We start from the raw sequence: 110,490 nt of genomic DNA, 5'->3' as shown, positions 1-110,490 counted from the left end.
TTCGGCCTTCCGGCGGTGTCGACTCTATCAGATCCTTTCGGGCCTGATTCCCAGTCAACTTGGGCTGTCTTCGCGGCTGTTGGGCCGTTCCGACGAGTGAGACTTTAGCGGAATCTCGGCTCCCGACCTAATCGGGGGCGTTCCTTCGAACGCCGATTCCTCATTTCGCAAGAACACATGAGAACGAGCCGACGCCGGACGCTTCGCGAACACGAAGAGACTGCGTGTCGATCATTTGATGGTTCTTGCGGAATGGCTGCCCGGGGACCGACCGGAAGTCGGCGCTCACGTCGGGCAACTCGGAGAACACTACGTTCCGGCTCTGGGGGTGTCAACTCCGGGCCCCGGGGCGCTACGGTGGAGACGTGACTACGCACGCGTGCACCCAACTGTGGTGGGCCGCCTGACGGCGGCCGTACTCACGCGTGTACTCAACGGCCGCCGCCTCGGCGGCCGTTCGCGTATCTCCCTCCGGAGGACCTGAGCCCGGCCGTCAGGGCGACGGCCCCGTTCTGGAGGTGGAGAGCAGTCATGACGCGGATCTTCAGTGGGATCAAGCCGACCGGGCATCTGACGCTGGGGAACTACCTGGGAGCCGTCCGGCGCTGGGCTGACGTGGATCAGCACCGGGCGGAGGCGTTGTTCTGCGTGGTCGACCTGCACGCGCTGACCGTGGAGCACGATCCCGGCCGGGTGCGCAGGCTCAGCAGGCAGGCGGCCACGCTGCTGCTCGCCTCGGGGATCGACCCGGAGCGGTGCACCGTCTTCGTACAGAGTCACGTGGACGAGCACGCGCGGCTCTCGTATCTGCTCGAGTGCGTCGCGGCGGACGGCGAGATGCGCCGGATGATCCAGTACAAGGAGAAGTCGGCGGCCGAGCGGGCCCGGGGCGGGAGCGTGCGGCTCTCGTTGCTGACGTATCCCGTGCTGATGGCAGCGGACATCCTGGCGTACGGGGCCCATGAGGTGCCGGTCGGGGACGACCAGACGCAGCACGTCGAGCTGACGCGGGACCTCGCGGTGCGGTTCAACCAGCGGTACGGGCACACGTTCGTGGTGCCGCGGGCGACGGCGCCGCAGGTGGCGGCGCGGGTCATGGACCTCCAGGACCCGACGTCGAAGATGGGCAAGTCCCACGAGTCCGGGGCAGGCATCGTCTATCTGCTGGACGAGCCGGACGTGGTGCGCAAGAAGGTCATGCGGGCCGTCACGGACAGCGGCAGTCAGGTCGTGTACGACCGCGAGAGCCGGCCGGGGGTCGCGAATCTGCTGGAGATCCTGGCCGCCTGCACGGGTGGGAACCCGGAAGAGCTGAGCGGTGTATATGAGTCGTACGGGGCGTTGAAGAAGGACACCGCGGACGCCGTGGTGGAGCTGCTGCGACCCGTGCGGAAGCGGCACAAGGAACTGGTCGCGGACACGGCATATGTAGAGGAGGTGTTGCGGGCCGGGGCCCAGCGGGCCAGGGGGATGGCGAAACCGACGGTCGATGCCGCCTATCGAGCGATCGGGCTGCTGCCCCCTGCGGCCGAGGTGCCCGCGGCGGTGCCGGTGAACGAGGCGCGGTAGGCGCGTGGGCTGGTGGCGAGGCGCGAGGCGAAGTGCTGCCGCATGGTGATCTCGCTGCCGAAGCCCGCGCGGCGGGCGACTTCGGGCATGGGCAGGTCGGTGCGTTCCAGGAGCTTCTGTGCGGCGGCCACGCGTTGGTCCAGGAGCCAGCGCAGGGGGGTGGTTCCTGTCGCCGCGGCGAAGTGGCGGGCGAAGGAGCGCGCCGACATGCCCGCCCGGGCGGCCAGGTCGGCGATGGTGAGCGGCTCGTGGAGGTGACGGAGGGCGTATTCGCGGACGGCGGCCAGGGTGTCGGCGTCACGGTCGGCGCGCGGTGTGGGGTGCTCGATGAACTGCGCCTGGCCGCCGGTGCGGAAGGGAGCGGTGACCATCGAGCGGGCGATCGTCGCAGCGGTCTCGGAGCCGTGTGTTCTGCGGACCAGGTGCAGGCACAGGTCGATGCCGGCGGCGGTGCCCGCGGCGGTCCAGATGTTGTCGTCCTCGATGAACAGGGCGTCGGGCACGACATCGACAAGGGGGTGATGAGCGCGCAGCAGATCGACGAGGTGCCAGTGGGTGATGGCCCGGCGGCCGTCGAGCAGGCCCGCCTGGGCGAGCGTGAAGGCGCCGCCGCAGAGGGCGGCGACAGGGATGCCGTGGGCGTGGGCGCGGCGTAGGGCTTCGAGGATCGGAGGTGGTGCGGGGGTCAGGTGTTCGTCGAGGCCAGGGACGACGATCAGGTCGCCGTCGGTCAGGCGGTCCAGCCAGGCCAGGGTGCGGTCGGGGGTGAGGCTGAGGCCGCCGCGCAGGGGGACGGGCGCGGGTTCGGCGGCGATGCGGCGGAGGTCGAAGGGGGGTACGCCGCGGTCGGTGCGGTCGGCGCCCCAGACCTCGGTGATCACGGAGACGTCGAAGGCGCGGATGCCGGGAAAGGCGAGCAGGGCGACGCGCTGCGGGGCGGAGGGCGGCGGCTCGGCGACGGTGGACACGCTGGCAGTAAACCATCGATCGGTGGCTTCTGTACCTCTGGGGCGGAGGGTCCAGGGGCGGCAGCATCGAGGGCATGGAGATCGCAGAGAACGCAGCGCTGGTCGTGGTGGACGTACAGAAGGGCTTCGAGGAGGTCGAGTACTGGGGAGAGCGGAACAACCCGGGGGCGGATGACAACATCGCCGCGCTGATCGGGGCATGGCAGGACTCGGGGCGGCCGGTCGTGTTCGTACGGCACGACTCGGTGAAGCCGGACTCGCCGCTGCGGTCGGGGTACGTGGGCAACGAGTTCAAGGAGTACGTGGAGGAGCGGCGTGGGAAGGGGGCCGGTGGTGAGCTTCTGGTGACGAAGAGCGTGAACTCGGCCTTCTACGGGACGCCGGATCTGGACGCCTGGCTCAAGGAGGCGGGGATCTCGCAGCTCGTGGTGACGGGGATCCAGACCAACATGTGCGCGGAGACGACGGCGCGGATGGGCGGGAATCTCGGGTACGACGTGCTGTTCGCGTTGGACGCGACCTACACCTTCGACCTGGAAGGGCCCTTCGGCTGGCGGCTCGGGGCGGAGGAGATCGCGCGGGCGACGGCGGTGTCGCTGCACGGGGGCGGGTTCGCGGAAGTGGTGACGACGGAGGACCTGATCGCCGGAGTGTCCGGCCCGGCTGGGATCTCCAGCCCGTCCGGCGTTTGAGGACGAGGCCTGAGGCCGATGGCGGGGTCCGGGCTGCCGCCATCGGCCTCCGGGCCGGGCGCCCCGGCGAGAGAGGGCCCGACTGTCAGCCGCTGCCGCAGGCAAGCTCGCGGCTGCGGTCGCGGGCGGCCTCCAGGGCGGCGATGAGCGCGGCGCGCACGCCGTGGTTCTCGAGTTCGCGGATGGCGTTGATCGTGGTGCCCGCGGGTGAGGTCACGGCCTCGCGGAGCTTCACGGGGTGCTCGCCGCTGTCGCGGAGCATCACGGCGGCGCCGATCGCTGCCTGGACGATCAGGTCGTGGGCCTTGTCGCGGGGCAGGCCGAGGAGGATGCCCGCGTCGGTCATGGCCTCGACCAGGAAGTAGAAGTACGCGGGTCCTGAGCCGGACAGGGCCGTGCAGGCGTCCTGCTGGGTCTCGGGGACGCGGAGGGTCTTGCCGACGGCGCCGAAGACATCCTCGGCGTGGGCGAGGTGGGCGGCGGTGGCGTGGCCGCCGCCCGAGATGACGGACATGCCCTCGTCGACGAGGACGGGGGTGTTGGGCATGACGCGGATGACGGGGGTGCCGGCGGCCAGGCGCTCCTCGATGAAGGAGGTGGTGATGCCGGCGGCGGCGCTGATGACGAGGCGGTCGGTGGTGACGTGCGGGGCGAGTTCGTCGAGCAGCCTGGCCATGTCCTGCGGCTTGCAGGCGAGGATCAGGGTGTCGGCGCGCTTGGCGGCCTCGGCGTTGGTGAGGGGCTCGACGCCGTAGCGGGTGCGGAGCTCTTCGGCGCGTTCCTGGCGGCGGGTGGTGACCAGGAGGTCTCCGGGCGCCCAGCCGCTGCGGATCATGCCGCTGAGCAGGGCTTCGCCGATCTTTCCGGTGCCGAGGACCGCGACGGTCTGGCTCGGCTTGCGCGTCTGGCTCATGTGCGAGGGCCTCTCCCGGGGTGCGTCGTTCGGGCCATCCTCGCATCGGGCGGGGTGGGCCGTGGCGGGGCGTCCGGTGGGCGGACGGTCGCGGTCCGGGGTCAGGCCGTGCGGCGGCGCAGGGTGGCGGCGCCCAGGGCGAGGACGAGGACGGCGCAGGCGGCGACGATGACGGTGTCGCGGATGAAGTCGCCGGTGACGGCGGAGTGGCGCAGGACCTCGTTCATGCCGTCGACGGCGTACGACATGGGGAGGACGTCGGAGAGGGCTTCGAGGACGGGTTGCATCTTGTCGCGGGGGGTGAAGAGGCCGCAGAGGAGGAGTTGGGGGAAGATCACCGCCGGCATGAACTGGACGGCCTGGAACTCGGAGGCGGCGAAGGCCGAGACGAACAGGCCGAGCGCGGTGCCGAGCAGGGCGTCCAGGAGGGCGACCAGGAGCAGCAGCCAGGCCGAGCCGGTGACGTCGAGGCCGAGGCCCCACAGGGCGAGGCCGGTGGCGAGGGCGGACTGGAGGATCGCCAGGGCGCCGAAGGCGAGGGCGTAGCCCGCGATGAGGTCGGCCTTGCCCAGGGGCATGGCGAGGAGGCGTTCCAGGGTGCCGGAGGTGCGTTCGCGCAGGGTGGCGATGGAGGTCACCAGGAACATCGTGATCAGCGGGAAGATCCCGAGCAGGGAGGCGCCGATGGAGTCGAAGGTGCGGGGGCTGCCGTCGAAGACGTAGCGCAGGAGCAGCAGCATCACGCAGGGGACGAGGATCAGCAGGGCGATGGAGCGGGGGTCGTGGCGGAGCTGGCGCAGGACGCGGGCGGCGGTGGCGAGGGTGCGGTGGATGTTCATCGTGGGCTCCGGTGGTGCCTGGGTCGGTGACGTCCGGGGTGGGTGGGGCGGGGCTCCTGGGGCGGGTGGGGTCAGGGGTGCTGCGGTTCCCGGTCGTGGGGGGCCTGGGCGGCGTTCGCCTCGTCGACGAGGTGGAGGAAGGCCTCTTCGACGGTGGCGGAGCCGGTGCGGTCGCGCAGGGCGCCGGGGGTGTCGTCGGCGAGGATCTCGCCCTCGCGCATGAGGAGCAGCCGGTGGCAGCGCTCCGCCTCGTCCATGACGTGGGAGGAGACGAGGATCGTGGTGCCGCGTTCGGCGGAGAGGGTGTGGAAGAGGTTCCACAGGTCGCGGCGGAGTACGGGGTCGAGACCGACGGTGGGCTCGTCGAGGACGAGGAGTTCGGGGGCGCCGAGGAGGGCGACGGCGAGGGAGACGCGGTTGCGCTGCCCGCCGGAGAGGTTGCCGGCCAGGGCGTCGGCGTGGCTGGTGAGGTCCACGTCGGCGATGGCGCGGGTGACGTCCTGGCGGCGGCGCTCGGCGGCGGGGCCGCGGCCGGGGGTGAGGACGGCGGCGAAGTAGTCCAGGTTCTGGCGGACGGTGAGGTCCTCGTAGACGGAGGGGTCCTGGGTGACGTAGCCGATGCGGGAGCGCAGGGCGGGGGTGCCCGCGGGGTGGTCGAGGACGTCCAGGGTGCCGGTGACCGCGGCCTGGGTGCCGACGACGGCGCGCATCAGCGTGGACTTGCCGCAGCCGGAGGGCCCGAGCAGGCCGGTGATCTGGCCGCGCGGGACGGTGAAGGTCAGCTCGCGCAGGACGGTGCGGCGGCCGCGGATGACCTTGAGGCCGTGGGCGCGGACGGCGGCCGGGGCGGTGGCCGGGGCTCGGGGTGAGGTCGGACTCGCGATATTCATCATGTGATGATTATTGCGCCTGGAGGGCGTGCCTCGTCAAGGTGTCGGCGGACGGCCGGGTCATGAGCTGGGGGTGCGGGGTGCTCGCGGCGGCGGGTCAGCGGGGGCTGCGGACGACCGTGAGGTCCAGGGCGTAGGCCTCTTCCACCGTGCCGTCGGGGAAGTGTCCGAGGAGGTGGGCGCGCTCGGCGGCGAGGACGGGGGCGGACCGTTCGGGGCCGAGCGAGGCGAAGTAGGAGCGGCTGCCGAGGTGGGCGAGGTGGACGTCGAGCGGGACCCGGCGCGTCCAGCGCAGTCGGCGGTGGGCCGGGGCGAGGCCCGGGGCCACGCGGTCGACGGCGCGGGCGGCGCCGCCGGTGACGCCGTGGGCGTGGTAGCCGGGCAGGCGGGACTTCAGGCGAGCCTCCTGGGCGGCGACCCAGGCGGCGTCCGGGTCGGGCACGTTCCACCACAGGGCGAGGGCGCCGCCGGGGCGCAGGACGCGCAGGGCCTCCGGGACGGAGCGTTCCGGGTCGGTCCAGTGGAAGGCCTGGGCGTAGGTGACGAGGTCGGCGGAGGCGGCGGCCAGGGGCAGGGCGTTGCCCGAGCCGCGCAGCAGGGGGGTGCCGGGCAGGGCGGCGCGCAGCTGTGCGCCCATCGCGGGGCCGGGCTCGACGGCGATGACGTGGGCGCCCCTCTCGTGGAGGAGCCGGGTGGCGATGCCGGTGCCCGCGCCCACGTCGACCACGGTCGCGCCCGCGAGGGGGGTGCCCGCGAGTTCCTGGACGGCGGTGAACAGGTCGGGCGGGTAGTCGGGGCGGGCGGCGGCGTACTGGGCCGCGACGGATTCGAAGGAGAGGGCGAACTCGGCCGCTGGGGCGGGGTATTGGTCTGCCATGGAGGCATCCTCACACCGCGGCGGCGGGCGGGCGGCGCCGGAAGCGGGGCCTACTTCTGGGGGCGCTTGCGCTTGGACGGGTTGCCCGCGCGGCGCTTCGTGCGGCGCTCGTACTGCTCGCGCGCCGCCTCGTACTCCTCGCGGTGCAGGCCCTCGCCCGGTGCCTCCTTCAGGGAGCGGAAGAAGTAGGCGAGGAGGGAGCCGATGAAGCCGATGGTCATCAGGCTGCGCATGGACGCCACCGACTGCGGGTCGTGGCGCTTGGAGAACCCCTCCCACGTGCGGCGGAACGCGATCGCGCTACAGATGGCGAACATGATCACGACCAGCAGGTTCACAAAGGCGCCCACGTCCGCGATCTCCAGGCCCTGGTACGCGAAGCGCAGCACCAGGCAGCCCGCGGCCGCCGCCACCAGCGAGCCGGCCGCGACGCCCGCGCGGCGCGCGGCGTAGCCGTCGGTGTGCTCCAGCCACGTCGTACCGAAGAAGCGGATGGGCTCGGGGCGGGGGCCCACCGGAGTGCCCGCGGGCTTTTCGGTACGTCTCTCGTCGCTCACGTCCTCGATTATCGCCCGTGCCGCCGACGCCCGTGCGCGGCGGCGCGAGCGGCCGGGAGCGAGCCGAAGGGCGGGCCGCCTTGCTCCCCCGCCGGGACCGGCCGCTAATTTGTGCGGGCAGGCAGTTTTACGGGGGACGACCGGTACCGGGAGGTCGAAAGAGGTGTCGCTCCGCTCAGGGGACCCTGAGGAGATCGGTGGCTATCCACTGGAGTCGCGGCTGGGCTCCGGCGGCATGGGCACGGTCTTCCTCGCGCGTACGGCGTCGGGGCGGCCGGTCGCGATCAAGCTGATCCACCAGCAGTTCGCGGGGGACGACGAGTTCCGCATCCGGTTCCGGCAGGAGGTCGCCGCGGCCCGCCGGGTCAGCGGCGCGTTCACCGCCGCCGTGGTCGACGCCGACCCCGAGGCGGAGCAGCCGTGGATGGCCACCGCGTACATAGAAGGGCCCACGCTCGCGCAGCGCATCGCGCGGCGCGGGCCCATCGGCGGCATGGAGCTGCGGACGCTCGCGATCGGGCTCGCGGAGGCGCTGCGGGACATCCACCGCGCGGACGTCGTGCACCGCGACCTGAAGCCGTCGAACGTCGTGCTGTCGCCCGAGGGGCCGCGCGTCATCGACTTCGGCATCTCGCGCGCCGCCGACCAGCAGACGCTGACGATGACGGGGCGGGTCATCGGCACGCCGCCGTTCATGTCGCCGGAGCAGCTCCAGACGCCGCGCGGTGTCGGCCCTTCGTCGGACGTGTTCTCGCTGGGCACGCTCCTCGTGTACGCGGCGACGGGACAGGGGCCCTTCGACGCGGACAGCCCGTACATGACCGCGTACCAAGTCGTGCACGAGGCTCCGGCGCTCGATCAGGTCCCGGGCGCCCTGCGCACGGCCGTCGAGCCCTGCCTGGCCAAGGACCCCACCGTCCGCCCCACCATCGACGAACTCCTCGTGCGGCTGCGGGACCTGCCGGTGGACCTCGGCGTGGCGGCCGGGGACGCCGGAAACCGCACGCGGGACACGGACACGCAGCACCACCTGTCCACCGCGTCCGAGAGGACCGGCGCGAGCGGCGGGGCCGACGCCTCCCCGGGCGCCGGGCCCGCCGAGGCCGTCCCGGCGCCCCGCGGCCTCGGTGGCCGGCTGCGCCGCCGCTGGCGGCCCGTGCTCGCCGCCGTCCTGGGCATCGCCGTGATCGCCGGTGGTGCCGCGCTGCTCAAGGCGGACGCGGACGGCCCCCGGCGCGGCGGGCCCGACGACAACGGCCGCAACCTGGCGGTGGTCGGCTCGCCGCTCCCCCACGGCTTCAAGACCTGGCGGCAGAACGTGCCGCCGGGCAAGGCGAAGCTCACCGACGAGCTGCGCTGTGTACCGCGCGGCGACTCGGCGTACTGCGGGGGCGGTGGTGTCATCGCCACCCGGATCCGCGTCGCCGACGGCCATCGGATGTGGACGGCGCACCACCCGGGCATCCCCACGCAGAACACCTACATGGTCGGCGTGTCCGGGAACACCGTCCTCGGCTACCGGCTGCCCAGCGACAACTCGGGCCCGGGCGAGGTCGTGGCCCTGGACGCGGCCCGGGGCAAGGAGCTGTGGTCGGCGCGGTACGGCAGCCAGTCGATGGCCGTCACGGGCCGCTCCGCCGACGCCGAGGTGATCGGCTCCACCGTCGTCTCCCTCGACGCGGCCCGCACGCACGTCGAGGGCCGCGCGGTCCGCTCCGGCAAGGTGCTGTGGCGGACCCCGACCCCCGCGGGCGACGACTGCGCGCCGCTCGGCGCCGGTGGCGAGGCGTATGTGATGTGCGGTCCCGCCGACGAGGTGTCGACCACCGAGGTGCGGCACGCCACGGTGCGCGGCATCGACCTCGGGTCCGGGCGCTTCGGCAGGCCCGTCGCCCTCGACGGCCCGCTCCAGGTCCTCGGCGCGCACGCCGGGCGCCTGGTCCTGGCCAAGGAGCGCATCGGCGAGGTCGGCATCATCGAGTACGAGGCGGTCGTACGCGTGGACACGGCGCGGGGCAGGGTCACGACGGCCCGGCTTCCGAAGCGCTACGGCGGCTCCCCCAGCCTGACCGCCGGGACGGTGTACTTCACCGAGCAGAACGGCGAGGTCAGCGCGGTGAACCCGACGACAGGCAAGCTCAGGTGGGCACGCCAGGCAGGTGTGGAGGGGGCGTCGGGTCCGGTCGCCGGGCACGGGGCGCTGTACTTCAGCTCGGCCAGCGGCCGCGTCGCCGCGCTCGCGCCGCGCGACGGTGAGCGGCTCTGGACGACGGACCCCGAGGCCAACGGCTCGGCGGACGTGGGCACGAGCCCGCGGATCGCCCTCGCGGGCCGCGCGGCGGTCGTGACCGGGGCCGGGAACCTGGTGTACGCGTTCGACACGGCGAGGCCGCCGAAGTCCGGGTGACCCCGGGCCCGGCGGCCTTTCGTACGCGGACGGCAACCGGCGCGGCGCCGACGCCGGTCAGCAGCGCGGCGCCACGTAGCCGTTGCTGCCCGTCCGTACGTAGGTGTCGGAGATGTACCGTCCGCTGCCGATGCGGTCCCAGATCCTCGATGTCCCGGTGGGGCCGGTCACCGTCTCACCGGGCTGCTGGCAGCCGATGGTGACGTGGGTGCCCGCGGAGAGGCGGCCGACCTTGCCGTAGGAGGTGCCGGGGCCCGAGCGGACGTTGACGTCCGCGACCACCGCGTACCGTCTGGCCGTCGCGGCCTCGATCGTCAGTTCCGCCCCGTCCGTCACATCGGCGGTGGCGGGCACCGTCAGTTCTTCGCTGCTCATAGTGATCCCCCGTGTATCCCCGTGTGTCCCCGTATGCCCCGATACGTTCACTTGTTCCACGTGAAACGTGCGGCGCGGGCCGCCGGTGGCATGTACTCCACACCATAGACGCGCCCGCGCTCCACACCAGTTGCAGGACAAACCGGGACAGTCGGCCCGGGGCGGCGGATCGGCCGCGCCGCGCGGGGTGTCAGCCCAGCCGCGACACGTCGCGCACCGCGCCCTTGTCCGCGCTCGTCGCCATCGCCGCGTACGCCCGCAGGGCCGCCGAGACCTTGCGCTCGCGGGACTTGGGCGCGTACGTGCCGCCGAGAGCCTCGCGGCGACGGGCCAGCTCGGCGTCGTCGACCAGAAGCTCGATCGAGCGGCCCGGGATGTCGATGCGGATGCGGTCGCCGTCCTCGACCAGGGCGATGGTGCCGCCGGACGCGGCCTCCGGCGACGCGTGGCCGATGGACAGGCCCGACGTACCGCCGGAGAAGCGGCCGTCGGTGACCAGGGCGCAGGCCTTGCCGAGGCCGCGGCCCTTCAGGAATGAGGTGGGGTAGAGCATCTCCTGCATGCCGGGGCCGCCCTTGGGGCCCTCGTAGCGGATGACGACGACGTCACCCTCCTTGACCTGCTTGTTCAGGATCTTCTCGACGGCCTCCTCCTGCGACTCGCAGACGACGGCCGGGCCCTCGAAGGTCCAGATGGACTCGTCGACGCCCGCGGTCTTCACGACACAGCCGTCGACGGCCAGGTTCCCCTTGAGGACGGCGAGGCCGCCGTCCTGGGAGTAGGCGTGGGCGACGTCGCGGATGCAGCCGTTCGCCGCGTCCGTGTCGAGGGTCTCCCAGCGCTCCGACTGCGAGAAGGCCTCGGCGGAGCGCTTGCAGCCGGGGGCCGCGTGCCACAGCTCGAGGGCCTCGGGGAGCGCGGAGCCGCCGCGCACGTCCCAGGCGTCCAGCCACTGCTTGATGGAGGGCGAGTGGACCGTGTGCACGTCCTCGTTGAGCAGCCCGCCGCGGTACAGCTCGCCGAGGATCGCGGGGATGCCGCCCGCGCGGTGCACGTCTTCCATGTAGTACGTGCCTTGCGGCGCCACGTTCGGGGCGACCTTGGCCAGACAGGGGACGCGGCGCGAGACGGCGTCGATGTCGGTCAGGTCGTACCCGACCTCGGCCTCCTGGGCGGCGGCCAGGAGGTGCAGGATCGTGTTGGTGGAGCCGCCCATGGCGATGTCGAGCGCCATGGCGTTCTCGAAGGCGGCGTGGGTCGCGATGTTGCGCGGCAGGACGGAGGCGTCGTCGCCCTCGTAGTAGCGCTTGGTGATCTCGACGACCGTGGCGCCGGCCCGCTCGTACAGCGCGCGGCGGGCGGTGTGGGTGGCGAGCACCGAGCCGTTGCCCGGCAGGGACAGGCCGATGGCCTCGGTCAGGCAGTTCATGGAGTTGGCCGTGAACATGCCGGAGCAGGAGCCGCAGGTCGGACAGGCGTTCTCCTCGATGCGGAGGATGTCCTCGTCCGAGACGTTCTCGTTCGACGCGTCGACCATGGCGTCGATCAGGTCGAGCTTGCGCACGGTGCCGTTGACCAGGGTGGCCTTGCCCGCCTCCATGGGGCCGCCGGAGACGAAGACCGTCGGGATGTTCAGGCGCAGGGCGGCCATCAGCATGCCGGGCGTGATCTTGTCGCAGTTCGAGACGCAGATCAGGGCGTCGGCGCAGTGGGCCTCCACCATGTACTCGACGGAGTCGGCGATCAGGTCGCGCGACGGCAGGCTGTAGAGCATGCCGCCGTGGCCCATCGCGATGCCGTCGTCCACGGCGATCGTGTTGAACTCGCGCGGGATGCCGCCCGCCTCGCGGACGGCCTCGCTGACGATGCGGCCGACCGGCGCCAGGTGGGTGTGGCCGGGCACGAACTCGGTGAAGGAGTTGGCGACGGCGATGATCGGCTTCCGGCCGATGTCCGCGCCCGGTACCCCGGAGGCTCGCATCAGGGCGCGCGCGCCCGCCATGTTGCGACCGTGGGTGACTGTGCGGGACCTCAGCTCGGGCATCGTCGCTCGCTCCTTCAGGGGCAGATCTCGATACGGCTATTGATACGGCTCTTGATACGGCTATCGATAGGGCTATTGATAGGGCTGTCGATACAGCTCTCAATAGGGCCGAGCGTACGCCGATGATCCAAGATCCGGACAGGGTGTCCGGATGGCGGGACGGCCGTCTCACGCCCTCCGTCGCGGCCGCATGTCCTCCGCCGCGGCTCCGCGTGCCCTCAGGCCGGTCCTGGGAAGCCCGTCAGATGCCCCTGCACCACCGGTGCCAGCCGTGCCACCAGGTCCTCCACGTCGGCCGATGCCAGGGGCTCGACCTGGATGACGTACCGGAGCATCGCGACGCCCACCAGCTGGGCCGCCGCCAGCTCGGCGCGCAGCTGAGCGTCGGGCAGGTCGAGCGTGCCGGCGATGCGGGACAGGAGCTGGGTGGCGACGAGGCGGCGGAAGACGGCGGCGGCGGTCTCGTTGTTGACCGCCGAGCGGACGATCGCGAGCAGCGGGGTGCGGGTGGCCGGGTTCTCCCAGACGCCGAGGATGAAGCGGGTCAGGCGCTCGCCGACGGCGTCGAGCGGCCCGTCCTCGACCGCGGCGGGGGCTTGCAGCGCGGGCGCGAAGGAGACCTCGATGGCCGCCGCGAAGAGCTGCTCCTTCGTACCGAAGTAGTGGTGTACGAGGGCGGAGTCGACGCCCGCCGCCTTGGCGATGGCGCGTACGGAGGTCTTCTCGTAGCCGTGCTCGGAGAACTGGTCACGGGCCGCTTCCAGGATCACCTCGCGGGTGGCGGGCCCGCGCTCGGTCTGGGTGCGCGAGGGGCGGCCCCTGCGCCGGGGCGCGGCGGCGCCCGCCGTCACGAGCGCGGCACCTTCGCCGACGACGCCAGGTGCAGCCGCGTGAAGGCCAGGGCCTCGGCGAGGTCGGCCTCGCGCTCGGCGCTGGACATGGCGCGGCGGGTGTTGACCTCGATGACGACGTGGCCGTCGAAGCCGGAGGTCGCGAGGCGCTCCAGGAGCGCTGCGCAGGGCTGGGTGCCGCGGCCGGGCACGAGGTGCTCGTCCTTCGCGGAGCCCTTGCCGTCGGCGAGGTGGACGTGGCCGAGCCGGTCGCCCATGCGGTCGACCATCTGGAGGGCGTCCGTGCGGGCGGTGGCGGTGTGGCTGAGGTCTATCGTGAAGTGGCGGTAGTCGTCCTTGGTGACGTCCCAGTCGGGGGCGTACGCGAGCATCTCGCGGTCGCGGTAGCGCCAGGGGTACATGTTCTCCACGGCGAACCGCACGTCCGTCTCCTCGGCCATCCGCCAGATCCCCTGGACGAAGTCCCGGGCGTAGCCGCGCTGCCAGCGGAAGGGCGGGTGCACGACGACCGTGGACGCGCCCAGCTTCTCGGCGGCGGCCCTGGCGCGCTGGAGCTTCACCCAGGGGTCGGTGGACCAGACGCGCTGGGTGATCAGGAGGCAGGGCGCGTGCACCGCGAGGACGGGGATCCGGTGGTAGTCGCTGAGGCGGCGCAGCGCCTCAATGTCCTGGCTGACGGGATCGGTCCACACCATGACCTCGACGCCGTCGTACCCGAGACGTGCCGCGATCTCGAAGGCCGTCGCCGTCGACTCCGGATAGACGGAGGCCGTCGACAGGGCGACCTTCGCGTCCGGGATGCGCACGACTGGTTCCACCACGGGGAACAGCGTACGGGGCCCCGCGTGGGCGCGTCCGCGCCGGGGCGCGGTCGATCGGCCTGCGGCCTCGTCCTCAAGCGCCGGACGGGCTGGATCTTTTCTGCGGCGCCGTCGCCACCCATCGCGCTCCGCGCTCGTCCTCAAACGCCGGACGGGCTGGATCTTCCCTGCGGCGCCGCTCTCTGCCGTCGCGCTGACGCGCTCGTCCTCAAACGCCGGACAGGCTGGATCCTCCCTACGGCGCCGCTCTCTGCCGTCGCGCTGACGCGCTCGTCCTCAAACGCCGGACGGGCTGGATCTTCCCCGTAGCGCCGTCGTCGCCCGTCGCGCTCTGCCTCAAGCGCCGGACAGGCTGGATCTTCCCTACGGCGCCGTCGTCACCCGCCGCGCTCCTCCTCAAACGCCGGACGGGCTGGATGGTGCCGCTGCGGGTCGTGTCCTGTCTGCGCCGCAGACGAGATGCGGCTCGCACCGGAGATTTTCAGCCCGTCCGGCGTTTGAGGACGAGGCGCGGAGCGCCGAAAAGCGGGGGCGCGGGGGCGGAGCCCCCGGATCGGGAAGGGGCGGGCCTGGGGCGCCCCGCGAGGGTCAGGTCGCGGGCATGTGGTCCAGGCGGCGCAGGATCACGCCCTCCCGGAGGGCCCAGGGGCAGATCTCCACGGACTCCACGCCGAAGAGGTCCATCGCGCCCTCGGCGACCAGCGCCCCCGCGAGCAGCTGCCCGGCCCGCCCCTCGGACACACCGGGAAGCTCCGCGCGCTCGCCCGTGGTCATCGCGGCGAGCTGCGGCACCCAGTCCTCAAGGGACTTCCGCTTCAGCTCGCGCTGCACGTACAGGCCCTCGGTGGACCGTGCCGCGCCCCCGAGCCGGGCGAGCTGCTTGAAGGTCTTGGAGGTGGCCACCACGTGGTCGGGGCTGCCGAGGCGGCTGAACTCCCCCACGGTCCGCGCGATCTGCGCCCGCGCGTGCCGCCGCAGGGCGCGGACGTCGTCCGGGTCCGGCGGGTCCTGCGGCAGCCACGCGGCGGTGAGCCGCCCGGCGCCGAGCGGCAGGCTGACCGCGGCGTCCGGCTCCTCGTCCATGCCGTACGCGATCTCCAGGGAGCCGCCGCCGATGTCGAGGACGAGCAGCTTGCCCGCGGACCAGCCGAACCAGCGGCGGACGGCGAGGAAGGTGAGCCGGGCCTCCTCCTCGCCGGTGAGGACCTTCAGGTCGACGCCGGTCTCCGCGCGCACCCGGGCGAGGACCTCGTCGGCGTTGGTGGCCTCGCGCACGGCGGAGGTCGCGAACGGAAGGAGGTCCTCGACGCCCTTGTCCTCGGCGGCCTGGAGGGCGTCACGCACCGTGGCGATGAGCCGGTCGACGCCCTCGGGGCCGATCGCGCCCGCCGGGTCGAGCAGTTGGGCAAGGCGCAGGTCGGCCTTGTGGGAGTACGCGGGCAGCGGACGCGCGCCGGGGTGGGCGTCCACCACCAGCAGATGCACCGTGTTCGAACCCACGTCGAGGACACCGAGTCTCATGTACGGAACGCTACTGCGCTCGCGGCTTTCGCTGGTCCCGGGGCGGGTGTGAGCACGCATACCCTGGAGACGTGCCAAAGACGAAAAAGGCGAAGGCCGACAAAACGAAGTCCGCGCGCTCATCGGAGCCCTCGGACCTGTCGGCGCCGCCCGCGCGGGGCGGCGCCGACAGCACGGCAGACAAAGCCGCCAAGGCAGACAAGCCAGACAAGAATGGCAAGCAGGGCAAGCCAGACAAGAAGGTCAAGGAAGCCAAGGCCGGCAAGGCCGTGCGGAAGCTCCGCAAGGCGGCGGACGGCGCTGTTCCGGCCGACGACGAGAAGGGCCTGGACTTCCCCCGCGCCTGGGTGGAGTTCCCCGACCCCGCGGACGACGAGCAGGTCTTCCGCTGCGACCTGACCTGGCTGACGTCCCGCTGGACCTGTGTCTTCGGCAGCGGCTGCCAGGGCATCAAGGCGGGCCGCGCCGACGACGGCTGCTGCACGCTCGGCGCGCACTTCTCGGACGAGGACGACGAGAAGCGGGTCGCGGAGTTCGTGGAGCGGCTCACGCCCGACATCTGGCAGCACCACGACGTGGGCCGGGAGACCGGCTGGGTCTCCGAGGACGAGGACGGCGAGCGCCAGACCCGGCCGTACAACGGCTCGTGCGTCTTCCAGAACCGCCCCGGCTTCGCGGGCGGCGCGGGCTGCTCGCTGCACATCCTGGCGCTCAAGGAGGGCCGGGAGCCGCTGGAGACCAAGCCGGACGTGTGCTGGCAGCTGCCGGTGCGGCGGACGTACGACTGGATCGAGCGGCCGGACGACACCAAGGTGCTCCAGGTCTCCATCGGGGAGTACGACCGCAGGGGCTGGGGTCCTGGCGGCCACGACCTGCACTGGTGGTGCACGTCTGCGACCTCGGCGCACGGGGCGGGCGAGCCGGTGTACGTCTCGTACCGGCCGGAGCTGATCGAGCTGATGGGCAAGGCGGGCTACGACCGGCTGGTGGAGCTGTGCGAGGCGCGCCTCGCGTCGCAGCTGCCGCTGCTCGCTCCGCACCCGGCCGATCCGCCGCGCGCCTAGCCGGGCTCCGCTCGCCACCTGCCCGCCCGCCGGTTCCGGAGCGTGCTACGGCCCGCTCACCCCGGGCCCTGGCCGCCGTCGCCGCTCGGCGGGGGCGTGGAGCCGGGGTCCGACGGGGTCGGCGCGGGGTCGGTGGGCGTCGGGTCCGTGGGGGTCGGGTCGGGGTCGGACGGGGCGGGGGTCGGGTCGCCGTCGCCGCTGGGGGTGGGCATCGGGTCGGGGTCGGAGGGGCCGGGGCGGGTCGGGGTCGGGCGGGGTCCGGGGTGGCTGGGCCGGGAACTGCCGTACCCCTGGATGGAGATGACGGCTCCCGAGGGCGCGATCGTGACGCGCGCGCTCCAGTGGCCTGCTGGCTCGCGGTCGTCGTCGACATACACCCGGATCGTGAACGAGTCGCCCGGCGCGAGCGTTCCCGACGACTGGCTCAGGAGGAGCCAGGGCGCTCCGGTGCTCGCGGACCAGCGCACCGGCGAACTCCCGGACGCGGTCAGCGTGATGAGGGTGACGCCGCCGTTCGACCGGGCCTGTACGCCGATGCGCCCGGCGCCCGGCGCGGCGGGCGCGCCGGGGCTGATGACCTCCACGGAGACGCCCGGGCCGCCGCGCCCTGAGGCGAAGCGGGGGTCGGGGGTGGTCCTGGCGTTGCCCGCGTTCTCGTAGCTGTCGCGGGCGGAGCCGTCACGGCCGCCGGGGCCGTCGTCGGCCTCGGAGGCGCTGGACGCGCGGCCGTCGGTGCCCTCGCCGGTCAGGGGGGCGCCCCGGTAGGCGGCCCACAGGGCGAGGACGGGAGCGGCCACGACGGTGGCGACGACCGTGGTCGTGACGGCCCGCGCGCGGAAGCGCTCCCGACGGGCGGCGTGGTCCTTGGGGTCCATGGGGAAGCCGCGCCGGTCGAAACGGGGCCCGCCGCGGTTCCTGCGGGGGGCGCGCGGGGCGTGGGCCATGGCGTGGTGCAGGGCCGCGCGCGGGGCTTCGATCAGGGGCAGCGCGGCCGGGGTGACGGCGGTGCCGGGCCAGGCGTCGGCTCCGGCCCGCTCGGCGGTGCGGCGGCAGCGCGGGCAGTCGTCGACGTGCCGGACGAGTTCACGGCGCAGGGCGGTGCCGAGGAGGACCTGGTTGTCGCCGGTGAGGCGGGCGACGATGGGGCAGGTCCCGGTCTCGACGACGGCGAGCGCGGCGCGGGTGCGCTCCACCTCGCAGGCGGCGGACGCGAGCAGTTCACGGGCGGCCGTGAGGTCGAGGCCGAGGACGGCGGCGACCTCCTTGGGCGCGAGCTGGTGGCGGACGGCGAGTTCCAGGGCCTCGCGCTGCTCGGGCGTCGTGCCGGCCGCCTCGGGCCAGGCCAGCTGGGCCAGCTCGCGGCGCCGGGCACGCTCGGCGTCGTCCACGGGAGGCGGCTCCGCGGCGTGCGGGGACGCGGCGTGCGAGGACGCGACGTGCGAGGACGCGACGTGCGAGGACGCGACGTGCGGCGAGGCGGCGTGCGGAGACGCAGTGTGCAGAGACGCGGCGTGCGAGGACGCGGGGCGCGGAGACGCGGCGTGCGGAGACGCGGCGTGCGGAGACGCGGGGGCCGGCTTCCCCGGCTCCCCCGGCTTCCCCGTTCCGGCCGCGTGCGCCCCCTGCCGGCCCCCCTTACGGGCATCGGCGAGCGCGCGCAGACACATCCAGCGGGCGAGCGCGTACAGCCACGCGCGCGTGTCGCCCTCCGTACGGGCGCCGCGGCGCTCGGCGAGCACCAGGACGTCGCCGAGGGCGGCGGTGGCGGTGTCGTGGTCGCAGAGGACGGACAGGCAGTACGTGAACAGGCCGTCCAGGAACGGTTCGTAACGCGCGGGGGGCGCCTGCGGCACCGCGCGCGGCACCACGAGATTGCGGGGGCCCGCGTAGATCCGGTGCGCGCCGGTGGTGTGCGTGGGGACTTCCGGACTGCTGCTCATCACCCGTGCGAAGTTAGGCGCATGATGCAGAGGGCTTCCTCCCCCTTGAGCACATTTAACCCTTACGGGTGAACAGATCCCTCAAAAGGGGACAGGAAGCCATGATTCCGTTGTCTGTTCGAGCCGTGCCGCGTCCGAGGGGCCCGATTGTGGGCCCTGGCGGGCCGGGGTGGCCCCCCGTGGCGCGGCCTGGCGGGCGTCTCGCGGGCCTCCGGGCGGCGGGGCCGGGCAGGGCCCGGCGGCGTTGTCAGTGGCGCCCGCTACGGTTTCGCCCATGGCTGCCCGTACGAAAACCGCCAAGGACCGTCCGTCCTACCGCTGCACCGAATGCGGCTGGCAGACGGCCAAATGGCTCGGCCGCTGCCCCGAGTGCCAGGCCTGGGGCACGGTCGAGGAGTACGGCGCGCCCGCGGTGCGCACCACCACCCCCGGTCGCGTCACCACCTCCGCGCTGCCCATCGGCCAGGTCGACGGCCGCCAGGCCACGGCGCGCTCCACCGGCGTGCCCGAGCTGGACCGCGTCCTCGGCGGTGGCCTGGTGCCCGGGGCCGTGGTGCTGCTCGCGGGCGAGCCCGGCGTCGGCAAGTCCACGCTGCTGCTCGACGTCGCGGCGAAGGCGGCCACGGACGACCACCGCACGCTCTATGTGACCGGCGAGGAGTCGGCCAGCCAGGTCCGGCTGCGCGCCGACCGCATCGGCGCGCTCGCCGACGACCTGTATCTGGCGGCGGAGACCGACCTGGCCGCCGTCCTCGGCCACTTGGACGCGGTGAAGCCCTCGCTGCTGATCCTGGACTCGGTGCAGACGGTCGCGTCCCCGGAGATCGACGGCGCGCCCGGCGGCATGGCGCAGGTCCGGGAGGTCGCCGGGGCCCTCATCCGCGCCTCCAAGGAGCGCGGCATGTCCACGCTCCTGGTCGGCCACGTCACCAAGGACGGCGCGATCGCGGGCCCCCGCCTCCTGGAGCACCTCGTGGACGTGGTGCTCCACTTCGAGGGCGACCGGCACGCGCGCCTGCGCCTGGTCCGCGGCGTCAAGAACAGATACGGGGCGACGGACGAGGTCGGCTGCTTCGAGCTGCACGACGAGGGCATCGTCGGACTCGCCGACCCCAGCGGCCTGTTCCTCACCCGCCGTGCCGAGCCCGTGCCCGGCACCTGTCTGACGGTGACCCTGGAGGGCCGCCGCCCGCTGGTCGCCGAGGTGCAGGCGCTCACCGTGGACTCCCAGATCCCCTCGCCGCGCCGCACCACGTCGGGCCTGGAGACGTCCCGGGTCTCGATGATGCTGGCCGTCCTGGAGCAGCGCGGCCGCATCAGCGCGCTCGGCAAGCGCGACATCTACAGCGCGACGGTCGGCGGCGTGAAGCTGTCCGAGCCCGCCGCCGACCTCGCCGTGGCGCTCGCGCTCGCCTCCGCTGCCAGCGACACCCCGCTGCCCAAGAACCTGGTCGCGATCGGCGAGGTGGGCCTCGCGGGCGAGGTCAGACGGGTCACCGGGGTGCAGCGCAGGCTGGCCGAGGCGCACCGCCTGGGCTTCACGCACGCGCTCGTGCCGGCCGACCCCGGGAAGGTCCCGGCCGGTATGAAGGTCACCGAAGTCGCCGACATGGGCGACGCGCTGCGCGTCCTTCCGAGATCGCGTCGCCGAGAGGCCCCACGGGAGGACGAGGACCGCCGGTAGACTTTGCCCAGGTCTCGCCCACCCGTACGAACTCTGGCGTACGACAGAGGGTCGGCCGAGCCTCGGACAACCTGCGACCGGAGGAGTGCAGTGGCAGCCAACGACCGGGCAGCGGTTCCCGGCAAGCCCGGTGGCGCCTCCGGTGCCGACGGCCTGATGCGCGCCTCGCTGAGCGCGGTCGCTCCGGGCACGGCCCTGCGGGACGGCCTGGAGCGCATCCTGCGGGGCAACACGGGCGGGCTCATCGTCCTCGGCTCCGACAAGACCGTCGAGTCGATGTGCACGGGCGGATTCGTCCTGGACGTCGAGTTCACCGCGACGCGGCTGCGCGAGCTGTGCAAGCTCGACGGCGGCATCGTGCTGTCCTCGGACCTGTCGAAGATCCTCCGGGCCGGTGTCCAGCTGGTGCCGGACCCGACGATCCCCACGGAGGAGACCGGCACGCGGCACCGCACGGCGGACCGCGTGAGCAAGCAGGTCGGCTTCCCCGTGGTGTCCGTGTCCCAGTCGATGCGCCTGATCGCCCTGTACGTGGACGGGCAGCGGCGGGTCCTGGAGGACTCGGCGGCGATCCTGTCACGTGCCAACCAGGCCCTCGCCACCCTGGAGCGCTACAAGCTCCGCCTGGACGAGGTCGCGGGCACCCTCTCCGCCCTGGAGATCGAGGACCTGGTGACCGTGCGGGACGTCACCGCCGTCGCGCAGCGCCTCGAAATGGTGCGCCGCATCGCCACCGAGATCGCCGAGTACGTGGTGGAGCTGGGCACCGACGGCCGCCTCCTGGCCCTCCAGCTCGACGAGTTGATCGCGGGCGTGGAGCCCGAGCGTGAGCTGGTCGTCCGGGACTACGTACCCGAGCCCACGGCCAAGCGCTCGCGCACCGTCGACGAGGCACTGGCCGAGCTGGACTCCCTGACCCACGCCGAGCTTCTCGAACTGTCCACCGTGGCCCGCGCCTTGGGCTACACGGGCTCGCCCGAGACGCTCGACTCCGCCGTCTCCCCGCGCGGCTTCCGCCTCCTCGCGAAGGTCCCCCGGCTGCCCGGCGCCATCATCGAGCGCCTGGTGGAGCACTTCGGCGGCCTCCAGAAGCTGCTCGCCGCGAGCGTCGACGACCTCCAGACGGTGGACGGCGTCGGCGAGGCCCGCGCCCGCAGCGTGCGGGAGGGCCTCTCGCGGCTCGCGGAGTCCTCGATCCTGGAGCGCTACGTCTAGCCCCCGGCGGGCCGCAGTCACCGGCTGAGCCCCGGTGGCCCGTGCCGCTTCGCGGCGGGAAGTGCCGCGCTGCGCCGTCGATCGGCTGCGGGCACGTCGTGGCTGGCCGCGCATTTCCCCGCGCCCCTAACGGGGCGCCACCGGCGGGGCGTCAGTCGGCCGTCAGGACGAAGGACGCGCGGTCCGAGCCGAGCGTCGCGGACTTGGCCTCCACCAGATAGGTGTCGGGCTTCGCCGCCCCCGCCGGAGGCGTGGCGCACTGGGGCGCGCTGGCCTTCAGGTCCCACTCGACGACGTGCGAGACCCGGCCGCCGGCGGGCACCCGGAAGAGCAGGCTCGTACCGCCCGCGGCGGGGCAGTCGGCGGAGGACCAGATCTCGTCGCCCGAATCGGACTGAGTGATCGTCAGGACCGTGCCCTTGGCGCCGAGATCGACCTTGCAGGCCTTGCCGCTCTTGTTCACGGCGGTCAGCTCCAGCTTCGGCTTCTGCCCCACCGCGTACTCGTTCCGCAGGCTGCGGAGCTTCAACTGCACCGCGCCGGACGTGCAGTTGGAGAGCGTCGAGCCCGCGGGCAGCCGGTTGCCCGAGCCGCCGCCGCCCTTCGCGTCGTCGGTGCCGGAGCCGCCCCCGGCGCCGCCGGAGTCCTCGCCCGAGCCGCCGCCGGAACCGGAACCGGAGTCCCCGTCGCCGTCCGAACCGCCGGAACCACCGGAACCACCGGAACCGCCGGAGCCCCCGGAACCACCGGATCCCTCCGACTCGTCCCGGCCGCCCGGGTGTTCGCTGATCGCGGGGCCCGAGCCGGAGGGGCCCGGCGTGATGGACGTCGCGGGGCCGTTGCCCGACGGCCCGTCAGCACCGTTCTTCCCTCCGCCTCCGCCCGAGGCGAGGGCCCAGACGACGAGGAGCAAGAGGAGTCCGAGCACGGACAGCAGAACGGCCCTCCGACGCCAGTAGATGGAGGAGGGAAGCGGCCCGATCGGATTGCGCAGAGATCCCACGCCCAAACCTTACGAGAGAACGGCGCGTTCTCCGGCCCCACCCGCCGCCTGGGTTCACAACTTTTGCGGATCATCATCACGGTTCCGGCCACGCGCCCCGCCCCGCACCCGCCCCGCACCCGGCCTGTCGCCCCGTCCTCGCCCCGCTCGCTCCCTGTCTTTCGTCAGGTCTGATATCGGTCCATCGCTGGATGTGACGATTCGAGATCCCTACGTACGGTCCGTAATCATGGACACCATGGATTCCTCCGGCCTTTACCGCGACATCACCGAGTTCGCCCATGACACCCCGGGCTGGGTGCAGCACCTCGCCGAGGTGTGGACGGAACTCGGCCTGCTGCTCTTCGGCGCGCTGTTCGTCGTCGCCTGGTGGCGGGCCCGGAGCGGGGACCCGCGCGCGTTCGCGGTGGCGGTCCTCGCGCCCCTGGGCACGGCCCTCGCGTATGTGATCAGCGAGGCGGTGAAGTCCGTGGTGGACGAGGAACGGCCGTGCCGGGCCGTGAAGGGCGCGCTCACTCCGCTCGTCGAGTGCCCGCCGCACGGCGACTGGTCCTTCCCCAGCAACCACTCCACGATCGCGGGCGCCGCCGCCGTCGGCCTCGCGCTCGCCTGGCCGCGCATCGCCGCCCTCACGCTGCCGATGGCGGTCCTCATGGCCTTCTCGCGGGTCTTCGTGGGCGTGCACTACCCGCACGACGTGGCCGTCGGCCTGGTGCTCGGCGCGGTCGTCGCGTTCCTCGCGGTGCGGCTCGCCTCGCGCCCCCTGGCGCGGGTCGCCGAGACGATGCGGGGGTCGCGCACGGCGCTCGTCACCTGGTTCGCGGGCCCCGGCCCGGCCCCGGCGCACGCGCCCGGACGAGCCGCCGCCCCCGCACCGGCGTACGCGGCGTCCCCCGCGCCCTCGGCGTCCCCCGCGTACGACGCGCCCTCGGCGTACGACACGGCGTACGGCACCCCGTACGGCTCGGCGCCGGCCTACGACGCGTCCCCGGCGTACGCGCCCCACGCCTCGTACGACTCCTCGTATGACTCCCCGTACGACTCCTCGTACGGGGACGGCACGCACGCCCCGTACGGGGACGCGGCGCCGTACCAGCACAACGCGCAGGCGCCCTACGGCGACGCGGCGTACCCGGCGCAAGGCGCGGACCCCTACGTCCCGCACCCGCAGCAGGGCGACCACCAGCAAGGCGGCTACTACCAGGGCGACTACCAGCAGCCCCCGACGCACCGCCCCTGAGACCGGATCAGACCGGATCAGACCGGATCAGACCGGATCAGCCCGGATCAGCCCGGGGCGCCCGGCGCGGTCCGCGCGCCCTCGTCCGCGACGAGCCCCGCCTCGTACGCGACGATCGCCGCCTGAACGCGGTTCTTGACCTCCAGGCGGTCGAGGACCGCGCTCACGTAGGCCTTGACCGTGCCCTCGACCAGACGCAGGCGCGCGGCGATCTCCGGGTTGGACAGACCCGCCCCCACCAGGCCGAGCACCTCGCGCTCGCGCGGGGTCAGGCCCGCCACGCGCGCGCGTGCGGCCGACTCGCGGCCGATGCGCCGCCCGCCGAGCCCGTCGATGACGTACCGGGCGACCTTCGGCGACAGGAACGCGGCGCCGCCCGCCACCGCCCGTACGCCCGCGATGAGTTCGTGCGGATCCCCCGACTTCAGCAGGAAGCCGGTGGCCCCGCCGCCGAGCGCGCGGGCGACGTACGCGTCCTCGGAGAACGTCGTCAGCATCGCGACGCCCGTGCCCGGCAGCGTCCTGACGATCTCCTCGCCCGCCGCGAGGCCGTCGAGGCGGGGCATGCGGATGTCGAGGAGCGCCACGTCGGGGCGGTGCGCCTGGGCCAGCTCGATCGCCTCCCGGCCGTCGGCGGCCTCGGCGACGACCTCGATGCCGTCTCCCGCGGTGAGGATGGCCCGCACGCCCGCGCGGATCATCGCCTCGTCGTCGGCCAGGAGTACGCGGATCACCGCCGCCCCCCTTCGCCGTCCACTGCGGCCGTACCGGCCTTGGGGATCACTGTCTTGTCCACGAGCTTTCCGTTCTCGAAGCAGAGCCTGAAGTGCGCTGAGGAGGTGAAGAGTTCGCCGCTCGCGCGGTAGTAGCGGCAGTCCGCTCCCGGGGGCGGCGGGCTCGGCGCCCGGTCCACGGGCGGGTCGCTCACGCCGCGCTCCGGCAGGGCGGCCGCGACGTCGGCCTGTTCCGCGCCCACGCGCAGCGCGGCGAAGTCGGCGGGCTTCAGGACGGAGTGCGTCTTGGTGTACGCGTACCAGCCGAACGTCCCGGCGATCAGGACGGCACCGGTCGCCGCGGCGGCCCCGAAGGCGAGCACGGTGCGGCGCCGGGCGTGGGCGAGCGTCCCGGAGGGCAGCGGCACGGCGCCCGCCGGGGCCCCCAGCGGAACGCCCGCGTCCGCCGGAATCACCGCGCGCACCCGGAAGCCGTCGCCGTCCGGCCGCGCCTCCAGGTCGCCGCCCAGGGCCGCCAGCCTGGTGTGCAGGTCCGCGAGGCCGGAGCCGCCGCCGGGGGGTGAACCGGGCTCCTTGGCCATGCCGTTGGTGACCGTGACCGTCGTACGGGTGTCCGCGCGGGTCGCCGCGACGGTGACGGGGGCGCCGGGCGCGTACTTCGCCGCGTTGGTCAGGGCCTCCTGGACCACGCGGTAGGCCAGGCGCTCCTGCGGGCCGGGCTCCTGGTCGCCGTCCGCGACGTACCGCACCCTGAGGCCCGACTCGGCCGCCCGCGCGACCAGTTGCCCCACCGTCTCGCCGGGCGGCGCGAGCGGGGCGGGCTCGTCGCCCTCGTCCCGCAGTACGCCGATGATCGCGCGCAGCCGGTCCGTGGCGTCGGCCGCGGCCACGCGCAGGTCGCTGGCCGCCGCGCGATGGTGTTCGGGCAGGTCGGCGGCCAGCTGGAGGGCGCCCGCGCGCACCGCGATCAGGCTCAGCTCGTGGCCGAGGGAGTCGTGCATGTCCTGGGCGATGCGGGCCCGCTCCCGCAGCCGGGCGCGGTCGGCGACGATCCGCTGCTCGCGCTCCAGCTGGTCGGCGCGGGCGAGCGCGGACGCGGTCAGGGCGCGGCTCTGCCGCCAGTAGCGGCCCGCGAGCCAGGGGAAGACCGCGCCGAACAGGAGCGTGGCCATGAGCACCAGCCACTCGACGACCGGGTCGACGTCGCGCACCACCACCTTGGCGGTGCCCGCCGCCGCGACCGCGGCGAACGCCAGGATCGCGGGCAAGGGCCGCGGCCCTTGCCTGCCCAGGAGGTACGCGAAGGCCGCGAGGGCCATGCCGTACGAGACCGTGAACAGGGAGGGGGCGGTGGCCTCGCCGGGGGCCGCGGCGAGCAGGAACGCGAGGGTGGGGCGGCGGCGCCAGATCGCGGCGGCCGCGGCGAGGGCGGCTAGGCCGCCGAGCTGCTGCCAGGCCGTGCGGGGTTCGTTCAGGCCGATCGCGTCGGCCGTCGCCGCGGGGATGGCCAGGGCCAGCCACAGCAGGGCGTCCACATGGCGTCGGGTTCTCACCCCCTCGACGCTACGTGCCTGCGGCCGCGCCTGTACCTGCCGATCGACAGGGGTCTCTCTCCCCCGCCCGCCCTCGCGTTGTCCTCTGCCGCCCGTCACCGCACCGCGCTACCGCGCTTGTCCTCAAACGCCGGACGGGCTGGGTGGGGGCGCTCGGCGTGTTCGTCGGCTGACGGTGGACCGGGGTCCGGCCTGTGAGGGCGGGTGGGCGGGGAGGAGGCCCCGCGACAGCCGGGCCCCGGGGTTCGGCGCGCTGCACAGCGTGCCGTGCCGTTGGCCCGGGGCCCGGGCCCTCCGTGGCAGGATCGTGGGCATGCCGACCGCACTCGCCGCCGACCGAGACGACAGCCGAGCCGCAGAGGGGCCCCCGTCCCACGGCCGGCTCCACTCCCCCGTCATCGCCTGGTTCGAGGCACACGCGCGTGACCTGCCGTGGCGCCGGCCGGACGCCGGGCCCTGGGGTGTCATGGTCAGCGAGTTCATGCTCCAGCAGACGCCCGTCAGCCGGGTCCTGCCCGTGTACGAGCAGTGGGTCGCCCGCTGGCCGCGCCCGGCCGACCTGGCCAAGGAGGCGCCCGGCGAGGCCGTGCGCGCCTGGGGGCGGCTCGGCTATCCGCGCCGGGCGCTGCGTCTGCACGGCGCCGCCGTCGCCATAACGGAGCGCCACGGCGGTGACGTACCGACGCAGCACGCGCAGCTGCTCGCGCTGCCCGGCATCGGCGAGTACACCGCGGCGGCCGTCGCGTCCTTCGCGTACGGGCAGCGGCACGCCGTGCTCGACACGAACGTGCGTCGCGTGTTCGCACGGGCCGTGACCGGCGTGCAGTACCCGCCGAACGCCACCACCGCCGCCGAGCGCAAGCTCGCCCGCGCGCTGCTGCCCGAGGACGAGGCCACCGCCGCACGCTGGGCCGCCGCGTCCATGGAGCTGGGCGCCCTGGTGTGCACCGCGAAGAACGAGGACTGCGGGCGCTGCCCGATCGCCGCGCACTGCGCCTGGCGCGCGGCGGGCAAGCCCGCGCACGAGGGTCCCGCGCGCCGGGGGCAGACGTACGCCGGTACGGACCGCCAGGTGCGCGGCAAGCTGCTCGCGGTGCTCCGCGAGGCCGTGACGCCGGTGCCGCAGACGGCGCTCGACCGGGTGTGGGACGAGCCCGTGCAGCGGGCCCGCGCGCTTGACGGGCTCGTCGCCGACGGTCTGGTGGAGCCCCTGCCGGACGGGTTCTACCGGCTGCCGCTGACCTGAGGACCGGCCGCCGCTGACCTGAGGACCGGCCGCCCGGGAGCACGGCCACCGGCCGCCCCGGGGCCGCCGCGCGGCCTCCGTAACAAGTCCACAGCGACAAATAGGGCAACCACTCCCACATGGAGCTGCGGGTTTACTCCTGCCCTACTTCTGTTACACAACCGACGTACAGCCGTGCGTCCGCCGCTGGCTGCTCCGCACAACGCCGTGACAACGCCTCCGTAACTTCATTCCCGTACCGCACAGGCAAGGGATCGCGGTCAGCGAACCGGGGACGAACGGAACGGAGGCGGTTGGGAATGGCGCACGGCGAGGTGCTCGAGTTCGAAGACTACGTCCGCACTCGGCAGGACGCTTTGCTGCGCAGCGCCCGACGGCTCGTACCGGACCCCGTGGACGCGCAGGACCTGCTCCAGACCGCGCTCGTACGAACCTACGGTCGCTGGGACGGCATAGCCGACAAGCGGCTCGCGGACGCCTATCTGCGCCGCGTCATGATCAACACGCGGACCGAGTGGTGGCGTGCCCGCAAGCTCGAAGAGGTGCCGACCGAGCAGCTGCCGGACGCCTCCGTGGACGACTCCACCGAGCAGCACGCGGACCGCGCCCTGCTGATGGACATCATGAAGGTGCTCGCCCCGAAGCAGCGCAGCGTCGTCGTGCTGCGACACTGGGAGCAGATGTCCACAGAGGAGACGGCCGCCGCGCTCGGCATGTCGGCCGGCACGGTGAAGAGCACGCTGCACCGGGCGCTCGCCCGGCTCCGCCAGGAGCTGGAGAGTCGCGACCTCGACGCACGCGTGTTCGAACGTGAGGAGCGGGAGCGTTGCGCGGCCTGAGTCCCCGGGCCAGCCGGACCGGCCGTGCCGGTCGGGCGGGACAGGACAGATCAGCGGGTGTGCATCAGAAGGCGGGGAGTGCGGCGGTGGCCGTGCTCGCCGCCCTCGGGCTTTTGCTCACCGTCACGAGTTGCTCCACCGGCGGCTCCGGCACCCGCGACGAGGGCCCGGCGCGCACCGGCGCCGTGGCGTCGGCCTCGCCCTCGCAGGCCCCGTCCCCCGCTCCCAAGAACGTCGACGCGGTCCAGCTCGTCAAGGACGACCCGAAGGTCAGCCTCGCCGTGAAGCGGGACCTCAAACCGTGTTCCGAGGACGAGTACCCGGTGGACGTCTCGTACGGCAACCTGACCGGAGCAGCGTCCTCCGACGTTGTCGTGAACGTGCTGACCTGTGGTGACGCCGTGGGCATCGGAAGTTACGTGTATCGCCCGGACGGTAAGAAGTACGAGAATGTCTTCGCCGACGAGCAGCCTCCCGTCTACGCCGAGATCGACCGCGGAGCCCTGGTCGTCAGCAAGCAGCTGTACGGCAAGGACGGCTCGGTGGCGGAGCCCACCGGTGAGGACGTCATCACGTACCGCTGGGCGACGGACCACTTCACCGAGCGGGGCCGCGTCCGCAACAACTACAGCAACGCGGTGGGCGGCGAGCCCAGCGCTCCGAGCGACGACTGAGCCACGCCCGCCGCACGACCCGAGACCCACCCGGACCGGACAGTGACCACCCCGACCGCCCTGACCACCTCGAACTGAGAGCACCCGATGGCAGAACACACCCATGTCCTGTTCGTCGAGGACGACGACGTCATCCGCGAAGCCACGCAGCTCGCCCTGGAGCGGGACGGCTTCGTGGTCACCGCCATGCCCGACGGACTGCTCGGCCTGGAGGCGTTCCGGGCCGACCGGCCCGACATCGCGCTGCTCGACGTGATGGTCCCGGGCATGGACGGCGTCTCGCTGTGCCGCCGCATCCGCGAGGAGTCGACGGTTCCGGTGATCATGCTGTCGGCGCGGGCCGACTCGATCGACGTCGTCCTCGGCCTGGAGGCGGGCGCCGACGACTACGTGACCAAGCCGTTCGACGGCGCCGTCCTGGTCGCGCGCATCCGCGCCGTCCTGCGCCGCTTCGGACACGCCAGCGGCTCCGGCACGGCCGCGCCCGCGGCCCAGGAGCAGGGCGCGGGGGACGGCGGCGTGCTGACCTTCGGCGACCTGGAGATCGACACCGAGGGCATGGAGGTGCGCCGCGGCGGCCAGACCGTCGCCCTGACGCCGACCGAGATGCGCCTGCTCCTCGAGTTCTCCTCCGCCCCGGGCACCGTCCTGTCCCGCGACAAGCTCCTGGAGCGCGTCTGGGACTACGGCTGGGGCGGCGACACGCGCGTCGTCGACGTCCATGTGCAGCGCCTGCGCACGAAGGTCGGCCAGGACCGCATCGAGACGGTCCGCGGCTTCGGCTACAAGCTCAAGGCGTGAGCTTGCGGGACGCGATACGAGGCGCTGCGCGCCGGGCCAGCCTCAGTGCTGCGCGCCGGGCCAGCCGCAGTGCTGCGCGCCGGGCCCGCCGCAGCGGTGCCCGCGCGACGGTCCAGGGGGCGGGCATGAACGGGGCGGCGCGGCCCGGCCGCGGCGGTCACGGCCGCGCGGGGCGCGGGCCCGGCGGCATGCGGGAGCGGCTGCTCGGCCTGGTCGGGCAGCGGCTGAGGACCGGCGTGCGGTGGAAGATCGCCGCCGCCATCGGGCTCGTCGGCGCGCTCGTCGCGGTCGCGCTCAGCCTCGTCGTGCACAACGCCGCCCGCGTGTCCATGCTCGACAACGCGCGCGACCTCCAGGACGAGCGCGTCCAGATCGCCCAGCGCAACTACGAGGCCCGCGGCACCACCCCCGCCATCTACGGCACCAAGGTCGACGACCCGGAGATGCCGCAGGAGCTGCGCCGCAAGGTCCTCAAGGGGCGCCGCGCCACCTACGTCCAGGAGCGCGGCGAGGGAACGCCCGACATCTGGGCGGCCGTGCCGCTCAGCAACGGCCACGTCCTGTCGGTGCACACCCGCTTCACCGACCGCAGCGCCACGATCATGAAGGACCTCGACCAGGCCCTGGTCATCGGCTCCATCTCGGTCGTCTTCGGCGGCTGCGCGATCGGCGTGCTCATCGGCGGCCAGATGGCGCGCCGCCTGCGCAAGGCCGCGACGGCCGCGGGCGAGGTCGCCCAGGGCCAGACCGAGGTCTCCGTACAGGACGCCATCGGCGGCGTGGTGCGCGACGAGACCGACGACCTCGCGCAGGCCGTCGACGCCATGGCGGACGCGCTCAAGCAGCGCCTGGAGGCCGAGCGCCGGGTCACCGCCGACATCGCCCACGAGCTGCGCACCCCGGTGACCGGGCTGCTCACGGCGGCCGAGCTGCTGCCGCCGGGGCGCCCCGCGGAGCTGGTCAAGGACCGCGCGCAGGCGATGCGCACGCTCGTCGAGGACGTCCTTGAGGTGGCCCGGCTCGACTCCGCGTCGGAGCGGGCCGAGCTTCAGGACATCCTGCTCGGCGAGTTCGTGAGCCGGCGCATGGCCACGCTGCCGGTCGAGGTGGCGGTGACCGTGGTGCACGAGTCGGAGGTCACCACCGACCCGCGCCGCCTGGAGCGCATCCTGCACAACCTGGTCACCAACGCCGCCAAGCACGGCAAGCCGCCCATCGAGGTGAGCGTGGAGGGCCGCGTGGTGCGGGTGCGCGACCACGGCCCCGGCTTCCCCGAGGCGCTGCTCGCCGAGGGGCCGAGCCGCTTCCGCACCGGCTCGGCGGACCGCGCGGGCCGCGGCCACGGCCTGGGCCTGACCATCGCGGCGGGCCAGGCCCGGGTGCTCGGCGCGCGTCTGACCTTCCGCAACGTACGCCCGCCCGGCGCGTCCACGGACGAGGCGGCGGAGGGGGCGGTGGCGGTCCTCTGGCTGCCCGAGCACGCGCCGACGAACACGGGCAGCTACCCGATGCTCCAGCTGCCGGACCTCGGCTGAGGACTCAGCAGCCCCAGTCCTTGTCGAGGTCCAGGCCGCCCTCGCGCGCCTGGGTGAACGAGAACCAGTTCCCGGAGTCGTCGCGGAAGATCGCCTCGGTGCCGTACGGACGCTCCTGGGGCTCCTGGAGGAACTCGACGCCCCGGGCCTTGAGCTTCTCGTAGTCCCCGTGGATGTCGTCCGTGCTCAGGGCCGCGCCGAGCACGCCCTTGCCGACCAGCTTCCGCAGCGCTTCGGCGGACTCGGCGTCCATGCCCGCGCCGCCCGGCACCATCAGGGCCAGCATGACCGCGGGCTGGTCCTTGGCGCCGACGGTGAGGAAGCGCATGCCGCCCTCGCCCAGGGTCATGTCCGTGCGGACCTCGAGGCCGAGCTTCTCGGTGTAGAACTCCTTGGCCCGGTCCTGGTCGAGGACCCAGATGGTGGAGATGGCGAGTCCCTTGATCATGGTGTGCTCCTGGTGAGAGGTGCGTGCTTGGCCGGCCACCGTAGGCAGCGGCTCGCCCGGCCCGCTTCCGCCGGGCGCGGCTGCCGCAACTTCTCCTACTCGTCCGATGCTGGCACGCGCCGCTGACACCGGCCTCCGGGCACGGCGACGGCCCCCGGCGCGGGCGGCGCCGGGGGCCGGGGTGGGCCGGGGTGCGGGGCGGCCGCTCGGCCGGCTCGGTGGCCGGCTCTCCCGCCCCGCGCGCGGAGTCCCCTTCCGCGCTCCCGGCCGGCTACTGGTCGGCGGGCGCGGCCGGCGCGGCCCCCCGAAGCGGCGTCTCCCGTACGAACACCGCGGTGAGCAGCGCGGCCGCGGCCATCACGGCGCCGAGCACGAACGCGGCGTGCGTCCCTGAGGTCACCGCGTGCTGGTAGGCGTCGCGCACCGCGTCCGGCAGCTTGGCGAGGCTCGCCGCGTCGAGCTGCGCGGACTGCTCGGTGACCTTGCCGCCCGCGGCGCCGGCCCGCTCGGCCATCTCGTCCTGCACCCGGTTGTTGAAGAGCGCGCCCATGACGGCGACGCCGAAGGACGAGCCGAGTGTGCGGAACAGCGTGGCCGACGAGGACGCGACGCCCATGTCCTTCATCTCGACGCTGTTCTGCGCGACGAGCATGGTGATCTGCATCAGGCAGCCCATGCCCGCGCCGAGGACCGCCATGTAGATCCCGGAGGTGAGGCGGGAGGTCTCGGTGTCCATCTGGGCGAGCAGCACGAGGCCCACGCCCATCAGGACGCTGCCCGCGACGGGGAAGACCTTGTACTTGCCGGTGGAGGTGGTGACGCGGCCCGCGACCATCGAGACGGCCATCATGGCGAGCAGCATCGGCATGAGCAGCAGCCCGGAGTTGGTGGCCGATGCGCCCTGCACGGCCTGCTGGTACAGCGGCAGGAAGAGCATCGCGCCGAACATCACGAAGCCGGACAGGAAGCCGATCACGGCCATGAGCGTGAAGTTGCGGCTGCGGAAGATCCGCAGTGGCATGAGCGGCTCGGCCGCCTTCTGCTGGACGAAGTAGAAGCCGACGAGCGCCGCGACGCCGAGGCCGATCAGCTCCATGATCACGGCCGAGCCCCAGGCGTACTCGGTACCGCCCCAGGTGGTCACCAGGACGAAGGACGTGATGCCGGTGGTGAGCAGGGCCGCGCCCAGGTAGTCGATGCGGCCCGTGGCGTGCTTCTTCGGCAGGTGCAGCACGGTGCTGACCATGAACAGGGCGACGGCGCCGAGCGGCAGGTTGATGTAGAAGGCCCAGCGCCAGCCCAGGTGGTCGGTGAGGGTGCCGCCGACGAGGGGGCCGCCGATCATCGCGACCGCCATGACGCCGGTCATCATGCCCATGTACTTGCCGCGCTCACGGGGCGGCACCAGCTCGCCGATGATCGCCATGACGCCGACCATCAGGCCGCCCGCGCCGAGCCCCTGGATCGCGCGGAAGCCGATGAGCTGCCCCATGTCCTGGGCCAGACCGCTGAGCGCGGAGCCGATCAGGAAGATCACGATGGAGGTGAGGAAGGCGCCCTTGCGCCCGTACATGTCGCCGAGCTTGCCCCAGATCGGGGTCGAGGCGGCGGTCGCGAGCGTGTACGCGGTGACGACCCACGACAGGTGCTCCAGGCCCCCGAGGTCACCGACGATCGTGGGCATCGCGGGGCTCACGATCATGTTGTCGAGCATCGCGAGGAGGATCGCGACCATCAGCGCGAAGATCACCACGCGCACGCTGCGCTGGGGCGGGCCCTCCGCGGCCCGTTCCTTGCCTCTCGGCTTCACTGCTACGGCACTCGCCATGACGCTCCCCGCTTCCCTCTCCCCGGCTACTTACTTGCCGCCCGGCAAGCTGATTACACTGAGGGAAGGTAGACCCCCAACTAGCCGGGCGTCAAGCAAGTTGGCTTGCCGGTCGGCAAGCAAGTCCCAAGGGTCCGTAAAGACGCGGAGCCCCTCGGGTGCAGAAGGAGTGCGAGGATCGCCCCATGGGCACAGGGAAGCAGCAGCGCCGCGGTGACACCCGCCAGCGCATTCAGGACGTAGCGCTCGCACTGTTCGCCGAGCAGGGGTACGAGAAGACGTCGCTGCGGGAGATCGCCGAGCGTCTCGAGGTCACGAAGGCGGCGCTGTACTACCACTTCAAGACCAAGGAAGACATCCTCACCAGCATCTTCGAGGACATGACCCGTCCCATCGACGAGCTGATCGAGTGGGGCGGGCAGCAGCCCCGCACGCTCGACACCAAGCGCGCGATCCTCACGCGCTACAGCGAGATCCTCACGGACGCCGCCCCCCTTTTCCGCTTCATGCAGGAGAACCAGGCGACGATGCGCGACCTGAAGACCGGCGAGAGCTTCAAGGACCGCATGTTCGCCCTCCTGGACATCCTCAGGGACGACGATCCGGCGACGCCGATGACCGCGCAGGTGCGCTGCTTCAGCGCGCTGTTCACCATGCACGGCGGGATGTTCGTGCTCAAGGACGCCGATGGCGACCCCGAGGAGAAGCGGAAAGCCATCCTCGAGGTCGCCATCGACTTGGTGACCCAGGCGCACCACGGCGCGTGAGTCAGGGCGTGCGCGCGGAGGGGATCACACGCGCACGCCCTGCTGGAAGACCGGCATCGGCACGGAGGGCGGCCTCCGCGTCCCGCCGGTGGACGCGGTCGCGTCAGACGCGGACGCCCTGCTGACGCAGGAAGGAGACCGGGTCGACGGCCGAGCCGTAGTTCGGGGTCGTGCGGATCTCGAAGTGCAGGTGGGGGCCGCTGGAGTTGCCCGTGTTGCCGGAGAGGGCGATGCGCTGGCCGCCGGCGACGGCCTGGCCGACGCGGACCTCGACGCGCGAGAGGTGGGCGTACTGCGAGTACGTGCCGTTCGCGTGCTTGACGACGACCGCGTTGCCGTACGCGGGGCCATCGCCTGCGCCGTTCGGGCCCGCCTTGACGACGGTGCCGGCGTGCACGGACTTGACCACGGTGCCGGTCGGGACGGCGAAGTCCTGGCCGGAGTGCTTGTGGGCCCACATGCTGCCGCCGAGGCCGAAGGTCGCGGAGAGGCGGTAGTTGTCCACCGGGTCCTGCCAGGCCGGAGCCGCCGGAGCCTGCACGGCGGCGCCCGCGGCGCCCGCCCCGAGAGCCGTCACCGCGCCGACGCCGAGGGCGACGACGGCCGCGCGGACGCGGCGGGACGGGCGGCCGGAATGGTGGGACTTCGAGCGCTTCGGCATGGGGACCTCCGGGGCGGGCGGCACACGGGCGCGGGCCGCGGGGACGCGGCTCGCACACGGGGGACGCACAAGGCAGAAAGCAAAGGGAATCCGGCACGCGAGGGGGGTGCGTGCCGGACGGCCATCCCTTGGTAACCCCCACCCCGCCCGGCGCCCAAAACGCGCTTCTACTAGGGGTGGCCGTAGCCCCGGGGGCCGGTTGCGGGCCGAAAGTCCCCACCACGACGCCGAAGGCCACCACTACCCGCCCTCGTATGTGACGTATGCCCTGTGCCCCATGTCACCGCTTGCAAGATCCACCACCGGCCGGATGTGACCGGGGCTACGCTCGCGCGCATGGAACCCGCGGCCGTCGGCATCCGTCTCGCGTCCGGAGTCGTCACCCCTCTGGTCAGGAAACTGTTCGCACGCCCCGGCCCTGGCGCCGCGTTGGTGGACAAACCCGTACGTATCGACTCTCTGGTGTCCTTCACCGGGGAGCGCGGGAAGCTGACGGAGGACGACCTGCGCGGCCTCGCCGCCGAGCTGGTCCGCCAGGCCGTCCGCGCGGGCGAGCGCCCGCTGCCCGCCGACGAGGAGCAGGCGGTCGTCCACGCCCTCGCGGACACCCTGCACGCCCTCGGCACCCTCACCCTGACCGACGTGGAAGCGGTGGACCTCGGCCACGAGGAGCTGGCGGCACGCCTGCGCCGGGCGGCCGCGACGGCGTCCGGTGACCCGGCCCGCGACCTGTCGGCGGACGCGACGTACTGCTACGAACGCCTGCTCACGGCCACCTCCCTGCACGTCCTGAACTTCTTCACGCAGCGGTCGACGTTCGTGGCCCACACGCTCGTACGCCAGAGCCGTCGCCAGGCGGAACTGGTAGCCAAAGTTGACGAGCTGATCAGAAGGGACCCCCTCCCGGGGGCGGAGGACGCGGCGTTCGAACAGCGGTACCTGGACTACGTCGCGAAGAAGCACGGAAAGCTGACGATCTTCGGGATCGACCTGGCGAACTCGCCCGGGAAATGGCCGCTGGACGCGGCGTACATGAGCCTGATGGCGACGCCTCGGGACGACTACCGCGTCGGCGACGTCGAGCCCGCCGACCCGGACGACGACTGGCCGGAGCAGCTCGGCCGGCCGCTGGAGTTCGACGAGGCCCCCCGCCCCGCCGACCAGGCACTCGCCACCCACGACCGCGTCCTCCTGCGCGGCGAGGCGGGCTCCGGCAAGACGACCCTGGTGCAGTGGCTCGCCGTGTCGGCGGCGCGCCAGGACCTCGACGAGCGGATGGCGTACCTCTACGACCGCGTCCCGTACGTCCTGCCGCTGCGCACCCTCACCCGCCACGGCGCACGCCTGCCCGCGCCCAAGGACTTCCTGTCCGCCGTGGGCTCGCCCCTGGCCGGGGAGCAGCCCGCCGGCTGGGAGGCACGCGTGCTCTCGGCGCGGCGCGCCCTGCTCCTGGTCGACGGCATCGACGAGGTCCCCGACGCGGAGCGCGCCCGCACGCGCGCGTGGCTCGCGGACCTCATGAACGCCTACCCCGGCAACCGCTGGCTCGTGACGTCCCGCCCCTCCGCCGTACGCGAGGACTGGCTGGCGGAAGAGGAGTTCACGGAGCTGACGCTCGCGCCGATGCGCGGGCCGGACGTGGCCGCGTTCATCGGGCGCTGGCACGCCGCCGCGACGACGGGCGCTCCGGAGGAGGACGCGGCACTCGCGGCGTACGAGACCCAGCTCCTGGCGGCCGTCCGGGCCAAGCCCGACCTGGGCCGCCTCGCCACCAACCCCCTGATGTGCGGCCTGATCTGCGCGCTGCACCGCGACCGCAGGGGCTTCCTCCCTCTCGGCCGCAAGGACCTCTACACAGCGGCCCTGTCCATGCTCCTGCTGCGCCGGGACCGCGAGCGCCACATGGGCACGCCGGAGCTGCGGGAGGAACCCCAGCTCCAGGTCCTGCAAAGGCTCGCGTACTGGCTGATCCGCAACGGCCGTACGGAGATGGACCGCTCACGGGCCCAGGCGATCATCGCGGACGCGCTCCCCGCGGTGCCGGAACTCGCCGCGCTCGGGGACGCGCCCGCGGTGTACGGCCACTTCCTCCAGCGCAGCGGGCTCCTGAGCGAGCCGGGCCCGGACACGGCGGTGTTCGTCCACCGCACCTTCCAGGACTTCCTGGGCGCGCGTGCGGCGGTCGACGAGGGCGACTTCGGCATGCTCGCGCGCCACGCGGCGGACGACCAGTGGGAGGACGTCATCCGCATGGCCGTGGCACAGGCCAGGCCGCGCGAGCGGGCCGAGATCCTGCGCGACCTGCTGGCCCGCGGCGACGGCCTGCGCGACGCCCCGCGCGCCCGCGTCCACCTCCTGGCGGCGGCGTGCCTGGAACACGCGGCGGAGCTGGACCCGGCCGTGCGGGCGGAGGTGGAGCGGCGCACGGCCGACCTTGTCCCGCCGCGCGACGCGGCCGGGGCCCGCGAGCTGGGCGCGGTCGGCCCCATGGTGCTCGACCTGCTGCCGGGCCCCGACGGCCTGGCCGAGGCCGACGCCCTCAACGTCACCATCGCCGCCACGCACGTCCCGTCCGACGCGGCGATCCCCTTCCTCGCCCGCTTCGCCCACCACCCCGCGCAGCTCGTGCGCAGCCAGCTCATGTGGGGGTGGCACCGCTTCGACTGCCGCCTGTACGCGGACCAGATCATCAGGCACCTCGACGACGGGGAGACGCACTTCACGCTGCGCGGTGACGAGCAGGCCGAAGAAGTGGAGCGCCTCGGCCTCCGCCCGAAGCACCTCGACGTCCGGTCCACGGTCACCGGCGCGGCGGCCTCCCGGCTGATCGAGTCCTGCGCCCCCGCGTTCCTGATGCTCTCCAGGCCCTTGGCGCACCTGACGAACGGGGCCCTGCGCGCGCTCGGCGGCGTGACGGAGCTACGCCTCTTCGACAGCGTCGAGCCCTGGACCCTGAGCAGCGTCCCCGCCGACGCGCCCCTGCGCACCCTCGGCCTCTTCAACTCCACGCGGCTCCTGACCGGCCTGCACCGCCTGGACCGGTGGCAGGGCCTGGAGTGGGTCGTGTTCGGCGACGAGGACGGGCCGAGGAGCGCGGCGGACTGGGAGGCACTGGCGCGGCTCCCCCGGCTCCGGCGGCTCGACCTGCCGGCGAAGGCCCTGGCCGGTGCGCCCGCCGGGCTCAGCCTGCCCCAGGTCACGGAGCTGTGGCTGGCCCTGGAGGACGCCTGGGACCCGGCGGCGAAGGCCGCCGCCCGGCTCTTCCCGAGCGTGCGCCGCGTCCTCGTACGGGAGATGCGACGGCCCAGCCCCCTGCCGTACCTCTCCCGGGCACAGGCCGGGTACGCCGAGCGGGGCCTCCCCCGGGCGTCCGCCGGCCGGCACGGCCCATCCGTGCCCCAGAAGGAGCCGAACTCCCAAACCACCCCCACACGTTCGGATGACCCCACAGAGTTCCCGCCCCTGTAAAGCACCCGCTGCGCCAGCCTCGCCCCATGCACAAGTACGAAGATCTGCTGGCCGAAGCGAAGGCCACCGCAGAGGGGGCCCGCCTCCGCACCCGGAGGGCCGTGAACACCGAACTGGTCCAGATGTACTGGCGGATCGGCAAGCTGATCCTGGCCCGCCAGGCGGAGGACGGCTGGGGCACCGGCGTCGTGGCCCGGCTCGCCACGGACCTGCGCGGCGCCTTCCCCCGGCAGCGGATCTTCTCGTACCGGAACCTCGTGCAGACGCCGAAGATGGCGCACACGTGGCCCGCGCTCATCACGCAGCGCCCGGTGGCCCAGCTCCCCTGGAGCCATATCACGGTCCTGCTCGACAAGCTGCACACGCGCGCGGAGAGGGACTTCTACGCCACCGAGGCCGTACGCAACGGCTGGTCCCGTGCCCAGTTGAACCTGGCCATCCGCCAGCGCCTCCACCTCCCGCAGCGCGCCGCCGCCCCGCTCACGGACGACGTGACCCTGCCCGACGGCTCCCCCGCCCTCGCCGAACTCGCCTGCGACCCCTACCGCCTGGACTTCCTGCGCCTGGACGACCAGCGCCCCGCCGACCCCACGTACGAGGAGTCGATCGCGAACCGGATGGTCCGCGTCCTCACCGGCCTCGGCTCCGGCTTCGCCTTCGTCGGCTGCCGCTACCCCGTCCTCGCGGGCGACCAGTACCACCGCGTCGACCTGCTCTTCTACCACCTCTCCCTGCGCCGCTACGTCGCCTGCGCGCTCGGTACGACCACCGCGCGCCCCACGCACCTCACCCGCCTGGACACCCAGGTGCGGGCGGTGGACCGCCTCGTGCGCGACCCCGACCGGGACGCCCCCACCATCGGCGTGCTCATCGAGACGAGCAGCGGCCAGGCCACGTACACCTCGCTGCCGCCGCGCGGCCGTCAGCTCCTGCCCACGGAGGAGGACCTGGCGCGCGTGCTGCGGGAGGCCATCGGCCCTGTCGACGCCGCCCCGCATCCGTGAGGCACCGCGTCGCGGGCCGCCGGCGCGGGGTAGGCCACGGTGCCGAGAGGGTAGTCAGCGCCCATGGATCCCGTCCTCCTCGGCACGCGGCTGGCGTCGAGCGCCCTCACCCCGCTCGTGAAGAAGCTCTTCGTACGGGAAGGGCCGGGCCGCGGGCCTGATACCGCCCCGCACGGCCGCCGAGGCCCGCGTCCTGGCCGAGGCCGGCCCCTTGGCCCTGGAACTGCTTCCGGGCCCTGAGGGGCTCTCGGACGACGAGGCCCTGGGTGTGGTCGCCACGGCCAGCCTGGTGGGCGACGAGTTCGCCCTGCCGGTGCTCAAGCAGTTCCGGTACCACGACGACCCCCGCGTACGCTCCCAGCTCCTCTCGGCCTGGGATCAGTTCGACGCCGACGAGTACGCCGATGACGTGGTGGCCCATATTCCGCCGCGCGAGCTGTACTTCACCGCGCGGAGCCACGCCCAGGCGGAAGTCCTCGCCCGGAACGGCCCTTATGCGCGGATGAGCATTTCCGGCGCCTACACGGCCGAGGAGCTGCTCGCATTCGTCGATCCGGACGTACTCACGCATCTCACCGTCTTCGACAACCCGCGACTGGACGACCTCGCGCCATTCGCCGCGCTGCGCCACCTCAGAGGGCTCACCCTCTCGCACTGCCCGGCACTCATCGATCTCACCCCCGTGGTCCCATTGCGTCTGGAAACCCTCTTCCTGCGCGGCCAGGGCTATGCCGACCAGCTCCACGGGCTGAAAGACTTCACGTCACTCCGCAAGCTCGGCATCGGACGCACCCTGAACGGAAGTGCCCTCACCGAGTGGCTCCCCAGCGGCGCCCCGCTGGAGACCCTCCTGATGTATTCCGGAGCCCGTGGCACTTCCGGCTTGCGAGGTCTCGGACAGTGGCCGACCTTGACCTACCTCGTACTGGACGGGAGCGAATGCGACGTGACCGCCGAGGACTTCGCCGAACTGGCCGGTCACCCGTCCCTCAGCGGTCTGCACCTGGACCGGCAGCTCCTGCCCGAACTCCGGCACGCCCCCGAACTCCCCGGAATCGAAACGCTGCACCTCTCCCCTCTGCACGGCGCCGAAGACCTCTCCGATGTGCCCCGGGTCTTTCCGGCCCTGCGGAAGATCACCATCACGCCGGCCCGCACCGGACACGTCCCGGCCGACCGCTACGAAGGCCTCTTCCCGCACGCCCGGGTCGAGGTCCCCAACGGCTTCTGGAACACCCCGCTCACATAAACAGAAGGGGCTGCCCCGGACCGTACGAAACGGTCCGGGGCAGCCCCTTCAGCGCGACCCGTGAAGGGCTACGCCTCCTTGCTCAGATTCGGCCCCGAGCCACCGGCGGCCGACTCGATCGGCGGCACGTCCGGCAGCGCGGCCTTCTCCTCGCCACGGAAGGTGAACGTGGCGGTCTCGCCCTCGCCCTCCGTGTCGACGACCACGATGTGGCCCGGACGCAGCTCACCGAAGAGGATCTTCTCGGAGAGCGTGTCCTCGACCTCGCGCTGGATGGTGCGGCGCAGCGGCCGGGCACCCAGGACGGGGTCGTACCCCTTCTTGGCGAGCAGCTCCTTCGCGGACTGGGACAGCTCGATGCCCATGTCCCGGTCCTTCAGGCGCTCGTCCACCTTGCCGATCATGAGGTCGACGATCTCGAGGATGTCGCCCTGGCTCAGCTGCGGGAAGACGACGACGTCGTCCACGCGGTTGAGGAACTCGGGGCGGAAGTGCTGCTTCAGCTCGTCCGAGACCTTGTTCTTCATCCGCTCGTAGTTGGTCTTCGTGTCGCCCTGGGCGGCGAAGCCCAGGTTGAAGCCCTTGGAGATGTCCCGCGTGCCGAGGTTGGTCGTCATGATGATGACCGTGTTCTTGAAGTCCACGACCCGGCCCTGGGAGTCGGTCAGACGACCGTCCTCCAGGATCTGGAGCAGCGAGTTGAAGATGTCCGGGTGGGCCTTCTCGACCTCGTCGAAGAGGACGACGGAGAACGGCTTGCGGCGGACCTTCTCGGTCAGCTGACCGCCCTCTTCGTACCCCACGTAGCCGGGGGGCGAGCCGAAGAGGCGCGACACCGTGTGCTTCTCGCTGAACTCCGACATGTCGAGGGAGATCAGCGCGTCCTCGTCACCGAAGAGGAACTCGGCGAGGGCCTTGGACAGCTCGGTCTTACCGACGCCGGACGGGCCCGCGAAGATGAACGAGCCACCGGGGCGCTTCGGGTCCTTCAGACCGGCACGCGTGCGCCTGATCGCCTTCGAGAGCGCCTTGACGGCGTCCTTCTGGCCGATGACGCGCTTGTGCAGCTCGTCCTCCATGCGGAGCAGACGGGAGGACTCCTCCTCCGTCAGCTTGAAGACCGGGATGCCCGTCGCCGTGGCGAGGACCTCGGCGATCAGCTCGCCGTCGACCTCGGCGACGACGTCCATGTCGCCGGCCTTCCACTCCTTCTCGCGCTTGGCCTTCGCGGCGAGGAGCTGCTTCTCCTTGTCGCGCAGGGACGCGGCCTTCTCGAAGTCCTGGGAGTCGATCGCCGACTCCTTGTCCCGGCGCACGCCCGCGATCTTCTCGTCGAACTCGCGGAGGTCCGGCGGCGCGGTCATCCGGCGGATGCGCATCCGGGAACCGGCCTCGTCGATCAGGTCGATCGCCTTGTCCGGAAGGAAGCGGTCCGAGATGTACCGGTCGGCGAGGGTGGCCGCCTGCACGAGGGCCTCGTCCGTGATCGAGACACGGTGGTGGGCCTCGTAGCGGTCGCGCAGACCCTTGAGGATCTCGATGGTGTGCGGGAGGGACGGCTCCGCGACCTGGATGGGCTGGAAGCGGCGCTCGAGGGCCGCGTCCTTCTCCAGGTGCTTGCGGTACTCGTCCAGGGTGGTCGCACCGATGGTCTGGAGTTCGCCGCGGGCCAGCATCGGCTTGAGGATGCTCGCCGCGTCGATGGCGCCCTCGGCGGCACCCGCACCCACGAGCGTGTGCAGCTCGTCGATGAACAGGATGATGTCGCCGCGGGTGCGGATCTCCTTGAGGACCTTCTTCAGGCGCTCCTCGAAGTCACCGCGGTAGCGGGAGCCGGCGACCAGGGCGCCGAGGTCGAGGGTGTAGAGGTGCTTGTCCTTGAGGGTCTCGGGCACCTCGCCCTTGACGATGGCCTGGGCGAGCCCCTCGACGACGGCGGTCTTGCCGACGCCGGGCTCACCGATCAGGACGGGGTTGTTCTTCGTGCGGCGGGACAGCACCTGCATGACCCGCTCGATCTCCTTCTCGCGCCCGATGACCGGGTCGAGCTTGGACTCACGAGCGGCCTGGGTGAGGTTCCGGCCGAACTGGTCGAGGACCAGGGACGTGGAGGGCGTGCCCTCGGCAGGACCGCCGGCGGTGGCGGTCTCCTTGCCCTGGTAGCCGGAGAGCAGCTGGATGACCTGCTGCCGCACCCGGTTGAGATCGGCGCCCAGCTTGACCAGGACCTGGGCGGCAACACCCTCGCCCTCGCGGATCAGGCCGAGCAGGATGTGCTCCGTGCCGATGTAGTTGTGGCCCAGCTGAAGGGCCTCGCGGAGCGACAGCTCCAGGACCTTCTTGGCACGAGGGGTGAAGGGGATGTGGCCGGACGGGGCCTGCTGCCCCTGGCCGATGATCTCCTCCACCTGCTGGCGGACCGCCTCGAGCGAAATCCCGAGGCTCTCCAGGGCCTTAGCGGCGACACCCTCACCCTCATGGATCAGGCCCAGGAGGATGTGCTCGGTGCCGATGTAGTTGTGGTTGAGCATCCGGGCTTCTTCCTGAGCCAGGACGACAACCCGCCGCGCGCGGTCGGTGAACCTCTCGAACATCGTTAATCGCTCCTCAGAGCGGTCAGGCAGTAAGGGGTCGGTCCCCTCCCTGTCCTTCCGCAGCTTAGTCCCGCAAGCGGGGACCGCTCATTCCAACTGCCGACACCCGTCCGGATCACCCTCACTACGGTAGGGAACGCTTCCTGACTCATACGCCGACACATGCTCCAACCCGATGGTGCGAGACGATGTTCCCGCAGGCCAGGCAGTTACCCTCGCCATCAGTACGCCGTTGGCGAACGTGAGACGCCTGAACACCGCGTGTCGCCCCTCCCCACTAGGGATGTCTTACCCGTATGCACGGACACTCCATGCGGCGCACACCGGTTCCCTCCGCTACGGGCGAACACCCTTGCGCCGGGGAGGGCTCTGACACGCCCCCACTTTCGCCACCGTGAGCGACCAGTGCGCCACCGTCCGTGACGTTCGCCGTAACTCCCGTACGCCTCGGGCGGTTGCTCCTGACATGGCCCTCTCCAGCGTTCCGCACCCCCGGTCGCCCGCCGAACCGCGTACCCGGCGCGACAGCGCGCTGCGGGACGATCCGGTGCGGCGGTGGTACGAGCGGGACCTGGGCTGGCCGGTGCGTCCCGGGCCAGGGCCCGGGGAGGCACTCCGCCTGGTCACAGGGGTGCGCTTCGACGTCCTTCAGCTGCCGGCGGAGGCGGGCTTCGCGGCGCTGCGCCACCTGGGCCCGAAGGTTCCCGTGGCCCTGCGCGGCGCGACGATGCGGATCCTGGTGGCCGCGGGCAGCGCCGACGAGCTGCCGGGGCTGCTCGACTGGCTGGAGTGGGGCGGCATCCCCCTGGACCTCACGGCGATCGGCTCGGGCGGCCTGATCGACGCTCCTACGCCCCCGGGGCTGCCCGGCTCACGGGGGGCCGCCGTGTGGCTACGCCCCCCGGAGCCCGGACACGAGCTGGAAGCCGCGCTGCCGTCGCTGACGTCGCTGGCCGCCCTGGCGCCACGGGCTCTGGACGGCAGCGGAACCGACCCCCATTCCGGCTCCGCCACGGGCTCCGATCTCGTACGGCTCGTGGACACGGCGGCCACGCAGTGCCACCGGGCCCGCTTGCGGCGTGCGAGTAATCAGCCGTTGGCCTTCTCGTAGGCCTCGCGGATGGACGCGGGGACGCGGCCGCGGTCGTTGACCTCGAAGCCGTTCTCCTTCGCCCAGGCGCGGATCTGCGCGGTGTCCTGGCTCTGGCTCGCCGCCGGGGCGCGCCCCTTGCCACGACCGCTCGCGCGGCCTCCGGTGCGCCGGCCGCCCTTGAGGTACGGCTCGAGGAGTCCGCGGAGCTTGTCTGCGTTGGCGGTGGTGAGATCGATCTCGTAGCTCTTGCCGTCAAGGGCAAACGTCACGGTCTCGTCCGCCTCGCCGCCGTCGAGGTCATCGACAAGAAGGACCTGAACCTTCTGTGCCACCGGATTTCCTTTCATCGATAACTTCAGGGCCGGGCCACGCGGCCTGCGCCGCCGATTCGCCGCCCCCTGTTATATGCAGCACTGCAGTACGTCGGAAAGCAAACCGCTTTTCCTGGAAAAACACAAACCCCTGGGAGAGACCGGCTCCGCGAGATCCCGGGAAACATGCGCGTTTCGGACATAGGGCACCCGGGCATGTGACAGCCCGGAATAGCTCCGTCACGATCACAGATGCAGAAGCATCCGGCTGTTGCCCAAGGTGTTCGGTTTCACTCGTTCGAGGCCCAGGAACTCGGCGACGCCCTCGTCATAGGAACGCAGCAGCTCCGTGTAGACATCTGTGTCCACGGTATCCGCGGGCGTCTCGCCGATCTCCACGAAGCCGTGCTTGGCGAAGAAGTCCACTTCGAAGGTGAGGCAGAAAACGCGCCGGACACCGAGGCGGCGCGCGGTCCGCAGCAACTTACCGAGCAGCTGATGCCCGACGCCCGCGCCCTTGACCTCAGGATTCACCGCGAGGGTACGGACTTCGGCCAGGTCTTCCCACATCACGTGCAGGGCCCCGCAGCCGACCACCGTCCCCGCTTTGCCGTTGCCGCCGCCCTGTTCCGCGACCCAGAACTCCTGGATGTCCTCGTAAAGCGTGACGGTCGCTTTGTCGAGCAGGACACCCCGGCGGGCGTACGAGTCGAGCAGGGACCGCACGGCGGGCACATCCGTGGTGCGTGCCCTGCGTACGGAGACGGCATTCGGCGCGGTCTCGCGGTGCGGCGGTACTTCGGCGCGCCCCGCGGGGAGTTCGTCCGGCTCGGCTGGCATGGGCGGACGCTATCGTTCGGCCACCGGGCCCGGCCGATCGGGGTTCGCGGGGCCCTCAGGGTTTGTCCGGTTCCCCGGGGTCGCGGGGGCCGCCGGGTTCGTCTGGTCCTGCGGGCTCGCCGGGTTCGCCGGGTTTTCATGGGATTCCACCATGCGGACCGCGTCACTCAGGGCTTCCCGCTGCTGTGGCGACATCATGCCGAAGAAGGCGACGAGAGCGGCCGCCGGGTTGTCGCTCTGCGACCAGGCCTCGTTCATGAGTGCGGCCGAGTAGGCGGCCCGCGTGGAGACCGCCTCATATCGATAGGCGCGGCCTTCCGCTTCGCGGCGCACCCAGCCCTTCTGATGGAGATTGTCCAGAACGGTCATCACAGTGGTGTACGCGATCGACCGTTCCTGCTGAAGGTCTTCCAGGACTTCTCGAACGGTCACGGGGCGGTTCCACTTCCACACCCGCGTCATCACTGCGTCTTCGAGTTCTCCCAAGGGGCGAGGCACAGCAGAACAATAGTGGGCGAAGTGACCTAAGTCACTGAAGCCGCGTAGGGCGGGAGGGGCGCGGCATTATGTGACATTCAGAGTATTCATCGTATTCGCCCCATAACGCCTGTCTTCATGACAAAAGGGGCGCACGGCCCGCGAGGAAGGGGTGGGCCGTGCGCCGCTGAGGGCCGTGGGCGGGAGCGCCGGTCAGGCGCCGCCGGCCTCCGGTGACTGCCGGACGGACTCGGCGCGGGCGATCGCCGCGTCGGCGGCGGCGTCCTCCTTCGCCTTGTTGGCGCCGCCCTGGGTCTTGACGATCGTCACGATCAGGCCGATGAAGAACACGGCCATCACTACGGGGGGCACGAGCGCGGAGACGTATTCCATGCCCCCAGCGTAGCTAGCCCGCCGCGAGCCGCTGCGACGGGGCGGGGGGCCGCGCCGGGCGCTTGGGCGGGAACACCTCGGCGGGAGTGGGCACCGGGCGCGGCCGCTCCTGCGGGGCGGCGGGGGGCTCGGCGGGCGGCTTCGGCGCGGGCTTGTCGCCGTCGGCGGCGCGGCCGCCGGGCAGGGCGAGGAGCCTGGTGCGGGACGGCGGCACGAGGGGCCGGGGCGGGAGCGCGTCCGCCGCCCGGGTTTCGCTCGCCGCCGCGAGGCGGGCGCGCAGGGCCCGCTCGGCGAGGCCCTCGCAGCGCGCGAGCAGGGCGGCCGCGCGCGGGGTGCCGCGCAGGGCGCGCAGTGCGGCGAGGTCGTCGGGGGCGGGCCGGTAGCCGGTGGCGAGCACGTCCTCCAGAAGCTCCAGATATCCGGCGGCGGTGCCGGGGAGCGCCGCCCGGTAGCGCGCGAGGTCGGCCACCAGGAAGGCGCGCAGCCGTGCGCCTTCGCGCACCGTCTCGTCGATGTCGCCGGCGAGGCGCACGCAGTCCTGCACGGCCTGATCGTCGAGGGCGTGAGCGGTACTGGGGTGCAGGGCGAGGGCCAGGGCACGGCGGAGCACGCGCAGCTCCTGAGCACCGAAGGCCATGCCGCCCCGGGATCCGTATGGCGTGGGCATGGGGTGACGATACGCGCGCAAGGGACAAAATCGTCTTAACTCACCCGTTTGCGCGCCGCGTCGCCCCCACGCCCCTGCTCACCTGACCTGACGCGCCCGGCCCACGTGCCGCACCGCGCCCGGCCCCGCCCACGTGCCGCACCGCGCACGGCCCCCGCTCCCGCGCGCCCCGCCGCCCCACGTCCCGCGTCCCTGCGCACGGAGCCCACCGCCTCGCGATCCGCCGTGTGCGGCCCCGTCCACGTGGCCCATCGTCCTGCGGCCCCACTCGCATGACGCACCGCCTGCGGCGTAAAGCGCCGCCCGCGTGAGCCACGGGCCCCGGCCTGTTCACGTGGCGCGTCGGCGCCCGTGAGCGTCGTGGTCAGGAGCCGGTCTAGTCCGGGCGGCGGCGGGTCGTGGCGAAGGTGACTGCTCCTATGCCGAGGGCCGCTGCGCCGCCGATCGCGAGCCAGGGGAGTACGCCCGCGCCGGTCTCGGCCATCCGGCCGGTCGGGCGGGGCTCGCCGGTGGGTGCGGAGGGCTCGACGGTGGAGAGGGGGGTCGGGGCCCCGGCGGGGGTGTACTCGGCCTCCGCGCGCGTCACGTGCGCCTCGGCGACCGGCGCGGCGACCGTCAGCGTCGCCACCGCAAGGGCCACCGTGGCACCCCACCGCCCCCTACGTCTCATGCGTCCCACGCCCATCAGGCAACCAGCCCCCACACCCGCCCGGAATCCCTCCCAGGAGAGACTCCCCCGGAGGGGGCGGGGTTGCCTGACGCGACGTCAAGTACGAGACACGTTCCGCTCGTAGACCAGGCGGAGGCCGATCAGCGTCAGCCACGGCTCGTGCTCGTCGATGACCGACGCCTCGCCGAGCACCATGGGCGCGAGCCCACCCGTGGCGATGACCGTGACGTCGCCGGGCTCCCCGTGCGGGCCCGCCAGCTCGCGGGCCATCCGCCGTACGACGCCGTCGACCTGGCCCGCGAAGCCGTACAGGATGCCCGCCTGCATGGCCTCCACGGTGTTCTTGCCGATGACGCTGCGCGGCCGGGCCAGCTCGATCTTGCGCAGCTGCGCGCCGCGTACGCCGAGGGCCTCCACGGAGATCTCGATGCCGGGCGCGATGACCCCGCCCGCGTACTCCCCGCGCGCGGAGACCGCGTCGAACGTCGTCGCCGTACCGAAGTCCACGACGATCGCGGGTCCTCCGTACAGCTCGACCGCCGCGACCGCGTTGATGATGCGGTCGGCGCCGACCTCCTTGGGGTTGTCCATGAGGATCGGGACGCCGGTCTTGATGCCGGGCTCCACGAGGACGGCCGGAACGTCGCCGTAGTAGCGGCGGGTGACCTCGCGCAGCTCGTGCAGGACGGAAGGGACCGTGGAGCAGATCGCGATGCCGTCGATGCCGTCGCCCAGCTCCTCGCCGAGCAGGGGGTGCATGCCCATCAGGCCGTTGAGGAGCACCGCCAGTTCGTCGGCGGTGCGCCGGGCGTCGGTGGAGATGCGCCAGTGCTCGACGATGTCCTCGCCGTCGAAGAGTCCGAGGACGGTGTGGGTGTTGCCGACGTCGATCGTGAGCAGCATGGCGGGTTACTCCGCCCCGCGCGCGGGGGCCTCGTCGGCGTCCCGCAGGTCGAGGCCGATGTCCAGGATCGGCGAGGAGTGCGTGAGGGCGCCCACCGCGAGGAAGTCGACGCCCGTGTCCGCGTACGCCCGCGCGTTCTCCAGGGTGAGGCGGCCGGAGGACTCCAGGAGCGCGCGGCCGGCGACGATCGCGACGGCCTCCTCGGTCTCGCCGGGCGTGAAGTTGTCCAGGAGGATCAGGTCGGCGCCCGCGTCCACGACCTCGCGCAGCTGGTGGAGGGTGTCCACCTCGACCTCGACGGCCACGTCCGGGAAGGCGTCCCTGACGGCCTTGAAGGCCTGGGCCACGCCGCCCGCGGCCACCACGTGGTTGTCCTTGACGAGGGCCGCGTCGGCCAGCGACATGCGGTGGTTGACGCCGCCGCCCATGCGGACCGCGTACTTCTCCAGGGAGCGCAGGCCCGGCGTCGTCTTGCGGGTGTCGCGGACCTTGGCCGCGGTGCCCTCCAGGGCGTCCGCCCACGCGCGCGTGGCGGTCGCGATGCCGGACAGGCGGCACAGCACGTTCAGCGCGCTGCGCTCGGCGGTGAGCAGGTCTCGGGTGCGGGTGGTGATGCTCATCAGGACGTCACCGGCCTCGACGCGCTCGCCGTCCTCGACGTGCCGCTCCACCTCGAACTCGTCCGCGCAGACCACGGAGACGATCGCCTCGGCGACCCTGAGGCCCGCGACGGTGCCCGCCTGGCGGGCCGTGAAGTCGGCGGTGGCGACGGCCTCTTCGGGGATGGTGGCGACCGTCGTGACGTCCACGGCGTCCGGCGAGAACTCCATGTCCTCGGCGATCGCGAGGTGCGCGATGTCCTCGACCTGGACGGGGTCGAGCCCGGCGTCGGTCAGGAGCTGGGCGAGCGACGGGTCGAGTCCGCACGCCATGGAGTCGGGTGCCTCCTCGCCGCCGCAGCCGCAGGCGTCGCCGCAGCCGCTGTCGGCGAGGGGGAGTTCGGGGGTGCCGGTGGTGCTCACGTCGGTCACTGCTCCTGAGTGCTGGGGAACCTGGCGTTGTCGGTGGTGCGGGTGGCGAGGGTGCGATCCGGATTGATGCGTACGACGATGTGGCGTCCCCACGCCTCGTCGTCGCGGGTCCCGTGGTCCTCGCGCCAGTGGCAGCCACGAGTCTCCTCGCGCCACTGCGCAGCCGCCACCAGGACGCGGGCCACGCACAGGAGGTTGGTGGTCTCCCAGGCGTCGACGCCCGGCTCCGCGGTCTTGCCGTCCTCGGCGAGCGCGCCCGCCGCGGCCGCGTGGATCTCGGCGAGGCGCTCGGCGGCCTCGGCGAGCGAGGCAGCGGAACGCAGCACTCCGGCGCCCTCGGTCATGGTCCGCTGGATGGCGAAGCGGGCCTCCGGGGGCAGCAGGGGGTGCGCGGGCTGCTCGGGGGCCGCCACCGGCGCGGGCACGCGCGCGTGGAGGGTGCCCGCGGCCTGCCGGGCGGCGATGTCCGCCGCGATGCGCTCGGCGTAGACCAGGCCCTCCAGGAGGGAGTTGGAGGCGAGCCTGTTCGCGCCGTGCACGCCCGTGCAGGCGACCTCCCCGCACGCGTAGAGACCCGCGACCGTGGTGCGGCCGTGCCGGTCGGTGCGGACGCCGCCGGAGGCGTAGTGCGCGGCGGGGGCCACCGGGATCGGCTCGGTCACCGGGTCGATGCCGTGGGCACGGCAGGCGGCGAGGATCGTCGGGAAGCGCGTGGCCCACATGTCGGCGCCGAAGTGGCGGCCGTCCAAGTACATGTGCTCGGCGCCCTGTTCCAGCATGCGGCGCGTGATGCCCTTGGCGACGATGTCGCGCGGGGCCAGCTCGGCGAGTTCATGGGCACCGACCATGAAGCGCACGCCGTCCGCGTCCACGAGGTGGGCGCCCTCGCCGCGCACGGCCTCGGAGACCAGCGGCTGCTGGCCCTCGGCGTCGGCGCCCAGGAAGAGCACCGTCGGGTGGAACTGCACGAACTCCAGGTCGGAGACCTCCGCGCCCGCGCGCAGGGCGAGCGCCACGCCGTCGCCCGTGGACACGGACGGGTTCGTCGTCGCCGAGAAGACCTGGCCCATGCCGCCGGTGGCGAGCACCACGGCGGGCGCGCGCACGGCGCCCACGCCGTCGTGCTGGCCCTCACCCATGACGTGCAGGGTCACGCCCGCCGCGTGCCCGTCGGCGTCCGTCAGGAGGTCCAGGACCAGAGCGTTCTCGACGGTGGGTATGCCGCGCTCGCGGACCGCTTCGACGAGGGCGCGGGAGATCTCCGCGCCGGTCGCGTCGCCGCCCGCGTGCGTGATGCGGCGGCGGTGGTGGCCGCCCTCGCGGGTGAGCGCGAGGCCGCCGTCGGCCGACTCGTCGAACCGGGCTCCGGTCGCGATCAGCCGTCGTACGGCGTCGGGGCCCTCGGTGACGAGGACGCGCACCGCCTCCTCGTCGCACAGGCCCGCGCCCGCCACGAGGGTGTCGTCCAGGTGCTGCTCGGGGGTGTCGCCCTCGCCGAGCGCTGCGGCGATGCCGCCCTGCGCCCAGCGCGTGGAGCCGTCGTCCAGGCGCGCCTTGGTGACGACGACGGTCTCCAGGCCGGCCGCCGCGCAGCGCAGCGCGGCCGTCAGACCGGCCACTCCGGAGCCGACGACCACGACGTCGGCGTCGAGCGCCCAGCCGGGGGCGGGGGCGTGCAGCCGTATGCCAGTACCGCTCATGCGAGGGCTCCGATCACGGTCGTACGAGGGGTCTTGGCGGCCCTGGCGGGTGCGGTCACGCCGGGCCTCCGAAGGTCAGCGGGACGTTGTCGATGAGGCGGGTGGTGCCGACCTTGGCGGCGACGGCGAGCACCGCCTCGCCCTGGTGGCCGTGCGTGACCGGCCGGAAGTCCGCGGGGTCGACGAGCGCCGCGTAGTCCAGGACGAGCGGGGGGCGAAGGCGCGCCGCCTCGTCGAGGACCTGCCGCGCGGCCGCGAGGACGGCCTCGGGCCCGGCGGGCGCGGCCTGGGCGACCGCGTGGGCGTCGGCTGCGGCGCGGGACTCCCCCAGGGCGTTCAACGCGTCCGCGCGGGCGGGTGTCGCCGGGGCGAGCGCGGCCCGCGCGCGCAGTGCCTCCTGCGCGGCGTGCCGGTCGCGGCCCGCGAACAGGGCGTGGGAGAGCGCGAGCGCGGTGTGCCGCTCGGCCTGCGACAAGTAGCGGTTGCGGCTGGAGCGGGCGAGGCCGTCCTCCTCGCGCACCGTCGGTACGGCGACGATCTCCACGGGGAAGTTCAGATCCCGCACCATGCGGCGGATCAGGGCGAGCTGCTGGGCGTCCTTCTGGCCGAACAGGGCCACGTCGGGAGCCGTCAGATGCAGCAGCTTGGCGACGACGGTGAGCACGCCGTCGAAGTGCCCGGGGCGCGTGGCGCCTTCGAGGACCGTGCCCATGGGGCCCGCGCTGACGCGGACCTGGGGCTCGCCGCCGGGGTAGACCTCGTCCACGGAGGGGGCGAGGACGACGTCGGCGCCCGCCTGCTCGGAGGTCTTCACGTCGGCTTCCAGGGTGCGCGGATAGCGGTCCAGGTCCTCGCCCGCGCCGAACTGCAACGGGTTCACGAAGACCGTGACGACGACCTCGCCGTCCTCGCCCGCCGCGCGCCGCGCCTCACGGATGAGCGTGGCGTGGCCCTCGTGCAGGGCGCCCATGGTCATGACGACGGCTCGGCGGCCGGTACGCGCGCGGGCGCGCAGCTCGTCTGCGGTGTGCAGGAGCCGGATCGGCGTGTCACTCATCGGTCTCCTCCGTCCGCTTCCCCGTCGGGTCCTTCGGGTCCGTCGGCTCCGCCGTCGCGGAAGCCCTCGGTGCCGCCCGCCGCTCCCCCGGGGGCCGCGAGCACGCCGAGCAGGTCCTCGGCCAGCTCCGGCTTGAGGAGGCCGTGCGCGAGCGCGCGGTCGGCGGTGGCGCGGGCCATCGCCAGATACCCGGCCACGGTCTGCGGCGCGTGCTTGCGCAGCTCGGCGACGTGCGCGGCGACGGTGCCCGCGTCGCCGCGCGCGACCGGGCCGGTCAGGGCGGCGTCACCGGAGCGCAGGGCGTTGTCCAGGGCCGCGCCGAGCAGCGGGCCGAGCATGCGGTCGGGGGCCGCGACGCCCGCGCCGCGCAGCAGCTCCATGGACTCGGCGACCAGGGTCACCAGGTGATTGGCGCCGAGCGCGAGCGCCGCGTGGTACAGCGGCCGGGCGTCCTCGGCGATCCACTCGGGCTCGCCGCCCATCTCGATGACCAGGGCCTCGGCGGCGAGCCGCAGCTCGTCGGGCGCGGTCACGCCGAAGGAGCACCCGGCCAGGCGCTGGACGTCCAGGGGGGTACCGGTGAAGGTCATCGCGGGGTGCAGCGCGAGGGGCAGGGCACCGGCGCGCAGGGCGGGGTCGAGGATCTTCGTGCCGTACCGCCCGGAGGTGTGTGCCAGGAGCTGTCCCGGGCGGACCGCGCCGGTCTCGGCGAGGCCTTCCACGAGGCCGGGAAGCGCGTCGTCGGGCACGGTCAGGAGCACCAGCTCCGCGCGCTCCAGAACCTGCGCGGGCGAGACCACGGGCACGTCCGGGAGCATCGTCGCGGCCCGCCTGACGGAGCTGTCGGACACGCCCGAGACGGCCACCGGGCGGTGCCCGGCGAGCTGCAACGACGCGGCGAGGGCGGGGCCGACGCGGCCCGCGCCGACGACGCCCACGGTGAGCCGCGCGGGCCGGTCCCTGGGGTCGGGGCCCTGGCCCGCTCGGAGGTCGGAGTGCCGCTCCGGCCGGTGAGGTGCGTTCACGCGATGACGCCTTCCGTTCCAGTCCGCTCGGGGTACCGGACGATTTCTCGTCATGCTAACGCTATCCGTCGACGCGGCGCCGTCGGCTGTCCACAGGCTGTGGGCATTCGTACGACCGCGCGGGATGATCTGTGGATGACCGCAGATGACGCGCGGGACGACGCGCCCGCCCCGCAGGAGATCACCGAGGCGGCCGGGCCGGGAGCCCAGAACGGACCCGACGCCCCCAGCGCCCTCAGCGCCTCCGCCGGCTCCGACGAGCAGGCCCGGCGCATCGCGGCAGCGCGGGGCGCCCGGCGCCTCCTCGCCCGCCCCCCGACGACGGTCCGGCTCGGTGAGCGCCTCACCGCCCTCGCCGCGGGCGCGGCGGACGTCACGGACCTCGACGGCCCCACGGACATGTACGGCGACGGCGTGGTCGCCGACCTGGAGGACGAGGTCGCGCGGCTGCTCGGCAAGGAGGCGGCCGCGTTCTTCCCGACCGGCACGATGGCGCAGCAGGTGGCGCTGCGCTGCTGGGCGGGCCGCACCGGCAACGCGACGGTGGCCCTGCACCCGCGCTCCCACCCGGAGGTTCACGAGCGGGGTGCCCTGGTCACGGTGAGCGGCCTGCGCACGGTGCACCCCACGGACGCCCCGCGCCCGCTCACCGCCGATGAGGTACGGGACTTCGAGGAGCCCTTCGGCACGCTGATGCTCGAACTGCCCCTCAGGGAGCCCGGTTTCCTGCTGCCCACGTGGGACGAGCTACAGGAAGTGGTGGCCGCGGCACGGGAGCGGGACGCCGTGGTCCACTTCGACGGCGCCCGGCTGTGGGAGTGCACGACGCACCTCGGCCGCTCCCTTCAGGAGATCGCCGGACTCGCGGACAGCGTGTACGTGTCGTTCTACAAGTCCCTGGAGGGCATCGCGGGCGCCGCGCTCGCAGGGCCGGAGACGCTCGTCGAGGAGGCCCGGGCCTGGCGGCACCGCTACGGAGGGCTCGGTTTCCAGCAGTTCCCGACGGCCCTTTCGGCGCTGCTCGGCCTGCGGAACGTGCTGCCGCGCCTGCCGGAGTACGTCGCCCACGCGCGCGTGGTCGCCGACGCGCTGCGCGAGGCGCTGACGGCCTCCAGGGTGCCGTGGTCGCGCGTGCACCCGGAGCCGCCGCACACCCACCAGTTCCAGGTGTGGCTGCCGTACCCGCCCGATGTGCTGAACGAGGCGGCTCTGGCGCAGGCCGAGGAGACGAAGACCCTGCTGTTCTGGCGCTGGTTCCCGGACGGCCCGCCCGGCCTGTCCGTCACGGAGGTCACCGTGAACGGGCCGGGCCTGGCGTGGACCGCCGACGACGTCAGGGAAGCGGTCGAGGACTTCGTACGCCGCCTCCCCTGAGGCCGTGCAGGAACCGGTGGAGGGCGGCCCTGAGGCGCCCGTGCGCGGAGCGTTCGTGGATCACGGCCTGGAAGCGGCCGTAGTCGCGCACCTCGCGCACGACCTGCCAGTCGTGGACGCCGGGCGCGGGCGGCGCGGGCGTGCCGTGCTGGGCGGCGCGGTAGCTGTCGAGCAGGAACTGCTGGGTGATGCTCATGACGTACGACCTTTCATGTCAAAGGGTACTTATCGGGCAGCGCGAAGACGTCGGAACCCATCGGGCGTTCGCGGACTTCACGAACTTCTTGAGGAGTGAGGAGGGGGAGGCGGGGAGGGAACGGGCCGAGGAGGACGGCCCCGGCGGAGCGGGGCGGCGACATCGGCGCCCCGGCGATGACTCAAGCCTGCGCCAGGCCCCCGGGCCAGGTCTCCTCGATTGACGTCAGTCGTCAATCGGCGGCGGCGATGTCAGTGGCCGGGTGCACCATGGGGACCATGAGCGTGAGCATCGACATCACCGGCCTGGCGCCGGAGCGGGTCCATGTCGTGCCCTCGCCCCTCGCCGAGCTGGGCATGGCGCTGCACGCGCTGTCCGAGACCGGCCACCACCCGGGGCTGCAGGGCTGGGCGACGGCCGTCACCGCACGCCTGGACCAGAGCCTCGCGGACCGCCTGTGCGAGGCGGACTTCCTGTGGCGCACGACGTTCTCGGACGTCTTCGCGCCGTTCGCGGGCATCCCCGGCAAGCGCGCCCTGCCCGGCGCCACGCTCGCCGAGGAGCTGGACCAGCTGGACAAGCTGACGGACGAGCAGTTCGTGGACGCCGCCCTGGAGTTCACCTGCCAGCTCGCCTACGACCAGAACCGCGTGACGGACCCGCTGAACGATGCGGAGATGCGCCGCCACGCCCTGGAGCTTGCCGCCGCCCGGGGCGAGCACCAGGTGGCGTTCACCGAGCGGCTCCTGGACGACCCGCCCGCCGTGCGCGCCTGGTTCCGCCAGCTCATGCAGGACTGCGACGAGGCGTTCTTCTCCGACACCTGGGCCCGCCTGAGCCACCAGCTCGCCGCGGACGCCCGGCACAAGACCGAGCTGCTGCGCCGCAAGGGCCTCGGGGAGGCCCTGAAGGCGATGTCCGGGGCGGTGACCCTGGACGAGGAGGCCCGGCGGATCACGGTCGACAAGATGGCGTCGGGCCACACCAGGACGGCCGAGGGCGGCCTCGTCCTGGTGCCGACCAGCCTCGGCTGGCCGCACGTGATGGTCCTGCACCGCTATGGCTGGCAGTCCTCGATCACCTACCCCATCAGGTCCCCCGGCCTGACCGAGCCCGCCTCCGTGGAGCAGCTCACCCGCCGCATGGCCGCGCTCTCGCACCCGGTGCGGATGCGCCTGTGCCGCCACCTGGCCCGCGGCGCCTACACCACGGGTGAGCTGGCGGACGCCCACGGCATGACGGCTCCGGAGATATCCCGGCACCTGAGCGTCCTGAAGAAGGCCGAGCTGATCACCACGCGCCGCCGCGGCCGGTATGTGCAGCACCAGCTGGACCTGGGCGTGGTCTCACGGCTCGGCAGCGAGTTCATCGAGGGCGTGCTCCGGTAGGGCCCACCCGGGGCCCCGGGGTGCCGGCCCTCGCCGCCCCCGCCGCGGAGGCGTCAGCCCCCGCCGCCGCCCGCCCGCACCAGGCCCGTCTCGTACGCGAGCACCACGACCTGCACCCGGTCCCGCAGCCCCAGCTTGGTCAGGATGCGGCCCACGTGGGTCTTCACGGTCGCCTCGGACAGCACCAGGCGCGCCGCGATCTCGCCGTTCGAGAGGCCCTGGGCGACGAGCACCATGACCTCGCGCTCGCGCTCGGTGAGCCGCTCCAGGCCCTTGTGCTGCGGCTGTCCCGACGTGCCCGGCAGCATCGGCGCGAAGCGGTCGAGCAGGCGCCGCGTCGTGGACGGCGCGACCACCGCGTCACCGCTGTGCACGGCCCGGATCGCGGCCAGCAGCTCGCCGGGCGGCACGTCCTTGAGCATGAACCCGGACGCGCCCGCCTTCAGGCCGGAGAAGGCGTACTCGTCGAGGTCGAAGGTCGTCAGGATCAGCACCTTCGGCGGGTTGGGGTCGGAGCAGATGCGGCGCGTCGTCTCCACGCCGTCCAGCTTCGGCATGCGCACGTCCATCAGGACCACGTCGACCGCGGTGGCCCGCAGCACCTGCAAGGCCTCCACGCCGTCGCCCGCCTCGGCGACGACGTCCATGTCCGGCTGGGCGGCGAGGACCATCCGGAATCCGGTGCGCAGGAGCACCTGGTCGTCGACGAGCATCACGCGGATGGACATCACACGGTCCCTTCGGGGTGGATCAGCGGCAAGAACGTCGGGCAGAGCGGTCGGGAGCGGCCCGAAGAGGCACTCCACCAGCGGAGTCAACCACGGCCGCGCGGTCCCGACGCATCGGTGACAGGTGTCAGTGTGCGGGTTTGAGCGGCAGCAGCGCGCTGATGCGGAATCCGCCCCCCGGCCGCGGGCCCGCGTCCAGGGTGCCGCCGACCATGCCGACGCGCTCGCGCATGCCGATCAGGCCGTGGCCGCTGCCGTCCGCGCCGCCGTCCTCGTACAGCTCGTGCGGGGCGCCCTTGCCGTCGTCCTCGACGAGCAGCCCGAGGCCGTCGTCGAAGTAGACGAGCCGGACGCTGGCCCCGGCGTTCTCACCGCCGTGCTTGCGGGTGTTGGTGAGGGCCTCCTGCACGATGCGGTACGCGGTCAGCTCCACGCCGCTGGGCAGCGGGCGCGGGGTGCCCTCGACCTTGAAGTCGACCGGCAGGCCCGCGCCGCGCACCTGCTCGATCAGCTCGTCGAGCTGCTCGACGTCCGGCTGCGGGACGTACTCCCCGCTCTCCTCGGGCTCGCCGGTGCGCAGCACGCCCAGGAGCCTGCGCATCTCCGCGAGCGCCTGGCGGCCGGTGCCGGAGATCGTCGCGAGGGCCTGCTTGGCCTGGTCGGGCGCCGCGTCCAGGACGTACGCGGCGCCGTCGGCCTGGACGACCATCACCGACACGTTGTGCGCGACGACGTCGTGCAGCTCGCGGGCGATGCGCGCCCGCTCGGCCGCGACCGCGACCTTGGCCTGTGCCTCGCGCTCCCTCTCCAGGCGGGCGGCGCGCTCCTCCAGCTGCGCGAAGTAGGCGCGGCGGGTGCGGATCGAGTCGCCGAGGACCCACGCGAGGGCGAACGGCACGACCATGAAGACGGTGTAGAGCACATTGCCCCACGTCCCGGTCGACGGCTCCGGCCAGCGCATCTGCGACAGCGGGGCGGCCGCGAGACCGCCGGTGAGGGCGAACCGCGAGGCCCACTTGGGGCCGTCGGCCGCCGCCGTGTAGATGATCACGAGCATCGCGAAGTTCGCCGCGTTCGGCGCCACGTCGCCCGCCATCTGCGCGACGCCGATCACCGCGGCGAGCACGAGCATGTGCTCCGTGAACCGGCGGCGCAGCGCCACCACCAGGCACAGGCCGAGGACGACAGGGAGCGCCAGAAGCGTCACGTCCTGGGTCCGCGCGTCGGCGGCGGCCACCACGCTCAGCCCGGAGATACCGAGGAGGACGAACGCCCAGAAGGCGTCGACCCCCGTCGGGTGCCTGCGGAGAAAGTCATAGAGGCGCTGCACGTAACCCAGCGTAGGCATCCGGTCCGGGCCCCCGGGTCAACCCGAGGTGCGATCCGTACGGCCGTCTCGTACTCCCCAAGGTGGAGGCCGCATAGCCTTCTCGCCGTGAGACACGAGGCACAGCGAGCGGCAGGGCGCCCCGCACGGGGCTGGCGGGAGGCCACCGAGGAGGCCCTGTACGGGCCGCAGGGCTTCTACCGCCGCCCCGAGGGGCCGGCGGGCCACTTCCGCACCTCCGTGCACGCCTCGCCCCTGTACGCGGCCGCTGTGGCCCGGCTCCTGCGCCGCGTGGACGCCGCGCTCGGGCACCCGCGGGAGCTGGCGTTCGTGGACGTGGGCGCGGGCCGGGGCGAGCTGACGGCGGGCGTCCTCGCGGAGCTGCCCGCCGAGGTGGCGGCCCGCACGCGCGCGTACGCGGTGGAACGCGCCGCGCGCCCCGAAGACCTCGATCCGCGCGTCCGGTGGTGTGCCGCGCCGCCCTCCGGGGTGAGCGGCCTGCTCTTCGCCAACGAGTGGCTCGACAACGTCCCCCTGGACGTCGCCGAGACCGCGCCCGACGGCTCGGTGCGCCGGGTCCTCGTCCACGAGGACGGCACCGAGGAGCTGGGCGGCCCCGTGACGGGCCCCGACGCCGACTGGCTGGCCCGGTGGTGGCCCCTGGGCACCGAGCCCGGCCTGCGGGCGGAGATCGGCAGCCCCCGGGACGCGGCCTGGGCGGACGCCGTGGCGACGCTGGACCGGGGCCTCGCGGTCGCCGTCGACTACGCGCACACCCGGGACGCGCGCCCGCCCTTCGGGACGCTGACGGGCTTCCGCGAGGGCCGGGAGACCGCGCCCGTGCCCGACGGCGACCGCGATGTCACCGCCCACGTGGCCCTCGACGCCTGCGCCCGGCCCGGCGGGCACCTGCTCACCCAGCGGGCCGCCCTCGCCGCCCTGGGGGTGAGCGGCGGCCGTCCGCCGCTGGCCCTGGCCTCCGCCGACCCGGCCGCGTACGTACGCGCCCTCACGCGCGCGGGAGAGGCCGCCGAGCTGACCGCGCGAGGCGGGCTCGGCGACTTCGGCTGGCTGGTGCAGCCGGTGGGCATCGCAGACCCGCTGCCCGCCGATGTCACCGGCCTACTTGTCGATGTCGCCGACCACGAAGAACAGTGACCCCAGGATCGCCACCATGTCGGCGACCAGCTGCCCCGGCAACAGCTCGGTGAGCGCCTGGATGTTGTTGTACGACGCCGAGCGGAGCTTGAGCCGGTACGGGGTCTTCTCACCCTTGGACACCAGGTAGTAGCCGTTGATGCCGAGCGGGTTCTCCGTCCACGCGTACGTGTGGCCCTCGGGGGCCTTGAGGACCTTCGGCAGGCGCTGGTTGATGGGCCCCTGGGGCAGCTCGACGATCCGGTCCAGGCAGGCGTCCGCGAGGTCGAGCGCGTTGTGCGTCTGCTCCAGGAGGCACTCGAAGCGCGCCAGACAGTCACCCTCCTCGCGGGTGACCACCTTCAGGACGTCACCCAGCTCCCCGTACGCCAGATACGGCTCGTCGCGGCGCAGGTCGAAGTCGACACCGGAGGCACGGGCGATGGGTCCGCTCACCCCGTAGGCGTGCACCGCCTCTTCGGAGAGCACGCCAACCCCGCGCGTGCGCCCCCGGAAGATCTCGTTGCCGAGCACCAGACGGTCGTACACGTCCATGCGGGACCGCACCGAGGCGACGGCCGTACGCGCGCGGGTGGTCCAGCCGGCGGGCAGGTCCTCCTTGAGGCCGCCGACCCGGTTGAACATGTAGTGCATCCGGCCGCCGGAGATCTCCTCCATGACGTTCTGGAGTTCCTCGCGCTCCCGGAAGGCGTAGAAGACCGGCGTGATGCCGCCCAGTTCCAGCGGGTACGAACCGAGGAACATCAGGTGGTTCAGCACGCGGTTCAGCTCGGCGAGCAGCGTGCGCGTCCACACCGCGCGCGGGGGCACCTCCATGCCGAGCATCCGCTCGACGGCCAGCACCACGCCCAGCTCGTTCGAGAACGCCGACAGCCAGTCGTGGCGGTTGGCCAGCATCACGATCTGCCGGTAGTCGCGCGCCTCGAAGAGCTTCTCCGCGCCCCGGTGCATATAGCCGATGACCGGCTCCGCGTGCTCGATGCGCTCGCCGTCCAGGACGAGGCGCAGGCGCAGCACACCGTGTGTGGAGGGGTGCTGCGGGCCGATGTTCAGCACCATGTCGGTGCTCTCGGCGGCGCCGCCGACCCCGACCGTCGTCTCGGTCAGCTCGGTACCCGCCGCGGTCCGCGTCTTCCTGTGCTCCGTCGTGGGGCTCATGCGCACAGTCTGACGCACGGGCGCGGCCACGCCACTGTCAGCTGCCGTACGTAGGCTTGAGGCATGGAAACGGGGACGGGGGCGTCGGGTACGGCGCCGGGAGCGGACGCGGGCGAGCCCGTGTGGACGGGGCTGCCGCGCGGGCTGCTGAAGATGCGCCGGCTGCTGCTCTTGGTCTGGCTGGTGCCGGTCGCGGTGGCGCTCGGAGTGCTGCTCGGCCTGTTCGCCGGACCCGCCTGGGCCGTCCTCGCGGTCCTTCCGCTCGCCCTCGCGGCCTGGAGCTGGGTCCTCCTGGAGCGCAACTGGCGGTCTTGGCGGTACGCGGAGCGGGCGGACGACCTGCTCATCAGCCGCGGCGTGCTGTGGCGCGAGGAGACGGTCGTGCCGTACGGCCGCATGCAGCTCGTCGAGGTGACCTCAGGGCCCGTGGAGCGGTACTTCGGTCTCGCCGGCGTCCAGCTGCACACCGCTGCCGCCGCCACGGACGCCCGCATCCCCGGCCTCGACCCGCAGGAGGCCGAGCGCCTGCGCGACCGCCTCACCGAGCTGGGCGAGGCCCGATCGGCGGGGCTGTGACCGGGGAGCCGGCCCCGGCGCCGCGCGAGGAGGCCGCGCCCGGGCCCCGCGCGGGCTCGCGGGAGCGGCGGCTGCATCCCGTGACGCCGCTGCGGCGGGCCTGGGCGCCCGTCGCCGTGCTCACGGGCTGGGCCTTCCACGACCCGGACGGCGCCCAGCGCCGCATGGCCGACATGACCGCCACCTCGCTCGCCCTGGTCGCCACGGCGGTCCTCGTCGGCGGCTCCCTGTACGGCTTCCTCAGCTGGTGGTACACCCACTTCGCGGTCACCGACACCGAGCTGCGGATCCGTACGGGCCTGGTGTTCCGGCGCACCGCGCACATCCGGCTCGACCGGCTCCAGGCCGTCGACCTGACCCAGCCGCTCGCGGCCCGCGTCGTCGGCGTCACCAAGCTGAAGCTGGACGTGGTCGGCACGGACAAGAAGGACGAGCTGGCCTATCTCAGCGAGCGCGACGCCTCCGCGCTGCGTGCCGAACTCCTCGCGCGGGCGGCCGGTTTCGCCCCCGAGACGGCCCACGAGGTCGGCGAGGCGCCCTCGCGGCAGCTGCTGCACGTGCCGCCGCGCATGCTCGCCGTCTCCGTCCTGCTCACCGGCGCGCCCTGGCTGCTCCTGCTCGCCACGCTCGTCGTCCCGACCGTGCTCTGGTTCCTCACGCACAGCCTGTGGACGGTCGTCGCGACCGGCATCCCCATGCTCGGCGGCGCGTTCGCCAGCAGCGTCGGCCGCTTCGTCGGGGAGTACGACTGGACGGTCGGCGAGTCCCCGGACGGTCTGCGTCTGGACCACGGGCTGCTCGACAAGGCGCACGAGACGGTGCCGCCCGGCCGCGTGCAGACCGTACGGCTCGTGGAGCCGCTGCTGTGGCGCCGGTTCGGCTGGGTGCGGGTCGAGCTGGACGTGGCCGGCTCGGCGAACGGCGTCCTCGTCCCCGTCGCACCGCGCGAGCTGGCCGAGTCGGTGATCGCGCAGGTCCTGCCGGGCGTGCGGGTGCCCGGCCCGGACGAGCTGTCCCGGCCGCCCGCGCGCGCGTCGTGGTGCGTCCCGGTGTGGTGGAAGGGGCACGGGCTCGCCGTCACCGACGCGGTGTTCGCCGCGCGGCACGGGCTGCTCCGGCGGCGCCTCTCCCTGGTGCCGCACGCGAAGGTGCAGAGCGTAAGGCTCGTGCAGGGGCCCTGGGAGCGGTTCAAGGGCGTCGCCGACGTGAAGGTGGACACCGGGGCGGGGCACACGGTGACGGCCCGGCTGCGGCCCTCACGGGAGGCGGCGGAGCTGTTGCGGGGGCAGGCGGAGCGGTCCCGCACGGGCCGCCGCGCCGCGCGCCCCGACCGCTGGATGGCCTGACCCACCCCGCCCTCCGCCCTCGCGGTCAGGCCCGGAGGGCTGTGCGGAGACCCTTCAGGTCGATCTGTTCCGTCTCGTCATGGGCCGTCAGGTCGATGACCTGGCCGACGCCACGCTCGGCGTCGGTCACCGCGTCCGACGGCTTGAACTCGGCCTCGGCCTCCGCCTTGTGCACCGCGAGGGCCTCCTCGCCCACGACGTCGGCGAGGTCCTCGTTCTGCACGGCGTCGAGCGCGGCCGGAGCCGTGGCCTTCGTACCGAAGAAGTCGAAGCCGCCCTCGCCCGCCGTCCTGCGGGCCCGCACCGGCGGTACGACGGCCGCCGCGGCCGGAACCATCAGCTGCGCGCCCGCCGCACGCTCGTGGCCGTCGGCCGCCTCGGGCTCGCTCGGCCCTTCGCCGTCCGTCTCGTCCTCGGCGGCCTCCGGCTCCGGCAGGGGCTCGGGCCGGGCCTCCCGCTGCACCAGGCGGTCGAGCGCCGCGGCGGCCCGCTCGTACAGCGAGGCCTCGGGCGTCTCGGCGGAGTCCTCCGCGGCTCCCGCGGGCAGCTCGCGCGTGGGGGCCGTGGCCCCGATGGCGAGCAGCCGCCGCCCTTCGAGGGCGCTGGCCCGCTCGGTCTCGGCCGTCGCGTAGCGGCGCAGCAGCGCCGCGTGCTCGTTGCGCAGCGCGGCCAGTTCCGCTCGCTTGGAGCGCAGCTTGTTCTCCAGCTTGGCGCGCAGCTCACGCGCCTCGTCGAGGTCGGACTCGCACTCCGCTATGCGCTCCTCGTACCGCCATTCCTCGCTCGCGCGCGCCCTGCTCAGCTCGGCGACCCGCTTGCCCGCGGCCCGGTCCCAGCGGCGCATGACGACCGAGCCCAGGACGGCGCTCGCGGCCGCGGCGGCGGCGAGCCCGCGCAGCACGACGGGTTCCGCGAACATCCAGGCGCCGCCGGCGCAGACGAGGGAGAAGCCTGCGACCGCCGAGGGAGGAAGCAGCCTGTGCAGTGGTGGGGAATGGCGGTGACGTCCACGTGGCATGGCCAGAAACTTACCGCGCGTAGGCGAAGTCTGGTGCCCCGCCCGCCAAAATCCCGGTGCCCCCACCGCAACTCCCCACCCTGCCGAGCCACTTCTTCTCCGACCGGTCACTCCACCGCCTCCGGCCGGATTCCGCAACCCGGCACGCGATCTCCGCGCTTACTTCTTGATCAGGCCCTTGGACTTCAGATAGTCCTTCGCGACATCGCCTTCCTTCTGGCGCTCCTCGTCGACCTTGCGGTTCAGTTCGATGAGGTCGTCCGTCGTGAGCGCCTTGGTGAGCTTGCCGAGCGCGTTGGCTATCTCCTTGTCGCCCGCCGACTTCTCGTTGACCACGGGAAGGATGTTGTCGGCGTTCTGGAGCTTCTTGTCGTCCTCGAGGATCACGAGGCCGAAGTTCTTCAGCGTCGCGTCCGTGGTGGTCGTCAGGACCAGTTGGTCCGTGCCGTTCTTCACGGCCTGCTTCGACTGGGTGGTGCCGACGCCCTTGGGGTCGATACCGGCGACGTCGATGCCGTACTTCGCCTTCAGGCCGGGGGCGCAGAACGGCCGCGTCTCGCATTCGTCACCGGCGGCGATCCTGACCTTCTCACCGGACTTGCCAAGATCAGAAAGCGTCTTGAGCTTGTGCTCCTTCGCGTAATCCGCGGTCACCGCGAACGCGTTCTGGTCGACCGCGTCACCGGCCGGAAGCACCTTGAGGCCACGCGGCTTCGCCAGCTCGGTCAGTTCGCGGACGGTCGCCCCGAGATCACTGGACGCGACCGGCTTCGCGTCCGAGCCGTTCTTCTTCAGGTTCAGGAATTCCGTGAGCGTGGCCGCGTATTCGGGGGCGACGTCGATGGAGCCCTTCTTCAGCTCCGGCTCGTACACCTCGCGGTTCTGCACGGTCTTCACCGAGGCGTCGTATCCGGCGTCCCGCAGCACGCCCGCGTACAGCTCGGCGAGCACCTTCTGCTCGGTGAACCGCGCCGAGCCCACCACGATCGAGCCCTTGCCGCCGGAGTCCTTGTCGTCCTCCAGGCTGTCCCCGCCGCACGCGGCGAGGCCCGCGCCCAGCGTCACGACGGCCACGGCCGTCCCTGCCATCCGTCGCGCGCGACGCGTTCTGCTGTTCATCGGTGAACCACCATTCGAGAGTTTCAAGATCACAAAGCAAGGGTGCGAGGAAGACGCGGGCCGAGATGCGAAGCGGGGCCCGAGGCTCCGTCAGGTGCTCAGGCGCGCATACGGGACCGCCCCCGCATCGGGTCGAAGGCCCACCCCAGCGCGACGAGCACACCCTCCACGACCAGGGCGAGCAGCGCCACCAGGAAAGCGCCCGCGACCACCTGCGGCGTGTTCTGCAAGTTGAACCCGGCCGTGATGATCCGGCCCAGGCCGCCCTCGCCCGCCATCGCGGCGAGCGTCGCCGTGGCGACGACCTGCACCGCGGCCGACCGCACCCCCGTCATGATCAGGGGGTACGCCAGCGGCAGCTCGACCCGGCCGAAGACCTGACGGCCGCTCATCCCCATGCCGCGCGCGGCCTCGACCACCGAGCGGTCCACTTCACGCATGCCCACGTACGCGTTCGTCAAGAGCGGCGGCACGGCGAACAGGACGAGGGCGATCAGCGTCGGCACGTCCCCGTGCTCGCCGAGCGGGGTGAGCGTGAGCAGGACGAGCACGGCGAGGGTCGGCACCGCGCGCCCCACGTTCGAGATGTTCACCGCGAGGGCGCCGCCCTTGCCGATGTGCCCGAGCAGCAGGGCGATCGGCAGCGCGATGGCGCACGACACGACGAGGCAGACCCCGCTGAAGTAGAGGTGCTCGGCGAGCCGGTGCCACACCCCCTTCTCGCCCTGCCAGTTGGCGGACGTGGTCAGCCATTCATAGGCACCGGATATCGCGTTCATACGGGCTCAGCCACCTTGCCCACACCAGGGGCCGCGTCCGCCTTGCGCGAGAAACGGCTCGTACGTATTCGATGGGCCCGGGTCCACGGGGTGAGCAGGCGCTGGAGGCCGAGCAGCAGCAGGTCGGCCACGAGCGCGAGCAGGACGCACAGCACGGACGCCGTGAGCACCTGGGCCTTGAACTGGGTGTCCAGGCCGTCGAGGATCATCGTGCCCAGGCCGCCCTTGTCCACGATGGCGCCGACCGTGGTGAGCGCCACCGTCGAGACCGTGGTGATGCGCACGCCGGCGAGCAGCGAGGGCAGCGCCAGCGGCAGCTCGACCTCCCACAGCAGCCGCAGCGGGCCGTACCCCATGCCCTTGGCGGCTTCCCGCGCCTCCTCGGGGACCGCGCGCAGACCCGCGAGGATGTTCCGCACGAGGATCGTCAGGGAGTACAGGACGAGGCCCGTGACCACGAGTGACGCGGACAGGCCGAAGAACGGGAGCAGCAGCGAGAACATCGCGAGGGACGGGATCGAGTACAGCACCGTCGTCACGCCGAGGATGGGCGCGGCGAGGAACCGCCAGCGCCGCGCCAGCAGGGCGAGCGGCAGCGACACCGCCACGCCTATCGCCACGGACACGGCCGTGATGCCGACGTGCTGCACCGTCGCGTCGATCAACTCCTCACTGCGCGAGCGGACGTACTCGCCGCAGATCCAGTCGTTCGTCACGAGACAGTTCCGCTTGCTCACCCGCCCCGCCTCCCCCGATTCCCCGAAGCCATGCCGATCGGGCGTGTGCTCCATCGCACACGCGCCGCGTGTCCTGTCGACCGCACGGGCCGACCCGGCGCGCGGACCGCGTGCGCCGGCCGCGCGCGGCCCCTCCACCCGGGCCCCGCACGGGCCGTGACACGTGCCCGAACACACACGTCCATCTGTCCCGCGACCCTAACGCCGAGCACTGACAATCGCCGAGACTCGTCGTGCGGGCGCAACACTGCCTTCACAGACGCGGGCGCACCATGGCCCTCTCAGCACACGCGCCACAATGGGGACTCATGATCCGGTTCGAGCATGTGACCAAGCGGTACGCGGACGGCACGACAGCCGTCGACGACCTGTCCTTCGAGGTCGACGAGGGTGAACTGGTCACGCTCGTCGGCCCTTCGGGCTGCGGCAAGACCACGACGATGAAGATGGTGAACCGGCTCATCGAGCCCACCAGCGGGCGCATATTCCTCGACGGCGACGACATATCGGACATCGACCCGGTCCAGTTGCGCCGCCGCATCGGCTACGTCATCCAGCAGGTCGGCCTGTTCCCGCACAAGACGGTCCTGGACAACACGGCGACCGTCCCGCACCTCCTCGGCGTCAAGCGCGGCAAGGCCCGTGAGCGCGCCGCCGAACTCCTCGACCTGGTCGGCCTCGACCCGTCCGTGTACGGCGACCGCTACCCCGAGCAGCTCTCCGGCGGCCAGCGCCAACGCGTGGGCGTGGCACGGGCGTTGGCGGCCGACCCGCCGGTTCTTCTGATGGACGAGCCGTTCGGCGCGGTCGACCCGGTGGTGCGCGAGCACCTCCAGAACGAGTTCCTGCGCCTTCAGCAGGCCGTGCGCAAGACCGTGTTGTTCGTCACGCACGACATCGAGGAGGCGGTCCGGCTCGGCGACCGCATCGCCGTCTACGGCCACGGCCGCATCGAGCAGTTCGACACCCCCTCGACCGTCCTCGGCGCGCCCGCCACGGAGTACGTCGCGGACTTCGTAGGGGCGGACCGGGGCCTGAAGCGCCTCTCGGTGACGCCGATCGAGGAGGGCGACCTGGAGCAGCCGCCGGTCGTGCACCTCGACGACGCGCTGCCCAAGGAGCTGGACGCCCGCTGGGCCGTCGTCCTGGACGGCGAGAACAACCTGCACGGCTGGATCTCCGCGGAGCACGCGCGCGTGGGCACCGGTACGGTCCGCGAGCATGCGCGGCGCATGGAGGCGTGGCTGCCGGTGGGCGCGAGCCTGAAGCAGGCGTTCTCCACGATGCTCCAGCACGACGCGGGGTGGATCGCCGTCATCGACGAGCACAGTGAGGGGCGGTTCCTCGGGGTGCTGACGCCCGCGCGGCTGCACGAGGCGCTGCGGCGCTCCACCGCGGCGGACGCGCTGGCCATCGCGCGCGGGGACGTGGAGCTGGAGAGCGTGGCTTCGGTCACGGGCGTCTGAAGCGCTCGCCCGGCACTCATGACCGCGCCCGCCCGCCCCGTCCTGCGAGACGGGACGGGGCGGGCGGGCGCAGGCGAAGAGAGGGCAGGCCGAGCGGTTACCGCACGTCCGAGCCGCCCGTCAGGCGCTCGCTCAGCCACACCAGGGACCCCGGGATCTCCCGCCGCCAGGTGTTGAAGTTGTGGCCGCCGCTGTCGAGGATCATCGACGAGACGCGCGTCGGCGGCTTCACCTTGTCGATGAACTTGAGGGTGTCCTTGTAGTTGCCCTCGCCCTTCTTGCTGCTGCTGAGCAGCAGGGAGGTCTTCGGGGGCGGCATGTGATCCAGGTACCACATGAGGTTGGCCTGGTTCTCCAGGTCCTTGTCCCCGTGGAAGAGGTTGCCCGTGGTGACGTCCTGGGCGGCCTTGTAGTACCCGGACAGGCTCGCCCCGGCGCCGTACACGTCGGGGTGGTGCATCGCGAGCTTCAGCGCGCAGTAGCCGCCCGTGGAGTCGCCGATGATGCCCCAGGAGTCGGGCTTCTTGCCGGCGCGGTAGTGCTGGGTGATGGCGTCCGGCAGGTCCCGGGCGAAGAAGGTCTCCGACTGCGGGCCGCCGGGGATGTCCACGCACTCGGTGTCGCGCGGCGGCGCCACGGTCGGCCGCAGCATGACCAGGATCATCGGCTGCATCTTGCCCTGGCGGACCTGCTTGTGGGCGGTCTGCGGGTAGTGCAGGCCCTTGATGAGCGCCTCGGCGGTGCCGGGGTAGCCGGTCAGGACGACGGCCGAGGGGAAGGTGCGGTGCTTGTACTGCGGCTGGAAGTACTCCGGCGGCAGGTAGACGTACGCGGGGCTGGCGATCTTCGAGTTCCGGCCCTGGACCTGGACCTTCTGGATCTGGCCGCCGATACGGGGCGTCTCGCCGCCGGGGACGTCCACGGTCTGCGTGTCCGTCACCTTGACCGGGCCCTTCTCGCCCTTGAGCACGTCGTGGTCCACGACCACGCCCTGCTCGGTCTCCTGCCCGAGGAGGTCCGCCCAGCTCGCGTAGAAGCCGAACGCCTGGTTCGTGTAGAGACCGATCGAGGCGAAGACCGCGACCTGCGTGGCGAGGAGCAGCCCGACGCGCCCGGTGATGGCGCGCCAGCTGCGGCGTGCGAGCCGCGGCCACAGCCAGATCGTGCCGATGAACAGCAGCACGGCCAGCGCGATCGCGAGTGCCAGCACTTTGTTGCTCGTGAGACCCATGGGAAGATCCTGCCTGCGCTTTCTGCCTGTTCACTCCCGGGGGCCGGAAGGGCGGGCTCCGGGACCGGGGCAGAGCCCTTGGTCCGGGTTTGGCCGGGGCTTTCCTCGGCCTTGCCATGCCTTTTCCGCCAGCTTTGAGCTGGTTTTCCGGTTCGGAGTGAACCCGTGTCCCCGAAGGACCGTCCTAGAGGGCGCAATATTGCCGGTTGCCGGATTTGGCACCGGATCGAAGCTCTCTCGCGGAACTACGGGATGCGATGTCTGTCAGGATAGATGGGGAAATGTCGGGTGCGGTTCCAGGAGGCAAGGGTGGGCTGCGCCGCATCCTCCGCGGCCCCCGCCCCGAAGCCGTCCCCGCCCTGGTCGCCAGAGCCTGTGCGCTGGTAGGGCTCCTGAACGTGGCGGCGGGGGTGTTCCCCCGCTTCCGCCACAGCCGTCTGCACACGTTCGCCGAGGTCCTGCCCGGTCTCTTCGGGCCGTTCGCCGCCGCGCTCGCGCTCAGCTGCGGCGTGCTCCTGCTGCTCCTCGCGCACGGCCTGCGCCGCAACAAGCGCCGGGCGTGGCGCGCCGCCGTGGTGCTGCTGCCACTCGGCGCCGTGGCGCAGTTCACATACCGGCACTCGTTCATCGGGGTGCTGATCCCGATCGCGCTGCTCGTGCTGCTGCTCCGGCACCGCCGTGAGTTCGCCGCGCTGCCCGACCCGCGCAGCCGCTGGCGGGCGCTCGCGAACTTCGTCGTGCTCGGCGCCGGGTCCCTCGCGCTCGGCCTGGTGATCGTCAGCGTGCACCCGGACAAGGTCGTGGGCGACCCCAGCATCTCCGAGCGCCTGATGCACGTCCTGTACGGCCTCTTCGGCTTCGAGGGCCCCGTCGACTACACGGGCCGCACCCCCTGGACCGTCGGCTTCTCGCTCGGCGCCCTGGGCCTGCTCACCGCCCTCACCACCATCTACCTGGCCTTCCGCCCGGAGCACCCGGCGGCGCGCCTCACCGAGGACGACGAGACCCAGCTGCGCGAGCTGCTCGCCAAGCACGGCGGCCGCGACTCGCTCGGCCACTTCGCGCTGCGCCGCGACAAGGGCGTGGTCTTCTCGCCCAGCGGCAAGGCCGCGGTCACGTACCGCGTCGTGTCGGGCGTGATGCTGGCATCCGGCGACCCCATCGGTGACGTCGAGGCCTGGCCGGGCGCGATCGAGCGCTTCATGGACGAGGCCAAGGCCCACTCCTGGACGCCCGCCGTCATGGGCTGCTCCGAGACCGGCGGCCAGGTGTGGACGCGCGAGACCGGCCTCGACGCCCTGGAACTGGGTGACGAGGCGGTGGTGGAGGTCGCGGATTTCTCCCTGTCCGGGCGCGCGATGCGCAACGTGCGCCAGATGGTCAAGCGGATCGAGCGCAATGGCTACGAGACGCGCGTACGGCGCATCCGTGACCTCGGCGAGCAGGAGCTGGAGCGCATCCAGCGGGCCGCCGACGACTGGCGGGGCACCGACACCGAGCGCGGCTTCTCCATGGCCCTCGGCCGCATCGGCGACCCCGCGGACGGCGACTGTCTGATCGCGACCGCCCACAAGACCGACGAACAGCCTGGCCCGTACGGCGACTTGAAGGCCGTGCTGCACTTCGTGCCGTGGGGCAAGGACGGCGTCTCGCTCGACCTCATGCGCCGCGACCGCAGCGCGGACCCGGGCATGAACGAGCTGCTCATCGTGGCCGCGCTCCAGGCCGCGCCGCAGCTGGGCGTCGCGCGCATGTCCCTGAACTTCGCGATGTTCCGCGCCGCCCTCGCGCGCGGCGAGAAGCTGGGCGCGGGCCCGGTCCTGCGGGCCTGGCGGGGCCTGCTCGTCTTCCTCTCGCGCTGGTTCCAGATCGAGTCGCTGTACAAGTTCAACGCCAAGTTCCAGCCCCGCTGGGAGCCGCGCTTCGTGGTCTACCGGTCCAGCCGTGACCTGCCCCGGATCGGCTTCGCGGCCATGCAGGCGGAGGGCTTCGTGACCCTCGCCCTGCCGCGGTTCCTGCGCCGCCGCACCGCGGGCCCCCGCCCCTGCCCGCACCAGTCGGCGCGGTCGGCCGAGCAGCACGAGGTCCGCGCGGCGTAACACCCGCGCACACGGGCCTAGGCTGGAGGCATGAGTACGTTGCGCGGGCGGGGATCGGTCGAGGGGCTCCCCCAGTGGGACCGCTGTGCGGTCATGGGCGTCGTGAACGTGACCCCGGACTCCTTCTCCGACGGCGGCCGCTGGTTCGACACCACGGCCGCCGTGAAGCACGGCGTCGACCTCGTCGCCCAGGGCGCCGACCTGGTCGACGTGGGCGGCGAGTCGACCCGTCCGGGCGCCCCGCGCGTGGACGAGGACGAGGAGCTGCGGCGCGTGGTGCCCGTGGTGCGGGGCCTGGCCGCCGAGGGCGTCACGGTGTCCGTGGACACCATGCGCGCCTCCGTGGCCCGCCAGGCGCTCGCGGCCGGCGCGGTGCTCGTGAACGACGTCTCCGGAGGCCTCGCCGACCCGGACATGGTCCCGGCGGTGGCCGCCGCGGGAGCGCCGTTCGTGGTGATGCACTGGCGCGGCTTCCTCACGGACATGCACGCCAAGCCGGTGTACGAGGACGTGGTCTCCGAAGTCGTCGACGAGATCCACGCGCGCGTGGAGGCCGCGATCGCGGGCGGCATCGCCCCGGAGCGGATCGTCATCGACCCGGGCCTCGGCTTCTCCAAGGACGCCGAGCACGACCTGGCGCTCCTGGCGCGCCTCGACCGGCTGCACGACCTCGGCCGGCCCGTGCTCGTCGCCGCGTCCCGCAAGCGCTTCCTCGGCCGGGTCCTCGCGGGCCCCGGCGGCTCGCCGCCCCCCGCCCGCGAGCGGGACGCGGCCACGGCCGCCGTCTCCGCGATCGCCGCGCACCAGGGCGCCTGGGCGGTCCGGGTGCACGAGGTACGGGCGACGGCGGACGCGGTACGGGTGGCGCGGGCGGTCACGGACGCGGCACGGGGCGCCGGGGGCGCGGCCGGAGCGGCGGGCACTCGGTGACACGCGCCAGCACGGACATCGAGCAGGTCGAGAGGGCGAACACCGCCTTCTACGAAGCGCTGGAGCGCGGCGACTTCGACGCGGTCACGGACCTCTGGCTCGACCCGGCCGACCTCGCGGACGGCACCGGCCGCGGCGGCCCCTCCAGCCTGACCACCGCCCTCACCCGCCTCCCCGCGGGCCTGGGGGACGACGAAGACACCGGGGTCGCCGGGGACACCGGAGTCACCGAGGTCTACGCGGACGCCAAGGACACCTCGGCGGCCGACGAAACGGCCGACAGGACGGCCGACGAAACGGCCGACGGGACGGCCTCCGACAGCGGCGGCGAACCCGGCGATCCCGACGGTTTCAGCGACGACCCAGACGGTTTCAGCGACGACCTCGACGGATTCGGCGGCGAGGACGAGGGCGCCGCCGCGATCTCCTGCGTGCACCCGGGCTGGCCGGTGCTCACCGGCCGCGGCGAGGTCCTGCGGTCGTACGCGCTGATCATGGCCAACACCGAGTACATCCAGTTCTTCCTCACCGACGTCCGGGTCAGCGTGGCCGCGGACACGGCCCTGGTCACCTGCACGGAGAACATCCTCAGCGGCGGCCCGGCACCCCGGGACGGCGACGAGCTGGGCCCGCTCGTCGGTCAGCTGGTGGTCGCGACGAACGTGTTCCGCCGCACGTCCGAGGGCTGGAAGCTGTGGTCGCACCACGCCTCGCCCGTCCTCGCGGAATCCGGTGACGACGAGGACGAGGAGACCCCGTCCTGAGGGGGTGGGGCCCCGCCCTGAGTGGGTAGGGGCACCCGCGAACGCCGGCGGCGGAGTCGTCCGGCAGCCCCGCGGGCGATCGCTGTCGGTGCTCGCAGGTAGATTCGAACGTGGCTGGGGTGCCGACCGCACTCGGCAGGGACCGGCCGTACCGACGACTGTCAGGAGTGATTCGCGTGGATCGTGTCGCGCTGCGCGGCTTGAAGGCCCGCGGGCACCACGGTGTCTTTCCGCGGGAGCGCGAGGAAGGCCAGACCTTCATCGTGGACCTGGTCCTGGGCCTGGACACCCGTGCGGCCGCTGCCGACGACGACCTGGCGAAGACCGTGCACTACGGCATCGTGGCGGAGGAGGTCGTGGCCGTCGTGGAGGGCGAGCCGGTGAATCTCATCGAGACGCTCTCCGAGCGCATCGCCCAGGCCTGTCTGAAGCACGACGGCGTCCTGGAGGTCGAGGTCACCGTGCACAAGCCGGACGCCCCGATCACCGTCCCGTTCGACGACGTGACCGTCACCATCACCCGGAGCCGCGTATGAGCCCCCACAGCGACCCCACCGTCCAGCCGGTACCCGCCTCCGTGGTGGAGCAGGTGGACGCCGCCGACACCACGCTCTCGAACCCCCGCCGCGCCGTCCTCTCCCTCGGTGCGAACCTGGGCAACCGCCTGGAGACCCTCCAGGGCGCCGTCGACGCCCTGGAGGACACCCCGGGCCTGCGCGTCAAAGCGGTCTCTCCCGTGTACGAGACGGAGCCCTGGGGCGTCGAGCCCGGCTCGCAGCCCGCGTACTTCAACGCGGTGGTGGTCGTGAAGACCACGCTCCCCCCGGCCTCGCTCCTGGAGCGCGCGCAGGCCGTCGAGGAGGCCTTCCACCGCGTCCGTGACGAGCGCTGGGGCGCGCGCACGCTCGACGTGGACATCGTGGCGTACGCCGACGTCGTCTCGGACGACCCGGCGCTCACCCTGCCCCACCCGCGCGCGCACGAGCGGGCCTTCGTGCTCGTCCCGTGGCACGACGTGGAGCCCGAGGCGCGGCTCACCGGCCGCGGCCCGGTGGCGGATCTGCTCGCGAGCGTCACCCGCGAGGGCGTCACGCCGCGCGCCGACCTGGAACTCCGCCTGCCCGAGTAGTCGTTAGGGTCTACCGAGAAGGCGGCAGCGGACAGCGGCGAAGACAGACGCAAAAGGGGCGACCTCCGGTATGAAGCAACTGCGCGTGAGGACGCTGGCAGGTCTCTTCGTCGTCGCCGGGGTGCTCTCCTGGGCCGGCGCCCGGCTGTGGAACTCGGTGGGCACGCTGCCCCGCGTGCCCCTCGCCGCGCCCATCGTGCTCGCCGTGATCGCCGTGGTGCTCCTCGCCACGGCGATCTCGCTGCGCGCCCGGCTGCGGGCCCAGCGCGAGCGGCGGCCAGGGGCCAAGGGCGTCGAGCCGCTGATGGCGGCCCGCGCGGTGGTCTTCGGCCAGGCGAGCGCCCTGGTCGCGGCCCTGGTCTGCGGGATGTACGGCGGCGTGGGCGCCTTCCTGCTCGAGTTCCTCGACATCCCCGACCGCCGCGACCAGGCGTACTACGCGGGCTTCTCGGTGGTCGCGGGCATCGGCGTGATAGCGGCCGCGTTCTTCTTGGAGCGCGTGTGCAAGCTGCCGGAGAACGGCGACGACGAACACGGGGGCGCAGCCCCGGCGGCCTGACCGCCCCCCACCACCTGGCCCGTACCGCCACCCCGGCCCGGCTGTCCCGGCGGCGTGACACACCGCGCCGCACCCGAGCGGCACGCACCGGACACTCCGGGACGCCGGCGGCACGCACCGGACCCCAGCGGCACGCACCGGGCCCCGGCGGCACGCACCTGGCCCCACCCGCGTGAACCGGACCCCAGCGGCGGAACCCGGGCACCCCCGCCTGCCCCCAGCAGCCCCCACCCGGCGCCTCAAGACGTCTCAAGGGCCCCACAGACGCCCACGGCCCTCCGGGGAGCCCGGGCTCCCCGGAGGGCCGTGGGCGTCGCCTACGCGCCTCTCAGCCGCCTCAGCGCGCCAGTATCAAGCTCATCGCCTCGGCCCGGGTCGTCGCGTCCCTGAGCTGGCCGCGCACCGCCGACGTCGTGGTCTTGGCGCCGGGCTTGCGGATGCCGCGTACCGACATGCACATGTGCTCGGCCTCCACGACGACGATCGCGCCGCGCGCCTCCAGGATGCGCATCAGGGAGTCGGCGATCTGCGTGGTCAGCCGCTCCTGGACCTGCGGGCGGCGGGCGTACACGTCCACGAGCCGGGCCAGCTTCGACAGACCCGTGATCTTGCCGGTGTCCGCCGGGATGTAGCCGACGTGCGCCACGCCGTGGAACGGCAGCAGGTGGTGCTCGCAGAGGCTGACGATCTCGATGTCCTTCACCAGGACCATCTCGTCGTGGCCCAGGTCGAACGTGGTCGTCAGGACGTCCTCGGGCTCCTGGCGGAGCCCGGAGAGTATCTCCCGGTAGGCGCGCGCCACGCGGGCCGGCGTCTCGCGCAGGCCCTCGCGATCCGGGTCCTCGCCGACCGCGATCAGCAGCTCCCGCACGGCGTTCTCGGCGCGCTTCTCGTCGAACTCGCCGATCGAGCCCTCGCCGGCCAGCGTCACGGGGTCGGTCATCTGTGCCTCGTTCCTGGTTCCTGGTACTTGCGGACGGCCGAAAAAAGCCGTGCCCCCCAGGCTAGAACCAGGGGGGCACGGCATCCATTCCGGGCCTGCTGAGGCGCGCGGGATCAGCTCTCGGGGCGGTCCTCCGGGGCCACCTCGATGGACTGGGTCTCACCGCTGGACGCGGTGGAACCGGTGGAGCCCGCAGAGGCGCTGGAGGCGGTCACCGCGGGGGCGGAGCCGTTCGCGCCGTTCGTCAGGGACAGCTCCTTGGGCGAGAGCACCGGCGGGCGGGTCGACGGCGTACGCCGCGTGGAACCCGTCCAGGCCGGTCGGGCCGGGCGCTTGACGATCGGGGCGAAGACCTCGGCGATCTCCTCCTTGCCGAGGGTCTCCTTCTCGAGCAGCGCGAGGACGAGGTTGTCCAGGACGTCGCGGTTCTCGACGAGGATCTCCCAGGCTTCGTTGTGCGCGGTCTCGATGAGCTTCTTGACCTCTTCGTCGACCAGCGCCGCGACCTCTTCCGAGTAGTCGCGCTGGTGCGCCATCTCGCGCCCGAGGAACGGCTCGGTGTTGTCGCCGCCGAACTTGATCGCGCCGAGCCGCTCGGTCATGCCGTACTGCGTGACCATCGCGCGGGCCGTGGCGGTGGCCTTCTCGATGTCGTTGGCCGCACCGGTGGTCGGGTCGTGGAAGACCAGCTCCTCCGCCGCGCGGCCGCCCAGCATGTAGGCCAGCTGGTCGAGCATCTCGTTGCGCGTGGTGGAGTACTTGTCCTCGTCCGGCAGGACCATCGTGTAGCCGAGGGCACGGCCGCGGGACAGGATCGTGATCTTGTGCACCGGGTCGGAGTTCGGGGAAGCCGCCGCGACCAGGGCGTGTCCGCCCTCGTGGTACGCGGTGATCTTCTTCTCCTTGTCGGACATGATCCGGGTCCGCTTCTGCGGGCCCGCCACGACGCGGTCGATGGCCTCGTCCAGCATGTGGTTGTCGATGAGCTTCTTGTCGCTGCGGGCGGTGAGCAGCGCCGCCTCGTTCAGCACATTGCTCAGGTCCGCGCCGGTGAAGCCCGGGGTGCGGCGGGCGACCGCCGCGAGGTCGACGTCCGGAGCGACCGGCTTGCCCTTCTGGTGGACCTTGAGGATCTCCAGACGGCCCTGCATGTCCGGGCGGTCGACGGCGATCTGCCGGTCGAAGCGGCCGGGCCGCAGGAGGGCCGGGTCGAGGATGTCCGGGCGGTTCGTGGCGGCGATCAGGATGACGCCGCCCTTCACGTCGAAGCCGTCCATCTCGACGAGCAGCTGGTTGAGCGTCTGCTCGCGCTCGTCGTGACCGCCGCCGAGCCCGGCGCCGCGGTGGCGGCCGACGGCGTCGATCTCGTCGACGAAGACGATCGCCGGGGCGTTCGCCTTGGCCTGCTCGAAGAGGTCACGGACACGGGAGGCACCGACACCGACGAACATCTCGACGAAGTCGGAACCGGAGATCGAGTAGAACGGGACGCCCGCCTCGCCCGCGACGGCGCGCGCGAGGAGCGTCTTGCCCGTACCGGGCGGGCCGTAGAGCAGCACGCCCTTGGGGATCTTGGCGCCGACGGCCTGGAACTTGGCGGGCTCCTGGAGGAACTCCTTGATCTCGTGGAGCTCCTCGACCGCCTCGTCCGAACCGGCGACGTCGGCGAACGTCGTCTTGGGGGTGTCCTTGGTGATGAGCTTGGCCTTGGACTTGCCGAAGTTCATGACCCGGCTGCCGCCGCCCTGCATCTGATTCATCAGGAACAGGAAGACGACGACGATGAGGACGAAGGGGAGCAGGGAGAGCAGGATGCCGACGAACGGGTTCTGCTTCGACGGCGACACCGTGTAGCCGTCGGGGATCTGCTTGTCCTGGTACTTGGCCTGCAAGGACTTGGCGATGTCGACGCCCTGGTCGCCGATATAGCTCGCCTGGACCTTGCTGCTGCCCTTGACCTTCTGGCCGTCCTTCAGCTCGACCTTGATGGTGTGGTCATCACCGGTGGTCAGCTTCGCCGACTTGACCTTGTTCTGGTCGATGGCCTGCACGACCTGGCCGGTGTCCACTGTCTTGTAGCCGCCGCCCGAACCGACGACCTGCATCAACACGACCACGGCAAGGACGGCCAGGACGATCCACATGACTGGCCCACGGAAGTATCGCTTCACGTCCATCCACACGGAGCGATGACGCTCCGTACCTCCTGCCATAGTGAGTTTGATAAAAGACTGTTCTTCGGACGGTACCCCAGCATTGTGACCCGAAGCCGCACGGGACGGCTGGCAATCCCGCCTTCGCATGCTCCAACGGCGGGAAACGGCTGGGGGTTCCCGGGCGTCTTACGCCGCCCGGGCCTCCCCGCGCAAGTCGGGCGCCGTCAGCCGCCGTACACGTGCGGGGCGAGCGTGCCCACGAACGGCAGGTTGCGGTACTTCTCCGCGTAGTCCAGGCCGTAGCCGACGACGAACTCGTTCGGGATGTCGAAGCCCACCCACTCGACGTCGATCGCGACCTTCGCGGCCTCCGGCTTGCGCAGCAGCGTGCACACCTTGAGGGACGCGGGCTCGCGCGAGCCGAGGTTGGACAGCAGCCACGACAGGGTCAGGCCGGAGTCGATGATGTCCTCGACGATCAGGACGTGCTTGCCCTTGATGTCGGTGTCGAGGTCCTTGAGGATCCGGACCACTCCGGAGGACTGGGTGCCCGCGCCGTACGACGACACGGCCATCCAGTCCATGGTGACCGGGGTGGACAGGGCGCGAGCCAGGTCCGCCATGACCATGACGGCGCCCTTCAGCACGCCGACGATGAGCAGGTCCTTGCCCGCGTACTCCGCGTCGATCTTCGCGGCCAGCTCGGCCAGCTTCGCGTCGATCTCTTCCTTGGTGATGAGCACCGACTGGAGGTCGGTGCCCATGTCTTTCGCGTCCACCCGCATCACTTTCGGTCGTCCCACCGGCCCGCGGAGAAGAGTCGGGAAAACAGCTGGAACCAGTTGCCACCGGTCTTCCGCGTCAGCCTTGCCGGATCACCAGTCTGCCACCCTGCCGCTGAGCGACGACTTTGCCCGGGAGATTGATGGCCCCCTGGCCGCGCCATCCGGTGATGAGCCGGTCGACCTCTTCGATGTGCCGGGCGAACAGCGCGCCCGCCGGAGCACCGGCCTCGATGGCCGCCCGCCGCACGATGCGGCGGCGCACCGCGGGCGGGAGGGCGAAGAGCTTCGCGCACTCCAGGCGCCCGGACGCGTCCCGCACGGACGTCTCGGCCTGGGCGGCCCAGGCGTCGAGCGCGTCGGCGTCGTCCCGGGAGAGCTGGGCCGTACGGGCGAGGGCCTCCACGACACCCTTGCCGAGCGCCTTCTCCAGGGCGGGCAGGCCCTCGTGGCGCAGGCGGGAGCGGGTGTAGGCCGGGTCCGCGTTGTGCGGGTCGTCCCAGACCGGCAGGGACTGGACCATGCACGCCTTGCGCGCGGTCTGCCGGTCGATGTGCAGGAACGGCCGGCGGTAGCGGCCGCGGGTGCCGGACACGGCGGCCATGCCGGACAGGGAGCGGATGCCGGAGCCGCGCGCGAGACCGAGCAGGACCGTCTCGGCCTGGTCGTCGCGGGTGTGCCCGAGCAGCACGGCGGCGGCGCCGTGCCGGTCGGCGACGGCGTCCAGGGCCGCGTACCGGGCGTCGCGGGCGGCGGCCTCGGGGCCGCCGTCACGGCCCACCGACACGGCGAGCGACTCGACCGGGTCGAGGCCGAGGGTGGTCATGCGCGCGACGACCTCGGCGGCGCGCAGGTCGGAGCCCGCCTGGAGGCCGTGGTCGACGGTGACGGCACCGGCGCGGATGCCCAGCTTGGGGGCCTCGAAGGCGAGGGCGGAGGCGAGCGCCATGGAGTCGGCGCCGCCCGAGCACGCCACGAGCACGAGCGGCGAGGGGGGCGGCTCGTGTGCGGGGCCCACCGTGTGGGGGGTGTGGGGGGCGTGCGCGTCTGCGTGGGGGGAGTGCGGGGAGTCGAGTTCGCGCTGGGCGGCGACGTCGGTCAGTACGTCGTGAAGTACGCGGCGGACCGCCAGGCGTATCGCCGCGACCGCAGGATGGGGACCCATTCCGGTTGGTTCCCTTCATGAAGTTCGGGGGTGAGCCTCGGGGCTGTCACTCAGCGCCCTCGCGTGGGGGTCGCGAGGTACGGATCCCATGATCCCCACACAATCGGTCACTGAGAGTGTGTCGATGGTGACAGAACCGAGCCGTTACCCGAGCATTGCACGCCTACCCATGGCTCACGGTCCCTCGGACGGGTGATAACGGGGGCGTTCTCCTGCCGTCGGCCGCATCTGTTCGCTCAGTCTGCCTTACGGTGCACCCGCGCGACCCAGTCCGCTGGTTTGGCGATCTCCGCCTTGGTGGGAAGTGTGTTCGGAGAGGTCCATACGCGGTTGAAGCCGTCCATGCCGACCTCGTCGACGACGGCCCGCACGAAGCGCTCCCCGTCGCGATACTGCCGCAGCTTGGCGTCCAGGCCGAGCAGCTTGCGCAGCGCCTGGTCCAGGCGGCTCGCACCGCGCTGGCGGCGCTCCTTGAACTTCTCCCGGATCTCACCGACGGACGGCACGACGCCGGGGCCCACGCCGTCCATCACGTAGTCCGCGTGGCCCTCCAGGAGGGACATCACGGCCGTCAGGCGGGCCAGGATCTCGCGCTGCGTGGGCGTCTGGACCAGGTCCACGAAGGAGCGGCCGCCGTCGTCCTCCTCGGCCTCGGGGCGCCCGCCCGCGAGGCTCTGCGCGGCCTCCCTGATGCGCTCCAGGACGGTCATCGGGTCCACCTCGGTCTCCCCGAGGAACGCCTGGATCTCACTCTCCAGGTGGTCGCGCAGCCACGGCACGGACGAGAACTGGGTACGGTGCGTCTCCTCGTGCAGGCACACCCAGAGGCGGAAGTCGTGCGGGTCGACGTCCAGTTCGCGCTCCACGTGCACGATGTTCGGCGCCACGAGGAGGAGCCTGCCGCCGCCGTTCGCCCCCGCGGGCAGTTCGCGGGTGGCCGGGGCGAAGGTCTCGTACTGGCCGAGGACACGGGACGCGAGGAAGGACAGCAGCATGCCCAGCTCCACGCCCGTCACCTTGCCGCCGACCGCGCCGAGGACGGCGCCGCCCGGACCGCTGCCGCGGCGGTCCCTCATCTTCTCCAGGAGGGGCTTGAGGACCTCCCGGAACCCTGCCACGTTCGCCCGGACCCAGCCCGCGCGGTCGACCACGAGGACGGGCGTGTCATGGGTCTCGTCCGTCCCCATCCTGGTGAAGGAACGGACGTGCTCCTCCGAGGACTTGGCGTGCCGGCGCAGCTCCGCGACCACGGCGCGGGCCTCGTCCCGGCTCACCTCCGGGCCCGGCCGCACGAGCCGGGTCGCGGTCGCCACCGCGAGATTCCAGTCGACCATCTCCGCACCACCGAGGCTCGTCATGTGTCAACGGTACGTGGTCGGCCGCGCGCGCGTACCGGGTTGGGGCGCCCTTCGGCCGGGCTCACGGCCCCGCGGGGCGCGTCAGGAGGCGCAGCCGCAGGCGGCTGTCGCCGAGGCCATGGCGTCCAGGGCCGCCTGGGCGCCGGTCGCGTCCGTGGTGCCCGTCGTCATGAAGGCGAAGGCGAGCAGCCGCCCGTCGGCGGTGACGACCGTGCCGGCCAGGGCGTTGACGCCCGTGAGCGTGCCGGTCTTGGCGCGGACCAGGCCCGTGCCCGGCGACCCCTTCGGGTAGCGGTCGACGAGGGTGCCGGTGAAGCCCGCGACGGGCAGTCCCGTGACCACGGAGCGCAGCTCCGGGTGGTCGCGGTCGGCGGCGCGGGCGAGCAGCGCGGCGAGCAGGTCCGCGCTGAGCAGGTCCTCGCGGTCGAGGCCGCTGCCGTCGGCGAACTCGGCCCCCGACAAGGGGAGGTCGAGCTTCTTCAGCCGGGCCCGGACGGCCTGGGAGCCGCCGGCGAAGCTCGGCCGCTCCCCGCTCGCCCGGGCGGTCTCGCGCGCGAGGGCCTCGGCGATGTCGTTGTCGCTGTGGGTCAGCATGCGCTCGACGAGCACGGAGAGGGCGGGCGAGGAGGTCCGTGCCAGCTTGGCCGCGCGCGGGGAGGCCTTGGCGGGGCCGGGGTCGCCCTGCACGTCGACGCCCCGCTCGCGCAGCAGGTCCGCGAACTTGCGGGCGGCGTCCGCCGCCGGGTCGGTGCTGCGCGGGGCGGGGCCCGACGTGGAGTCGTCGAGGCGGCCCTCGTCGACCATGAGGGGGCTGACCGGCGTGATGTTCTCGTTCGGTCCGATGGGGTGCTGTGCGGGGCCCGCGTACCGGGAGGTGTCGTACGAGAGGGTCACCCGGCCCTTGGTGCCGCGCTTCTTCAGGGCGCGGGCCGTGTCGTCGGCCAGCTCGCGCAGATCGGCGAAGCCCGTCACGTAGCGGCCCTCCTTGCGCGCGGTCAGCGTGGGGTCGCCGCCGCCGACCAGGACGACCTTCCGGGAGCCGCGTTCCAGGACGGTGCGCGTGGTGAGGCGGTGATCGGGGCCCACGGCGGAGAGCGCGGCCACGGCTGTAGCGATCTTGGTGGTGGAGGCGGGTGTCAGGGCGTCGCCCGCGCGCTCGCCGTACAGGCGCTTGCCGGTGGTGACGTCGACGACGACCGCGGAGCGCTCGGGGCCGAGCGCCCGGTCCTTCAGGACCGGCTCCAGGACGTCGGAGAGCGCCTTGCCGCCCGGCTTCGCGCGCGCGGGGGCGCCGAGCCCGGCGAGCACGGCAGGGGCGCTCGGAGCGGCCTCCGGGCCCCCCGTTCCCGGAAAGCCAAGGTGATCTGCGCCACCCCCGGCCTCCTGAGAGGCGGCGGAGCGACGCTCCGCCGTACGCTGACCGGAGGAGTCCCAGGGCCCGGCCGCGGTGACCGCCACGGCCGCGACGGCGAGGCCCACGGCGGCGGAGCCTGTCGTGACCTGCCATGTCTTGGCTGTCCGGAGTTGCCCGGCAGGCCTGACGGCAAGCCGCCGCAGCAGCGGCAGCGGCCGCCGGAGCCACCGCCAAGTCATGCGCTCGTCCACGACGACCTGCCCCTTTCGCGATCACACATCTGCGTGAGGGACACTTAACCACCCGAAGTATGTGCTGATCATGGAGGAGCCACCCGTGGAGTTCGACGTCACCATCGAGATTCCGAAGGGTTCGCGGAACAAGTACGAGGTCGACCACGAGACCGGCCGTATCCGCCTGGACCGTCGACTCTTCACGTCCACCAGCTACCCGGCGGACTACGGCTTCGTCGAGAACACCCTGGGCGAGGACGGCGACCCGCTGGACGCCCTGGTGATCCTGGACGAGCCGACCTTCCCCGGTTGCCTCATCAAGTGCCGCGCGATCGGCATGTTCCGGATGACCGACGAGGCGGGCGGCGACGACAAGCTGCTCTGCGTCCCGGCCTCCGACCCGCGCGTCGAGCACCTGCGCGACATCCACCACGTGTCCGAGTTCGACCGCCTGGAGATCCAGCACTTCTTCGAGGTCTACAAGGACCTGGAGCCCGGCAAGTCCGTCGAGGGCGCCGACTGGGTCGGCCGTGCCGACGCCGAGGCCGAGATCGAGGCCTCGTACAAGCGCTTCCAGGCCAACGGCGGCCACTGAGCCTCAGGTACACCGACGGGCCGCGTGACCCCCACTGGGGTCACGCGGCCCGTTTGTGCGTTCGGAAGCATACTGAGATGAATGAAAACGGTAAGCATCAATTGAGGCACCCCGACGGCGGGTGACCACGTACGCGAGAGCGGCGCCGGCTTCGGCGCAAAGAGGGGAGCGAGGCGGCGCCGGTGGCTGACCCGGAGGACGAGGACCGCAAGCCGCAGTCGGACGAGGCGCGCAGCGCCTTCGCTCCGGTGGGCGGGGTCGAGCAGGCAGTGGCACCGGAGGAGGACCATCCGTCCTCGGAGTTCACGATCCCCACGGGGCTGAGGATTCCCCCCGCGCCCGAGGACAAGGAGTCCTCGGCCTTCACCACGCCGCCTGCCTACGACGCGCGGCAGTCGCCGCCCGCCTTCACGCCACCCGGCGGGGTGCCGGTGGTCCGGCTCACCAAGGAAGCGCCCTGGCAGGACCGGATGCGCACGATGCTGCGCACCCCGGTCGCCGAGCGCCCGGCCCCCGAGGCCACCCAGCGCCACGAGGACGACTCGGGGCCCGCCGTGCCGCGCGTGCTCGACCTGACGCTGCGCATCGGCGAGCTGCTGCTCGCGGGCGGCGAGGGCGCCGAGGACGTGGAGGCGGCGATGTTCGCCGTCACGCACGCGTACGGCCTCGACCGCTGCGAGCCGAACGTCACGTTCACGCTGATCGCCATCTCGCACCAGCCGTCGCTCGTCGACGACCCCGTCACGGCGTCGCGTACGGTACGCCGCCGGGGCACCGACTACACCCGCCTCCAGGCCGTCTACCGGCTCGTCGACGACATCAGCTCCGAAGAGGTCGACGTCTCCCCCGAGGAGGCCTACCGGCGCCTCGCGGAGATCCGGCGCAATCGCCACCCCTACCCGGGGTGGGCCCTCACGGCGGCCGGCGGGCTGCTCGCGGGCGCGGCGTCCGTGCTCGTCGGCGGCGGGCTCGTGGTGTTCGTCGCCGCGGCGATCGGCGCGATGCTCGGCGACCGGCTCGCGTGGCTGTGCGCGGGGCGCGGGCTTCCGGAGTTCTACCAGTTCGTGGTGGCGGCGATGCCGCCCGCCGCGATGGGCGTGGCCATCAGCCTGCTCGACCTCCAGGACGTACGGGCCTCCGCGGTGATCACCGGTGGGCTCTTCGCGCTGATCCCGGGGCGGGCCCTGGTCGCGGGCGTGCAGGACGGCCTGACCGGGTACTACATCACCGCCGCCGCCCGGCTCCTGGAGGTCGGGTATCTGATCGTCGGGATCGTCTGCGGCGTCCTGATCGTGCTCTATCTGGGCGTGCAGCTGGACGCGGGCCTCAACCCGGAGACGTCGATCCACTCCACCGACCGGCCGCTGATCCAGATCCTCGCGTCCATGGCGCTGAGCTGCGCCTTTGCCATCCTGCTCCAGCAGGAACGTTCCACCGTGCTGCTCGTGACCCTGAACGGCGGCGTGGCCTGGGTCGTGTTCGGCGCCCTCGCCCGGGCCGGGGACATCTCGCCGGTGGCCGCGACGGCCGTCGCGGCGGGTCTGGTGGGCCTGTTCGGGCAGATGCTCTCGCGCTACCGGTTCGCGTCCGCGCTGCCGTACGTGACGGCGGCGATCGGCCCGCTGCTGCCGGGCAGCGCCACGTACTTCGGGCTCCTGGAGATCGCCCGGAACAACCTGAACCCGGGGCTCGCCTCGCTGTCCAAGGCGGCGGCGCTCGCCCTCGCCATCGCAATAGGGGTGAACCTGGGCGGGGAGCTGTCGCGGCTCTTCCTCAAGGGGCCGCGGCCGCGGCAGGAGGCCCAGGGGCGCCGCGCGGCCAAGCGGACGCGCGGCTTCTAGTCCGTCCTGCCCGGTCAGTACCGGGGGTGGCCCTGCTGGGGCTCGTCGGGGTGCTGCGGCTGCTGGTGGCCGCCCTGCTGGTGGCCCTGCTGGCGCGGGGGCTGCTGGTACTGGCCCTGCTGGTGAGGGTAGGGCTGCTGCTGGGCCTGGTACTGCTGGCTGTCCGCCGGGGCGCCGGTGCCGTACTGCCCCTCGTACTGCCCCTCGTACTGGTTGCCGTACTGGCCGCCGTACTGGTTGTCCTGGGGGTACTGCTGCTGGTGCTGGTACTGCTGCTGGCCCTCGTACTGCGGGGCGTACTGCTGGTGGTCCGTCTGGCCGCCGTACTGCTGGTGCGGGTACTGCTGGGGGTACTGCTGCTGGTGCTGGGCCGGGTACTGCGGCTGCTGGGCCTGGTACTGGGACTGGTCGGGGTACTGGCCCGGGTACTGGTGCTGCTGGTGCTGGTGCTGCTGGCCGGGGTACTGCGGCTGCTGCGGCTGCTGCGGCTCGTACTGCCGGGCGGCCTCGGGGGTGCTCGCGGTGGCGTCGTCCTGGGCGGCCGGGGACGCCGGGGCCTGGGCGGCGGCCTTCTTCTTCTGCGAGCGGGCCCGCAGGAACTCGATGATGATCGGCACCACCGAGATGAGGACGATCAGGATGAGGATCGCCTCGATGTTCTTGTGGACGAACTCGTGCTTGCCGAGCCAGGCGCCGAGCAGCGTGACACCCGCGCCCCACAGGATGCCGCCGATGACGTTGAACGTGATGAACGAGCGGTAGCGCATGCCGCTGACGCCCGCGATGATCGGCGTGAACGTGCGCACGATCGGCACGAAACGGGCCAGGACGAGGGACTTCGGGCCGTGCTTCTCGAAGAACTCGTGCGCTTTCGTCACGTTCTCCTGCTTGAAGAGGCGGGAGTCCGGGCGGTTGAACAGCGAGGGGCCGACCTTCTTGCCGAACAGATAGCCCGCCTGGTCACCGAGGACCGCCGAGATGGAGATCAGCACGCAGGCCAGCCAGAGAGGGACGTCCAGCTTGCCCGTCGTGATCAGCAGGCCCGTGGTGAACAGGAGCGAGTCGCCCGGCAGGAAGAAGCCGATGAGCAGCCCCGACTCGGCGAAGACGATGAGGAGCAGGCCCCAGAGACCGAACTGGTTCAGCAGGTAGTCCGGATCCAACCAGGTTGGTCCGAGCGCAAGCGTCTGCACGGTTCCGGGCTCCTGTGGGTGTGAGGGGTGCGGCTGGGGGCGCGGCGCCGCCGCGCCGCCCAAAGCTATCAACGCCGGGCGGGAGCGGCGGGTTCCATCGTGCGGTCCAGGGGCCCGCGCGGGCCTGGCGCGCGGCTCCCCGCGCCCCCTTTGCGGCGCTACGCGTGCCGTGCCGCGTTCGCCGCGATGGCGTCGCGCAGGTAGACCGCCAGGCCCGGGCGGATGGCGTCGTACGTGGCCGTGAAGCGCGGGTCGTCCACGTACATGGCGCCCAGGCACGCGTGCATCTCGTGCGAACAGTCGTAGTAGCTCTCGTGGATCAGCAGCCGGTGGGCCTCGGCCGCGTCCATGGCCTCCGGGGACGCGGCGGGCGTACCGGCGTCGAGCAGGTCCGCCACGCGCGCGTGGAGGGCGTCCATGCTGTCGTTGATCCGCTGCCAGTCCTCCTTGGTGTACGCGGCCGTACGGCGGCGCGACTCGGCGTAGGCCTCCGTGTTGCCCCAGCGGCTCTGCACCTCGTCCTCGTACTGGTCGGGATCGAAGTCTCCGAAGACCTCGAACTTCTCCTCGGGCGTGAGGTTGATCCCCATGCGTCTCGCCTCCATGGCGGTCTCGACAGCGGCTGCCATCTCCTGGAGCCTCTCGATGCGCTCGGTGAGCAGCCCGTGCTGGCGCCGCAGGTGCTCCCGCGGGTCGGCGTCGGGGTCGTCGAGCAGCGCGGCGATCTCGTCGAGCTGGAAGCCCAGCTCTCGGTAGAACCGGATCCGCTGGAGCCGGTCGAGGTCGGCGTCGCTGTAGCGCCGGTGGCCCGCGTGGCTGCGCCCGCCGGGCACCAGGAGGCCGATCTCGTCGTAGTGGTGCAGGGTGCGCACCGTGACCTTGGCGACGGCCGCCACCTGTCCGACGGAGTAGCTCACCGCTGTCTCCTTTCCTTCTGACGTCGACAAGCCTGGATCCTCACGTCGCGTGAGGTGCAAGCCCAGGATGCTCCAGGTGTTGTGCCGGTTTTGTCCGCTTACAGTGGCCGGAAGGGCCCGGGTGGGCGTGGAGGAGCCCTCAAGAGCCGACCTTCGGGAGGCACCGCCGTGTCGCTGCACCGTGGCACCGACGAGGGCGGCGACGCGCGCCCGCTGTCCGTGAACCCGTTCTTCGGCGAGGCGAACCCGGCGGGCGGCATGACCGAGGCCCCGCCCAAGCACCGCCTCCCCAAGGACCCGATGGCGCCGTCCACGGCGTACCAGCTGGTCCACGACGAGCTGATGCTCGACGGCAACTCCCGGCTCAACCTCGCCACCTTCGTCACCACCTGGATGGAGCCGCAGGCCGGCGTGCTGATGGCGGAGTGCCGGGACAAGAACATGATCGACAAGGACGAGTACCCGCGCACGGCCGAGCTGGAGCGGCGCTGCGTGGCGATGCTCGCCGACCTGTGGAACGCGCCGGACCCGGCGGCCGCCGTGGGCTGCTCGACGACCGGGTCGAGCGAGGCGTGCATGCTCGCGGGCATGGCGCTCAAGCGCCGCTGGGCGAAGCGCAACGCCGACCGGTATCCGTCCCGCGAGGCCCGGCCCAACCTCGTCATGGGCGTGAACGTGCAGGTGTGCTGGGAGAAGTTCTGCGCCTTCTGGGAGGTGGAGGCGCGGCAGGTCCCCATGGAGGGCGACCGGTACCACCTCTCCCCGGAGGCCGCGGCCGCGCTCTGCGACGAGAACACGATCGGGGTCATCGCCGTCATGGGGTCCACGTTCGACGGTTCGTACGAGCCCGTGGCGGACGTCTGCGCGGCCCTCGACGCGCTCCAGGAGCGCACGGGGCTCGATGTGCCCGTGCACGTGGACGGGGCCTCCGGCGCGATGGTGGCGCCCTTCCTCGACGAGGACCTGGTGTGGGACTTCCGGCTGCCGCGCGTGGCGTCGATCAACACCTCCGGGCACAAGTACGGGCTCGTCTACCCCGGGGTCGGCTGGGCGCTGTGGCGCACGGCGGCCGAGCTTCCGGAGGAGCTGGTCTTCCGCGTGAACTACCTGGGCGGTGACATGCCGACCTTCGCCCTGAACTTCTCCCGGCCCGGGGCGCAGGTCGTCGCGCAGTACTACACCTTCCTGCGGCTCGGCCGGTCCGGGTACCGGGCGGTGCAGCAGGCCTCGCGGGACGTGGCGCGGGGGCTCGCCGGGCAGGTCGAGGCCCTCGGCGACTTCCGGCTCCTCACGCGCGGGGACGAGCTGCCGGTGTTCGCCTTCACGACGGCGGACGGCGTGCGCGCGTACGACGTCTTCGACGTGGCGCGCCGACTGCGGGAGCGGGGGTGGCTGGTGCCCGCCTACACCTTCCCCCCGCACCGCGAGGACCTGGCGGTGCTGCGGGTGGTGTGCCGCAACGGCTTCTCCGCCGACCTCGCGGGACTGTTCGCGGATGACCTGCGGCGGCTGCTGCCCGAGCTGCGCCGGCAGCCGGGGCGGCTGGCGGGGGACCGGAGGGGGGCGTCGGGGTTCCACCACTGAGGCGGGCCCGCGCGGGGCGCCCCTTCCCGAACCGGGGGCAGAGCCCTCAGGAATCGGGAAGGGGCGGTTCAGGGGCGCCACCCGCGAGGGCCGCCCCTAGCGGCTCAGCGCGCTGAAGCGGCGTACCGCCAAGGGGAGGAACACCGCCACCAGGGCCAGCGGGGAGAGGACCGCGAGGAGTTCGGCGTGGGCGGCGGCCCAGGAGGCGTCGGCCGGGCCGGACTCGTTCCCGAACAGGTCACGGACCGCCGTGGCCGTCGCCGACATCGGGTTCCACTCCACCGCCGCCCCCAGCCAGTCCGGCATGGTCCCCGGCACCGTGAACGCGTTGGAGAAGAACCCGACCGGCCAGACGAGGATCTGCACGGCCGCCACCAGCTCCGGCCTGCCCGCCACCATCGCCAGATAGATGCCGAGCCACAGCATCGCGAACCGCAGCAGCATCAGAAGCCCCACCGCCCCGGCCACCCCGGCGAGGGACCCGTGCCAGCGCCAGCCGATGGCGAGGCCCACGCCCATCATGACGATCAGCGAGGCGAAGGACTGGAGCATGTCCGCGACCGAACGGCCCACCAGGACCGCGCCGTTGGTCATCGGCATGGAGCGGAAGCGGTCCACCACGCCCTTGTTGAGGTCGCCGGTGACCGCGACCATCGTGGCGTCCAGGCCGAACACCATGGTCAGCGCGAACATGCCGGGCACGAGGAAGTCGACGTAGTCCCCCGCGATGCCCTTCCCGCCGCCGATCAGGTAGTTGAACATCAGCAGCATCATGACCGGGAAGGCGAGCCCGACGAAGACCTGGACGGGCTGGCGCGCCCAGTGGGCGAGTTCGCGCCGGGTCATGGTCCAGGAGTCGGTGACGGCCCAGCCGACGGACGTGCCCGCCCCCGTGCCCGCGCGCGTGATCGTGCTCATACGGTCTCCTTCACCGGCTTGTCGGCTTCGGTGTGCTCGGCACGTCCCGTGAGGCTCAGGAACACCTCGTCGAGCGTCGGCCTGCGCACCGCGATGTCCTCCGCCTCGATGCCTGCCTCCTGGAGCGCCCGTACGAGCCGTGTCAGGGCGTCCATGCGGTCCGTGACGGGCACGCTGGCCAGGCGGCGGTCGGCGTCCACCGTGACGTCGCCGGGGTCGCCGGGGAGCAGCCGGGCCGCCCGCACCAGCTGGGCGCCGTCGCGGACGACGAGGTCGATGCGGTCGCCGCCGAGGCGTGCCTTCAGGTCGTCGGCCGTGCCCTCGGCGATCACCCTGCCGCTGTCGATCAGGGAGATGCGGTCGGCCAGCTGGTCGGCCTCCTCCAGGTACTGCGTCGTCAGGAGTACCGTCGTGCCGCCGCCCACCAGGGAGCGCACCGCGTCCCACACCTCCGCGCGCCCTCGCGGGTCCAGGCCCGTCGTCGGCTCGTCCAGGAACAGCACCTCCGGTTCCGTGATCAGCGACGCCGCGAGGTCCAGGCGGCGCCGCATGCCGCCGCTGTACCGCTTGACCGCCTTGCCGCCCGTGTCGGCGAGGCCGAAGCGGGCGAGCAGCTCGTCGGCCCGCACGCGCGCGTGGCGGGCGCCCAGGTGGTAGAGCCGCCCGAACATCTCCAGGTTCTGCCGGCCGCTCAGCTCCTCGTCGAGCGCCGCGTGCTGGCCGAGCAGGCCGATGCGGCGGCGCACCTCCCCGGCCGCGCGCCGGGCGTCGCACCCGGCGATCTCCACCCGGCCCTCGTCGGCCGTGAGCAGCGTGGACATGATGCGCACCGCCGTGGTCTTGCCCGCGCCGTTCGGGCCCAGCACGGCGTGCACGGTGCCGCGCCCCGCCACCAGGTCGAGCCCGTCCAGGGCCCGCTTCTCGCCGTACCGCTTCCGTACGCCGTCAAGGACGATCGCGTCCGTCATCCGACTCCTTCCGCGCTCCACTCCCGCAGCCTAGTCAAGTTTGACTAGGCCGACAGAGGAAGCTACTCCCCCGAAGTCGGGTTAGTCAAACTTGATTACTTGATCCACAGGGAGCGCGCCACGAGTCGCTTCCGACTAGCGGTGGTCCCCGGGGTGCTTCTCCCCCGTCGCGTAGGGGTTCTCCTCACCCTCCACGGACAGCCCGACGAAGGGGTCCCCCTCACCGGCGAAGATGTAGGCGCCGTTCTGGATGCGCTCGACGAGGCCCTTCGTCCACTCCGCGCCCGCGTCGGCAGAGTGGACCCAGAGGTTCATGATCTCGCCGATGTGGCCGAGCTGCTCGGGGCCGTCCTCGGGCGTGTAGTACTCCGTGACGGAGTGGCGCCAGTCCTCCAGGGCGCGCACCCGCTCCTTGAGGAGCGAGACGACTTCCTCGCGCGGCAGGTGGACCATGAAGCCCACGGCCGCCGAGAGCACGTCGGACTTCTGGTCGTGCGCGACGGCGGTCAGGGCGTCACGGAGAAGGGCCAGGAACTCCTGGGTGCCCTTCTCCGTGATCTCGTACTCGGTGCGGGGCGGGCCGCCCGCCGTGGAGGGCGCGGTCTCGTGCTCGTGCAGCATTCCCTGCTTGGCCAGCTGCCGCAGCGCGTGGTAGATCGACCCGGGCTTGGCGTTGGACCACTCGTGGGCGCCCCAGTACTCCAGGTCGTTGCGCACCTGGTAGCCGTGCGCCCGTCCGTGCTGGCGGACCGCCCCGAGGACGAGCATCCGGATCGCCGACATTCACCGCACCCTTCGTCTACAGTCTTCAACTTTGACTAGGGTACGGCTCGGGAGCCCCGGTACGCCTCAGCCCCAGGACTGTCCCGACTCCAGCGCCACCAGCTCGAAGGCCGTCCTGCCGTCCAGGCTCTCGCGGATGATGTCCGCGTGGCCCGCGTGGCGGCCGATCTCCTCGACGAGGTGCAGCAGCAGCCAGCGCATCGACACCGCGCCGCCCTGGGGGAACCACGGCGCGTCGGGCAGCGGGAAGGTGTCGTTCAGGCTCGGCACGGACCGGATGAACTCCTCGGTCTCGGCGGCCACTTCGGCCCAGAAGGCGAGGATGCCGGCGAGCGTCTCACCCTCGACGAGCCGGAAGCTCTCGCCCCAGGTCTCCTCGGTGCGCTGCCGCTCGTTGGGCTTCCGCTGGGCCATGCGCAACCAGTTCAGCTCGGTCTCGGCGACGTGCTTGACCAGGCCGCCGAGGGACAGCTCGCTGGCGCTCGGGCGGCTCTTCGCCTGCTCGTCGTCCAGGCCGAGCACCGAGCGGCGCAGGCCGCCGCGCTGGGCCTCGACAAAGCTGAGCAGGGCGCCGCGCTCGTCGCCGTGGGCTTCCGCGTTGACGTGAGTGGGCATGGGGTCCGCCTCTCCCGAAGGGTGCTCGCCGGGCTTTCCGACACCTCGTACGCTACGGACCCTTGCGGACAGGTGCTGTCCTCAAGCGTCAGCGGCTTTCCGGTGTCGGATCACGGCTCCCTGGAACCCCGGCGGCCCGCTCAGAACGGGAAGCGCGAGCGGCCGTGCTGGACCGAGATCCACTTCAGCGTGGTGAAGGCCTCCACGGTCGACTCGCCGTTGAGGCGTCCCACGCCCGAGTGCTTCTCGCCGCCGAACGGCACGATCGGCTCGTCGTGCACGGTGCCGTCGTTGATGTGGATCATGCCGGTGCGGATGCGCTGGGCGAGGCGTACTCCGCGCTCGGTGCTGCCGGTGTGGACGGCGCCGCTCAGTCCGTACGGCGTCTCGTTGGCGATGCGGACGGCCTCGTCCTCGCCGTCGAACGGCAGGATGATCGCGACCGGCCCGAAGACCTCCTGGCGCAGCACCGGGGAGTCCTCGGGGAGGTCCGTGAGGACGGACGGGAACACCAGATTGCCGTCCGTGGAGCCGTGCAGCAGGGCCGTGGCGCCCGCCTGCACGGTCTGAGCGACCAGCGACGAAACCCCCTCCGCCTGCGAGGAGTTGATGAGCGGGCCGATGTGCGTCGAGGGGTCCGCCGGGTCGCCGACCTTCAGGGTCTTGACCTTGGCGACGAACTTCTCGGTGAACTCGTCCCGCAGCGAGCTGTCCACCAGGATGCGGTTCGCCGCCATGCACACCTGCCCCTGGTGCACGAAGCGGCTGAAGACGGCGGCGTCCACCGCGTAGTCGACGTCGGCGTCGTCCAGGACGATCAGCGCGCTGTTGCCGCCCAGTTCGAGGATGCAGCGCTTGAAGGTCTGGGCGCAGACCGTGGCGACGTGGCGGCCCACGGCGTCCGAGCCGGTGAAGGAGATGACCCCGGGCACCGGGTGCTCCAGGAGCGCGTCGCCGATCTCGGCGATGTCCGTGATCACGACGTTCAGGACGCCCGCGGGCAGGCCCGCGTCCTCGAAGATCTTGGCGACCAGGCTGCCGCCGAGCACGGGCGCGTTCTGGTGCGGCTTGAGGACGACGGCGTTGCCGAGCGCGATGGCCGGGGCGACCGACTTCAGCGAGAGCAGGAAGGGGAAGTTGAAGGGGCTGATGACGCCGACGACGCCGACCGGGACGCGGTAGAGGCGGTTCTCCTTGGTGTCGTCGGGGGAGGGAAGTATGCGGCCCTGCGGGGCGAGCGCCAGGTGCACCGCCTCGCGCAGGAACTCCTTGGCCAGGTGCAGCTCGAAGGCGGCCTTGACGAGGGTGCCGCCCAGCTCCGCGACGATCGCCTCGGTGATCTCGGCCTCGCGCTCCTCGACGATCCGCAGGGCGCGCTCGAAGACCGCGCGGCGCGTGTAGGGGTTGGTCGCGCCCCAGGACTCCTGCGCGCGCTGGGCGGCGCGGTAGGCCTGGTCGATCTCCACGGCCGTGGCGACCGTGATCGACGCCAGCTTCTCCCCGTCGTACGGGTTGAAGTCGATGATGTCCCAGGAACCTGAGCCGGTCTTCCACTCACCGTCGATGTACTGGTGAGCCAGATCGGTGAAGAAGGACATGAGTCGGGACCCCTTGCCGCGGAAGAGCAGACACCTGAATTCCAGTCATACTACTGACGATTCAGGTCAGTTGGAGTAGACCACGGAGAAGGTCACGGCTGTCGGCCGGATTCGGACAGTCCTCCTGCAGCTCGGCCATCGCCCGCTCGTACTGGGCCACTTCCTCCCGCTTGTCCAGATACAGGGCGCCGGTCAGCTGCTCCAGGTAGACGACGTCCGAGAGGTCGGACTCCGGGAAGCTGAGCATCGTGAAGGCGCCGCTCTCACCCGCGTGCCCGCCGAAGGTGAAGGGCATGACCTGCAACGTCACGTTCGGCCGCTCGGAGATGTCGATCAGGTGCTGGATCTGGCCCCGCATCACTTCGCGGTCGCCGTACGGCCGCCGCAGCGCCGCCTCGTCGAGCACGCACTTGAACTGCGGCGCGCGCTCGGACACGAGCAGCTTCTGCCGCTCCAGGCGCAGGGCCACCCTGCGGTCGATGTCAGCCTGGCTGACCTTGGCCGGACGGCCTGCGCGGCCGCGGCCTGCGGCCTTGCCCGCGGCGACCTTCATGCCGCGCTCGACGACGGCGTGGGCGTACGCCTCGGTCTGCAACAGGCCGTTGATGAACTGGACTTCGTAGACGCGGATGAGGGACGCGGCACCCTCCAGGCCGATATATGTCTGGAACCAGCCCGGCAGGACGTCGGAGTAACTGTGCCACCAGCCGGTCAGGTTGGCCTCCTTGGCGAGCGAGAGGAGCGCGGAGCGCTCGGCCTCGTCGGTGACGCCGTAGAGCGTGAGGAGGTCTTCCACGTCCCTGGACTTGAAGCTCACCCTGCCCAACTCCATGCGGCTGATCTTCGATTCGGACGCGCGGATCGAGTAGCCGGCCGCTTCGCGGGTGATGCCGCGTGCCTCCCTCAGGCGCCTCAGTTGCGAGCCCAGCAGGATGCGCCGTACCACCGAGCCGCTCGACTCCCCAGCGGTCACTTCGCTCAGTCCTCCCCAAGGTGTTGAGACTCGCAGTCTGCCATTAAACGCTTCGGGCGGTACTCGTTCGGTTACGGAAAGGGAAAGCGTAAGGCAGGTCTCCACAAGAAACCGTAGGAAGAAATGGGCAAGAATTGCCCTAGGAGCGGTCAAGTCCGGCGCGTGCACGTGCATCTGCCCTTGCATCTGCTGTACGCATTCGGAACCATGGTCGGCGCGTCACTTCTGTGCCGTTGCTCTACCGACCGGCTGTACCGACCGCGCCACCGTTCGATCGCTTTGTACCGCGAACCGCTTGTACCGCGAACCGCGAAAACCGGGGAGTGCCTCGCATGGGGACGAATGGATCAACCATGCTCGAGCCATTACGGCAGGGCCTTCCTCCGCTCGACCCCTCCGCGGTCTCCAGTGCGGCCTCCTGCGCTCTTCCCGCCCGCTACGAAGCCGTGGGCAGCGCACGCCAGTTCACCCGCAAGACGCTCACGTCGTGGGAGCTGGACGACCGGTTCGACGACATAGCGCTCGTCGTCTCCGAACTCGTCACGAACGCGCTGCGGCACGCGCTCCCCGGGGACAGGGCGCTCACCGAGGTGCACTGTGTCGTCGGCGAGGACGCGCCTGTGCGTCTGCACATGATGCGGTGGACCTCACGCCTGGTGTGCGCGGTACGGGATCCCAGCGACGACGGTCCGGTCGCGCGCGAGGCCGCTGACGCCCTCGACGACTTCGCGGCGGAGTCGGGCCGCGGGCTGTTCCTCGTGGACTCGTTCAGCGACGGCTGGGGCTGGCACCCGCTCGCGGGCGCGCTGAGCGGCAAGGTGGTGTGGGCGCTGTTCCAACTGGCCTGAGCGCCCGGCCGCTTCGGCCCGTACGCTGCCGGCTCCGGTCGGGTCCGGCCTCCGTCAGCTCCGGTCCGGCCTCCGCCGGCGCCGGTCCGGCCTGACGCCCGGCCACGCCAGTGGCCGGGCGGCCCTGCGGCCGCCCGGAGAAGCCCTGCCGCGCCCCGGCCTCACCCCCGAGGCCCTCCCGAAAATGCCTGCCCCCGTCTCCCGCGGGTGGTCACTCCCCGCGTCCCCGTGAACGATCGCCTTCCGCCGCGGTTCCCCCACGGATGATCGTTTCTGCTGGCACTGCTTGCCTTGCTCCCGCTTCCGGGCTCCTGGTCGGCCGCTCGGATCGAAGTGGTCAGCCGCTGAGCAGATGGTCGAACTCGCCGTCCTTCATGCCGAGCAGCATGGCCTCGATCTCGGCGCGCGTGTAGACGAGCGCGGGCCCGTCCGGAAACCGCGAGTTGCGGACGGCGACATCGCCGCCCGGCAGCTTCGCGAACTCCACGCAGGAACCCTGCGAGTTGCTGTGCCTGCTCTTCTGCCAGACCACCCCGTGAAGATCCGTGGCCGCCATGCCGTTGAACACGTGGTGCACAGGTCGCTCCCCGGTGGTGCCGTGGCTGTTGTTGTAGCCGTCAACTGTCCCGGATCATAGCTGTGTTCATGTGCCGATGCATGGGCAGATGCACGTGCACGCGGCGTGGTGAGCTGGTTACAGCTCCCCCGCCGCCGCGCCGAACCCCGCATGACATGCGAACGCCAGCCCCCGTCCATGATCTTCCACGCCCTCTTGCGGGCCGGGTTGTCCGGATCCGATTCCCTCGTGCATTAGGAACAGACGCGCGCGGAGGCCTTCTGGTGGCAGACGAATTTTCCGGCGGCCAGCGGGGAAGGGCCGCCGGGGGCCGGAGCCGGGCCTTCCGTGGCCGGTGAGGCTCTTCCAGGGCGGCGGGGGGCTCTTACCTGGGCGGCGGGGGGGCTCTCGCCTGGGCGGCGGGGGGCTCTTGCCTGGCTGGTGAGGGCCGCGCCCCGGCCGGAGGGCAGACGACCGCTCGTGCGCTCGCACGTGCGTCGACACGTGCGTCAGTGCCAGAGGCACTGGGGCGTCGGTCCTCGTGTCAGCCGGTGCCGGCCATGGTGGCGCCGCCTCTCCTCCACCCGGTGCGGCCGGGCCCCTGACCGGGCCGAAGCATGGGTGCTACGCGTGCGCCCCCTCGACGGCCCGGGCGCCCGCCCGGGCCGAGGGGCTGACGGCACCGCCGCGCGGCTAGCGCGACGCGTACGGGAGCAGCGCCATTTCCCTGGCGTTCTTGATGGCCCGGGACAGTTGGCGTTGCTGTTGCGACGTGACGCGGGTGATGCGGCGGGAGCGGATCTTGCCGCGGTCGGAGAGGAACCTCCGCAGCAGGTCCGTGTCCTTGTAGTCGATGTACGTGATGCCCTCCCGGTCCAGCGGGTTGGGGCGGGGCTTCGCGGGCTTGCGGTCGGGGTGGCGGGGGGACAAGGGGTCAGACCTCCAGGAGGGTGTCGAAGGCGGGCGGCAGGTTCTTCCAGGCGGCAGGTCCGGCGGCGTACTCCGCGTCCGTGAGGAGGCAGGACTCCAGGACCTGTTCGAGCGCGTCGCGGTCCAGGCCCGGCGAGGTGAACACGAGGTGCTGGCAGCAGTCGCCGTGCTCCGGGTGCCAGTCGAGGGCGGCGGCCGCGCGGCGCACCGGCGGCACGAGGTCCCAGGCGGCGTCCGGCAGGGACGCCAGCCACGGCCCCGCGTTCTCGACGCACAGGGCGCCGCCCGCCGCGTCCCAGGCGAGCAGCGTGTCGGGCCGGTCCGCGAGCCAGAACCGGCCCCGGCTGCGGGCGGCGGCGCAGGTGAGGTCCTCCAGGGCCGCGTACAGACGCTCGGGGTGGAAGGGCCGGTCGCGGTGCCACACGAGCGTGGTGACGCCGCTGTCGTCGGCGTCGGCGGGCAGCAGCGCGCACGCCGGGTGCTGCGCGGCGGCGGCCGCCTCCACGTCGAAGCCCGCGAGCGCGGCGCCCGCCAGGTCGCCGTGGCCGATGGGGACCTGGCGGGCCGTCGGGTGGAGCTGGGCCAGGAGCGCGCGGTCCTCGGCGTCGGCATCCGCGGTGTCGAGGACGGCGAGGACCGGCGGGTACTCCAGCTGGCGCGCCCAGGTGTCGGCGACGGTGCGCTGGTCGCCGGGGGCCGCGGCGAGCCCCGCGTCGGCGAGGTCGTCGCCGTTGGCGAGGCAGGGCAGGAGCAGGGCCGGCTCGACGGCCGTCATGACGCAGGTCAGGCGCAGCGCCCGCGAGCCGTGCCCGGCGATGACCTCGGCCATGGCCTTCGGCTCGACGGAGTCCCACAGCTCGACGACCGCGAGCCGGGTGAGCCCGCCCGCGGCGAGGCGCTCCAGCTCCGGCACGAGGTCCTCGCGGAGGGCGCAGCAGGCGCAGTCGTTGACGAGAGGGGCCTCGCCGGTGGACAGGAGGCCGGTGGCGTCGCGCACGGTCCGTACGACCTGGCCGGCCGTGGCGGTGGAGAGGTCGTGGTGCAGGGCCACGCTGTCGGGGACGGTGGCCAGGAGCCGCGCCACGGCCGCGGCCCTGGCCTCCGTGTGCAGCCCGGCCACGACGGCCACCGCCATGGGGCCGCCCATCAGCGGGCCTTGCTCTGGGCGGCGCCGGGCGCCGGGGCCGGATTGCCTCCGTACCGCCGCTCGAAGCGTTCCACGCGGCCCGCCGTGTCGAGGACGCGCTGCTGGCCCGTGTGGAAGGGGTGGCTCGCGGAGGAGATCTCGACGTCGATGACGGGGTACGTGCGGCCGTCCTCCCATACGACGGTCTTGTCGCTGGTCGCCGTCGAGCAGGTGAGGAAGGCGAAGTCACCGGCCTTGTCGCGGAAGACGACGGGGCCGTACGGCGGGTGGATGTCGGGGCGCACGGGGATCAGCGCTCCTCTCGGAAGTCGACGTGGCGGCCTGCGACCGGGTCGTACTTGCGCAGGGTCAGGCGGTCGGGGTCGTTACGCCGGTTCTTGCGGGTCACGTAGGTGTACCCGGTGCCGGCGGTGGACCGGAGCTTGATGACCGGGCGGAGTTCGTTGCGAGCCATGACGGCTAGTATATGAAAATGAATCCCGTTTCCAAATGGACGGGAGCGAGACCGACCGAGAGGTGCGTCACCTTGTCCGCCCACTGCCAGCTGACCGGCGCGAAGCCGGGTTTCGGCAAGAACGTCTCCCACTCCCACCGGCGCACCTCGCGCCGCTTCGACCCGAACGTGCAGAGCAAGCGCTACTGGCTGCCGAGCGAGAGCCGGTACGTGCGCCTGCGGCTGAGCGCCAGGGGCATCAAGACCGTCGACGTGATCGGCGTCGAGGCCGCCGTCGCCCGGATCCGTGCGCGCGGGGTGAAGGTCTGATGGCCAAGAAGAGCAAGGTCGCGAAGAACGAGAAGCGGCGCGAGGTCGTCGCCCGGTACGCCGAGCGGCGGGCGGAGCTGAAGGAGATCATCCGCCGCCCGTCCACGCCGGAGCCCGAACGGCTTGCGGCGCGACGCGAGTTGGCGCGCCAGCCCCGCGACGCCAGCGCCACGCGCGTCCGCAACCGCGACAGCGTGGACGGGCGCCCCCGCGGCTACCTGCGGACCTTCGGGCTCTCCCGGGTGCGCCTCCGGGAACAGGCGCACGCCGGATTCCTGCCCGGCGTGCGCAAGTCCTCCTGGTAGCGGGCCGCTAGCGCCCGTCGCCGCTGTCGGTGCCGTCCACCAGCATCGGCGGGGGTGTCGTGGCCAGGGCTTCGGAGAGGTCGTCGAGGGCCTGGAGGAGGAGGTCCGCGCCACGGCGGACGACGCGGTCCGGGACGCCCTCGCCGTCCCAGGCGTCCAGGGCCTCACGCACCGGGCCCCAGTCGGGGACGCGGCGTTCGCGCACGGCCTTCGCGCCCTGCGCGGTCGCGGTGCGCAGGGCGTCCGCGAACCGGGCGGCGGCCGGGACCGGGGGCGCGCCGCGCTCCGGGAGGTGCGCCTCCATCAGCATGGCGACGCGGCCGATCTGCACCAGGGCGTGCTCGGCGTCCTGCGCGGCGGCGCGGGACAGGCCGCGGTGGCGTACGGGTTCCCGCTGGGCGCGCTCGGCCGCCTCCTGCCAGGCCACGCGGGTGTCCCGGGCGGCGAGCAGCGCCTCGCGGACATCCGGGCAGGACTTGCCCGCCGGTTCGGCGTAGTGGCCGACGACGGCGGCGGCGTACCGGCCGTCCGCCGCCAGCCAGTCCGCGAGGCGGGTGCGCAGGCGCGGGGTCTCCCAGGCCGGGTAGAAGGCGTACGCGAGCATCGCGAGCGCGCCGCCGAGCAGCGTCAGGAAGGCGCGCTCCGGGACCGTCTGCGTCCACTCCTCGCCGCCCATGCCGAGCAGGAACACCACGTACGCGGCCACACAGGCCTGGGCGGCGAACTGGCCGGTGCGCATCAGCAGGTACATGAGTCCCGCACAGGTGACGGCGAGGGCCGCGGAGAGGCGGGTGCCCGGGTGCGTGAGCTGGACCAGGCCCGTGGCCAGGGCCACGCCCACGAGGGTGCCCGCGAAGCGGGCGACGGCTCGGGAGTACGTCTGGGAGAAGTCCGGGCGCATCACCATGACCGAGGCCATGGGGGCCCAGTAGGCGTGGCCCAGGGGGAGGTGGGTGCCCAGGGCGTAGCTCGCGGTGGCGACCGTGGTGACGCGGAGGGCGTGGCGGGTGACGGGGGAGCCGCGTCGCCGCAGCTCGGTGCGCATGGCCCTGGCAGCGGCCGGGACCAGGGCCGCGAGGCCGGGCCTGAGGAGGTTCTTGGCGCTCGCCCTGGTGTCGCGGTCGCCCGGGGCGGCGGGAGCGGCCGCGCGGCCGCCGGCCACTTCCACCACGTCCTTGAGCAGGGCGCCGAGGCGGGTCGCCGCCCTGTGGGGCGGGCCTTTGAGGATGGCGCCCGTGTCGGGGGTCCGCAGGGCGGCGACCGCGGGGGGCGGGAGGTGGACGGGGGTGCCGTGCCGGATGGCTCGGGCCGCGGCGTCCAGGACGTCGGCAGCGGCGGCGAGGATCTCACGAGCGCGGGCGCGTTCGGGGCCCTCTTCGGGGACGCCCATCGCGGGGTCGGCGAGGGACGCGAGGACCGGGCGGACGCGTTCGGCGAGGCCGCGGGCGCCGTGGAGTTCGGCGGGGCGGGTGCGGGCCTGGCGCGGGGTGATCGTGGCCGCGTCGCGGGCGGCCATCAGCGGGACCGGGTCGAAGGGGGCGACCGGGTCGTGGCGCAGGCGGCGGGCGTAGTCGGCCTCGGCGGCCAGGGCGTCGGCGAGGGCGTCGCGGTGGGGGCCCCAGCGGCGTACCGGGAAGAGGACGACCAGGGCCGCCTGGACCAGGCCGCCCGCGACCATCGTCGCCGCGTGGACCGCGGCCGCCGCGATCGAGGTGGGGAGGGTGACCGTGACCAGCATGATCGCGACGTTGGACGTGGCGATGAGGCCGATCGTGGGGCCCGCCGCCCAGCTCAGGCCCGCGAGGAAGGTCCACAGGGCGAGCAGGGCGAGGAACAGCGGCTGGTGCGAGCCGGTGACATAGCCGAGGAAGGTGGAGACGGCGAGGCTCGTGCCGGAGGCGATGGCCAGTTCGGGGCGCGGGCGCCAGCTGCGCTGGAACGTGGCGATGGCCGCCTGGTACGCGCCGAACGCGGAGCTTGCCGCGACGGCGGGGCCGAAGAGGGCGAGGCTCGCGCCGATGACGAGGGCGAGGCCGGTGGCACCGCGCAGGGCCACGAGGGGTTCCAGGCGGCGGCGTTCCACGGACAGGCCCGTGTGGGCCGTCTGTCTCAGGGCTCGCCGCCAGGTCACTCCGTGATGGTACGGGGGGTATGGGGGGTTTGTGCTTGTGGCTTGGTGGGGTGCGGGTTCGGTGCGGGTCCGGGGTGGTGCGGGTCAGGGCGGTGACAGGTGCGGCGGCGCTCCGCCCTGTGCCCGCCCGTTCCGCCCCCTGGGCGGACCAGCCGCCCACAGGGAGGGCGGGGGCGCCGCCGGGCCCACAGGGGGCTAAGCGGATTGTTCCGCGCGGGTCTCGCGTACCGCTGCCAAGTAGTCCGCGATCGCGTCCCGGTTACGGGTGAGGCATTCGACGCGTTCCGTCATGCGGTCGCGTTCGTGCTCCAGGGTGGCGAGCATCTCCGGGGTCGCGTCGGGGAAGTGGATGATCCGGGGCTTGTTCAGGCAGGGCAGGATCTGCTTGATGAGGCGGGTGGGGAGCCCGGCCTCCAGGAGGCCGCGGATCTGGAGGACGCGGTCGACGTAGAACTCGTCGTAGTCGCGGTAGCCGTTGGGGGCCCGGTCGGCGACGATCAGGCCCTGCTCCTCGTAGTAGCGCAGCAGTCGGCGGGATGTGCCGGTGCGTTCCGACAGTTCTCCGATGCGCATGTCACTCCCTCTTGTCCGAAAGGGTGTCCGAAGCGGTGTGCGAAGCGGTGCGCGAAGCCGTGCCCGGAAGCCTCACACGCGTGTGAAGGTTAGCGCCCGCCGCCGCGGCGGCGCCCTCGGCCCAGCCCGCGCCGTCGCGCACGCCCCGTACGCGGGTCGTGGTGGTCTCGGGGAACATCCGCTCCGTGCGGTCGGTGACGGCGACGTCCCGGGCCACGAGCACCGGGAGCAGCGCGCCGTCGCCGCCCTCGTGCGTGACGGGCGCGGCGGCGGCCTCGAGGCGGGCGCCGACGCGGTGGGCGTACGCCATCCAGAAGGCCTGGCGGAAGGTCTTGGTGCGGTTGCGGCCGCCCGCGCGCTGGCCCGCCTCCGCCGTGGTCATGGCCGCCGCGCCCTGGACCAGGAGGGAGGCGTACAGCAACTCGACGACGTCCAGGTCGGGTTCGAAGCCGACGACGGTGGAGAAGGCGAAGGCCTCGTTCCACACGGCGCGGCAGCGGTTCGCGGTGGCGACGGCGTCGAGGAGGATCGCCTTCGCGGTCTCGTACGGGGCGTCGACGCCGACGCGGCAGGCGCCGGGCGCGCCGGCGGCGTGCGTGCGCGCGGCGAGCAGCGCCTCGTCGACGCTGTAGCGGGCCGTCAGCTCCTGCGCCTTCGCGGTCAGCGCCTCCGCCTCCTCCGGGAAACCGGTCGCCTCGGCCTTGGCGAGCAGGGCGCGGATCCGGGTGAGGGCGCGCGGCTCGTCGTGGGCGGGCGGGGTGTCGAGCGGGGCGCGGGTGCCCGGGGGCGGGCCGACCGGTTCGACGGGCGGCAGGCGCAGGAGGAGGCGGTAGAGGGTGAGGAGGGCGGTGGCGCGCGTGAAGCGGTCGGGGGCGCGCCACGGGGCGAGCGCGTCGAGCGCGGCGAGCTGCGCGGGCCAGCGGGCGGGCAGTTGGCCGCGGCCGTAGCGGCGGGTCTCGGCGCGGATGAGTTCGGCGGCGAGGCGCACGTGGTCCTCGTCCAGGTCGCGGCGCACGAGCCGGACGACGTCGGCGGGCTGCCAGCCGCGCTCCCAGGCGCGGCGTACGAACTCCTCACCCCGGCGGGCCACTTCGGCGTCGGCGGCGGGAGCGGCGGCGAGGAGCGACGCGGCGGTGTCGAGGGCGTCGTCGACGAGCCGCGCCCGGGCGGCGCCGCGGGCACCCCGGGCGGACGACCGGCCCGAGGCCCGGCCGCGGCGCCCGCGACCGCTCTCGCCGGCCGCGCCGCTGTCGGGTCCGGTGGCCCCGCCGGCCGCCGCGTCCGCGTACAGCGCCGCCGCGAACGCCTTGTCGATCACCGAATCCATACCCCTAAGGGTAGGTCTGGCCCTACCCGCGATCCGCCCGCCAGGGGGCGTGAGGCGAGAGGGCGGGGACGGTTCGCTTGAGGCATGATCTTCGCTTCGCTCCGTTCTCGTTGGACCGCCTTCATCGGGGCCTTCGTCGCCCTCGCGCTGGGGGTCGCGCTGACCGCCGCCATGGGGGTGGGGCTCGCGGCGAGCGCGGGCGGGGCCGAGCGGGCGCCGCAGCGGTTCGCCGCGTCGCCCGTCGTCGTGGCCGGGAAGGACACGCTGAGCGTGCCGGTGCGCCGGGGGCCGCGGGCCGAGCACGTCACCGAGCGGCTCGCCCATCCACACCCTGTGGACAAGGATCTGCTCGCGGCCCTGCGGCGGCTCGGCCCGGTGCGGGTGAGCGGGGGGCCGGACGCCGTCGGCGTGACCGCGCCCGCCGGCGCGGTGCGGGCCGCCGTCGCCGCGTCCGGCACCGGGGCCCGCGTCCTCACCGGCGCCGGTCGCGCCCGCGTGGACCCCGGTGCCGAGCGGGACGGACGGGCGCTCGTGGCCGTGAACGCGTTCCTCGGCACGGCGGGCGGCGTCGCCGTGTTCGTGTCGGCGTTCGTGACCGCGTCCACGTTCGCGTTCGTCGTGGCGCTGCGCCGCCGTGAGCTGGGGCTGCTGCGCGCGGCCGGGGCGAGCCGGGGGCAGGTGCGGCGCTGGCTGCTCGGCGAGGCCCTGGTGGTGGGGGCCGCGGCGGCCGCCGCCGGCTGCGGGCTCGGGGCCTGGGGCGCGCCGCACCTCGCGCGGGCCCTGGTGGAGGCGGACATAGCGCCGCCGTGGTTCACGGTGACCGAAGGCCTGCGCTGGACCTGGTGGCCGTATCAACTCGCCTTCTGGGCCGGGCTCCTCGTCGCCCTCGCCGGGGCCTGGGGCGCGGCGCGGCGCGCGGGGCGGGTCAGCCCCGTGGAGGCGCTGCGCGAGGCGTCGCTGGACACCGGCGTCATGCCGCGCGGGCGCCGCGTCGCGGGCGCGGCGCTGCTGGCGGGGGCGCTCGGGCTGCTCGCCTGGACGCTGTGGTCGCAGCCCGCGGACCTGCTCAAGCGCAAGACGTACACCACGCAGCCGATGATCCTGGCGACGGCGGTCGCCGCGTTCGCGCCGCTGCTCGTGCGGCACGTGGTGGCCCTGTTCCGCTGGCCCGCCCCCGCGCGGCCCGGCCGGGTGCGGCGGGCGGACGCCCTCGCCCGGGTCGTCCGCGCCAACTGCGGTGCCGGGGTGCGCCGCACCGCCGCCGTCGCCGCGCCCGTCCTCGTCACCGTCGCGCTCGCGGGCTGTCTGTTCGGCTCGGCCGCGACGGTCGGCGCGGCGAAGGCGGCGGAGGCCCGGCAGCGCACCGCCGCCGACCTCGTCGTCACGGGCGAGGGGCTGCGCCCCGTGGGGCCGGTCGCGGGCGCCACCGTCGCCGCGTCCGCCGAGACCGCCGTCTTCGTACGGGAGGACGACGGATCGGCGGTGGTCAGGGCCCAAGCGCGGGCGGTGGCCGACCCGGCGGCGTTCGCGGCGGTGACCCGGCTGCCGGTGGTGGCGGGCGACGTACGCGACCTCGACGACCGGTCGATCGTCGTCGACGAGGAGCGGCAGCGGCACCGCGTCGGCGAGCGGGTGCCGGTGTGGCTCGGCGACGGGCGGCGGGCCCGGCTGCGGATCGTGGCCGTCCTCGCGCGCGGCACCGGCGACAACGGCGCGTACGTGACCGCCCGGAACGCGCTCGCCGCGCCCGTGGACCGCCTCGACGTCCGGCTCCGCCCCGGCGCCGACCCGGCCGCCGTGACACGGGCGCTGCGCGCGAGCGGCGGCGAGGTGCGCCCCGCCGCGGACTGGCTCGCCGCCGCGTACCCGGGCATGCGGCGCCAGACCCGGCTTGGCCTGCGGATGCTGCTCGGGCTCTGCCTGACGTACGCGGCGATCTCCCTGGCGGGCACCCTGCTGATGACCGCGCCGGTACGGGCCCCCGAGCTGCGGTCCCTCCGCCTGACGGGCGCGACGCCCGCCCAGCTGCGGCTCGTCGCGGCCGGGGAGGCGGCCCTCGCGGTGGCGGTGGGCGTGGTGCTGGGGCTCGCGGTGACGGCCGTCGGGCTCGGCGGGCTCGCGCTGGCCCTGGCGCGGCTCTCGGTGCCGCTGGAGGTGGTGGTGCCGTGGGGGGCCATGGGCCTGTGCGCGGGGGTGTGCGGGGCGGTGGCCGTAGCGGCGGGGGTGGCGGGGGCGTGGCGGATTTCCCGGGCCCACCGGGCCTCGTCCGGGTGAGGCCCTGGTGCCCTGGTGCGACGGGCAGGCTCGGACGCCGGACGACGCCGGACGACGCCGGACGACGCCGGACTGACGGAACGGATGCCCACGGCCCGAGCCGGAGAGTTTCAGCCCGTCCGGCGTTCGAGGACGAGGCGCGGAGCGCCGATGAGCTGCGGGGCCCCTGCCTAGGAGTCGCCGCCCTCGTCGATCAGGCGGCGTACCTCCCGGTCGATGAGGCCGAGGCGGGCCTCCGCCACGAGGGGCACGGCCCGGCGCCGGCGCCGGGCCTCGTGCAGGTCGATGTCGACCGTGACCAGGCCCGGCTCCCACTTGGGGGCCTGCGCGACCACCGTGCCGCGCGGGTCCACGACCCGCGAACCGCCCCAGAACGTGGCCCCGTTCTCGTTGCCCACGCGGTTCACGAACACCACCCAGCACTGGAGCATGCGGGCGGTGTACGACAGCAGCGTGTCCCAGTACAGGCCCGTGTCCATCGCCTCCGGGTCGAGGCTCGCCGCGCTGTTCGTGGGGACGAAGATGACCTCGGCGCCGTCCTGCACCGCGAGCCACGGGAGCACCGGCTGCCAGGCGTCGTTGCAGATCAGCGTGGCCGCGCGGCCGTGGCCTCGGGACAGGTCGTAGGCGCGCAGGTGCTGGCCGGGGCTGACGTGCTTGCGCTCCTCCCAGGCGAGGTAGTTCGGCAGGTACAGCTTGCGGTGCGCGTGCCGCAGGGCACCCGCCGCGTAGTAGCCCGACGTGTTGTACGCGCGCAGGCTCGTGTGCTCGTGCAGGCCGACGAGGACGTCCGGGCCGAGCAGCGACAGGTCGAGCAGGCGCGGGTCGTCGACCTGGAGCGAGGCGTCCCGCTTCAGGGCGCCCAGGTGGTAGCCGTGGAGGCTCAGCTCGGGGAACACCACGAGGTCGGCGGACTGGTCCCGCGCCTGGGCGACGCACTCGCGGGCGACCTCCAGGTTCTCCTCCACCGCGCCGAGTGCGCAGTCGGTCTGGGCCAGGGCGACGCGCATGGCACCGAGCGTGACAGGGGTGGGTGGGGGTGGCATGCGGGGTGGGCCATGCGGGGCCCTGCCGGGCGGCTCCCCAGGTCCGGGGCCCGATTGTCAGTGGCGGGTGCGATCGTCGAGTCGTGGAAGCGCAACGGTGGGCCATCGCGGAGGACGGGCCGGGGGTGCTCGTGGCACCGCTCGGGGACGACGGGCTGCCCGTCGGGCCCGCCGTGCGCGAGGGCGATCTCGCCGAGGCCGTGCGGCGGCGGCCGCACGTGACGCGGTGGGTGTGGCGCTCCACCGCCGAGGTCTACCCCCGGCTGCTCGCGGCGGGCGTCCGGGTCGAGCGGTGCTATGACGTGGAGGCCGCGGAGGCCCTGCTGCTCGGGCACGAGGGGCGGCTCGGCGAGCCGCGCTCGGCAGCGGCAGCCTGGGCGCGCGGCAGGCGAAGACCCGTGCCCCCGGACCCGCCGCCGCGCGCCGCGGTGCCCGGCGCGCAGGACTCCCTCTTCGACGCGTCCCCGGCGGCCCCGCTGCCCTTCGACGGCCTCCTGGAGGTGTACGCGGAGCAGCTGAGGCGGCACGAGGCGACGGCGCACCCGGGGCGGATGCGGCTGCTCACCGCCGCCGAGTCGGCGGGCATGCTCGTGGCGGCGGAGATGAACGAGGCGGGGCTTCCGTGGCGCGCGGACGTCCACCGCGACGTCCTCACCGAACTGCTCGGCGAGCGGTACGGCGGCACCGGCGAGCCCCGGCGCCTGGCCGAGCTGGCCGACGAGGTGTCGGCGGCCTTCGGCCACCGGGTGCGCCCCGACCTGCCCGCGGACGTGGTCAAGGCGTTCGCGCGGGCGGGCGTCAAGGTCCGCTCGACCCGGCGCTGGGAGCTGGAGGAGGTCGACCACCCCGCCGTGCGCCCCCTTCTGGAGTACAAGTCGCTGTACCGCGTGTGGACCGCCCACGGCTGGTCCTGGCTCCAGGACTGGGTGCGCGACGGCCGTTTCCGCCCTGAGTACACGCCCGGCGGCACCGTCACCGGCCGCTGGACCACGAACGGCGGGGGCGCCCTCCAGATCCCGAAGGTCATCCGCCGCGCGGTGGTCGCGGACCCGGGCTGGCGGCTGGTCGTCGCCGACGCGGACCAGCTGGAGCCGCGCGTGCTCGCCGCCATCTCGCGCGACCGGGGCCTGATGGACGTCGCGGGCAGCCCCGACGACCTGTACGCCCGCCTGTCGGACCGCGCGTTCTCCGGCGACCGCGAGCACGCCAAGCTGGCGCTGCTCGGCGCGGTCTACGGCCAGACCTCCGGCGAAGGACTGAAGAACCTGGCGGCGCTGCGCCGCCGCTTCCCGCAGGCCGTGGCGTACGTCGACGACGCGGCGCGCGCGGGCGAGGAGGGCCGTCTCGTGCGGACCTGGCTCGGCCGGACCAGCCCGCCCGCGGCCGGCTCGGGCGAGGACGCCCTCGGCGAGGCGGGCCTGCCGCAGGAGGACGCCGCCGCCGAGCCCGCGGACGCCCCGCGCGAGGACGCGTTCACGCCCGGGTACGCCTCCACCAACGCCCGCGCGCGCGGCCGCTTCACCCGGAACTTCGTGGTGCAGGGCAGCGCATCCGAGTGGGCGCTGCTCATGCTCGCCGCGCTGCGCCGGGCCACCGCGCACCTCCGCGCCGAGCTGGTCTTCTTCCAGCACGACGAGGTGATCGTGCACTGCCCGGCCGAGGAGGCGGATCAGGTCGCGGCGGCGGTGCGGGAGGCCGGGGACCTGGCCGGTCTGATCGGGTTCGGCGAGACGCCGGTGCGGTTTCCGTTCACCACGGCGGTCGTACGGTGCTACGCCGATGCCAAGTGAGGGGTGCGGCGCGCCTCCTTCGCGCGGCGCGCTCGCCCTCAAACGCCGGACGGACTCGATGATCCGCCGGTGAGTTCGCGCAGTTCCGTCACCACTTTGGGGCTCGCCCCGTCCAGGGACTCCAGGGCGGCGAGGGCCGACCGCCACTGTGCGTGGGCCTCTCGGGTGCGGCCCTGGGCGTGCAGGAGCAGGCCGTGCTGGTGGCGGGCCAGGCCGGTCATGTGGGTGTCGCCGCGATGGGCCGCGCGCTCCAGGAGGAGGGCGCAGGCACGGTCCGCTTCGGCGGTGCGGCCGAGGGCGCGCAGGGCGCGGACGAGGCCGAGGCGGGTGTGGGACTCGCCGTGCCAGTCCTCGTACTCGCCGTGCACGCGCAGGCTGACCTCGAAGTGGCCGAGGGCGGCGGCCGGTTCGCCGAGGGCGAGGTGGGCGTAGCCGATGTTGCAGTGCGCGGACTGGCGGACGACGGCGTGGCCGATGCGCTCGCCGATGGCGAGGCTGCGCTCGTGGTGGACGATGGCGAGGCGGGCGTCGCTGTGCTCGTAGAGGTTGCCGAGGTGGCTGAAGGTGATGGCCTCGCTGAGCGGGTCGTCCAGGGAGCGGGCCAGGTCCAGGGCGTGGGTCAGGGCGTCCACGGCCTCGGCGCGGCGGCCGATGCCGTCGAGCAGCAGGCCGCGGTGGTTCAGGCCGCGGCGTACGCAGGACACGTGGCCGATGGCGCGCCACAGGGCGAGCGCCTCGTCGTTCAGGGCCAGGGCCTCGCCCGCGCGGCCCGTCAGGAAGCGGTGGCCCGCGAGGTCGGTGAGCGCCTGGGCCGTCACGGCCTGCTCGCCGTGGCGCCGCGCGGTGCGGACAGCGATCACGGCGAGGGTGCCCAACTCGGTGAGCCGCCCCCGGCGTTGCAGATACGGGAAGAGGTAGCGCACCAGCGCCGGTACGAGCCCCGTGGTGTCGCCGGTGTGCCGTTCGGCGAGGGCGACGATGTTGTCCAGCTCCTCGTCGGCCCAGGCGAACGCGGCGTCGAGGGAGCCGAAGGAGTCCGGGTCTGCGGCGCTCGGGGTGCCTTCGGGGGCGGGCACGGCCAGGCGGTCCTCTCGGTCCTGGCCCGCCGGGGCGATGGTGAGCAGCGCGGCGCGGGCGGTCTCGGCGTACCAGCGCAGGGCCGTCTCGCCGGCGGGCGTGGCGTCCGCCGCGCGGGGTTGCCGGTGGGCGCGGGCGAAGTCCCGTACGAGGTCGTGCGGGGCGTAGCGGCCGTACGCCGTCTCTTCGAGGAGGGCGACGTCGACGAGGCGGTCCAGGGCGGCCTGGGCGCGGGAGCGCGGGGCGGGGAGCAGCCGGGCGAGGAGCGGCGCGCCGTACGCCGGCAGGTCGAGCGCGCCGATGACGCCGAGGGCGCGGGCGGCGTCGCGGTCGCTCTCGCGGTCGGAGGTGCGCAGGGCCTCCAGGGCGACGTCGAGGGAGCGCCGCACGCTCAAGTCGTCGTACTCCAGGTGCCGCAGGCGGCCCTCGCAGTCCGTCAGGAGGCCCGCGAGGGCGTCCGGGGTGAGCGCCCTGCGGGCGGCGAGGCGGGCCGCGACGATCCGCAGCGCGAGGGGGAGGCGGCCCGTGAGCCGTACCAGCGGGTGGCCCGCGCCGAGGTCGTCCCGCCCCGAGGCGGCGCGCAGCAGGGCCGTGCTGGCGTCGGCGGACAGCGGCGGCAGCGGGAAGCGGGCGGCGCCGTCGAGCGTGGTGAGCGGGGAGCGGCTGGTGACGAGGGTGGCGCAGCCGGGCCCGCCGGGCAGCAGCGGCCGTACCTGCGCGGCGCTCGCGGCCCCGTCGAGGACGAGGAGCGTACGGGTGGGGGCGAGGAGCGACCGCAGCAGCGCGGCCGCCGCGTCCGTGCCCTCGGCGTCCTCGCAGGCGTGCCGGGCCTCGGCGCCGAGGTCGCGCAGGAGGGCGGCGAGGGCCTGGCCCGGCGTGAGCGGGGCGACGCCCGGGGTGGTCCCGTGCAGGTTGACGTAGAGCTGGCCGTCGGGGAAGTGCTCCTTCAGGCCGTGCGCGACGTGCAGCGCGAGGGCGCTCTTGCCCACGCCCGCCATGCCGGAGAGCACGACGAGGGGCGGGGCGCCGCCGCCGTCCGTGAGCCTGCCGCGCAGCTCGCGCGCCGTGTCCTCCCTGCCGGTGAAGTGCGAGGGGGCGGGCGGGAGTTGGGCGGGGCGGGGCGGGCGGCCCGGCGGGGACGTGGTGGGGCGGCCGCCGGCGAGGACGGACCGGGTCGGCTGCGAGGAGGTGGCACGGGGGCCGGGGCGGGCCTCGGGACTGCTGAGGATCCGCCGGTGGGCCTCGCGTACGCCGTCGCCGGGCTCGACGCCGAGTTCCTCGATCAGCCTGCGGCGGAGTTCGCGGTGCACGGCCAGGGCCTCCGCCTGGCGGCCGGTGCGGTGCAGCAGGAGCATCAGCTGGCGGTGGAACGACTCACGCAGCGGGTGCTCGGTGACGAGGGAGGTCAACTCCGGCACGCGAGCGGCCAGTTCCGGGCCCGGCCCGGGGGCGCGCTCCAGGGCCGCGTCGTAGCGCCACTCCAGGACGAGCAGGCGGGCCTCCTCCAGGCGCTGGACCAGGGCGTCACCTGCGGTGGTCGTGGACAGGCCGGAGAGCGGGGCACCGCGCCACAGGCGGAGGGCGGCGGCGGCCTCGGCCTCCGCGGTGTCCCAGTCGCGGGCGGCG

Annotated in this window: 99 protein-coding genes and 2 pseudogenes (1 of these 101 running past the window's edge); 38 read left to right on the top strand and 63 right to left on the bottom strand. The window is 72.9% G+C overall.

Annotated elements, in window-relative coordinates:
- The first annotated feature begins 531 nt into the window (after window positions 1-531).
- Window positions 532-1,569, top strand: coding sequence for a tryptophan--tRNA ligase (gene trpS / locus AC07GB_RS17110; protein ID WP_478846074.1), 1,038 nt, complete (start codon window positions 532-534; stop codon window positions 1,567-1,569).
- Here the strand turns inward: trpS and AC07GB_RS17105 are convergent.
- Complete coding sequence (locus AC07GB_RS17105; RefSeq protein ID WP_478846072.1) at window positions 1,497-2,537, bottom strand: GlxA family transcriptional regulator; 1,041 nt, start codon at window positions 2,535-2,537, stop codon at window positions 1,497-1,499. The genes trpS and AC07GB_RS17105 overlap by 73 nt on opposite strands.
- A gap of 74 nt (window positions 2,538-2,611) precedes the next feature.
- Here AC07GB_RS17105 and AC07GB_RS17100 point away from each other — a divergent pair, with 74 nt between their 5' ends.
- Entirely contained in the window at window positions 2,612-3,229 is a 618-nt protein-coding gene (locus AC07GB_RS17100; protein WP_478846070.1) for a cysteine hydrolase family protein, read from the top strand.
- An 85-nt stretch (window positions 3,230-3,314) separates the two neighbouring features.
- Here AC07GB_RS17100 and proC read toward each other — a convergent pair whose 3' ends face one another.
- From proC to AC07GB_RS17075, 5 genes are all read right to left on the bottom strand, one after another.
- Window positions 3,315-4,142, bottom strand: coding sequence for a pyrroline-5-carboxylate reductase (proC, locus tag AC07GB_RS17095; RefSeq protein WP_478846068.1), 828 nt, complete (start codon window positions 4,140-4,142; stop codon window positions 3,315-3,317).
- Window positions 4,143-4,243: 101 nt separating this feature from the next.
- Window positions 4,244-4,981, bottom strand: coding sequence for an ABC transporter permease (locus tag AC07GB_RS17090; protein WP_478846066.1), 738 nt, complete (start codon window positions 4,979-4,981; stop codon window positions 4,244-4,246).
- A gap of 71 nt (window positions 4,982-5,052) precedes the next feature.
- Window positions 5,053-5,874 (bottom strand): ABC transporter ATP-binding protein, encoded by an 822-nt coding sequence (locus AC07GB_RS17085; protein WP_478846064.1) that lies wholly within the window; start codon window positions 5,872-5,874, stop codon window positions 5,053-5,055.
- Window positions 5,875-5,968: 94 nt separating this feature from the next.
- Window positions 5,969-6,748 (bottom strand): class I SAM-dependent methyltransferase, encoded by a 780-nt coding sequence (locus AC07GB_RS17080; protein WP_478846062.1) that lies wholly within the window; start codon window positions 6,746-6,748, stop codon window positions 5,969-5,971.
- A gap of 50 nt (window positions 6,749-6,798) precedes the next feature.
- Window positions 6,799-7,305, bottom strand: coding sequence for an EamA/RhaT family transporter (locus AC07GB_RS17075; RefSeq protein ID WP_478846060.1), 507 nt, complete (start codon window positions 7,303-7,305; stop codon window positions 6,799-6,801).
- Window positions 7,306-7,468: 163 nt separating this feature from the next.
- Here AC07GB_RS17075 and AC07GB_RS17070 point away from each other — a divergent pair, with 163 nt between their 5' ends.
- On the top strand, window positions 7,469-9,712 hold the full coding sequence (locus tag AC07GB_RS17070) for a protein kinase domain-containing protein (protein WP_478846058.1): 2,244 nt from the start codon (window positions 7,469-7,471) through the stop codon (window positions 9,710-9,712).
- Between the two features lie 57 nt (window positions 9,713-9,769).
- Here AC07GB_RS17070 and AC07GB_RS17065 read toward each other — a convergent pair whose 3' ends face one another.
- From AC07GB_RS17065 to AC07GB_RS17045, 5 genes are all read right to left on the bottom strand, one after another.
- Complete coding sequence (locus AC07GB_RS17065) at window positions 9,770-10,087, bottom strand: SH3 domain-containing protein (protein ID WP_478846056.1); 318 nt, start codon at window positions 10,085-10,087, stop codon at window positions 9,770-9,772.
- Window positions 10,088-10,277: 190 nt separating this feature from the next.
- Window positions 10,278-12,131: a dihydroxy-acid dehydratase gene (gene ilvD, locus AC07GB_RS17060; protein WP_478846054.1), complete on the bottom strand. Its 1,854-nt coding sequence runs from the start codon at window positions 12,129-12,131 to the stop codon at window positions 10,278-10,280.
- A 218-nt stretch (window positions 12,132-12,349) separates the two neighbouring features.
- The gene (locus AC07GB_RS17055; protein WP_478846052.1) at window positions 12,350-12,982 is read right to left on the bottom strand and encodes a TetR/AcrR family transcriptional regulator; all 633 of its coding nucleotides are present in this window, start codon (window positions 12,980-12,982) and stop codon (window positions 12,350-12,352) included.
- Complete coding sequence (locus tag AC07GB_RS17050; protein ID WP_478846050.1) at window positions 12,979-13,803, bottom strand: sugar phosphate isomerase/epimerase family protein; 825 nt, start codon at window positions 13,801-13,803, stop codon at window positions 12,979-12,981. The genes AC07GB_RS17055 and AC07GB_RS17050 overlap by 4 nt, the downstream gene beginning before the upstream one ends.
- Window positions 13,804-14,391: 588 nt before the next feature.
- Window positions 14,392-15,324, bottom strand: a complete 933-nt coding sequence (locus AC07GB_RS17045) for a Ppx/GppA family phosphatase (protein WP_478846048.1) — start codon at window positions 15,322-15,324, stop codon at window positions 14,392-14,394.
- A 71-nt stretch (window positions 15,325-15,395) separates the two neighbouring features.
- On the opposite strand from AC07GB_RS17045, the gene AC07GB_RS17040 reads away from it, so the two are divergent.
- Window positions 15,396-16,388 carry a DUF3109 family protein gene (locus tag AC07GB_RS17040; protein ID WP_478846046.1) on the top strand — a complete coding sequence of 331 codons (993 nt, stop codon included), beginning with the start codon at window positions 15,396-15,398 and terminating at the stop codon, window positions 16,386-16,388.
- Between the two features lie 56 nt (window positions 16,389-16,444).
- On the opposite strand, the gene AC07GB_RS17035 is transcribed toward AC07GB_RS17040, so the two are convergent.
- Entirely contained in the window at window positions 16,445-18,328 is a 1,884-nt protein-coding gene (locus tag AC07GB_RS17035; RefSeq protein ID WP_478846044.1) for a BACON domain-containing protein, read from the bottom strand.
- Window positions 18,329-18,602: 274 nt separating this feature from the next.
- On the opposite strand from AC07GB_RS17035, the gene radA reads away from it, so the two are divergent.
- Window positions 18,603-20,012: a DNA repair protein RadA gene (radA, locus tag AC07GB_RS17030; protein WP_478846042.1), complete on the top strand. Its 1,410-nt coding sequence runs from the start codon at window positions 18,603-18,605 to the stop codon at window positions 20,010-20,012.
- 90 nt (window positions 20,013-20,102) lie between these two features.
- Window positions 20,103-21,227, top strand: coding sequence for a DNA integrity scanning diadenylate cyclase DisA (disA, locus tag AC07GB_RS17025; protein ID WP_478846040.1), 1,125 nt, complete (start codon window positions 20,103-20,105; stop codon window positions 21,225-21,227).
- A 151-nt stretch (window positions 21,228-21,378) separates the two neighbouring features.
- On the opposite strand, the gene AC07GB_RS17020 is transcribed toward disA, so the two are convergent.
- The gene (locus tag AC07GB_RS17020) at window positions 21,379-22,230 is read right to left on the bottom strand and encodes a hypothetical protein (RefSeq protein WP_478846038.1); all 852 of its coding nucleotides are present in this window, start codon (window positions 22,228-22,230) and stop codon (window positions 21,379-21,381) included.
- Window positions 22,231-22,459: 229 nt separating this feature from the next.
- Between AC07GB_RS17020 and AC07GB_RS17015 the strand changes: the two are divergent.
- Window positions 22,460-23,086: pseudogene (locus tag AC07GB_RS17015) on the top strand (phosphatase PAP2 family protein); the annotation flags it as partial.
- Between the two features lie 431 nt (window positions 23,087-23,517).
- On the opposite strand, the gene AC07GB_RS17010 reads toward AC07GB_RS17015, so the two are convergent.
- Both AC07GB_RS17010 and AC07GB_RS17005 read right to left on the bottom strand, forming a co-directional pair.
- Window positions 23,518-24,204, bottom strand: a complete 687-nt coding sequence (locus AC07GB_RS17010; protein ID WP_478846036.1) for a response regulator — start codon at window positions 24,202-24,204, stop codon at window positions 23,518-23,520.
- Window positions 24,201-25,757, bottom strand: a complete 1,557-nt coding sequence (locus AC07GB_RS17005; RefSeq protein ID WP_478846034.1) for a sensor histidine kinase — start codon at window positions 25,755-25,757, stop codon at window positions 24,201-24,203. The genes AC07GB_RS17010 and AC07GB_RS17005 overlap by 4 nt, the downstream gene beginning before the upstream one ends.
- Before the next feature lie 313 nt (window positions 25,758-26,070).
- Between AC07GB_RS17005 and AC07GB_RS17000 the strand changes: the two genes are divergently transcribed.
- The 5 genes from AC07GB_RS17000 to cseC all read left to right on the top strand — a co-directional run bounded on the left by AC07GB_RS17000 (window position 26,071) and on the right by cseC (window position 30,852).
- Window positions 26,071-27,003 carry an HhH-GPD family protein gene (locus tag AC07GB_RS17000; RefSeq protein ID WP_478846032.1) on the top strand — a complete coding sequence of 311 codons (933 nt, stop codon included), beginning with the start codon at window positions 26,071-26,073 and terminating at the stop codon, window positions 27,001-27,003.
- Window positions 27,004-27,302: 299 nt separating this feature from the next.
- The gene (locus tag AC07GB_RS16995) at window positions 27,303-27,842 is read left to right on the top strand and encodes a SigE family RNA polymerase sigma factor (protein ID WP_478846030.1); all 540 of its coding nucleotides are present in this window, start codon (window positions 27,303-27,305) and stop codon (window positions 27,840-27,842) included.
- A gap of 86 nt (window positions 27,843-27,928) precedes the next feature.
- Window positions 27,929-28,516, top strand: coding sequence for a hypothetical protein (locus AC07GB_RS16990; RefSeq protein WP_478846028.1), 588 nt, complete (start codon window positions 27,929-27,931; stop codon window positions 28,514-28,516).
- Between the two features lie 87 nt (window positions 28,517-28,603).
- A complete protein-coding gene (cseB, locus tag AC07GB_RS16985; protein ID WP_478846026.1) occupies window positions 28,604-29,317 on the top strand; it encodes a two-component system response regulator CseB in 714 nt (237 codons plus the stop codon).
- A 125-nt stretch (window positions 29,318-29,442) separates the two neighbouring features.
- Entirely contained in the window at window positions 29,443-30,852 is a 1,410-nt protein-coding gene (gene cseC / locus AC07GB_RS16980) for a two-component system sensor histidine kinase CseC (RefSeq protein ID WP_478846024.1), read from the top strand.
- 4 nt (window positions 30,853-30,856) lie between these two features.
- Here the strand turns inward: cseC and AC07GB_RS16975 are convergent, their stop codons facing one another.
- The gene (locus AC07GB_RS16975) at window positions 30,857-31,300 is read right to left on the bottom strand and encodes a VOC family protein (protein ID WP_478846022.1); all 444 of its coding nucleotides are present in this window, start codon (window positions 31,298-31,300) and stop codon (window positions 30,857-30,859) included.
- 271 nt (window positions 31,301-31,571) lie between these two features.
- On the bottom strand, window positions 31,572-33,128 hold the full coding sequence (locus AC07GB_RS16970) for an MDR family MFS transporter (protein ID WP_478846020.1): 1,557 nt from the start codon (window positions 33,126-33,128) through the stop codon (window positions 31,572-31,574).
- Between the two features lie 185 nt (window positions 33,129-33,313).
- Between AC07GB_RS16970 and AC07GB_RS16965 the strand changes: the two genes are divergently transcribed.
- On the top strand, window positions 33,314-33,895 hold the full coding sequence (locus AC07GB_RS16965; RefSeq protein ID WP_478846018.1) for a TetR/AcrR family transcriptional regulator: 582 nt from the start codon (window positions 33,314-33,316) through the stop codon (window positions 33,893-33,895).
- A gap of 103 nt (window positions 33,896-33,998) precedes the next feature.
- On the opposite strand, the gene AC07GB_RS16960 is transcribed toward AC07GB_RS16965, so the two are convergent.
- Window positions 33,999-34,556, bottom strand: coding sequence for a M23 family metallopeptidase (locus tag AC07GB_RS16960; protein WP_478846016.1), 558 nt, complete (start codon window positions 34,554-34,556; stop codon window positions 33,999-34,001).
- Between the two features lie 336 nt (window positions 34,557-34,892).
- Here AC07GB_RS16960 and AC07GB_RS16955 point away from each other — a divergent pair, with 336 nt between their 5' ends.
- The 3 genes from AC07GB_RS16955 (at window position 34,893) to AC07GB_RS16945 (ending at window position 40,277) form a co-directional block, all read left to right on the top strand.
- A complete protein-coding gene (locus AC07GB_RS16955) occupies window positions 34,893-38,024 on the top strand; it encodes an NACHT domain-containing protein (RefSeq protein ID WP_478846014.1) in 3,132 nt (1,043 codons plus the stop codon).
- Window positions 38,025-38,050: 26 nt separating this feature from the next.
- The gene (locus AC07GB_RS16950; RefSeq protein ID WP_478846012.1) at window positions 38,051-39,028 is read left to right on the top strand and encodes a PDDEXK nuclease domain-containing protein; all 978 of its coding nucleotides are present in this window, start codon (window positions 38,051-38,053) and stop codon (window positions 39,026-39,028) included.
- 211 nt (window positions 39,029-39,239) lie between these two features.
- Entirely contained in the window at window positions 39,240-40,277 is a 1,038-nt protein-coding gene (locus AC07GB_RS16945) for a leucine-rich repeat domain-containing protein (RefSeq protein WP_478846010.1), read from the top strand.
- 68 nt (window positions 40,278-40,345) lie between these two features.
- On the opposite strand, the gene AC07GB_RS16940 is transcribed toward AC07GB_RS16945, so the two are convergent.
- Complete coding sequence (locus AC07GB_RS16940) at window positions 40,346-42,871, bottom strand: ATP-dependent Clp protease ATP-binding subunit (protein ID WP_030679875.1); 2,526 nt, start codon at window positions 42,869-42,871, stop codon at window positions 40,346-40,348.
- A gap of 466 nt (window positions 42,872-43,337) precedes the next feature.
- Between AC07GB_RS16940 and AC07GB_RS16935 the strand changes: the two genes are divergently transcribed.
- Entirely contained in the window at window positions 43,338-43,982 is a 645-nt protein-coding gene (locus AC07GB_RS16935; RefSeq protein ID WP_478846008.1) for an SCO3374 family protein, read from the top strand.
- Here the strand turns inward: AC07GB_RS16935 and AC07GB_RS16930 are convergent.
- The 11 genes from AC07GB_RS16930 to AC07GB_RS16880 all read right to left on the bottom strand — a co-directional run bounded on the left by AC07GB_RS16930 (window position 43,961) and on the right by AC07GB_RS16880 (window position 53,093).
- Complete coding sequence (locus tag AC07GB_RS16930; protein ID WP_030679881.1) at window positions 43,961-44,296, bottom strand: histone-like nucleoid-structuring protein Lsr2; 336 nt, start codon at window positions 44,294-44,296, stop codon at window positions 43,961-43,963. The genes AC07GB_RS16935 and AC07GB_RS16930 overlap by 22 nt on opposite strands.
- Before the next feature lie 225 nt (window positions 44,297-44,521).
- Window positions 44,522-45,115, bottom strand: coding sequence for an amino-acid N-acetyltransferase (locus AC07GB_RS16925; protein ID WP_478846006.1), 594 nt, complete (start codon window positions 45,113-45,115; stop codon window positions 44,522-44,524).
- A gap of 9 nt (window positions 45,116-45,124) precedes the next feature.
- Window positions 45,125-45,613 (bottom strand): BlaI/MecI/CopY family transcriptional regulator, encoded by a 489-nt coding sequence (locus AC07GB_RS16920; RefSeq protein WP_478846004.1) that lies wholly within the window; start codon window positions 45,611-45,613, stop codon window positions 45,125-45,127.
- Between the two features lie 192 nt (window positions 45,614-45,805).
- Window positions 45,806-45,985 carry a hypothetical protein gene (locus AC07GB_RS16915; RefSeq protein WP_478846002.1) on the bottom strand — a complete coding sequence of 60 codons (180 nt, stop codon included), beginning with the start codon at window positions 45,983-45,985 and terminating at the stop codon, window positions 45,806-45,808.
- 13 nt (window positions 45,986-45,998) lie between these two features.
- Entirely contained in the window at window positions 45,999-46,652 is a 654-nt protein-coding gene (locus AC07GB_RS16910; protein ID WP_478846000.1) for a hypothetical protein, read from the bottom strand.
- A 376-nt stretch (window positions 46,653-47,028) separates the two neighbouring features.
- Window positions 47,029-47,280 (bottom strand): hypothetical protein, encoded by a 252-nt coding sequence (locus tag AC07GB_RS16905; protein ID WP_478845998.1) that lies wholly within the window; start codon window positions 47,278-47,280, stop codon window positions 47,029-47,031.
- A gap of 138 nt (window positions 47,281-47,418) precedes the next feature.
- The gene (locus AC07GB_RS16900) at window positions 47,419-48,225 is read right to left on the bottom strand and encodes a type III pantothenate kinase (protein WP_138961121.1); all 807 of its coding nucleotides are present in this window, start codon (window positions 48,223-48,225) and stop codon (window positions 47,419-47,421) included.
- Window positions 48,226-48,231: 6 nt separating this feature from the next.
- Window positions 48,232-49,257 carry a carboxylating nicotinate-nucleotide diphosphorylase gene (nadC, locus tag AC07GB_RS16895; RefSeq protein WP_478845996.1) on the bottom strand — a complete coding sequence of 342 codons (1,026 nt, stop codon included), beginning with the start codon at window positions 49,255-49,257 and terminating at the stop codon, window positions 48,232-48,234.
- On the bottom strand, window positions 49,254-50,957 hold the full coding sequence (locus AC07GB_RS16890; RefSeq protein WP_478845994.1) for an L-aspartate oxidase: 1,704 nt from the start codon (window positions 50,955-50,957) through the stop codon (window positions 49,254-49,256). Before AC07GB_RS16890 ends, nadC begins: the two co-directional genes overlap by 4 nt.
- A 55-nt stretch (window positions 50,958-51,012) precedes the next feature.
- Complete coding sequence (panC, locus tag AC07GB_RS16885; RefSeq protein WP_478845992.1) at window positions 51,013-52,014, bottom strand: pantoate--beta-alanine ligase; 1,002 nt, start codon at window positions 52,012-52,014, stop codon at window positions 51,013-51,015.
- Window positions 52,011-53,093, bottom strand: coding sequence for a Rossmann-like and DUF2520 domain-containing protein (locus AC07GB_RS16880; RefSeq protein ID WP_478845990.1), 1,083 nt, complete (start codon window positions 53,091-53,093; stop codon window positions 52,011-52,013). Before AC07GB_RS16880 ends, panC begins: the two co-directional genes overlap by 4 nt.
- A gap of 81 nt (window positions 53,094-53,174) precedes the next feature.
- Between AC07GB_RS16880 and AC07GB_RS16875 the strand changes: the two genes are divergently transcribed.
- Window positions 53,175-54,413 (top strand): threonine aldolase family protein, encoded by a 1,239-nt coding sequence (locus tag AC07GB_RS16875; protein WP_478845988.1) that lies wholly within the window; start codon window positions 53,175-53,177, stop codon window positions 54,411-54,413.
- Here the strand turns inward: AC07GB_RS16875 and AC07GB_RS16870 are convergent.
- The gene (locus AC07GB_RS16870; protein WP_478845986.1) at window positions 54,373-54,609 is read right to left on the bottom strand and encodes a hypothetical protein; all 237 of its coding nucleotides are present in this window, start codon (window positions 54,607-54,609) and stop codon (window positions 54,373-54,375) included. The genes AC07GB_RS16875 and AC07GB_RS16870 overlap by 41 nt on opposite strands.
- Before the next feature lie 278 nt (window positions 54,610-54,887).
- On the opposite strand from AC07GB_RS16870, the gene AC07GB_RS16865 reads away from it, so the two are divergent.
- Complete coding sequence (locus AC07GB_RS16865) at window positions 54,888-55,997, top strand: DUF5937 family protein (protein WP_478845984.1); 1,110 nt, start codon at window positions 54,888-54,890, stop codon at window positions 55,995-55,997.
- 53 nt (window positions 55,998-56,050) lie between these two features.
- Here AC07GB_RS16865 and AC07GB_RS16860 read toward each other — a convergent pair whose 3' ends face one another.
- Together AC07GB_RS16860 and AC07GB_RS16855 are read right to left on the bottom strand one after the other, a co-directional pair.
- Window positions 56,051-56,725, bottom strand: coding sequence for a response regulator transcription factor (locus AC07GB_RS16860; RefSeq protein ID WP_478845982.1), 675 nt, complete (start codon window positions 56,723-56,725; stop codon window positions 56,051-56,053).
- Window positions 56,726-56,852: 127 nt separating this feature from the next.
- The gene (locus tag AC07GB_RS16855; protein WP_478845981.1) at window positions 56,853-58,055 is read right to left on the bottom strand and encodes a sensor histidine kinase; all 1,203 of its coding nucleotides are present in this window, start codon (window positions 58,053-58,055) and stop codon (window positions 56,853-56,855) included.
- Between the two features lie 105 nt (window positions 58,056-58,160).
- Here AC07GB_RS16855 and AC07GB_RS16850 point away from each other — a divergent pair, with 105 nt between their 5' ends.
- Window positions 58,161-59,210 carry an SAM-dependent methyltransferase gene (locus AC07GB_RS16850; RefSeq protein WP_478845979.1) on the top strand — a complete coding sequence of 350 codons (1,050 nt, stop codon included), beginning with the start codon at window positions 58,161-58,163 and terminating at the stop codon, window positions 59,208-59,210.
- On the opposite strand, the gene AC07GB_RS16845 is transcribed toward AC07GB_RS16850, so the two are convergent.
- Window positions 59,175-60,317 (bottom strand): NADH-quinone oxidoreductase subunit D, encoded by a 1,143-nt coding sequence (locus tag AC07GB_RS16845; protein ID WP_478846100.1) that lies wholly within the window; start codon window positions 60,315-60,317, stop codon window positions 59,175-59,177. The two genes, AC07GB_RS16850 and AC07GB_RS16845, sit on opposite strands and share 36 nt — an antisense overlap.
- Window positions 60,318-60,431: 114 nt before the next feature.
- On the opposite strand from AC07GB_RS16845, the gene AC07GB_RS16840 reads away from it, so the two are divergent.
- Window positions 60,432-60,944 carry a PH domain-containing protein gene (locus AC07GB_RS16840; protein WP_478845977.1) on the top strand — a complete coding sequence of 171 codons (513 nt, stop codon included), beginning with the start codon at window positions 60,432-60,434 and terminating at the stop codon, window positions 60,942-60,944.
- 71 nt (window positions 60,945-61,015) lie between these two features.
- Window positions 61,016-62,290 (top strand): PH domain-containing protein, encoded by a 1,275-nt coding sequence (locus AC07GB_RS16835; RefSeq protein ID WP_478846098.1) that lies wholly within the window; start codon window positions 61,016-61,018, stop codon window positions 62,288-62,290.
- Between the two features lie 25 nt (window positions 62,291-62,315).
- Here the strand turns inward: AC07GB_RS16835 and AC07GB_RS16830 are convergent, their stop codons facing one another.
- The 4 genes from AC07GB_RS16830 to AC07GB_RS16815 form a co-directional block, all read right to left on the bottom strand.
- The gene (locus AC07GB_RS16830) at window positions 62,316-63,308 is read right to left on the bottom strand and encodes a hypothetical protein (RefSeq protein ID WP_478845975.1); all 993 of its coding nucleotides are present in this window, start codon (window positions 63,306-63,308) and stop codon (window positions 62,316-62,318) included.
- Between the two features lie 159 nt (window positions 63,309-63,467).
- The gene (locus tag AC07GB_RS16825; protein ID WP_478845973.1) at window positions 63,468-64,427 is read right to left on the bottom strand and encodes an ABC transporter substrate-binding protein; all 960 of its coding nucleotides are present in this window, start codon (window positions 64,425-64,427) and stop codon (window positions 63,468-63,470) included.
- A gap of 98 nt (window positions 64,428-64,525) precedes the next feature.
- Window positions 64,526-65,206, bottom strand: a complete 681-nt coding sequence (locus AC07GB_RS16820) for an ABC transporter permease (protein WP_478845971.1) — start codon at window positions 65,204-65,206, stop codon at window positions 64,526-64,528.
- Complete coding sequence (locus AC07GB_RS16815) at window positions 65,203-65,943, bottom strand: ABC transporter permease (RefSeq protein WP_478845969.1); 741 nt, start codon at window positions 65,941-65,943, stop codon at window positions 65,203-65,205. Before AC07GB_RS16815 ends, AC07GB_RS16820 begins: the two co-directional genes overlap by 4 nt.
- Window positions 65,944-66,251: 308 nt before the next feature.
- Between AC07GB_RS16815 and AC07GB_RS16810 the strand changes: the two genes are divergently transcribed.
- Window positions 66,252-67,409 carry an ABC transporter ATP-binding protein gene (locus tag AC07GB_RS16810; RefSeq protein ID WP_478845967.1) on the top strand — a complete coding sequence of 386 codons (1,158 nt, stop codon included), beginning with the start codon at window positions 66,252-66,254 and terminating at the stop codon, window positions 67,407-67,409.
- A gap of 97 nt (window positions 67,410-67,506) precedes the next feature.
- Here AC07GB_RS16810 and AC07GB_RS16805 read toward each other — a convergent pair whose 3' ends face one another.
- Complete coding sequence (locus AC07GB_RS16805; protein ID WP_478845965.1) at window positions 67,507-68,640, bottom strand: alpha/beta hydrolase; 1,134 nt, start codon at window positions 68,638-68,640, stop codon at window positions 67,507-67,509.
- A gap of 281 nt (window positions 68,641-68,921) precedes the next feature.
- On the opposite strand from AC07GB_RS16805, the gene AC07GB_RS16800 reads away from it, so the two are divergent.
- The 7 genes and pseudogenes from AC07GB_RS16800 (at window position 68,922) to AC07GB_RS16770 (ending at window position 74,121) form a co-directional block, all read left to right on the top strand.
- A complete protein-coding gene (locus AC07GB_RS16800; protein ID WP_478845963.1) occupies window positions 68,922-70,739 on the top strand; it encodes a phosphatidylglycerol lysyltransferase domain-containing protein in 1,818 nt (605 codons plus the stop codon).
- 30 nt (window positions 70,740-70,769) lie between these two features.
- Window positions 70,770-71,669, top strand: a complete 900-nt coding sequence (gene folP, locus AC07GB_RS16795; protein WP_478845961.1) for a dihydropteroate synthase — start codon at window positions 70,770-70,772, stop codon at window positions 71,667-71,669.
- A pseudogene (locus tag AC07GB_RS16790) lies at window positions 71,666-71,785 on the top strand (nuclear transport factor 2 family protein); the annotation flags it as partial. The gene folP and the pseudogene AC07GB_RS16790, both read left to right, overlap by 4 nt.
- 66 nt (window positions 71,786-71,851) lie before the next feature.
- On the top strand, window positions 71,852-72,433 hold the full coding sequence (locus AC07GB_RS16785) for a nuclear transport factor 2 family protein (protein ID WP_478846096.1): 582 nt from the start codon (window positions 71,852-71,854) through the stop codon (window positions 72,431-72,433).
- A gap of 176 nt (window positions 72,434-72,609) precedes the next feature.
- Complete coding sequence (gene folB / locus AC07GB_RS16780) at window positions 72,610-72,969, top strand: dihydroneopterin aldolase (RefSeq protein WP_138961101.1); 360 nt, start codon at window positions 72,610-72,612, stop codon at window positions 72,967-72,969.
- Entirely contained in the window at window positions 72,966-73,562 is a 597-nt protein-coding gene (folK, locus tag AC07GB_RS16775) for a 2-amino-4-hydroxy-6-hydroxymethyldihydropteridine diphosphokinase (RefSeq protein WP_478845959.1), read from the top strand. Before folB ends, folK begins: the two co-directional genes overlap by 4 nt.
- 70 nt (window positions 73,563-73,632) lie before the next feature.
- Window positions 73,633-74,121 carry a DUF3180 domain-containing protein gene (locus tag AC07GB_RS16770; protein ID WP_478845957.1) on the top strand — a complete coding sequence of 163 codons (489 nt, stop codon included), beginning with the start codon at window positions 73,633-73,635 and terminating at the stop codon, window positions 74,119-74,121.
- 337 nt (window positions 74,122-74,458) lie between these two features.
- On the opposite strand, the gene folE is transcribed toward AC07GB_RS16770, so the two are convergent.
- The 6 genes from folE to dacB all read right to left on the bottom strand — a co-directional run bounded on the left by folE (window position 74,459) and on the right by dacB (window position 82,118).
- Window positions 74,459-75,064, bottom strand: a complete 606-nt coding sequence (gene folE / locus AC07GB_RS16765; RefSeq protein WP_478845955.1) for a GTP cyclohydrolase I FolE — start codon at window positions 75,062-75,064, stop codon at window positions 74,459-74,461.
- Between the two features lie 113 nt (window positions 75,065-75,177).
- On the bottom strand, window positions 75,178-77,241 hold the full coding sequence (gene ftsH / locus AC07GB_RS16760; protein ID WP_478846094.1) for an ATP-dependent zinc metalloprotease FtsH: 2,064 nt from the start codon (window positions 77,239-77,241) through the stop codon (window positions 75,178-75,180).
- 203 nt (window positions 77,242-77,444) lie between these two features.
- The gene (gene hpt / locus AC07GB_RS16755) at window positions 77,445-78,005 is read right to left on the bottom strand and encodes a hypoxanthine phosphoribosyltransferase (protein ID WP_030679974.1); all 561 of its coding nucleotides are present in this window, start codon (window positions 78,003-78,005) and stop codon (window positions 77,445-77,447) included.
- Window positions 78,006-78,081: 76 nt separating this feature from the next.
- Window positions 78,082-79,167 carry a tRNA lysidine(34) synthetase TilS gene (tilS, locus tag AC07GB_RS16750; RefSeq protein WP_478845953.1) on the bottom strand — a complete coding sequence of 362 codons (1,086 nt, stop codon included), beginning with the start codon at window positions 79,165-79,167 and terminating at the stop codon, window positions 78,082-78,084.
- A gap of 236 nt (window positions 79,168-79,403) precedes the next feature.
- On the bottom strand, window positions 79,404-80,525 hold the full coding sequence (locus AC07GB_RS16745; RefSeq protein ID WP_478845951.1) for a zinc-dependent metalloprotease: 1,122 nt from the start codon (window positions 80,523-80,525) through the stop codon (window positions 79,404-79,406).
- 81 nt (window positions 80,526-80,606) lie between these two features.
- Entirely contained in the window at window positions 80,607-82,118 is a 1,512-nt protein-coding gene (gene dacB, locus AC07GB_RS16740; RefSeq protein WP_478846092.1) for a D-alanyl-D-alanine carboxypeptidase/D-alanyl-D-alanine endopeptidase, read from the bottom strand.
- Window positions 82,119-82,215: 97 nt separating this feature from the next.
- Between dacB and AC07GB_RS16735 the strand changes: the two genes are divergently transcribed.
- Together AC07GB_RS16735 and AC07GB_RS16730 are read left to right on the top strand one after the other, a co-directional pair.
- On the top strand, window positions 82,216-82,707 hold the full coding sequence (locus AC07GB_RS16735) for an inorganic diphosphatase (RefSeq protein ID WP_190134044.1): 492 nt from the start codon (window positions 82,216-82,218) through the stop codon (window positions 82,705-82,707).
- Between the two features lie 182 nt (window positions 82,708-82,889).
- Complete coding sequence (locus tag AC07GB_RS16730) at window positions 82,890-84,548, top strand: threonine/serine exporter family protein (protein ID WP_478845949.1); 1,659 nt, start codon at window positions 82,890-82,892, stop codon at window positions 84,546-84,548.
- 14 nt (window positions 84,549-84,562) lie between these two features.
- On the opposite strand, the gene AC07GB_RS16725 is transcribed toward AC07GB_RS16730, so the two are convergent.
- Window positions 84,563-85,741, bottom strand: coding sequence for a DedA family protein (locus tag AC07GB_RS16725; RefSeq protein ID WP_478845947.1), 1,179 nt, complete (start codon window positions 85,739-85,741; stop codon window positions 84,563-84,565).
- Between the two features lie 158 nt (window positions 85,742-85,899).
- Window positions 85,900-86,658, bottom strand: a complete 759-nt coding sequence (locus AC07GB_RS16720; protein WP_478845945.1) for a MerR family transcriptional regulator — start codon at window positions 86,656-86,658, stop codon at window positions 85,900-85,902.
- A gap of 168 nt (window positions 86,659-86,826) precedes the next feature.
- On the opposite strand from AC07GB_RS16720, the gene gad reads away from it, so the two are divergent.
- Complete coding sequence (gene gad, locus AC07GB_RS16715) at window positions 86,827-88,242, top strand: glutamate decarboxylase (protein WP_478845943.1); 1,416 nt, start codon at window positions 86,827-86,829, stop codon at window positions 88,240-88,242.
- Window positions 88,243-88,338: 96 nt separating this feature from the next.
- Here the strand turns inward: gad and AC07GB_RS16710 are convergent, their stop codons facing one another.
- The 6 genes from AC07GB_RS16710 to AC07GB_RS16685 form a co-directional block, all read right to left on the bottom strand.
- Window positions 88,339-89,160: an ABC transporter permease gene (locus AC07GB_RS16710; RefSeq protein WP_478845941.1), complete on the bottom strand. Its 822-nt coding sequence runs from the start codon at window positions 89,158-89,160 to the stop codon at window positions 88,339-88,341.
- Complete coding sequence (locus AC07GB_RS16705) at window positions 89,157-90,128, bottom strand: ATP-binding cassette domain-containing protein (RefSeq protein WP_478845940.1); 972 nt, start codon at window positions 90,126-90,128, stop codon at window positions 89,157-89,159. The genes AC07GB_RS16710 and AC07GB_RS16705 overlap by 4 nt, the downstream gene beginning before the upstream one ends.
- Window positions 90,129-90,263: 135 nt before the next feature.
- Entirely contained in the window at window positions 90,264-90,911 is a 648-nt protein-coding gene (locus AC07GB_RS16700) for a PadR family transcriptional regulator (RefSeq protein WP_478845938.1), read from the bottom strand.
- 66 nt (window positions 90,912-90,977) lie between these two features.
- Window positions 90,978-91,526, bottom strand: a complete 549-nt coding sequence (locus tag AC07GB_RS16695; RefSeq protein ID WP_478845936.1) for a DinB family protein — start codon at window positions 91,524-91,526, stop codon at window positions 90,978-90,980.
- Between the two features lie 140 nt (window positions 91,527-91,666).
- Window positions 91,667-93,124: an aldehyde dehydrogenase family protein gene (locus AC07GB_RS16690; protein ID WP_478845934.1), complete on the bottom strand. Its 1,458-nt coding sequence runs from the start codon at window positions 93,122-93,124 to the stop codon at window positions 91,667-91,669.
- 61 nt (window positions 93,125-93,185) lie between these two features.
- A complete protein-coding gene (locus AC07GB_RS16685; RefSeq protein WP_478845933.1) occupies window positions 93,186-94,097 on the bottom strand; it encodes a helix-turn-helix domain-containing protein in 912 nt (303 codons plus the stop codon).
- Window positions 94,098-94,429: 332 nt separating this feature from the next.
- Between AC07GB_RS16685 and AC07GB_RS16680 the strand changes: the two genes are divergently transcribed.
- Window positions 94,430-94,945, top strand: a complete 516-nt coding sequence (locus AC07GB_RS16680) for an ATP-binding protein (protein WP_478845931.1) — start codon at window positions 94,430-94,432, stop codon at window positions 94,943-94,945.
- A gap of 337 nt (window positions 94,946-95,282) precedes the next feature.
- Here the strand turns inward: AC07GB_RS16680 and AC07GB_RS16675 are convergent, their stop codons facing one another.
- The 5 genes from AC07GB_RS16675 to rpmG form a co-directional block, all read right to left on the bottom strand.
- On the bottom strand, window positions 95,283-95,522 hold the full coding sequence (locus tag AC07GB_RS16675; RefSeq protein WP_478845929.1) for a DUF397 domain-containing protein: 240 nt from the start codon (window positions 95,520-95,522) through the stop codon (window positions 95,283-95,285).
- Between the two features lie 672 nt (window positions 95,523-96,194).
- Window positions 96,195-96,431 (bottom strand): 30S ribosomal protein S18, encoded by a 237-nt coding sequence (rpsR, locus tag AC07GB_RS16670; RefSeq protein WP_478845927.1) that lies wholly within the window; start codon window positions 96,429-96,431, stop codon window positions 96,195-96,197.
- 4 nt (window positions 96,432-96,435) lie between these two features.
- Window positions 96,436-97,578 (bottom strand): CobW family GTP-binding protein, encoded by a 1,143-nt coding sequence (locus tag AC07GB_RS16665; protein ID WP_478845925.1) that lies wholly within the window; start codon window positions 97,576-97,578, stop codon window positions 96,436-96,438.
- Entirely contained in the window at window positions 97,578-97,862 is a 285-nt protein-coding gene (locus tag AC07GB_RS16660; protein ID WP_478845923.1) for a type B 50S ribosomal protein L31, read from the bottom strand. The genes AC07GB_RS16665 and AC07GB_RS16660 overlap by 1 nt, the downstream gene beginning before the upstream one ends.
- A 5-nt stretch (window positions 97,863-97,867) precedes the next feature.
- Window positions 97,868-98,032, bottom strand: a complete 165-nt coding sequence (gene rpmG, locus AC07GB_RS16655; protein WP_030361075.1) for a 50S ribosomal protein L33 — start codon at window positions 98,030-98,032, stop codon at window positions 97,868-97,870.
- 72 nt (window positions 98,033-98,104) lie between these two features.
- Between rpmG and rpmB the strand changes: the two genes are divergently transcribed.
- Together rpmB and rpsN are read left to right on the top strand one after the other, a co-directional pair.
- Window positions 98,105-98,341, top strand: a complete 237-nt coding sequence (gene rpmB, locus AC07GB_RS16650) for a 50S ribosomal protein L28 (protein ID WP_138961079.1) — start codon at window positions 98,105-98,107, stop codon at window positions 98,339-98,341.
- A complete protein-coding gene (gene rpsN, locus AC07GB_RS16645) occupies window positions 98,341-98,646 on the top strand; it encodes a 30S ribosomal protein S14 (protein ID WP_478845921.1) in 306 nt (101 codons plus the stop codon). The genes rpmB and rpsN overlap by 1 nt, the downstream gene beginning before the upstream one ends.
- A gap of 7 nt (window positions 98,647-98,653) precedes the next feature.
- Here rpsN and AC07GB_RS16640 read toward each other — a convergent pair whose 3' ends face one another.
- The 3 genes from AC07GB_RS16640 to AC07GB_RS16630 all read right to left on the bottom strand — a co-directional run bounded on the left by AC07GB_RS16640 (window position 98,654) and on the right by AC07GB_RS16630 (window position 102,677).
- Complete coding sequence (locus tag AC07GB_RS16640) at window positions 98,654-100,777, bottom strand: FUSC family protein (protein ID WP_478845919.1); 2,124 nt, start codon at window positions 100,775-100,777, stop codon at window positions 98,654-98,656.
- Between the two features lie 195 nt (window positions 100,778-100,972).
- Window positions 100,973-101,350: a MerR family transcriptional regulator gene (locus AC07GB_RS16635; RefSeq protein ID WP_478845917.1), complete on the bottom strand. Its 378-nt coding sequence runs from the start codon at window positions 101,348-101,350 to the stop codon at window positions 100,973-100,975.
- Between the two features lies 1 nt (window position 101,351).
- Window positions 101,352-102,677, bottom strand: coding sequence for a DUF2786 domain-containing protein (locus AC07GB_RS16630; RefSeq protein WP_478845915.1), 1,326 nt, complete (start codon window positions 102,675-102,677; stop codon window positions 101,352-101,354).
- 84 nt (window positions 102,678-102,761) lie between these two features.
- On the opposite strand from AC07GB_RS16630, the gene AC07GB_RS16625 reads away from it, so the two are divergent.
- Entirely contained in the window at window positions 102,762-104,951 is a 2,190-nt protein-coding gene (locus AC07GB_RS16625) for an FtsX-like permease family protein (RefSeq protein WP_478845913.1), read from the top strand.
- Window positions 104,952-105,121: 170 nt separating this feature from the next.
- Here the strand turns inward: AC07GB_RS16625 and AC07GB_RS16620 are convergent, their stop codons facing one another.
- Window positions 105,122-105,961: a nitrilase-related carbon-nitrogen hydrolase gene (locus tag AC07GB_RS16620; protein ID WP_478845911.1), complete on the bottom strand. Its 840-nt coding sequence runs from the start codon at window positions 105,959-105,961 to the stop codon at window positions 105,122-105,124.
- Window positions 105,962-106,080: 119 nt separating this feature from the next.
- Here AC07GB_RS16620 and AC07GB_RS16615 point away from each other — a divergent pair, with 119 nt between their 5' ends.
- Window positions 106,081-107,787 carry a bifunctional 3'-5' exonuclease/DNA polymerase gene (locus AC07GB_RS16615; protein ID WP_478845909.1) on the top strand — a complete coding sequence of 569 codons (1,707 nt, stop codon included), beginning with the start codon at window positions 106,081-106,083 and terminating at the stop codon, window positions 107,785-107,787.
- A gap of 38 nt (window positions 107,788-107,825) precedes the next feature.
- On the opposite strand, the gene AC07GB_RS16610 is transcribed toward AC07GB_RS16615, so the two are convergent.
- Window positions 107,826-110,490 carry the 3' portion of an AfsR/SARP family transcriptional regulator gene (locus AC07GB_RS16610; RefSeq protein WP_478845907.1) on the bottom strand. It continues 347 nt past the right edge of the window, so only the last 2,665 of its 3,012 coding nucleotides appear in the window; its start codon lies off the right edge, out of view; its stop codon occupies window positions 107,826-107,828.

This window comes from Streptomyces sp. NPDC045778 (assembly GCF_056431945.1).
Note: the sequence above shows the minus strand (reverse complement) of the source record. Positions and strands in the feature narration are given on the sequence as shown.

What these genes read in the sequence shown, in the direction of transcription:
- AC07GB_RS16875 (WP_478845988.1), top strand. Translation starts at nt 53,175, where the DNA reads ATGACCGCAGATGACGCGCGGGACGACGCGCCCGCCCCGCAGGAGATC.
- AC07GB_RS16825 (WP_478845973.1), bottom strand. Translation starts at nt 64,427, where the DNA reads ATGAACAGCAGAACGCGTCGCGCGCGACGGATGGCAGGGACGGCCGTG.
- AC07GB_RS16970 (WP_478846020.1), bottom strand. Translation starts at nt 33,128, where the DNA reads ATGGCGAGTGCCGTAGCAGTGAAGCCGAGAGGCAAGGAACGGGCCGCG.
- AC07GB_RS16665 (WP_478845925.1), bottom strand. Translation starts at nt 97,578, where the DNA reads ATGGGCGGCCCCATGGCGGTGGCCGTCGTGGCCGGGCTGCACACGGAG.
- proC (WP_478846068.1), bottom strand. Translation starts at nt 4,142, where the DNA reads ATGAGCCAGACGCGCAAGCCGAGCCAGACCGTCGCGGTCCTCGGCACC.
- AC07GB_RS16925 (WP_478846006.1), bottom strand. Translation starts at nt 45,115, where the DNA reads ATGCCAGCCGAGCCGGACGAACTCCCCGCGGGGCGCGCCGAAGTACCG.
- AC07GB_RS16840 (WP_478845977.1), top strand. Translation starts at nt 60,432, where the DNA reads ATGGAAACGGGGACGGGGGCGTCGGGTACGGCGCCGGGAGCGGACGCG.
- AC07GB_RS16620 (WP_478845911.1), bottom strand. Translation starts at nt 105,961, where the DNA reads ATGCGCGTCGCCCTGGCCCAGACCGACTGCGCACTCGGCGCGGTGGAG.
- AC07GB_RS16995 (WP_478846030.1), top strand. Translation starts at nt 27,303, where the DNA reads ATGGCGCACGGCGAGGTGCTCGAGTTCGAAGACTACGTCCGCACTCGG.
- folE (WP_478845955.1), bottom strand. Translation starts at nt 75,064, where the DNA reads ATGACCGACCCCGTGACGCTGGCCGGCGAGGGCTCGATCGGCGAGTTC.
- ftsH (WP_478846094.1), bottom strand. Translation starts at nt 77,241, where the DNA reads ATGGACGTGAAGCGATACTTCCGTGGGCCAGTCATGTGGATCGTCCTG.
- AC07GB_RS16940 (WP_030679875.1), bottom strand. Translation starts at nt 42,871, where the DNA reads ATGTTCGAGAGGTTCACCGACCGCGCGCGGCGGGTTGTCGTCCTGGCT.
- cseB (WP_478846026.1), top strand. Translation starts at nt 28,604, where the DNA reads ATGGCAGAACACACCCATGTCCTGTTCGTCGAGGACGACGACGTCATC.
- AC07GB_RS17085 (WP_478846064.1), bottom strand. Translation starts at nt 5,874, where the DNA reads ATGATGAATATCGCGAGTCCGACCTCACCCCGAGCCCCGGCCACCGCC.
- AC07GB_RS16865 (WP_478845984.1), top strand. Translation starts at nt 54,888, where the DNA reads ATGAGCGTGAGCATCGACATCACCGGCCTGGCGCCGGAGCGGGTCCAT.
- AC07GB_RS16680 (WP_478845931.1), top strand. Translation starts at nt 94,430, where the DNA reads ATGGGGACGAATGGATCAACCATGCTCGAGCCATTACGGCAGGGCCTT.
- AC07GB_RS16700 (WP_478845938.1), bottom strand. Translation starts at nt 90,911, where the DNA reads ATGTCGGCGATCCGGATGCTCGTCCTCGGGGCGGTCCGCCAGCACGGA.
- AC07GB_RS16880 (WP_478845990.1), bottom strand. Translation starts at nt 53,093, where the DNA reads ATGACGAGAAATCGTCCGGTACCCCGAGCGGACTGGAACGGAAGGCGT.
- AC07GB_RS16630 (WP_478845915.1), bottom strand. Translation starts at nt 102,677, where the DNA reads ATGGATTCGGTGATCGACAAGGCGTTCGCGGCGGCGCTGTACGCGGAC.
- AC07GB_RS16710 (WP_478845941.1), bottom strand. Translation starts at nt 89,160, where the DNA reads ATGAGCACGATCACGCGCGCGGGCACGGGGGCGGGCACGTCCGTCGGC.
- hpt (WP_030679974.1), bottom strand. Translation starts at nt 78,005, where the DNA reads ATGCGGGTGGACGCGAAAGACATGGGCACCGACCTCCAGTCGGTGCTC.
- AC07GB_RS16800 (WP_478845963.1), top strand. Translation starts at nt 68,922, where the DNA reads ATGTCGGGTGCGGTTCCAGGAGGCAAGGGTGGGCTGCGCCGCATCCTC.
- AC07GB_RS16695 (WP_478845936.1), bottom strand. Translation starts at nt 91,526, where the DNA reads ATGCCCACTCACGTCAACGCGGAAGCCCACGGCGACGAGCGCGGCGCC.
- rpmG (WP_030361075.1), bottom strand. Translation starts at nt 98,032, where the DNA reads ATGGCTCGCAACGAACTCCGCCCGGTCATCAAGCTCCGGTCCACCGCC.
- AC07GB_RS16635 (WP_478845917.1), bottom strand. Translation starts at nt 101,350, where the DNA reads ATGCGCATCGGAGAACTGTCGGAACGCACCGGCACATCCCGCCGACTG.
- panC (WP_478845992.1), bottom strand. Translation starts at nt 52,014, where the DNA reads ATGAGTGACACGCCGATCCGGCTCCTGCACACCGCAGACGAGCTGCGC.
- AC07GB_RS16890 (WP_478845994.1), bottom strand. Translation starts at nt 50,957, where the DNA reads ATGAGCGGTACTGGCATACGGCTGCACGCCCCCGCCCCCGGCTGGGCG.
- AC07GB_RS16820 (WP_478845971.1), bottom strand. Translation starts at nt 65,206, where the DNA reads ATGAACGCGATATCCGGTGCCTATGAATGGCTGACCACGTCCGCCAAC.
- dacB (WP_478846092.1), bottom strand. Translation starts at nt 82,118, where the DNA reads ATGACTTGGCGGTGGCTCCGGCGGCCGCTGCCGCTGCTGCGGCGGCTT.
- AC07GB_RS16910 (WP_478846000.1), bottom strand. Translation starts at nt 46,652, where the DNA reads ATGCCCACGCCATACGGATCCCGGGGCGGCATGGCCTTCGGTGCTCAG.
- AC07GB_RS17090 (WP_478846066.1), bottom strand. Translation starts at nt 4,981, where the DNA reads ATGAACATCCACCGCACCCTCGCCACCGCCGCCCGCGTCCTGCGCCAG.
- AC07GB_RS16915 (WP_478846002.1), bottom strand. Translation starts at nt 45,985, where the DNA reads ATGGAATACGTCTCCGCGCTCGTGCCCCCCGTAGTGATGGCCGTGTTC.
- AC07GB_RS16625 (WP_478845913.1), top strand. Translation starts at nt 102,762, where the DNA reads ATGATCTTCGCTTCGCTCCGTTCTCGTTGGACCGCCTTCATCGGGGCC.
- AC07GB_RS17045 (WP_478846048.1), bottom strand. Translation starts at nt 15,324, where the DNA reads ATGAGACTCGGTGTCCTCGACGTGGGTTCGAACACGGTGCATCTGCTG.
- AC07GB_RS16955 (WP_478846014.1), top strand. Translation starts at nt 34,893, where the DNA reads ATGGAACCCGCGGCCGTCGGCATCCGTCTCGCGTCCGGAGTCGTCACC.
- AC07GB_RS16705 (WP_478845940.1), bottom strand. Translation starts at nt 90,128, where the DNA reads ATGACGGACGCGATCGTCCTTGACGGCGTACGGAAGCGGTACGGCGAG.
- AC07GB_RS16960 (WP_478846016.1), bottom strand. Translation starts at nt 34,556, where the DNA reads ATGCCGAAGCGCTCGAAGTCCCACCATTCCGGCCGCCCGTCCCGCCGC.
- AC07GB_RS17100 (WP_478846070.1), top strand. Translation starts at nt 2,612, where the DNA reads ATGGAGATCGCAGAGAACGCAGCGCTGGTCGTGGTGGACGTACAGAAG.
- AC07GB_RS17080 (WP_478846062.1), bottom strand. Translation starts at nt 6,748, where the DNA reads ATGGCAGACCAATACCCCGCCCCAGCGGCCGAGTTCGCCCTCTCCTTC.
- AC07GB_RS16770 (WP_478845957.1), top strand. Translation starts at nt 73,633, where the DNA reads ATGAAGCAACTGCGCGTGAGGACGCTGGCAGGTCTCTTCGTCGTCGCC.
- AC07GB_RS16935 (WP_478846008.1), top strand. Translation starts at nt 43,338, where the DNA reads ATGGCCCTCTCCAGCGTTCCGCACCCCCGGTCGCCCGCCGAACCGCGT.
- AC07GB_RS16810 (WP_478845967.1), top strand. Translation starts at nt 66,252, where the DNA reads ATGATCCGGTTCGAGCATGTGACCAAGCGGTACGCGGACGGCACGACA.
- AC07GB_RS16805 (WP_478845965.1), bottom strand. Translation starts at nt 68,640, where the DNA reads ATGGGTCTCACGAGCAACAAAGTGCTGGCACTCGCGATCGCGCTGGCC.
- AC07GB_RS17065 (WP_478846056.1), bottom strand. Translation starts at nt 10,087, where the DNA reads ATGAGCAGCGAAGAACTGACGGTGCCCGCCACCGCCGATGTGACGGAC.
- folP (WP_478845961.1), top strand. Translation starts at nt 70,770, where the DNA reads ATGAGTACGTTGCGCGGGCGGGGATCGGTCGAGGGGCTCCCCCAGTGG.
- AC07GB_RS16900 (WP_138961121.1), bottom strand. Translation starts at nt 48,225, where the DNA reads ATGCTGCTCACGATCGACGTCGGCAACACCCACACCGTCCTCGGACTC.
- folK (WP_478845959.1), top strand. Translation starts at nt 72,966, where the DNA reads ATGAGCCCCCACAGCGACCCCACCGTCCAGCCGGTACCCGCCTCCGTG.
- AC07GB_RS16860 (WP_478845982.1), bottom strand. Translation starts at nt 56,725, where the DNA reads ATGTCCATCCGCGTGATGCTCGTCGACGACCAGGTGCTCCTGCGCACC.
- tilS (WP_478845953.1), bottom strand. Translation starts at nt 79,167, where the DNA reads ATGGGTCCCCATCCTGCGGTCGCGGCGATACGCCTGGCGGTCCGCCGC.
- AC07GB_RS16975 (WP_478846022.1), bottom strand. Translation starts at nt 31,300, where the DNA reads ATGATCAAGGGACTCGCCATCTCCACCATCTGGGTCCTCGACCAGGAC.
- ilvD (WP_478846054.1), bottom strand. Translation starts at nt 12,131, where the DNA reads ATGCCCGAGCTGAGGTCCCGCACAGTCACCCACGGTCGCAACATGGCG.
- AC07GB_RS16830 (WP_478845975.1), bottom strand. Translation starts at nt 63,308, where the DNA reads ATGCCACGTGGACGTCACCGCCATTCCCCACCACTGCACAGGCTGCTT.
- radA (WP_478846042.1), top strand. Translation starts at nt 18,603, where the DNA reads ATGGCTGCCCGTACGAAAACCGCCAAGGACCGTCCGTCCTACCGCTGC.
- cseC (WP_478846024.1), top strand. Translation starts at nt 29,443, where the DNA reads ATGAACGGGGCGGCGCGGCCCGGCCGCGGCGGTCACGGCCGCGCGGGG.
- AC07GB_RS16965 (WP_478846018.1), top strand. Translation starts at nt 33,314, where the DNA reads ATGGGCACAGGGAAGCAGCAGCGCCGCGGTGACACCCGCCAGCGCATT.
- AC07GB_RS16745 (WP_478845951.1), bottom strand. Translation starts at nt 80,525, where the DNA reads ATGACGAGCCTCGGTGGTGCGGAGATGGTCGACTGGAATCTCGCGGTG.
- trpS (WP_478846074.1), top strand. Translation starts at nt 532, where the DNA reads ATGACGCGGATCTTCAGTGGGATCAAGCCGACCGGGCATCTGACGCTG.
- AC07GB_RS16870 (WP_478845986.1), bottom strand. Translation starts at nt 54,609, where the DNA reads ATGAGCATCACCCAGCAGTTCCTGCTCGACAGCTACCGCGCCGCCCAG.
- AC07GB_RS16690 (WP_478845934.1), bottom strand. Translation starts at nt 93,124, where the DNA reads ATGTCCTTCTTCACCGATCTGGCTCACCAGTACATCGACGGTGAGTGG.
- AC07GB_RS17035 (WP_478846044.1), bottom strand. Translation starts at nt 18,328, where the DNA reads ATGAGCAGCAGTCCGGAAGTCCCCACGCACACCACCGGCGCGCACCGG.
- AC07GB_RS16950 (WP_478846012.1), top strand. Translation starts at nt 38,051, where the DNA reads ATGCACAAGTACGAAGATCTGCTGGCCGAAGCGAAGGCCACCGCAGAG.
- AC07GB_RS17000 (WP_478846032.1), top strand. Translation starts at nt 26,071, where the DNA reads ATGCCGACCGCACTCGCCGCCGACCGAGACGACAGCCGAGCCGCAGAG.
- rpsN (WP_478845921.1), top strand. Translation starts at nt 98,341, where the DNA reads ATGGCCAAGAAGAGCAAGGTCGCGAAGAACGAGAAGCGGCGCGAGGTC.